At 45.0% G+C, this 115,343-nt stretch carries 89 protein-coding genes (2 of these 89 only partly in view); 33 read left to right on the top strand and 56 right to left on the bottom strand.

The window, feature by feature from the left end; genetic code table 11:
* From V202x_RS16550 to V202x_RS16510, 9 genes are all read right to left on the bottom strand, one after another.
* Positions 1-3,039, bottom strand: the 5' portion of a protein-coding gene (locus V202x_RS16550; RefSeq protein ID WP_145177272.1) for a PSD1 and planctomycete cytochrome C domain-containing protein. It extends 342 nt beyond the left edge of the window; only the first 3,039 of its 3,381 coding nucleotides appear in the window; it begins with the start codon at positions 3,037-3,039; the stop codon falls past the left edge of the window.
* A 16-nt stretch (positions 3,040-3,055) separates the two neighbouring features.
* Positions 3,056-3,676, bottom strand: coding sequence for a GntR family transcriptional regulator (locus tag V202x_RS16545; RefSeq protein WP_145177269.1), 621 nt, complete (start codon positions 3,674-3,676; stop codon positions 3,056-3,058).
* Between the two features lie 193 nt (positions 3,677-3,869).
* The gene (locus V202x_RS16540) at positions 3,870-4,064 is read right to left on the bottom strand and encodes a hypothetical protein (RefSeq protein ID WP_145177266.1); all 195 of its coding nucleotides are present in this window, start codon (positions 4,062-4,064) and stop codon (positions 3,870-3,872) included.
* Positions 4,065-4,147: 83 nt separating this feature from the next.
* Positions 4,148-4,309 carry a DUF1559 domain-containing protein gene (locus tag V202x_RS16535; RefSeq protein WP_232099022.1) on the bottom strand — a complete coding sequence of 54 codons (162 nt, stop codon included), beginning with the start codon at positions 4,307-4,309 and terminating at the stop codon, positions 4,148-4,150.
* A gap of 676 nt (positions 4,310-4,985) precedes the next feature.
* Entirely contained in the window at positions 4,986-6,446 is a 1,461-nt protein-coding gene (locus tag V202x_RS16530; protein WP_145177263.1) for a glycosyltransferase family 2 protein, read from the bottom strand.
* Positions 6,447-6,630: 184 nt separating this feature from the next.
* Complete coding sequence (locus V202x_RS16525; protein WP_145177260.1) at positions 6,631-8,829, bottom strand: serine/threonine-protein kinase; 2,199 nt, start codon at positions 8,827-8,829, stop codon at positions 6,631-6,633.
* A 19-nt stretch (positions 8,830-8,848) separates the two neighbouring features.
* Positions 8,849-9,463: a sigma-70 family RNA polymerase sigma factor gene (locus V202x_RS16520; RefSeq protein ID WP_145177257.1), complete on the bottom strand. Its 615-nt coding sequence runs from the start codon at positions 9,461-9,463 to the stop codon at positions 8,849-8,851.
* Positions 9,464-9,979: 516 nt separating this feature from the next.
* Positions 9,980-10,462 carry a MarR family winged helix-turn-helix transcriptional regulator gene (locus V202x_RS16515; protein WP_145177254.1) on the bottom strand — a complete coding sequence of 161 codons (483 nt, stop codon included), beginning with the start codon at positions 10,460-10,462 and terminating at the stop codon, positions 9,980-9,982.
* Between the two features lie 208 nt (positions 10,463-10,670).
* Positions 10,671-11,828, bottom strand: a complete 1,158-nt coding sequence (locus V202x_RS16510; protein WP_145177252.1) for a XylR family transcriptional regulator — start codon at positions 11,826-11,828, stop codon at positions 10,671-10,673.
* A gap of 204 nt (positions 11,829-12,032) precedes the next feature.
* Between V202x_RS16510 and V202x_RS16505 the strand changes: the two genes are divergently transcribed.
* Positions 12,033-17,474, top strand: coding sequence for a neutral/alkaline non-lysosomal ceramidase N-terminal domain-containing protein (locus V202x_RS16505; protein ID WP_145177249.1), 5,442 nt, complete (start codon positions 12,033-12,035; stop codon positions 17,472-17,474).
* A gap of 44 nt (positions 17,475-17,518) precedes the next feature.
* Here V202x_RS16505 and V202x_RS16500 read toward each other — a convergent pair whose 3' ends face one another.
* Together V202x_RS16500 and V202x_RS16495 are read right to left on the bottom strand one after the other, a co-directional pair.
* On the bottom strand, positions 17,519-18,058 hold the full coding sequence (locus tag V202x_RS16500; RefSeq protein ID WP_145177246.1) for a type 1 glutamine amidotransferase domain-containing protein: 540 nt from the start codon (positions 18,056-18,058) through the stop codon (positions 17,519-17,521).
* 48 nt (positions 18,059-18,106) lie between these two features.
* Complete coding sequence (locus V202x_RS16495) at positions 18,107-18,649, bottom strand: hypothetical protein (RefSeq protein WP_145177243.1); 543 nt, start codon at positions 18,647-18,649, stop codon at positions 18,107-18,109.
* Positions 18,650-18,908: 259 nt separating this feature from the next.
* Between V202x_RS16495 and V202x_RS16490 the strand changes: the two genes are divergently transcribed.
* Complete coding sequence (locus tag V202x_RS16490) at positions 18,909-19,298, top strand: VOC family protein (protein ID WP_145177240.1); 390 nt, start codon at positions 18,909-18,911, stop codon at positions 19,296-19,298.
* 45 nt (positions 19,299-19,343) lie between these two features.
* Here the strand turns inward: V202x_RS16490 and V202x_RS16485 are convergent, their stop codons facing one another.
* Genes V202x_RS16485 through V202x_RS16475 form a run of 3 tightly spaced genes read right to left on the bottom strand, consistent with a single transcriptional unit; the run spans position 19,344 to position 23,231 of the window.
* Positions 19,344-21,107 carry a sugar phosphorylase gene (locus V202x_RS16485; protein WP_145177237.1) on the bottom strand — a complete coding sequence of 588 codons (1,764 nt, stop codon included), beginning with the start codon at positions 21,105-21,107 and terminating at the stop codon, positions 19,344-19,346.
* 4 nt (positions 21,108-21,111) lie between these two features.
* Entirely contained in the window at positions 21,112-22,332 is a 1,221-nt protein-coding gene (locus V202x_RS16480) for a glycosyl transferase (protein ID WP_145177234.1), read from the bottom strand.
* 44 nt (positions 22,333-22,376) lie between these two features.
* Positions 22,377-23,231, bottom strand: coding sequence for an HAD-IIB family hydrolase (locus tag V202x_RS16475; protein ID WP_145177231.1), 855 nt, complete (start codon positions 23,229-23,231; stop codon positions 22,377-22,379).
* 264 nt (positions 23,232-23,495) lie between these two features.
* On the opposite strand from V202x_RS16475, the gene V202x_RS16470 reads away from it, so the two are divergent.
* The 6 genes from V202x_RS16470 (at position 23,496) to V202x_RS16445 (ending at position 32,551) form a co-directional block, all read left to right on the top strand.
* Positions 23,496-26,837, top strand: coding sequence for a LamG-like jellyroll fold domain-containing protein (locus tag V202x_RS16470; RefSeq protein ID WP_145177228.1), 3,342 nt, complete (start codon positions 23,496-23,498; stop codon positions 26,835-26,837).
* 466 nt (positions 26,838-27,303) lie between these two features.
* Positions 27,304-28,338, top strand: coding sequence for a hypothetical protein (locus V202x_RS16465; RefSeq protein ID WP_145177225.1), 1,035 nt, complete (start codon positions 27,304-27,306; stop codon positions 28,336-28,338).
* On the top strand, positions 28,335-29,633 hold the full coding sequence (locus tag V202x_RS16460) for a tetratricopeptide repeat protein (RefSeq protein ID WP_145177222.1): 1,299 nt from the start codon (positions 28,335-28,337) through the stop codon (positions 29,631-29,633). The genes V202x_RS16465 and V202x_RS16460 overlap by 4 nt, the downstream gene beginning before the upstream one ends.
* 143 nt (positions 29,634-29,776) lie before the next feature.
* A complete protein-coding gene (locus V202x_RS16455; protein ID WP_145177219.1) occupies positions 29,777-30,889 on the top strand; it encodes a DUF1559 domain-containing protein in 1,113 nt (370 codons plus the stop codon).
* Positions 30,890-30,975: 86 nt separating this feature from the next.
* Positions 30,976-31,377 (top strand): hypothetical protein, encoded by a 402-nt coding sequence (locus V202x_RS16450; protein WP_145177216.1) that lies wholly within the window; start codon positions 30,976-30,978, stop codon positions 31,375-31,377.
* Between the two features lie 445 nt (positions 31,378-31,822).
* Positions 31,823-32,551, top strand: a complete 729-nt coding sequence (locus V202x_RS16445; protein WP_145177213.1) for a hypothetical protein — start codon at positions 31,823-31,825, stop codon at positions 32,549-32,551.
* A gap of 115 nt (positions 32,552-32,666) precedes the next feature.
* Here the strand turns inward: V202x_RS16445 and V202x_RS16440 are convergent, their stop codons facing one another.
* From V202x_RS16440 to V202x_RS16430, 3 genes are all read right to left on the bottom strand, one after another.
* Positions 32,667-34,367, bottom strand: coding sequence for a hypothetical protein (locus V202x_RS16440; protein ID WP_145177210.1), 1,701 nt, complete (start codon positions 34,365-34,367; stop codon positions 32,667-32,669).
* A 50-nt stretch (positions 34,368-34,417) separates the two neighbouring features.
* Complete coding sequence (locus tag V202x_RS16435) at positions 34,418-35,824, bottom strand: magnesium chelatase (RefSeq protein ID WP_145177208.1); 1,407 nt, start codon at positions 35,822-35,824, stop codon at positions 34,418-34,420.
* A gap of 222 nt (positions 35,825-36,046) precedes the next feature.
* A complete protein-coding gene (locus tag V202x_RS16430) occupies positions 36,047-37,498 on the bottom strand; it encodes a PAS domain S-box protein (RefSeq protein ID WP_145177205.1) in 1,452 nt (483 codons plus the stop codon).
* A 420-nt stretch (positions 37,499-37,918) separates the two neighbouring features.
* On the opposite strand from V202x_RS16430, the gene V202x_RS16425 reads away from it, so the two are divergent.
* From V202x_RS16425 to V202x_RS16410, 4 genes are all read left to right on the top strand, one after another.
* Complete coding sequence (locus V202x_RS16425; protein ID WP_145177202.1) at positions 37,919-38,269, top strand: hypothetical protein; 351 nt, start codon at positions 37,919-37,921, stop codon at positions 38,267-38,269.
* Positions 38,241-38,453 (top strand): carbon storage regulator, encoded by a 213-nt coding sequence (locus V202x_RS16420; protein WP_145177199.1) that lies wholly within the window; start codon positions 38,241-38,243, stop codon positions 38,451-38,453. Before V202x_RS16425 ends, V202x_RS16420 begins: the two co-directional genes overlap by 29 nt.
* A 305-nt stretch (positions 38,454-38,758) precedes the next feature.
* A complete protein-coding gene (locus V202x_RS16415) occupies positions 38,759-39,247 on the top strand; it encodes an Hsp20/alpha crystallin family protein (protein ID WP_145177196.1) in 489 nt (162 codons plus the stop codon).
* Positions 39,248-39,354: 107 nt separating this feature from the next.
* Positions 39,355-39,624 carry a BON domain-containing protein gene (locus V202x_RS16410; RefSeq protein WP_197992926.1) on the top strand — a complete coding sequence of 90 codons (270 nt, stop codon included), beginning with the start codon at positions 39,355-39,357 and terminating at the stop codon, positions 39,622-39,624.
* Between the two features lie 141 nt (positions 39,625-39,765).
* Here the strand turns inward: V202x_RS16410 and V202x_RS16405 are convergent, their stop codons facing one another.
* Both V202x_RS16405 and V202x_RS16400 read right to left on the bottom strand, forming a co-directional pair.
* On the bottom strand, positions 39,766-40,149 hold the full coding sequence (locus tag V202x_RS16405; RefSeq protein ID WP_145177190.1) for a rhodanese-like domain-containing protein: 384 nt from the start codon (positions 40,147-40,149) through the stop codon (positions 39,766-39,768).
* A gap of 279 nt (positions 40,150-40,428) precedes the next feature.
* Positions 40,429-41,094: a response regulator transcription factor gene (locus V202x_RS16400; protein WP_145177187.1), complete on the bottom strand. Its 666-nt coding sequence runs from the start codon at positions 41,092-41,094 to the stop codon at positions 40,429-40,431.
* 462 nt (positions 41,095-41,556) lie between these two features.
* Between V202x_RS16400 and V202x_RS16395 the strand changes: the two genes are divergently transcribed.
* Entirely contained in the window at positions 41,557-42,756 is a 1,200-nt protein-coding gene (locus tag V202x_RS16395) for an aminotransferase class V-fold PLP-dependent enzyme (RefSeq protein ID WP_145177184.1), read from the top strand.
* Between the two features lie 66 nt (positions 42,757-42,822).
* Here V202x_RS16395 and V202x_RS16390 read toward each other — a convergent pair whose 3' ends face one another.
* Positions 42,823-44,070 carry a hypothetical protein gene (locus V202x_RS16390; protein WP_145177181.1) on the bottom strand — a complete coding sequence of 416 codons (1,248 nt, stop codon included), beginning with the start codon at positions 44,068-44,070 and terminating at the stop codon, positions 42,823-42,825.
* Between the two features lie 257 nt (positions 44,071-44,327).
* On the opposite strand from V202x_RS16390, the gene V202x_RS16385 reads away from it, so the two are divergent.
* From V202x_RS16385 to V202x_RS16370, 4 genes are all read left to right on the top strand, one after another.
* On the top strand, positions 44,328-44,777 hold the full coding sequence (locus V202x_RS16385; RefSeq protein WP_145177177.1) for a GntR family transcriptional regulator: 450 nt from the start codon (positions 44,328-44,330) through the stop codon (positions 44,775-44,777).
* Between the two features lie 20 nt (positions 44,778-44,797).
* Positions 44,798-45,712 carry an ABC transporter ATP-binding protein gene (locus V202x_RS16380; RefSeq protein ID WP_145177174.1) on the top strand — a complete coding sequence of 305 codons (915 nt, stop codon included), beginning with the start codon at positions 44,798-44,800 and terminating at the stop codon, positions 45,710-45,712.
* 44 nt (positions 45,713-45,756) lie between these two features.
* Positions 45,757-47,388, top strand: coding sequence for a hypothetical protein (locus tag V202x_RS16375; RefSeq protein WP_145177171.1), 1,632 nt, complete (start codon positions 45,757-45,759; stop codon positions 47,386-47,388).
* Between the two features lie 182 nt (positions 47,389-47,570).
* Complete coding sequence (locus V202x_RS16370) at positions 47,571-49,190, top strand: protein adenylyltransferase SelO (RefSeq protein WP_145177167.1); 1,620 nt, start codon at positions 47,571-47,573, stop codon at positions 49,188-49,190.
* Between the two features lie 5 nt (positions 49,191-49,195).
* On the opposite strand, the gene V202x_RS16365 is transcribed toward V202x_RS16370, so the two are convergent.
* Both V202x_RS16365 and V202x_RS16360 read right to left on the bottom strand, forming a co-directional pair.
* On the bottom strand, positions 49,196-49,609 hold the full coding sequence (locus tag V202x_RS16365) for a methionine-R-sulfoxide reductase (protein ID WP_145177164.1): 414 nt from the start codon (positions 49,607-49,609) through the stop codon (positions 49,196-49,198).
* 28 nt (positions 49,610-49,637) lie between these two features.
* Positions 49,638-50,723, bottom strand: a complete 1,086-nt coding sequence (locus tag V202x_RS16360) for a cyclopropane-fatty-acyl-phospholipid synthase (RefSeq protein WP_145177160.1) — start codon at positions 50,721-50,723, stop codon at positions 49,638-49,640.
* Between the two features lie 552 nt (positions 50,724-51,275).
* Here V202x_RS16360 and V202x_RS16355 point away from each other — a divergent pair.
* From V202x_RS16355 to V202x_RS16340, 4 genes are all read left to right on the top strand, one after another.
* Positions 51,276-51,725, top strand: a complete 450-nt coding sequence (locus V202x_RS16355) for a hypothetical protein (protein WP_145177157.1) — start codon at positions 51,276-51,278, stop codon at positions 51,723-51,725.
* Positions 51,726-52,060: 335 nt separating this feature from the next.
* Positions 52,061-53,116: a C45 family autoproteolytic acyltransferase/hydolase gene (locus V202x_RS16350; protein WP_145177154.1), complete on the top strand. Its 1,056-nt coding sequence runs from the start codon at positions 52,061-52,063 to the stop codon at positions 53,114-53,116.
* Between the two features lie 132 nt (positions 53,117-53,248).
* Complete coding sequence (locus V202x_RS16345; RefSeq protein ID WP_145177151.1) at positions 53,249-53,638, top strand: BlaI/MecI/CopY family transcriptional regulator; 390 nt, start codon at positions 53,249-53,251, stop codon at positions 53,636-53,638.
* 6 nt (positions 53,639-53,644) lie between these two features.
* Positions 53,645-55,570, top strand: coding sequence for a M56 family metallopeptidase (locus tag V202x_RS16340; protein ID WP_232099021.1), 1,926 nt, complete (start codon positions 53,645-53,647; stop codon positions 55,568-55,570).
* 173 nt (positions 55,571-55,743) lie between these two features.
* On the opposite strand, the gene V202x_RS16335 is transcribed toward V202x_RS16340, so the two are convergent.
* Positions 55,744-56,454, bottom strand: a complete 711-nt coding sequence (locus V202x_RS16335) for a DNA alkylation repair protein (protein WP_145177145.1) — start codon at positions 56,452-56,454, stop codon at positions 55,744-55,746.
* 158 nt (positions 56,455-56,612) lie between these two features.
* On the bottom strand, positions 56,613-57,347 hold the full coding sequence (locus V202x_RS16330) for a helix-turn-helix transcriptional regulator (RefSeq protein WP_145177142.1): 735 nt from the start codon (positions 57,345-57,347) through the stop codon (positions 56,613-56,615).
* A gap of 288 nt (positions 57,348-57,635) precedes the next feature.
* Between V202x_RS16330 and V202x_RS16325 the strand changes: the two genes are divergently transcribed.
* The gene (locus V202x_RS16325; protein ID WP_197992925.1) at positions 57,636-58,661 is read left to right on the top strand and encodes a DNA alkylation repair protein; all 1,026 of its coding nucleotides are present in this window, start codon (positions 57,636-57,638) and stop codon (positions 58,659-58,661) included.
* Positions 58,662-58,730: 69 nt separating this feature from the next.
* A complete protein-coding gene (locus V202x_RS16320) occupies positions 58,731-59,057 on the top strand; it encodes a hypothetical protein (RefSeq protein ID WP_145177136.1) in 327 nt (108 codons plus the stop codon).
* A gap of 84 nt (positions 59,058-59,141) precedes the next feature.
* Here V202x_RS16320 and V202x_RS16315 read toward each other — a convergent pair whose 3' ends face one another.
* Positions 59,142-60,698: a hypothetical protein gene (locus V202x_RS16315; protein ID WP_145177133.1), complete on the bottom strand. Its 1,557-nt coding sequence runs from the start codon at positions 60,696-60,698 to the stop codon at positions 59,142-59,144.
* Positions 60,699-60,995: 297 nt separating this feature from the next.
* Here V202x_RS16315 and V202x_RS16310 point away from each other — a divergent pair, with 297 nt between their 5' ends.
* Positions 60,996-62,927, top strand: coding sequence for a protein kinase domain-containing protein (locus V202x_RS16310; protein WP_145177130.1), 1,932 nt, complete (start codon positions 60,996-60,998; stop codon positions 62,925-62,927).
* Positions 62,928-62,969: 42 nt separating this feature from the next.
* Positions 62,970-63,596, top strand: coding sequence for an RNA polymerase sigma factor (locus tag V202x_RS16305; protein WP_145177127.1), 627 nt, complete (start codon positions 62,970-62,972; stop codon positions 63,594-63,596).
* 14 nt (positions 63,597-63,610) lie between these two features.
* Here V202x_RS16305 and V202x_RS16300 read toward each other — a convergent pair whose 3' ends face one another.
* The 10 genes from V202x_RS16300 to V202x_RS16255 form a co-directional block, all read right to left on the bottom strand.
* On the bottom strand, positions 63,611-64,768 hold the full coding sequence (locus V202x_RS16300; RefSeq protein ID WP_145177124.1) for a hybrid sensor histidine kinase/response regulator: 1,158 nt from the start codon (positions 64,766-64,768) through the stop codon (positions 63,611-63,613).
* Positions 64,769-65,280: 512 nt separating this feature from the next.
* Positions 65,281-66,873, bottom strand: a complete 1,593-nt coding sequence (locus tag V202x_RS16295) for an FMN-binding glutamate synthase family protein (RefSeq protein WP_145177121.1) — start codon at positions 66,871-66,873, stop codon at positions 65,281-65,283.
* A gap of 70 nt (positions 66,874-66,943) precedes the next feature.
* Positions 66,944-68,380 (bottom strand): cytochrome b N-terminal domain-containing protein, encoded by a 1,437-nt coding sequence (locus tag V202x_RS16290; protein WP_145177118.1) that lies wholly within the window; start codon positions 68,378-68,380, stop codon positions 66,944-66,946.
* Between the two features lie 34 nt (positions 68,381-68,414).
* Complete coding sequence (locus tag V202x_RS16285; RefSeq protein ID WP_145177115.1) at positions 68,415-68,948, bottom strand: ubiquinol-cytochrome c reductase iron-sulfur subunit; 534 nt, start codon at positions 68,946-68,948, stop codon at positions 68,415-68,417.
* Positions 68,945-69,178, bottom strand: a complete 234-nt coding sequence (locus tag V202x_RS16280; RefSeq protein ID WP_145177112.1) for a hypothetical protein — start codon at positions 69,176-69,178, stop codon at positions 68,945-68,947. The genes V202x_RS16285 and V202x_RS16280 overlap by 4 nt, the downstream gene beginning before the upstream one ends.
* The gene (locus tag V202x_RS16275) at positions 69,175-70,011 is read right to left on the bottom strand and encodes a cytochrome c oxidase assembly protein (protein WP_145177109.1); all 837 of its coding nucleotides are present in this window, start codon (positions 70,009-70,011) and stop codon (positions 69,175-69,177) included. Before V202x_RS16275 ends, V202x_RS16280 begins: the two co-directional genes overlap by 4 nt.
* Positions 70,008-72,239 carry a cytochrome c oxidase subunit I gene (gene ctaD, locus V202x_RS16270; RefSeq protein WP_145177106.1) on the bottom strand — a complete coding sequence of 744 codons (2,232 nt, stop codon included), beginning with the start codon at positions 72,237-72,239 and terminating at the stop codon, positions 70,008-70,010. The genes V202x_RS16275 and ctaD overlap by 4 nt, the downstream gene beginning before the upstream one ends.
* Positions 72,236-73,216, bottom strand: coding sequence for a cytochrome c oxidase subunit II (coxB, locus tag V202x_RS16265; protein ID WP_145177103.1), 981 nt, complete (start codon positions 73,214-73,216; stop codon positions 72,236-72,238). The genes ctaD and coxB overlap by 4 nt, the downstream gene beginning before the upstream one ends.
* Before the next feature lie 341 nt (positions 73,217-73,557).
* Positions 73,558-73,941, bottom strand: coding sequence for a DoxX family protein (locus V202x_RS16260; protein ID WP_145177100.1), 384 nt, complete (start codon positions 73,939-73,941; stop codon positions 73,558-73,560).
* A gap of 52 nt (positions 73,942-73,993) precedes the next feature.
* Positions 73,994-75,121 (bottom strand): serine hydrolase domain-containing protein, encoded by a 1,128-nt coding sequence (locus tag V202x_RS16255; RefSeq protein ID WP_145177097.1) that lies wholly within the window; start codon positions 75,119-75,121, stop codon positions 73,994-73,996.
* Positions 75,122-75,258: 137 nt separating this feature from the next.
* On the opposite strand from V202x_RS16255, the gene V202x_RS16250 reads away from it, so the two are divergent.
* Entirely contained in the window at positions 75,259-76,359 is a 1,101-nt protein-coding gene (locus V202x_RS16250) for a prolyl oligopeptidase family serine peptidase (protein WP_145177094.1), read from the top strand.
* Positions 76,360-76,396: 37 nt separating this feature from the next.
* Here the strand turns inward: V202x_RS16250 and V202x_RS16245 are convergent, their stop codons facing one another.
* The 5 genes from V202x_RS16245 to V202x_RS16225 form a co-directional block, all read right to left on the bottom strand.
* A complete protein-coding gene (locus tag V202x_RS16245; RefSeq protein WP_145180628.1) occupies positions 76,397-78,199 on the bottom strand; it encodes a heavy metal translocating P-type ATPase in 1,803 nt (600 codons plus the stop codon).
* Between the two features lie 213 nt (positions 78,200-78,412).
* The gene (locus V202x_RS16240) at positions 78,413-79,693 is read right to left on the bottom strand and encodes a cytochrome-c peroxidase (RefSeq protein ID WP_145177091.1); all 1,281 of its coding nucleotides are present in this window, start codon (positions 79,691-79,693) and stop codon (positions 78,413-78,415) included.
* A 183-nt stretch (positions 79,694-79,876) separates the two neighbouring features.
* Positions 79,877-81,769, bottom strand: a complete 1,893-nt coding sequence (locus tag V202x_RS16235; protein ID WP_145177088.1) for an ABC transporter ATP-binding protein — start codon at positions 81,767-81,769, stop codon at positions 79,877-79,879.
* 335 nt (positions 81,770-82,104) lie between these two features.
* Positions 82,105-82,539 (bottom strand): hypothetical protein, encoded by a 435-nt coding sequence (locus tag V202x_RS16230; protein ID WP_145177085.1) that lies wholly within the window; start codon positions 82,537-82,539, stop codon positions 82,105-82,107.
* 69 nt (positions 82,540-82,608) lie between these two features.
* Entirely contained in the window at positions 82,609-83,553 is a 945-nt protein-coding gene (locus tag V202x_RS16225; RefSeq protein WP_145177082.1) for a DUF1559 domain-containing protein, read from the bottom strand.
* A gap of 436 nt (positions 83,554-83,989) precedes the next feature.
* On the opposite strand from V202x_RS16225, the gene V202x_RS16220 reads away from it, so the two are divergent.
* From V202x_RS16220 to V202x_RS16210, 3 genes are read left to right on the top strand one after another with little or no spacing between them, the layout of a single operon-like run.
* Positions 83,990-87,124 (top strand): PSD1 and planctomycete cytochrome C domain-containing protein, encoded by a 3,135-nt coding sequence (locus V202x_RS16220; RefSeq protein WP_232098529.1) that lies wholly within the window; start codon positions 83,990-83,992, stop codon positions 87,122-87,124.
* Complete coding sequence (locus tag V202x_RS16215; RefSeq protein ID WP_145177079.1) at positions 87,117-88,574, top strand: DUF1501 domain-containing protein; 1,458 nt, start codon at positions 87,117-87,119, stop codon at positions 88,572-88,574. Before V202x_RS16220 ends, V202x_RS16215 begins: the two co-directional genes overlap by 8 nt.
* Positions 88,571-89,509: an alpha/beta hydrolase gene (locus V202x_RS16210; RefSeq protein WP_145177076.1), complete on the top strand. Its 939-nt coding sequence runs from the start codon at positions 88,571-88,573 to the stop codon at positions 89,507-89,509. The genes V202x_RS16215 and V202x_RS16210 overlap by 4 nt, the downstream gene beginning before the upstream one ends.
* Before the next feature lie 12 nt (positions 89,510-89,521).
* Here V202x_RS16210 and V202x_RS16205 read toward each other — a convergent pair whose 3' ends face one another.
* The 8 genes from V202x_RS16205 to V202x_RS16170 form a co-directional block, all read right to left on the bottom strand.
* Complete coding sequence (locus V202x_RS16205) at positions 89,522-90,910, bottom strand: DUF1501 domain-containing protein (RefSeq protein ID WP_145177073.1); 1,389 nt, start codon at positions 90,908-90,910, stop codon at positions 89,522-89,524.
* Between the two features lie 44 nt (positions 90,911-90,954).
* Positions 90,955-93,507 (bottom strand): PSD1 and planctomycete cytochrome C domain-containing protein, encoded by a 2,553-nt coding sequence (locus tag V202x_RS16200; protein WP_145177070.1) that lies wholly within the window; start codon positions 93,505-93,507, stop codon positions 90,955-90,957.
* A 41-nt stretch (positions 93,508-93,548) separates the two neighbouring features.
* The gene (locus tag V202x_RS16195; RefSeq protein ID WP_232098528.1) at positions 93,549-94,541 is read right to left on the bottom strand and encodes a sugar phosphate isomerase/epimerase family protein; all 993 of its coding nucleotides are present in this window, start codon (positions 94,539-94,541) and stop codon (positions 93,549-93,551) included.
* Positions 94,523-95,620: a LacI family DNA-binding transcriptional regulator gene (locus V202x_RS16190; RefSeq protein WP_145177067.1), complete on the bottom strand. Its 1,098-nt coding sequence runs from the start codon at positions 95,618-95,620 to the stop codon at positions 94,523-94,525. Before V202x_RS16190 ends, V202x_RS16195 begins: the two co-directional genes overlap by 19 nt.
* A 308-nt stretch (positions 95,621-95,928) precedes the next feature.
* Entirely contained in the window at positions 95,929-96,996 is a 1,068-nt protein-coding gene (locus V202x_RS16185) for a sialidase family protein (RefSeq protein WP_145177064.1), read from the bottom strand.
* Between the two features lie 69 nt (positions 96,997-97,065).
* Entirely contained in the window at positions 97,066-97,491 is a 426-nt protein-coding gene (locus tag V202x_RS16180; RefSeq protein WP_145177060.1) for a hypothetical protein, read from the bottom strand.
* A gap of 92 nt (positions 97,492-97,583) precedes the next feature.
* Positions 97,584-98,495: a DUF1559 domain-containing protein gene (locus V202x_RS16175; protein ID WP_145177057.1), complete on the bottom strand. Its 912-nt coding sequence runs from the start codon at positions 98,493-98,495 to the stop codon at positions 97,584-97,586.
* A 296-nt stretch (positions 98,496-98,791) separates the two neighbouring features.
* A complete protein-coding gene (locus tag V202x_RS16170) occupies positions 98,792-99,511 on the bottom strand; it encodes a FadR/GntR family transcriptional regulator (protein ID WP_145177054.1) in 720 nt (239 codons plus the stop codon).
* Between the two features lie 314 nt (positions 99,512-99,825).
* Between V202x_RS16170 and V202x_RS16165 the strand changes: the two genes are divergently transcribed.
* Positions 99,826-100,878, top strand: a complete 1,053-nt coding sequence (locus V202x_RS16165) for a pyridoxal-phosphate dependent enzyme (protein WP_145177050.1) — start codon at positions 99,826-99,828, stop codon at positions 100,876-100,878.
* A gap of 35 nt (positions 100,879-100,913) precedes the next feature.
* On the top strand, positions 100,914-101,828 hold the full coding sequence (locus V202x_RS16160) for a dihydrodipicolinate synthase family protein (RefSeq protein ID WP_145177047.1): 915 nt from the start codon (positions 100,914-100,916) through the stop codon (positions 101,826-101,828).
* Between the two features lie 24 nt (positions 101,829-101,852).
* Here V202x_RS16160 and V202x_RS16155 read toward each other — a convergent pair whose 3' ends face one another.
* Entirely contained in the window at positions 101,853-103,286 is a 1,434-nt protein-coding gene (locus tag V202x_RS16155; RefSeq protein WP_232098527.1) for a neutral/alkaline non-lysosomal ceramidase N-terminal domain-containing protein, read from the bottom strand.
* 299 nt (positions 103,287-103,585) lie between these two features.
* Positions 103,586-105,127 (bottom strand): ATP-binding protein, encoded by a 1,542-nt coding sequence (locus V202x_RS16150; protein WP_145177044.1) that lies wholly within the window; start codon positions 105,125-105,127, stop codon positions 103,586-103,588.
* A gap of 1,049 nt (positions 105,128-106,176) precedes the next feature.
* On the opposite strand from V202x_RS16150, the gene V202x_RS16145 reads away from it, so the two are divergent.
* Together V202x_RS16145 and V202x_RS16140 are read left to right on the top strand one after the other, a co-directional pair.
* Positions 106,177-107,151: a DUF1559 domain-containing protein gene (locus V202x_RS16145; RefSeq protein WP_145177041.1), complete on the top strand. Its 975-nt coding sequence runs from the start codon at positions 106,177-106,179 to the stop codon at positions 107,149-107,151.
* 93 nt (positions 107,152-107,244) lie between these two features.
* Positions 107,245-107,616 (top strand): hypothetical protein, encoded by a 372-nt coding sequence (locus V202x_RS16140; RefSeq protein ID WP_145177038.1) that lies wholly within the window; start codon positions 107,245-107,247, stop codon positions 107,614-107,616.
* 83 nt (positions 107,617-107,699) lie between these two features.
* On the opposite strand, the gene V202x_RS16135 is transcribed toward V202x_RS16140, so the two are convergent.
* The 6 genes from V202x_RS16135 to V202x_RS16110 form a co-directional block, all read right to left on the bottom strand.
* Complete coding sequence (locus V202x_RS16135) at positions 107,700-108,521, bottom strand: hypothetical protein (RefSeq protein ID WP_197992923.1); 822 nt, start codon at positions 108,519-108,521, stop codon at positions 107,700-107,702.
* Positions 108,522-108,741: 220 nt separating this feature from the next.
* Entirely contained in the window at positions 108,742-111,765 is a 3,024-nt protein-coding gene (locus V202x_RS16130) for a PQQ-binding-like beta-propeller repeat protein (RefSeq protein ID WP_145177033.1), read from the bottom strand.
* Positions 111,766-111,940: 175 nt separating this feature from the next.
* Entirely contained in the window at positions 111,941-113,050 is a 1,110-nt protein-coding gene (locus tag V202x_RS16125) for a sialidase family protein (RefSeq protein WP_145177030.1), read from the bottom strand.
* A gap of 12 nt (positions 113,051-113,062) precedes the next feature.
* Positions 113,063-113,482: a hypothetical protein gene (locus tag V202x_RS16120; protein WP_145177027.1), complete on the bottom strand. Its 420-nt coding sequence runs from the start codon at positions 113,480-113,482 to the stop codon at positions 113,063-113,065.
* Between the two features lie 94 nt (positions 113,483-113,576).
* The gene (locus V202x_RS16115) at positions 113,577-114,485 is read right to left on the bottom strand and encodes a DUF1559 domain-containing protein (RefSeq protein ID WP_145177024.1); all 909 of its coding nucleotides are present in this window, start codon (positions 114,483-114,485) and stop codon (positions 113,577-113,579) included.
* 301 nt (positions 114,486-114,786) lie between these two features.
* A protein-coding gene (locus V202x_RS16110; RefSeq protein WP_145177021.1) for a sialidase family protein crosses the window boundary here: on the bottom strand, positions 114,787-115,343 show its end. Its footprint extends 559 nt past the window's final position; 557 of the gene's 1,116 nt are visible here — the last part of the coding sequence; its start codon lies beyond the right edge, outside the window; its stop codon occupies positions 114,787-114,789.

Raw genomic sequence — 115,343 nt, 5'->3', positions numbered from 1 at the left:
CCCCCGAATTCCATTACCGCGTGAAATTTCATGCTTGAGAGTTCCTTTGATTGAAACTGCCATTGTTTCGGGGGCGCGCCATCGAATTACGGCGACATGATTCATGTCATTACCTGGATGGCCTCCGGTTTTATCTAAAAAGACCCAGCCTAGTTTAGGATCGGGGAGGCGATCACTTCCCTGATATTGTTTTCCGTTCCAGTAAGGTATTGGTTTAAAATTTGACAAATTTTTTGAGTTCTCATCGTATACTCCATAACCATATTCCCAAGGTGTTGCAATGAGAGATTCTTTTTTAGGAATAGATTCTGTTTCAAGAAATTGAAGCATCTCCTTTACTTCTCGTCGGTTTGGCTTTCGTTGTAAAATACTTTGATAGAGCTGCTTGATACCAGTTTTTGGATTGCCCGCTTGCTGCGCTTCTTTTCCTAGAATTTGAGCAGATTTCAGAACGAAAGGATGATTCATCAGAAACAAAGACTGTCCGGGAACAGAAGTCGAATTTCGTGTTCCAGTACTCACATCTGGAGAGGGGAAATCGAATGTGCGTAATAGACCGGGAACGCGTTGACGATCGATGAAAGTGTAGATTGTGCGGCGTTTGTTAGAGTTCGATACGACCCCTTTGATTGATTTTCCTCCAACAGTTGTATCCAACTGATGGCTGACTTGGAGCAGGGTATCACGCATTGTTTCAAAATCTTGACGTCGGCGATTCATTCTCCATAAAAGTTTATTGGCTGGGTCCATTTTCTCTCCTGAGGCATGTAAGAGACTCTGTTGTTGATAGGTCGCCGACTGCATTATATAGCGATGGAGTTTTTTGATCGACCAGCCGTTTTTCATGAACCAGATTGCTAGATGGTCCAGAAGTTCCGGATGAGAAGGGAACGCTCCCTGAATTCCAAAGTCACTCGGGGTAGAAACAATTCCCTGACCAAAGTGATGTTGCCAGATGCGATTTACAATCACCCGGGCGGTCAAAGGATTTTGAGGCGAAACAATTGCTTTGGCCAATTCCAGTCTTCCACTTCCTTGGGTAAATGATTTAGCGGATATCTGATTGAAAAAGGTCAAATAGCGCCGTTTAACTGATTGAGCAGGAATTCCCGGATTCCCACGCCTTAAAACCCGTGGTTCGATGATTTGACTAGCATCAGTGAGTGTCATCATTTGAGCCAGTTCAGTAGAGGCGGCTGCGCGTGCTTTATCTAAGGCTGTATTAAGTTTTTTGACGGTTTCTTGTAATTTTCTATCGGGAAATAATTTTAAGACTGGATAACCATGTAAAGGAGTGGTTAAGGGTGAGTAGGAGCTATAAAAAGCTTGTCGATAAGCTTGTTTTTCAGGTGCAAACAGGATGGACTTTGATGTACTTCCCGGTTTAGGCGCTTCGGCGATCCACTGGTCCCATTCCTGATCAACTTGTTTGAATAGTTTTGCGTACCCGGAAATCACATCTTGAAAACTATCGAGTTCCGATTGTAATAGAAAGGCTGCAATCAGTCTTACTACAGTGTGAACGTTATCAACACTCGTTTTGTTTTGAAGTATGCGTCTTGATTGAACGGAAAAATTCTCTTTGGCAATATATTCCAGTTGATGCCAGATCGAAAATACGGGGGAGTTTGTCTTTTCAGAATCGTCCAGAAATTCCTGCCACTTTAATAAGACTTCTGGATTGAGATCATCACCGTCAACAATCACATCAAATTTCACGGTGTCCGGTCCGCTTCTTCGAGATTGTGCTACACGCAAGTATTCTGAAAGTCTCTGGTGTGCATCTCGTGATACTTTAGCATGTTGTTTCTTGTAGAGTTCTTCTAAATCTACAGCAGCCCGTTTTATCTTCTGTGCCTGTGTTACTAGATGATCAGGTATTTTGTTTTTGTTACGGAAAGGAAGATGAATCGGTTCGAGTGAATTTCGGAAGACTCCATACATAGAGTAATAGTCTTCAATTGAAATAGGATCATATTTATGATCATGGCAACGTGCACAACCTACGGTCAAACCTAGAAGCCCACGTGTGACAACATCGATTCGGTCAGAAATAATATCATGGATATCATTTTTAAATCTTGGACCAACGGTAATGAATCCGAGTGCTGCTTGGGACTCGTGTGGGATTTCATCTTTCAGAAAATCTGCGGCTAATTGCTCTATGACAAACTGGTTGAACGGTTTGTCTTTATTGAAGCTGTTAATCACGTAGTCTCGATAGGTAAACGAGGAATGGAAAATTGGTTTCTCAAAGAATACATAGCCTTTGGTGTCTGCATAACGGGCCAAATCAAGCCAATATCTTCCCCAGCGTTCTCCATAATGGGGGGAGGCAAGTTGCTGTTCGATTATTGAATCGGCTGACTGAGGCGAAATCCTTTTTGAGAATAATTTGATCTGTTCAGACGTGGGAGTCAGGCCGGTAAGATCCCAAATCATTCTGCGGAGTAAGGTAGCCGGTTTTGCGGGTAATGATGGTTTAAGTCGATTCTGTTCCAGTTTTGAAAGAATGAAATAATCAATATCATTTTGTGGCCAGAGAGTATCTTTTACAGAGGGGCGACTGGGATTTCGAATGGGGCGAAATGCCCAGTGTTTAGAAAAATCGACTTTGGTTGAAGTTCCGATCGCTGCTTTCTCAGGCCAGATGGCACCGTTTTTGATCCACATTGCTAAAACTTCGATGTCTGTTTTAGATAATGGTTTGTCGGGAGGCATTTCAAGTGACTCACGACGGATCGCGCTCATTAAGAGACTTTCACCAGGGTGATTCACCTTGATTGCCGGTCCACTTTCTCCGCCTTTGAGAAGATTCGCACGCGTATCAAGCCGTAACTCTGCAAACTGTTTCTTAGGACCATGGCATTTGAGACAGTGTTTGATCAAGAGCGGTCGAACGTGTTGCTCAAAATAATATTCCCGTTGAATGGAATTGTTTTTATCGTTTACTGCTAATGCCTGATCAGAGAAGAGCCCTAATAGAAGGATTCCAAGGATTTGACTCGCAATTGATAGTTTGTTTTTAAAAGACATCATTCGTTTTATCACTGCTCTATTCAATATGATCCTCAATAACCTGAAGTGTATCCGCCAGGCTTTTGTTTTTTAAAGCATCGATAATCGGCAGGTGTTCTTCGTAGATTTGAACTGGTTTTGTATATTTCAAATGAGACTCACGAAAATGTCTTCGAACTCGGGACACGATGGAAGACCAGATTGCTAAGAGGTCGGGAGAATGGGATCGGTTGACTAAAGCACGGTGAAAGGCAATATCATGTTCCGATATCAACGCAAAATCTTTTGCTTCACATGCAAGCTTCATTTTTTCGAGAATATTATCCCACAACAAAAAATCTTCTTCTGTCAAACTATCGAAAAAAAGTCGCACTGCATATTTTTCTATAGTGCATCTAAGTGGAATGATCAGTTCTGAAATTTCATTAGGAGCAGATGTTGAAACGATCGCTCCCTTGTTGCGATCTGCTTCAACAATTCCTTCCCAGGTAAGTTGCTGAATCGCTTCACGAATTGGCCCCCTACTAACGGCAAATCGTTTGGCCAAATCGATTTCACGTAAACGCTCTCCTTCTGCAATTTTCCCTGAAAAGATATCCTCTCTAAGACGTTCTACTATCTGTTCGCCCAGCCCTCGAACTAACTGAGATTCCTTCATTGATTTTCCTTAGACTATGGGTGATTTACTATTTAAAAGGTGTCCAATCTAATTGTGGAGGACGATAACAAAATAATCAAAAAGATTTCTATTTTTTAACAAGATCAAAGTCTTTATTTTCATTATTCCCAGTATTGATTTGAATCGTTATTTTCTCTGCGTGTTATACTCTTTGGGAATGATTTGATTTAATTCATCCACAATCGTACCTGCGTGGGTTGGGAGTTCCTGCTTCAATTTTTTCCCCTGTTTTTTGATATGCGGTGATTTCTACACGAATCATCCCGACGACAGGACCAGATTCTTGAGAAATTGAATAAGAGCCCTTACTAATATTGGCGTCTGTTGAAGGACCAACAGTGGGTGAGAGAGGCGTAAATGTGATCATGCTATCTTCAACAGCCTCTCCCTTAAATTTAAGATGTCCGTTGGTGACTGCACTTTCTTGAGAATTACAGAGATCCAAGTTGCTTAATTACGATTGCTTTGACTGGTTTGGATATATCCTGGAGGAAAAACCTTGTATGTTTCAAGGTAGTTATAAAAAGTGAGCCCAATCTGCTCCAAATTAGTTCTACAGGAATGTTTACGGGTTGTTTCAATTGCTTGTTGAATTGTCGGGAGCAATAGCACAATTAAGAATGCAATCACGACTAAGAGTTCAATCAGTGTGAATTCCTTTGAGTTGGTTTCTTGTCGCACGATAATTGCCCCTTGGTTGAATATCTGAATTTGTTTAGTTTCGACGTCTGAATAATAGTTTTGTAAATTGTTAACAATTAAATGTCAAATAAAAATATGGGTAAATCAGTAATATGAAAAAAGTAATAAAAGTAAATATACGGGTCGTTTTATTGACTTCTGCACTTTAAGAAATGAGGAATATGGACTTCAGCAATAGAAAAATGAATGACATCTGAATATTGTGTCAGAGTTATAGTAAGGATTTTATGTTTTTTTGTATACTTTTTTGCAGATTAAGTTAGAATTTAAGCAAATAATAGTCTAGAAAAGTGTAAATATGATTATATGAACTTAATTATATTATTATACAAATGTGATAATTTAGGTATTTCTTAAAAATTATCAAATTTATGATTTTTCTTGGGAAGAAATCTACTTTGAGTCACTATATGCATATAGAGGGTGCTCGTCATTATCTTGCGATTCGCAATAATGAGTTTATACAGAATTGCACAGGCCCCTTGCTTCTATCAGCGCGCAAAGTTAGGGGACTAGTGCCTGCTTCCTATCATTGTGTTTGTGGGCCTGTGCTTTTTGAACTCGATTTCCCCTTATTGTAAGTTTCTCAGTAGAGAATATCCTCAGGGGATCTCACATGCCCACAATGAACCGAAGGTAACATTAAAATTTTACCATCGGATTGCTTAAGTGTCGCACACCACTCCCAATCATGCGCAGGTACATTTCGATAATGGCTCTCCCAATATCGAGGCGTTCGATCTTTCCAAAACATCAGGCAGCCTGTACCACAATAATCAACGGTACTTGTCTCGGTACCAATTTCTGAAAATGCATTGACGATATGATAATCGTCAAAATGCCCACCTACGAATTGCGTTTCTACGTGTCGATTTCGATAGCAACCAGAAACTGCATTCGGAGGAATCCATCCTGCTGTCAATTGTTCAAGTAAATTGACACCTGCTTCAACAGGCACAAGGATATCATCTTCAATTAGCCAATGAATGTCACCTTTCATTTCAATACGTAATCGATTACAGGCATGAGCCATGAATTGAGCAACTTGATTTCTTCTTTCTTTCTCAGTTGAGTAATTTATTGACACTGAATGAGGTATGATCCTGATGGTTTCGAAAGTATTCAGATATCGATGGGTTTCAGATCTTATCATTGAAAGTATGTTTGGGTCATTTGAATTATCAAGTATGACTAATTCAACTGGTTCAGAACTACCGATCAACTTCACTGCCTGTGAGACTGATGACATCCATTGTGGAAAAAATTTGCTGAGCCTACCGCTGACGATGGAGCCCACACTGAGTCTAGAACAGATGCGTCGCATTCGTGGTAGTAGGTCTTCCTGTCGTTGTTTGTATTTCGTTTGAATATTCGCAGACCAGGAACTGGCATGTTGGCGATATTGTAATATGGCCTTGCTACGCGCGGGGGTACCTAATCTGGAACCTCTTAGTGCCAGGTCCCAATCCCACATGGTATTGATTTTATTTCTCCAGCGGCCTGCGGTTTCAAATGCCTGACGATTCCAAAGAGCAGAGGTATTAACAAAGTTTCTCAACCAGAGTTTACCCGTTTCCCATTCAGGGGCCTCCCAAAGTGTAGAGTAATCACCAAAAGCTTTGGCGTCGCCATATACAAAAGGGGTTGTAGGTGTGATCGCTTTCAGATGTTTTTTTACATAGTCTGTAGGGAGGATATCGTCTCCATCTAGAAAAAGTAAATAGTTGCCCGTTGCTTTGGATACACCCTCATTTCTGGTGTCGCAGACTCCTCGATGGTATAGAGAGTCAACAACTATTAATCCCTGGTTTTTGAAATGGTTTGCAATTTTGAGTGACTCGTCAAAACTGCAGTCATCTGAGTAAATGACTTCACAGGGAACACTTTGTTTGAGCGCTGATTTAATGGCGTCCGAAAGAAAAGGTGCATTATTCCTGGCACCTATAATGATGCTGACTTTAGTTTCACGAACCTTTATTTTTGGTGACGACTTTTCATGATGATTATTTGTCTTCTCTGGTTTTGGCCAGAGTGCATTACCTACCATATATTGGCCCTTTATCAATAGGTGATTAACACAGATCTGAATTCAAGTATTCAAAAGGGCATACATGAGTCAAGACAAGAATTTGTAGAGGTAGGATTCGTTCACATTAGAAGAGAGTTTAGATTATGAAAATCGTATTGAAGTGTGAACGTAGTGAATGCTCAGTGGGTACAAATATCGATTATTAGGGTGTGGGATTTATATAAAATGGTAAATGTTTTCTTTTCTTAAAGAAATCATTGATTTCTTTGATTCCCGCCTTGGATATTTTTGAGCCTTTTACAAAAAGATGTTCTAAGAGAATTAGTTTTTTGAGGTGTTTAACTGACTCATCACTTACTTTAGTTCCTTCAATATTTAACCAATCAATTTTTTGATTGTTTTGAATAAATATCAGGCCTTCATCTGAAATATTCGTTTTCGCAAGATTTAGTGACACCAAATTTTGTAACTGATTTATAACTTGCAAACCTTCGTCCGTAATATTTGGATTTATTTGAAGTGAGAGATTTGTCAAACTTTTTAGATTGCTTATGTGAGATAACCCTTTGTCAGTGATTCCAGAAGCATGTAGATCAAGTATTTGGAGTGAAGTTAAACCACTAATCGCAGCAAGTGCATCGTCTTCTATAGGGTTGTCGTTTAACTGAAGCTCGTATAGGTTAGTAAGGCCAGATAGTCGACTCAATTTCTCTTGAGTTATCATCTGAATTTTTTTAAACGCAATGGTCTTCACATAAAAATCTTCATTTGGCAACGATTTCTTTTGTTCTATTGTTGGGTATTCTTCTCCGTATGGTACTACAATTTTTATTTCGCAGCCGTGGTCCAATGCCCAATTAGCCGCATCTCTTTCAATTGTCGCTTGAGTTGAAGTTAGTGCCGGAGTTGGATTAGATTTGGAATTTGCTTTTTTCGGTTGTCGAACATTCGGGATCGTTGAAGTGGATTTAAGCTTAGTATTTGTAAAGTGATTGGTGCGTGAGATGTATTGAATTCCAAGTGTTAGAATTCCAGTCATTAATATTATTGACGCAATAATAATTGTTTTTTTATATTTCAGAATGCGTTTAGAAGGTTGGTAATGTGTGCTGGAATAGTACTTCTGCGCCTCAACGGGAGGTGTTAGCACGGTCTTAAGACATAGTTCTTTCAGCTCTTGGCTTTCAGTCAAATATGTGTCCGATGATTCGTTAAGTAATAATTCATTTTTTTGGTTTAGAAATTCGTCGAGTATTCTAACGACTTCAGCCATCGTTTGGATTCGATCATCCGGACTTTTTTTTACCATCGATTGAAACAATTCTTCCAGTTGCACGGGGATCTCCGGAAGCTGATCAACTAAATGAGGTATGGAATCTTCTCGATGTGCGATAATAGTTTCAACGGGTGTTTCTCTTCTGAATGGAACCTTACCTGTTAAGAGTTGGTAAAAGGTGCAGCCCAAGCTGTAGATGTCAGAACGTTGATCAATCGTTTTAATACTTTGTGCCTGCTCTGGAGCCATGTAGTAGGCACTACCCATGATACAATTTGTGTCGGTTAAATCATCCAGAGAAGAGCCCTCGTGTCGCAGTCCGGCTAATCCCAGGTCGAGAATTTTGACTTGTCCATCAGTGGTTAAAAAAAGATTAGACGGTTTGATGTCTCTGTGGATCAAATCATGGTTGTGAATATACTGGAGCCCATTGGCGGCTTGCCTTAAGATTGAGCAGGCAGCTGTGATTGACAAAGGGCCTTCCTGTTTGAGAATTGTTTTTAAGTCATGGCCATCCAGATATTCCATAACCAGAAAACAGGTGTCATCAGCTTCCCCTGCATCTGTTGCCTTAACAATGTTGGGGTGGTCTAACTGTCCTATCAGTTCCATTTCGCGATAGAATCTTTGAGTCTGGTCAGTATTTTCCCAGTCTTTATTCAATAGCAATTTAAGGACAACTTGTTTTTTCAATCTTGAGTGTATTGACTCATAGACAACCCCCATTCCTCCCTGGCCAATTTTTTTTATCAGCTGGTATTGACCAATCACTCGAATAGGGGTTTGCTCAGGCTCTTTTCGTAATAGGATGTTGCTGTTATGACTGGAGGGTAGAGTTTTTTTTGCAACTGCGGTTTTTGATTGTTGAATCGATGAGATTGTAGAATTAAATAAGCGATCTAATTTGTCTTGAGAAAACGGATGATATTGTGAGTCATCACCGTTTTGACGTCTTAGATGGCATTGCTGCCATTGTTTGAGCTCGCTATCTTCAGAATAGATTTCCGTTCTTTTTTGGCAACTTGGGCACTCATTCAGATGAACCCTTACAATCTCACACGTATCTGTATCAAGGTCATTCAGGAGATACTGTAACAACAAATTATCTGAGAGACACTTATCCATGAAAGACTCAAGTTATTATCTATTTTTGAAATACAATACTATCAAACGAAAGTCTTTGTATTTCTTCCTTTAACTTTCTTTGAACAAGAAATTTAGCTTTGTAGACCCAGGGAACTTCTGTTTTAAGCTCGGCCGCAGTTTCCTTAGGAGGTTTATCCATGATCCATGTGAGTTCAAAAGCCTTCCAGGTTTTCTCATCAAATTCAGATCGGATGTTTTCTAATGCTGTCTGGTAGATATGCCCACAAAATTCATCAGACCAGGCCGCGTCGATCTCTCCTGGTTGCTCATAGATAAATTCTTGAAGCCCGTTTGAGCCGGTCTGATTTTGATAGCGTTTATTTTTTTTGAAGCATCGACAAATTTCATGATATGTGACAGTCCCCAGCCAAGACCTGAAACGCCCTAGTTTTTGATTGTACTCAAAAGTATGAAGGGAAGAACTGATTTGACGGAATACGTCCTGGCAAACATCTTCCGAATCACTATCGTTTAATCTGGATTTTCGACAGTAGTTATAAATCAGTGGTCCATAAATTTTTACAAATTCTTTCCATGCTTCGGAGTCTGAAGGTATGCGCACTCGATTCAAAAGCGAGATATGTGTTGAAGGCCATTCGGAGCTGTAGTTCATTTAGCTTGTTCCTTAGACAATGGATACATACCTGCTCCATCTTTGATTCAACTCCATGTCGCCATCTTAAAGTACTGTGTTCTATAGCGATGCTATATTATGAATGGTGATTACGAAACATCATATTTCGAGAAACAATATATGATGAAAATCATTATATATACTAATTTACTCGATATATATTCATAATGAAATAAAAATTTTTTCTGAGATAAGACCTCCCCGATTTATTTGTTTTGCTAATGAAATTTCAATCAAAAGTATATCGCTAGTTCGTAGTTATATTCATTTTAAAATATATTTGTCTTTCACAAATCGCTTTTTTTGATCTAAATAGGAAATATATACCCACTTTTTGTCCATTAGTCTTTGGATGGTTTATACTTGAGACACAATGTTCAAACTAAAGTTCTCTTTATGGTTAGATATACCAACTAGAATGTTGCATTTACTGATTAGGGGAGGCATTTTTGGGTTGTACTCATTAATAGATTGATACTAAGTAGAACACATGAGTTAGGTTTTACAGGAACTCAAAGAGGTACGTGCTTTTTCCAGTAGCCGAGATAGTTCAGCGAGTTCATCCGAACTTAAATGTCCGATGAGTTTACGGTGTAAATTTCGGTCAGGTTCGTCAAGTTCTTTCAACAGCTCCAATGCTTTAGAGGTGATCTCAATAAATACGACCCGTCGATCCGCAGTACAGCGTTTTCGGTTTACAAGTTTCTGAGCCTGGAGGCGGTCTATCAGACCGGTGATTGCGGGGACAACTTGTACCATTCGATCAGCGATTTCCAGAGAAGGCATCGGTTTGCCTTCCCCACGCAGAATGCGAAGTACGTTATATTGAGAAGGCGTTAAGCCAAACTCTCTAAAAAGTCTTCCGAATTGATTATGAAAGATGTCGCTTGTTCGCAAAATATTCAGAACGGCTTCCTGTTCAAGGGAGTCGAAAGGTTGTTTTTTTCCAAGTTCTTGGCGCAAGTTAGTATGTGGCATCTTAACCCCTTACAAGTGGATCGTAAGGTTCGTTATTTTATGAGTAAACTATTAGGGAGTCAATAGGCTGTAAGATCTATGCATGGCTTGTATTTTTTAGTCTCATGAAAATGATAAATAAGTTTGAACTTTATGCTGTTTTCACTCGATGAAAGCAGGAAATATGATTAATGCATTTTTGCGAAAGAAAAATGCGTTCCTGTTTCATTTAATGATTTGCTACATGGCGAAATTCAGTCGGCGTACAATTTTCATGCGCTTTGATGACAACACTCAAATAAGCAGCACTCGAAAACCCTGCCATTGATGCAATTCTTTCTAGAGTAAAATCGGTATCAATTAAAAGTTGTTTTGCTCGGCGAAGCCGCTCTTCCGCGATTAATTGATGCGGTGTTTTACCAACCAACCGCATAAAACGTCGTTCCAGAGAACGTCTTGTAAGATTTACGTGTTGCGAAATTAAAGCAACGTTTATTTTAGAGCATGCATTGCGCCTTATAAATTCCAAAGCAGAAGCAATTGCAAGATCGTTCACAGCGATGATGTCGGTCGATCTGCGTGGAACCAGAGTTCTAGGGGGAAGCATCAAAGGAGAACATGGTGTGGTTTTTCCTTTCATTAAATGATCGAGTAGCGAAGCAGCTTCGTAGCCAATCTGTTCTGACTGATGAGAGATGCTGGTGAGGTGCGGGTTAATCGCTTCACAGAATACATCATCATTATCTACGCCAACAACGGCAACCTGTTCAGGAACAGCAATGTTTCGACGACTGCAGGCATCTAGAACGCATAACGCGCGTAGATCATGTGCAGCCATTAAACCAACAGGTTTAGGAAGTGATTCCAGCCAGTCTCCCAGGTCCTCCTGGCCTCCATTCCAACTTTCGGAAAAACGCCTGCGGGAAAGTGGTGAATAAAGTTCACATTCGAATCCGTGTCGTTTTACAAGATCGGTAAAAGCGATACTACGTCGTAGTGACCAATTGGATCTTTCAACACCTACAAACGCAAAATGTCTCAAGTGACGATCGTGCAAGTGTTCAAAGGCTAATGCCGCGATAGCAATATCATCGGAATAGACGCCGGGAAGGTCAGAGTTGGATATCTGTTGCAGTGTGTCAACAATGGGAACACCAGCTTGATGTAAGCGATCTGCCATCTGTTGTGAGCGAACTCTGGCGATAATTCCATCTCCATCCCAATCCTTGATCCAATCGGGAAGTGAACTCGCAGGTCCCCACTCATCGATAAAAATAGACCAGGGTCCATGAGTGCGTGAATAGGTCGAAATGCCTTGTAGAATCCCACGACCAAATGTTTTTGATGTTTCGATAAAAATAGCTACTTGTGGTGTACGGTGTGGCATGATCGTGTTTCGGGTTGTCGCAATTTTGAAAGATACTGTCGCAGTACTGGATTGATTCTGAGTGAACTGAGCAGGTACACTGAAGATTCGAATTCATAAAATGATAGACGAATGAGTCTTTTGGAAACAATAATTCTCGATGTTTTTTTTGTTTTTCAACTCGATTGATGCGCTACTGGTTCAACGTCTGTTGGGGAGACCAAAATGTTGAAGATGAGTGTAACCCGTTTTTTTGTAGTAGCAATTTTACTATCTAGTTTCATTTCCGTCCTATATGCAGAAAATCAAAGCACTTACTTGGTAGGTGTCGCCAAGATTGATATCACTCCAGAATATCCTGTATTGCTGAGTGGTTACGCATCACGCAGTACCGAGTTGATTTCGCGCGTGGAGCAGCAGTTGTGGGCCCGTGCGATCGCAGTTAAAAATGAGCAGGGGCAACCACATGTTCTGATCGCTGTCGATAATTGTGGGGTTCCTGCATCAGTCACGAAAGCAGTTGTCGCGAATCTGAAACAGAAATACAAAATTAATGCTGAAAACGTTGTGATCAGTTCCACACATACGCATTCCGCTCCGATGCTCAATGGAGTCCTGCATAATTTGTATATGAAGGATCTTTCACCAGAGGAATTAGCCCGTATTGATCGATACACACAAGAACTCGTTACCTCACTCGTTCAGGTCGCAGAGAAAGCGATTAAAGACGCTCAGCCTTCCATATTAGAATGGGGCATAAGTGTTGCAGACTTTGCTAAAAACCGTCGGCTGATTACAGGTCCTAAAGATCACAGTCTACCAATTCTGCATGTGAAAAGCATTGAGGGGCAATCACGAGCGATTCTGGTAAATTATGCCTGTCATTGTACGACGTTGGGAGGAGTTCCTTTCATGTCCGGTGACTGGGCTGGGTGTGCCGTCGAGGGGATTGAATCAGATACTCCAGGCTGTATGGGAATGGTAGTAATTGGTTGTGGGGCTGATCAGAATCCAAAAATTAGAGGCGATGATCAAGGAGCCGCGCGGGTAAATGGTCAGGTTATTGCAAAAGGTGTAAGGCAACGCCTCAAAACAGAATTGACCAGAATTTCAGGAAATCTCATCGCTACGAATAAAGAGTTGGTGCTTCCATTAGATACCCCTCCAACACGAGAAGAATGGGAAGAGCAGAAAAATAAAAAAGGAATCACAGGATACTTTGCGCGTAAGAACCTTCGACGGCTCAAACAGGGGCAGGCTTTAACTGATAAAATTGTTTATCCAGTGACCTCTTGGGTCTTTGGTAATGACCTGGCAATGGTTTTTCTGGGTGGCGAAGTAGTCGTTGATTATTCTCTGGCGCTTAAACAAACGCATGGTGCAAAGATTTGGGTTACGGCTTATTCGAACGATGTGCCTTGTTACATTCCGTCTGAACGTGTTTTACAGGAAGGTGGCTATGAGGGTCGGAACGCGATGGTCTGGTATGATTTACCGGCGTCACTTGCGCCAGGTTTAGAGAAAAAAATTCTAGACGAGGTTGATCGACAGCTACCAGCTTCATTTCGTGCAGAAGTGGATGTCAGCCAAACTGGTGGTAAACGACCCTTGAGTCCTGCCGAATCGATCTCCCGTATGAATTATGCCGATAATCTTAAGGTAGAACTTGTAGCCGCAGAGCCTCTTGTAATTGACCCCGTCGCAATTGAATTCGGTCCCGATGGAAAGCTTTGGGTAGTCGAGATGCGTGATTATCCACTTGGTATTGATGGGAATATGAAACCGGGAGGGGTCGTCAAGTATCTGGAAGATCTGGATCAAGATGGAGTCTACGACAAAGCCACTGTTTTTTTAGAAGGGCTTGCTTTCCCTACCGGGTTGATGGTTTGGAAAAAAGGAGTTCTCGTTTGTGCCGCGCCCGATGTGATCTATGCTGAAGATACAAGCGGCGATGGAAAAGCTGACGTTCAGCGTAAAATCTTAACCGGATTCGCTACACATAATTTTCAAGCACGCGTCAACAGCTTGGTTCCCGGACTTGATAACTGGGTTTATGCTTCAGGTGGCTTGTTTGGTGGAATCATAAAGTCGTTCAATGGTCAGACTGTTAATGTTACGAATCGCGATTTTCGCTTTCAGCCGGAGACGGGAGAATTGGAACCCGTGAGTGGACGTTCTCAACAGGGGCGGGTTCGAGACGACTGGGGAAACTGGTTTGGCTGCCGTAACGGGAGTCTCTGTTTGCATTATCCAGTGACTGAATCATATTTTCGAAAGAATCCGTTTGTCGTTTCTCCTCCGCCAGAAGTCTCCGTTCCTCAGGGGAGTCATCGGAGTGAGCTCTTTCCTGTGGGGGAACTGGTGCAATTCCATTTAAGCGGACCACGCGGACGTCCTACATCAGTCTGTGGTCTAGGACTCTATCGTGACCGTAAACTGGGAGATGATTTCTATGGTAATGCTTTCCTTTGTGAACCTGTCAATCAATTAGTACATCGGATGTTAGTTCATCCGAAAGGTGTCAGTTTTGCTGGTGAGCGTGCTGCGGAAGAGCAAGATCGCGATTTTTTGACTTCAACCGATAACTGGTTTCGTCCCGTGCAGGCGCGCATGAGTCCTGATGGAACGGTAATGATCGTTGATATGTACCGCTATTTAATTGAACACCCGAAGTGGCTTTCCCCCGAAGCAGTCGCCAAACTCAACGTACGAGCTGGCGAGACGCGAGGCAGAATCTATCGAATCAGTCGCAAAGATCAAGAACGGATACCTGCACCGAATCTCAAAAAGCTATCTTCAGTAGAATTAGCGAATCTGTTGAAATCAAGTAATGGTACATTACGTGATATGGTACAGCAGGAACTGCTTCTACGATCTGCTTCGGAAACAATTCCAATCATCAAATCTATTGCAGTAAATGCAGACTTACCCGAGTCCAGGGTACAAGCATTAAGCAGTTTGGAAGGACTACAGGCATTAGATTCAGATTTGTTATTGTCACGGATTAATGATCCTGTTGCTGGTGTTCGCAGAGAGGTTGTTCGTTTATCAGAACCGTTCTTGAACAAGTCAAATGAATTGGCAAATGCCGTTCTGGAGCGAACTAAGAATGAGAGAAATTTATCGGTAATCTTACAGTTGGCTTACTCGTTAGGTGAATTAAAAGGGGACGTAGCGACACAAGGTTTGTTAAAATTAATGAGAGACCATTCTGCAAATGTATATATCAGGTCGGCAGTATTGACGAGTTTCGAACCAGATCGCTTAGCACCTGCGATCACAGTTCTGATTCCCCAAATCAGCAGTAAACCAAAATTATTACCGGTTTACGAAGCACTCTTGGCGATGGCGATCGCCACAAAGGATAAAGCGACACTGAAAACAATTTTAGAGTGCATGTTAGAAGGTACTGTGAAAAATCAGGAGCTTCAATTATGGGAATGGGATTCTCTTTCGCAAATCTTAAGGGGACTCAATCACGAGAAAGTCAATGAAGATGCGGCTGTTCATCAGCAAGTGCAGCTATTACGCGAGCGTGCCAGCCAGTTAATATCAGATCATCAGAGTCATGAGAAATATCGGATTGGTGCGATAGAATTTGTAATGAGCGCAGGTCAGAGTCTGGAAGATATTGGATTGATTTCGGACTTGCTTTCCCCTCAGACTCCTCTAAAGATTCAAGTTGCTGCTCTGTGCAGTTTGATCAATACACAGAATTCTTCTGCCATACAAACTGTCCTCAAAAACTGGAAACAGTATACTCCTGCCTTGCGAGTAGAAGTGCTAGACCAATTACTTTCACGAGAGAGTACCACCGTTGAATTATTAAAGAGCATCGAACAGAAACTCATTCAACCTGCTCAGATTGATTTAACGAATCGTGATAAACTAACTAAACACAAAAGCCCTGAGATCAGCCAGCGCGCCAGGAAAATATTTTCTGTAGCAACCAGTGCCAGTCGGGCTGCCGTTCTTAAGCAATATCAATCAATTGATCTGAAGCAGGGAAACATACAACGTGGGAGTGTTGTGTTTGAGAAGCAGTGTGCTGCCTGCCATCGCTTAAATGGAAAAGGTCATGTGGTAGGGCCAGATCTGGCTGCGTTGACGGATCAATCAAAATCCTTTTTGCTGACATCGTTATTAGATCCTAATAAAGCCGTCGATGGTCGCTACGCCTCGTATCTGGCTGTGACTTATGAAGGGATGATTCATACCGGGATTCTCGTATCCGAGCAAAGTAATAGCATTACTTTGAAAGGCCAGAAAGGAAAAGTACAAACGATTCTCAGAACGCAACTTGAAGAATTGCAGAATACGGGTAAATCTTTGATGCCAGAAGGCCTGGAACGTGAAATCTCACTGGAAGCAATGGCAGATTTATTAGTATTTCTTCAGGAAAACAGTTCTTCTATAAAATACAAATATGTCGGAGCCGTGAAACCTGATGCCGCTTATCCTGATGATCCGAATAAGCCGAAGCTCGTCAATCAGTCAACGGGATCAGCACGATTTAATGATGGTCAATGGGTTGGGTTCCGATTTGCCGGCACACAGCCTCAATCAGGCATCGACTTTGATCTCGGAAAGAAAATACCAATTCGTTCTTTAAAGATTGTCTATGGAGTCAATCATGAGCCGGGCACCATTCATGCCCCCGCTTCGGTTTTGATTTCTTTCAGCAATAATGGTGAGCAATATGGAAACCATCTCAAATTTTCTGGATTTGATAACCATCCTGACGGTTTAGGACTTTACGGAATCGATGGCCGTACTGTTGAGATTAATCTTCCACAACAGCAGTCTCGCTTTGTCCGTATTAAATTTCAAGGTAAGAAAGGGTGGGTTTTTCTCTCTGAAATCTCCGTTGACAGTCATGCAGCGGATACCCTGAGTCAAGCCGTTCCCGTTAGTTCTGGAGAAGTGAAGCCAAAGACGGTTCCCGTAGACCCGGTTGCAAAAATTAAGTCGCTTGTTGCCAGTGTCAAGGTTGGTACAGTTGATGAATACCGCGAGATACCTGAAATTTGGCGAACAGCGATTGCATTAGGTAAACGAAATCAGGTTGATGAAATTCGTAAGTTACTCGAAGCATCGTTGCCTGAAAAGGGAGGGGCTTTGCAACGTTGGCAGGCTGTTGTGATTGGAGGAGGAATTATCAATGGAATCACGATAGCCGGAGATTGGCCTCGTGCACGTATCGAAACAATTTTAAAAGATGACGCGAAACTGGCCGCTCGCTGGAAACAGGCGTTGTTGCAATCTGTGAAGATGGCCGATGATCCAAAAATCAAATCAGGTACCCGCTACGACGCACTCAGAATGATTGCGATGCTTGATTTTAAATCATGCAAAGCACAATTAAAAAAATATCTCGCAAATTCTAAACAGGCTGAGTTACAGATGGGAGCCGTGAGTGGGCTGGGTGATATTGATTGCGAAGCATCAACGCTACTGTTGATCAATGCAGTACCGGAATTAAATCAAAGAAATCGTAAGCTTGCTCTCGAAGCGTTGCTCAGAACGGAGAATCGTGCGCGGGCCTTACTGAATGCAACTCAAATGCAAAAAATTACAGCAAAGATGATCGACGCTACTGTTCAGAAACTGTTGATAGAACATTCAAACGAAGAGATTCAAAAACAGGCAAAACAATTATTCGATTAATAAATGTCGATATAAAAATAGAGAAAATCAGCTTCCGGTTGGATTTATTTTTCTTGTAGCAGCACTTCCAATATTCCTTTACAAAAATCGGGCAGATCTCCTGGTCGACGACTTGAAACGAAATGCCGATCGATGACAACGGGAGTATCTTCCCAGATGGCACCTGCATTAATGAGATCATCTTTGATGCCTGGTGAGCCAGTGACTTTGACACCATGGTAAATCCCTGCTGAAATCGGCATCCAGCCTCCATGACAGATGGCGGCAATCAGTTTTTCACTCGTATGGAATTCCTTTAATAATGACAAAACCTTTTCAAAACGCCGGAGTTTGTCAGGCATCCACCCGCCCGCACAGATGACGCCCTGATAGTCGTTCGAATTGATACTATCGATTGTTGCTTCCGAGATTGCAGGGTAACCATGTTTCCCCAGATAGGTTTTTCCTGATTCGAGACCTGCCATGATCGTTTCGGCACCCGCTTCCTCCAGACGAAGTTTGGGATACCAAAGTTCAAGATCTTCGTAATCATCACCAACAAACAACAGAAACTTTGAACCTGACAAGGGCAGGGAAACACTCATATTCTAAATCCTTAATGATCAATTACTATTTTCGCGGAAAAGTGAATACTAAGCACTGGGCCACATAAATCCGAAAATCAAACCTACAATGACAGCGTACATGATCGATTCAATGACGTGTCCCATAATGCGGTTATGAAACCAGATTGCGTGTTGCACACTTGACGATAAAAAAATGAAGAGGCCGGCTGTTGACAGGAATCGAAAAACCGTTTTGAATTCCGCGCCCGGAATGATTGCTAACGTTGAAAGATAAGCGAGAGCAAAGCTGATGACCAGAAAATACACAAAAGTCAGACCCAGCTTCTTTCCCATATTCACTTTGGGAAAAACTGTCATTACGCCACACGGGCCTGCTTCCCATTTCTGTTTGTATTCGTCACTGTTCATTTCCTTAGATGAATTTGTACCTGGAAACATATAATTGCCCAATGGGACATCCAGTTCCTGCATGGTTTTAAGAAACTCATCTTCTTTCTCTAGTTTTTTCCAATCATCTCGATGAAGTTGGAACACCATCCATGACAAGAAACTGGCGAAAAATAAAGCAATCGCTGACAAAATGATTGGTACAAGCAGACTTGTTAACATGTCAATATTCCCGAGTGAAGTGCTTAAAATGAAAATCTGAAAGGAGTCGAATGGTTTATTTCAGCAAAAAACTACTAACAGTCATTCAAAATGATCATAAAAATATCGTTCTGGCTTTCCTAGTATGTAGACAATCATTTGGCGAGAATTTGATATCCTGACTTGTTGATCCACTTTTAGAAACAATCTTGATTGGTATAAAATCATCACTCCACGTTATGATTATCAACTCTTATTTTTTTAGAAAGTAGACATTCTCATGGCGAGTACGAGTTCAGATCTTCAGGAGTTAGTACCACTTTTATTTGTCGATGACCTTTCTCGCTCAGTTGATTTTTATATTGAACAGCTTGGTTTTGATATCAAACTCACGTGGGAGCCAGAAGGTACATTGTTCTGGTGTCGGATCGAACGTGGGAATGCTGCCCTGATGTTACAATTGGCTGTTCCCGATGAAGATGGAACTGCTAATGAACGTAGCAAGGGAGTAGGTCTCTTTTTCAACTGCGGTGATGCACAGGCAATGTATGAGGAACTTTTATCAAAAGGACTCTCGCTTGAACCACCACAAGTTGCCTTTTACGGGATGAATCAGCTTTTTCTGAGAGATCCAGATGGTTATGAACTCTGTTTTCAGAATCAAGTCTAAACACCTGCAGGATAATTGAATGACTGTTGTTACAAGTCGGCTTTATTAATCGTGGTCTAATAAGTTTGTCAACCAGATTACCTGGTATGGGTTGAGAACCAAGTCACCATGCAGGTCTGAATACAATTCACCGCTGATCAGATCGACCCATGAATCAGTACCAATCAAATTAATGTCTGATAAGGGAATGATTTGTTCTTTATTAGTGATATTGTTGATTGCAAAGATGCTCTGTTGGCGATTCATACTCTGACGCCAGAAAGCAAACACACTATCTCCCAAGTGTAAGGTAAACTGAGTTGCGTTTGGATGAAAGGCTGGCTGGCGGATGCGGACATTTATCAGATGACAAAGTCCCTGAAAGACTCGTGAATGTGTTGATGATTCATCTTCAAGCACGCTCAAAAGATGCCGATAATCCCAGCGATGACGATTGATAGAACGACTACGACCTGTCTGTTCCACAGCGGTATGATCATTCCGTGTGCCGAGGAAACTGTGAATGTAGATCGCGGGAATTCCTTCTAAAGCCAGCATAATTGCGTGGGCGCATAGAAAGCGTTCAATCTGCCATTCATCTTCACCGTCCAGAGTTCCTTTCATCGCTTCGAATAGGGAGATGTTGATCTCATAAGGACGCATCCCCCCACCCGCGAGAGAACGCATCGATGTCAATCCACCAAATTGTTCCATCATAGAAACCATTTCGCCGATTTCTTCTTCGCTCATTAACCCTTCGGCAGGGCGTAGTCCGATACCGTCATGCGAAGCAATAAAATTTAAGTATGTTGTTCCATGCAGTGCAGGGGGCATGCTCATCATCCATGTTTTTAGATGCTGGCAACTACCACGTAGCATTGCGTTGACCAGCAGGGGAGGCAGAGAAAAATTATAGATCGCATGCGCTTCGTTTGAGTTCCCAAAGTAAGCCAGATTTTCACGATTTGGGATGTTTGTCTCAGTAATGATAATTGCTTTCGGTGAGACAAATTGAATCAACGTTCGTAACAATCGCACAATTTCATGAGTCTCTGGCAAGCTTAAGCAACTCGTACCTGGAACTTTCCAGATAAAGGCAATGGCATCCAATCGAAAAATTCTGACACCGTGATCCAGGTACAATTTAATAATCTTGACGATTTCTTTTAGTAATTCTGGATTCGCAAAATTCAAGTCGACTTGATCATGACTGAAAGTGCACCATACATAGCGAGGGCCTTCGGGAGTTTCTATCAATTGTAATAGTTCGTTTGTTCTTGGACGAACTACTTTAGAGATGTCATCTTCCGGCGTTGCACAAAAAAAATAATCTTTACCTGGTGACGTTCCCCGTTTAAACTGTTCAAACCAGCGACTTTGGCTTGAACAATGATTGATTACAAGATCTGACATCAATTGAAATTGTTTAGCAATTGCATTGATATGGCTCCAGTCGCCTAGTTTCTCATTGACTTGTTGATAGTCAATGATTGAAAAGCCATCATCGGAACTATAAGGAAAAAATGGAAGGATATGAATTCCATTGATGGTGTCTTGCAGAAATGTCTCTGCAAAGTTCAGCAATGTTTCCAAAGGCGGCTGCCCCTCCGTGAGCAGACTATCGCCATAAGTAATCATGATGATGTCGCGTTGAGTCCAGTGATTTTGATGTGTTTCTGGTGTCCGGCATTCTCCAGCGTCAGGACACATGATATCAATCAGAGACTGAGCAAACTCCGTATGATCGAGATCGGGATAAATGATGCGCAAATGGTTTTCGATATGAAATCGATATTCACTGATTGCAGTATGCTCAACTGGGTCGGTCATGTTTTCAGGAAAACTCCCGGTAGTCATCATCAACGGCGTAACACAGATGTCTGAAGATATCTGGAATCGCACTTTGGACACGGTTCCAACTGGGGATGAAAGGAGTTTCCATTGGGTTTTCCAGAAAATGCAGTCCTGCCTTTAATACATTTTCAGCGAATAGTTCAACCGCTTTTTCTTCGTTGTGTACATCAAACTTTAACCCATTAATTATGGCATCGTTACGATAGGTTTCTATAAAGTCCAGAGCAATTCGATAGTAGGTGGCTTTAATAGAACGAAATGTTTCAGTCGAAAATACAACGCCGTTGGTGGCCAGCTTTCGAAAAATACCTTTTGAAATATCGATAGACATTTTAGAGAGACCCGCTTGTGCATCCTCAACAGATAACTTCTGATGTTTGTGATCATATTTGTCGGCAATATCAACCTGACATAATCGGTTTGTTGAGAAATTACGTTTGACTTCCGAGAGCACTCCGATTTCCAACCCCCAATCACTGGGAATCCGAATATCATTAATCACATCAACGCGAAATGAAAATTCACCCGCAAGTGGGTAACGGTAGCTATCCAGGTATTCGAGATAATCTAAAGAACCCAGGATCTTTTTCAATGCGCGCATTAAGGGGGTGACTAATAACCGTGTTACTCGGCCATTCATCTTACTCTCTGCGACGCGTGCGTAATAACCTTTACAAAATTGGTAATTGAAACTGGGGTTTGCAACCGGATAAATTAAACGTGCGAGCAGGCTACGATCGTATGTCAAAATATCACAATCATGTAAGGCTACCGAAGAAGTCGTTCCCTGAGCAAGAATATAACCGAGACAGTACCAGACATTGCAACCTTTCCCCAGTTCTTTCGGGGCCAGTCCCTGTTCTTGTAGCATATTGTTGACTGCCTGGAGCCGTGGACCATCATTCCAGAGTATGCGATGATTCTGAGGTAGGCGACTAAAAAATTCAATCGCGTGTTTGTATTGCGATTCATCGGCCCGGTCCAGACCAATCACGATCTCATTCAGATAACCAACCGTTGCCAACTCAGTGACAATCTTATCGAGAGCCGGTCCTTCGAGTTCGCTGTATAGACAGGGGAGCACGAGGCTCATCGGGCGAACTTCAGAAAATCGGATCAATTCCGCTTCCATCTCTGCATTAGAACGTGAAGCGAGGTTATGTAATGTGGTAATGATACCGTTTTGGTAAAAGTCTCCCATACTAGACCTCCGTAATCAAAGCTTGAGCGCCAAAACCAGAATGATCAGGAAAGTGTTTCATCCAGTATTTGGGTTAACGCATCAGCCCATCCTTGTGGGCCAATTTCTTCAGTTATGATGATTGAAGATCGCTTTTCAAGGACCGGTGGTTCATGCTGGGAAGAGCGCACGATGACGGCAGTGTCTGCTGCGTTCAACATGGCGACATCATTTTGGCTATCGCCGAGTGCCACAAAAGCAGGTTGCGCACCACACGAGTTAGTAAAACGCTCCCTTAACCAATGCAGACATTTTCCTTTGTCACACGCGCCAATCACATGCACAAACCGGCCACCTTTAAGCAGCCGTAATCCATGATTGGCAATCAGTGCTTCAAAGTTAAGCAATTGACGTGCCGAGTCTTGCCAGATTAGTGGTTCCGAGAATTCTCGTGTTGCTGCAAGTATAGCGTCTGTTTCCGATAAGCCCGTATGCGCAATGACTTCAGAGACTTCCATGTCTGCAAATCCGGTAAACAGGAATTTTTTATCTATACGAATTTTGTGAATCAATTCCAAAATTTCTGACCGAAGTGCCCCCAAAACGTGCATGTAATATCCCGATTTCTGGGCAGTATTTTCCAATTCCCCATCAAAATAATCAGCAGGTATAAAAACAGCCGAACCATTTTCCACGACATAAGGCGCTGAGTTTTCCAACTCTTTACGAATTATTTCAAGTTCGGCGGCAGTTTTACTCGTGTTTAGAATCAAAGGAATATCAGCTGCTTTGAGACGTGCTAATACTGGTATGGCTGGTGTATAAGAATATGTATGGTGATCCAGCAATGTCCCATCCAAATCTGTCATGACAACAAGTGGAGGGAGTGTTTGTTGATTAAAACGTGGGTCAACATTCATAGACAGAGAGGTAACACAAAAGAACTAAGAGGATTCCATCTCGGATGAAGAGTTGGCAAAAAGGCCGTCAGTTTGATGCGCGAGAATCATCATAGCAGTACGCGGGCTGAGGAACAAACGTAGAGATTGTAACTATCAAATCTAAATAAAGTTGAGGGGGGTTACATGGTTGCATTCTCAATGCTTCGTTGAATTGCTAGACTAAATAAATAAAGTTAAAAATCCAGGGATTACCCGCATGTGGTTCTTCAAAGGCACTGACTCATGATCTACCGTAAGCATCTCCGATTTACTGCTTTGTCTATTCTTTTGCTGAGTACTTTTTTTTCGCTTGATGCTGCAGGCCAACAAACTGTAATGCTTCAGGAGCCATGGCAATCGCAGTACACTAAAGCAAATGCAGCCGGAAAACACGTCCTTGGATTATGGACGTTTGATGAAACTGATGCAGGCGAAGATCTTTCCGGCAATGGTCATACCGCAAAATTTAAAGGAGCTGAGGTTGAATCGCAAGGGCGATTTGGTGCCGCTTTGCGGTCTTTTCCTGGTTTTCCTGTCGAAGACAAAAGACATTATGCAATTGTGAAAGATTCTCCCAAACTGTCTCCGCAGGGACCTTTCACACTCGAAATGTGGATCAACCCTGGTAAAGATATCGAAAAGGCCCACTCTGCATTCCTCCTGGATAAAAAGTATGCGGGGAATACCGATTATCAACTCTTGTTTAACCGAGCGGGGAATTCAGGCACTCGAATCCTCAAAGCAGTTCTCGGTTTTGGTGCCTCATCGGAAACCTGGTATTCTGATCCACTCAGATTGAAGCCGGGTACATGGTACCACATTGTATTTCTCTATGATGGAGCAGGGCGTGGACGATTTTTAGTCAATGGAATCCCCCATGGCGAAAAAACAATTAGTGGGATTGGCTCTGTTGCAGCAGGAACAAGACCCCTGACCATTGGTGACCGTAATGGAAGTAATTATGGTGGTTTTCCTGGTCTCGTTGATCAAGTCCGAATCAGCGAGGGGGAATTAGAATTTCGCCCGGTTCGCTTTGAGAGAATCTCCCAACGTGCCTGTTTTATTCGCATGGAAAAAAATTGTACAATCGCGTTTCAGGTGACGAATTTGCAAAAGAAATCAGTTCCTGAAGCGACGATCACCTGGTTGCTGAATGGTGAAGCGCAGGGAACTTCGACTCTAAAAAACTTACAAACCGGTCAGCCACAGGAAGTTCTGTTTCCACTAAATACGTCATTACGACCAGACCAGTATTTGTTGACCGCAAAATTAAAAACAGCCGGACCACTAAATACATCTGCGGAAGAATCTTTTCCTATTCAAATCGTTTCTCGAAAATTGCCAGATCAGTTTCCCGTAATCATGTGGGGAGCGGGAATCAGTGAGGTTGATCGTTTGAAAGAAATTGGTTTTACGCATGCAGCAGGATTGAGAGCCAATTATTCAAAAATATTTAAAGCAGGTAAACCGACTCTGGCTGATTCTGAGCAGCGAGTAACAGAGGTTCGCGCGGGGCTTGATCGTGGCCTAGCCAACGGAATTTCTTTTTATGCTTCACTCTCTCCTGGTACTTATTTGCGTAACCAGGAGAAATATCAGCGAATGAATCGCGATGGAACCAAAAAATCAAGTCGCGAGGATATTTGTGCCTCGATCCCTGCTATAAAAGAATATTGCTATAACGTAGGGGCATCCGTTGTTCAAACTTATCAAGATTACCCTGCCTTCGATTCAGCTCTGCTGCATACTGAGGTACGTGGCCATTCACGTCCCTGTTTTCATCAACATGATCTTGAAGCGTTTAAAAAACACGCCGGGTTTGGTGTTCCCGCAGAAGTAGGGTCTCCATATGGTGTCTCCTATAGCAAACTGAAAGACTTTCCTAAAAATCGAGTTGTGAAAGATGATCACCCGCTTTATGTCTATTACAAATGGCACTGGAAAAAGGGAGATGGTTGGAATGACTTGAACAGCGATCTGGAACGTGGTCTCGATTCCACAAACAAAACACTCTGGACCTGGTATGACCCTGCAATGCGAGTTGCTACTGTGTTTGGTTCTGGAGGGAATGTCGATGTACTTTCACATTGGACTTACACTTATCCCGATCCCATTCGTATTAACGTCGTACTCGATGAAATGTTCGCGATGGCACGTGGTTCAAAAAAGCAACAAGATGTGATGAAGATGACACAGATCATCTGGTATCGCTCACAGACTGCTCCAAAACCGAAGAAGCCTGAAGATATTCTTGCAACACAAGCAACCTGGGAACAGGAACAACCCGATGCTGATTTTATTACCATCTCACCGATGCAATTACGTGAAGCATTCTGGGCCAAAATATCTCGTCCGATTAAAGGAATCATGTACCACGGTTGGCAGTCTTTAGTTCCCACTGATGGAACATACGCGTATCGTTTAACAAACACGCAAACACAGCACGAACTGAAACGCCTGATTCATGAGGTTGTGCAGCCTCTGGGACCGACTTTGCGAAACATTCCTGCAGCTAAGAACGATATCGCTTTTTATGAAAGTTTTGCATCACAGGTCTTTGCGCGACGAGGAACTCTGGGCTGGAATGGATACTGGCTGGGAGATGCACATCAGATGCTGCAGTGGGCAGGGTTACAAACCGATATCGTATTTGATGAAACCATTACCCAACAGGGATTAGACCAGTACAAAGTCCTGGTCATGATGCATGGCGATGTGGTGACAGAATCTGTTTTGAAAAAAATAGAGGCATTTCAACAACGCGGTGGCCTTGTGATTGCTGATGAATTTCTCACCCCTGCGATTCAGCCTGACATTCGAGTTCGATCTTATTCTCGAACTGGTAAGGCAGACGTTGATAAACAGGAATTCCAGAAAAAAGCGATGGAATTAAAAGCAGCCTTATCAGGTAAGTATAATCGATTTGTTGACTCTTCTAACCAAAACGTAGTTCATTATTCTCGACGTGGGAAGAATACGGATTATATTTTTCTGGTCAATGATCATCGCGAATATGGAAAGTATGTGGGACATCATGGTCTTGTGATGGAAAATGGACTGCCTTCTGAGACAACTCTGTTCATTAACCGGGGAGAGGGATACCTCTATGATTTGGTGAATCACCAACCAGTTTTGACTCAAAAATCCGCAGGCAAGCAGACCTTTTCTCTTCAATTGGGGCCTGGAGCAGGGGGGATTTATATGCTCACGCAGGATCCCATTGAACGTATTACCGTTGAAGTTCCTAATCAATTGAAACGAGGTGAGTCTGCTAATGTCTCTCTCACTGTGACCAGTCAACATGGTAAACTCATTTCAGCTGTGATTCCTGTCGAAGTGACTATTGAAGATTCCGAAGGACGTATCGCAGAACAATCTGGTTTCCGAGCTTTGGTTGACGGCAAGCAGTCCTTCCCCATTCAAATCGCCCCTAATGACAAAGCAGGCATCTGGCGTGTCCATGTAAAGGAACTGGCATCTGGCAAAGCTTCAGACGCATATTTTCGGGTGATGGATGACAATTCTTCAGTGAAGCCCAATTACAAGAACATCAAAGGCTTCAATCCGGCACAACCTGCTGGTTAGGAATACTAGAGTTCGAAATCCTTTTATTCCTTATTGTCATTGTTTAGCGAAAATGTTGTTTTTCGTATCCGGATCTTGCTTTCATGTCTCTTCGTTTCTTCTAGTGAAACGATCTCTCAAGTTTTCACAATCTCAAAGAAGAATTCACGAAACATTAATCTTGGAATTTTTTTGATTGAAATATGCCTAACATACAGGCACTTTTTTTCAAAGGATTTCTGCAAAGCTAATTTCTTGTTTTGTTAACAGTTTATTAATAATTCGCACTTAACATGCTCACATATTTAATGTGTTTAAGTGTGTTAAGTCATTATTGAAATTATAACTGTTTAGTCAGGCGATCTAGAACAATTAGGGTGTGTCCACAGATGATAGACGTGGCACTTGTGTTGTGGAATTGCTTTATAACCTCACCCTGGAATTCCATTTTTTAATGCAATAATCAAACGTTATTGCAGCTTTTTTTATGTCACAAATTTCCCAGACAACATTATTACCGCAAACAACTTCTGAGCGATCAGAGGCTGTAACGAAGAATTTTCGAGAAGCAATCAAGGATGCCTGGCTCGTTGATCCCAAGTATGATCTCATTTTTTTAGCGAATTTGGGGTGGCCGTTACTGGTCTTACTTCAGTGGCTGGGAGGTTTGGAAACGCAAAGTGGCATTAGCTTCTGGCAGGTTTATTTTATTACAACACCTCACCGCTGGATCACACCGGCGTTGCTTTTTCTCGAACGTGATCGATTACAGGCTAATAAAACAAAATATATTATGGTGACGGTTTTGTTGATATCAGCGCCTCTAGCAGTAAAAATTTCAACCGGTGCACTGACTTGTTTGCTGACGATTGATTATATCTGGAATGCCTGGCATTTCGCAGCGCAGCATCATGGAATCTATCGGATTTATGGTCGTAAAACCGGTGGTATTTCACTCAAACGATCGCGCATCGATAAATGGCTGATGCGAGGGTTTCTGTTGTATGTGACATTTCGCATTGCGAGTTGGGCCTCGATGGGAGCCGCAGCAAATCAGGGTTGGGGGATGCTGGACTACCTGATTGCCGTGATTCCGGTGAGCATGATTCTACGAGAATTCTGGCAGCTCAAACCACAAACATTGGGGCGGTGTCTGTACTTTACAAGCGTGATGACGCTCTATTTGTCTATGTTATGGGCTGTGGCTGTCAGAAGCCCAATGCTGTTACTTGTGTTAACGACTGCTTCCGCACTCTTTCATTCTATTGAATATTTAGCCATTGTCAGTTGGTCTGTTGATCGAACAAAAAAAACAGGAAAAGCAACTACACAGCTTTTTCAACGACTGATGCCACGTTGGGGGATTGTTCTGACTGTGTTTGTGCTCATTCTCGGGATGGGGGCCTGGCTGATGGAATCTCACTTATTGGAAATCTGGCTTACAATAAATTTAATGATGGCCTTTTTACATTATGCGTATGATGGTTTCATTTGGAAATCGCGGAGGCCAAAAACAGCATGAATAATCGCGAGACGGCAACTTTGAATCCATTAAAGGATTATTATGAGTTCAATACTTCAGATCATGTCAACCGAAGCAGGGACAGAACGGTTTCTTTCCTGTTTGCGATTCTTTTGACTTGTCTGGCTGGTTGGTGGTTACAAAATATACATAGTGCAGGAGGCTTGAGTCTGCCTTATGTGCGTTCCGATATTATCATTGTCAGCTTACTTTGTATGTTGCCATTGGCTTTGCTCTTATCTGAATGGGTGTGTGTTGAATTAAAACGTCGTCGTTTTCAATTATTTCTTCTTGTGCAGTCTCTGTTTTTTATAGGAACATTGATCATCCTAATTCAGGCTGTCAACAATGCTCAGTCAAGCAGTACTTTCAGCGGCGGTGATGCCTGGGAATCACTCGTTTTGCGCCCTACGGTGGCTTTTTTTGTAATGACCTCCTTGTTGTTAGTAGTGGGGAATTTAGTACTAACGCAAGAAACGACTCAAATAAAGAGCAAGGGAGCATTGGTCTGGTTTCTCGCGTTATTGACGGCTCTGGTGGTACCTACATTCTATGTTGAATCGCGAGTTGATGAAGTCGTGACCAATATTGAAGAATATATAGCCAGCGGTCGGTTAGGTGATGCACGACGATTAACACGCGAAGTGACTGTATTGTCTCCCTGGGCGGAAATCGATAGCAAATCTGCCGGTGATGTTGCCCATGATCTTGATCGAGCCTGTTACGATCTTGAGCAAAGTTTAGCATTCATGAAACTACGACCGGTTCCTAGTGAAGAGCAGACATATCATGCAGCCCGGTTACATACCATACTGGGACAACCTACAAAGGCGATCAGACTATTAGAACCATGGTCTGATAAATCATCGACCAGTCCACTCACACTCCAGTTACTGGGAAACATTTATCAACATCAGGAAAACTGGGTGAATAGTGAACGATACTTTCGACGGTCACTCAAAGCCTGGCAAAAGTTGCCAAAATCAGAGCAGCAACAGGTGGGAATTGTTTCTGCCTGGAAAGGGATTGCATTTGCTGAAAGGAAAAGAGGGAACTATGAAGCAGCAGAAAATGCGTATTTATCGGCGTTGTTATTGGCTCCCACGGCGGACCAACACTTTTTACTCGCACAGTTTTATGAAGATACTCAACAAACAGCAAAAGCACACAAACATGCTCAGCAGGCGATGGTACTCAATCCGACCCATTACGAAACATCTGGTAAGAAACTGATTGGCTCTTTGCAACAACAGCATTTTGGTTGCTTGAGCGTCTGGCGTCATGGAAGTCCGTGATCCAAATACAACAGGAACTGTTGTAGAAAATATGCTCTGAATGTGAATGTATATTGTGAACTTAGTGACAGAAGTATTTCAAGCCCTATTACTCATAGAGGGCGTTGTTAATCGTTTTTATTGTTTTAATCAGGAGTAAGTACATGTATCGTCAACGTTTTCGGAAAGAGACGAAACAAGAACACCGTAGAGGATTCACATTAATTGAATTACTAGTCGTGATTGCGATTATTGCGATTCTCATTGCACTATTATTGCCAGCTGTGCAACAAGCGCGTGAAGCAGCAAGACGCTCACAGTGTAAGAATAATCTCAAGCAATATGGCCTGGCATTACACAACCATCTCGATACCTTTGGTGCGTTTCCGCCAGGTTATGTATGCTACGATGAATCGGGAAACCGTTTTCAAACCGGGGGTTGGCAAAATGGCCAGAATGAATTCGGATTTCACTGGTTAGTCATGCTTTTACCTTACATGGAACAACCTGGTTTGTGGGACCAGATCAAAACCTGTGGTGATAATTTAAAAGCGAGAACTGATGGCACGAGTAATCCTTGGGACCATTGTGAATGGCTAGCTCCTGCTCATATTGGTCGTCAGCGATTGCCGGCATTTAATCACTGTCCTTCAGCACCTCAAGATAATTCTCAGTTCTCTGATGGAACTTACGGCTTGGAAGCATTAGCCAAAGGGAATAATTATGCTGCCAGTTGGGGATCAGGTAATATGCTTTCCTGGGAATCTCGTACAACACGAGGAGCCTTTGGTTGTTACTTCTCAACTCAACAGGAAGTTGCTATTCCTTCTGGAGGCTCTGGTGACTTGTTCCAACAGGGCAAAGGAATGACAGATAGCGATTTTGTTGACGGCATGAGCAATACAGTAGCTATTAGTGAAATTGTGGGCACTGATGGTTTTGCTTCTGGTACCAGTACTGATATCCGGGGAGTCTGGCTCTCACCGGCAATGGGAGCGACCATTTTTACCGCTTTCAATAACCCCAATGCAAAAGTACCTGACATTCTTGCTGCCTGTGATACGAATATCCCAGCAGATACCAACCCGTTTCTGAATTGTACTGAAGATCGGACAACTGCTGATGTTTATGCTGCCGCACGCAGTTACCATACAGGTGGTGTGAATGCATTATTGGCAGATGGCGCCGTGCGTTTCATCAGCGATAATGTTGATAATGCAGCTATCTGGCGACCTTTAAACACAATTCGCAATGAAGAGACCATTGGTGAATTTTAAAAAAATGTGAGCTTCATGAATACGCTACATTCAGAATTTGTTTGTAGCGTACTTTTTTTAGACAACAAATAACAAGAGAATAAAAAATGAAAAATATGATATTATGTTTCCTTTTTGGTCTGTTGGTTGGCTGTGGAAGTGGCGCAGAGGTTAAACCTTCAGTAGAACAAGATGTCTATGCACATGTGATGGGGCTTGGTGATTCTATTGGCAGTGATGAAATGTTTGAGGCTGCTTTCATTTCCGGAGCGGCCCCTAAAAATCGAAAGGATTACGGTAAGTATGTGTTTGTTGTTGATGGGGGAGCCGAGATCAATGGAGATGAAGCAATTGTTCCTGTAAAAATTTTGGGAGGCTATGTGTCTTCACAAGAAAGAGACAAAGTTGTAAAAGAAAAACCCAGTGAGAAAACAGAAACAAAAATGACTTGGAAACTACAGCGCGAAGGAGACGAGTGGAAAATTAAGGAGGCACCTCTTCCTGGTTAGTATCATGCTTACTTAGAACCATTTGCTCTATTCGAAATAACAAATGTCGGTTCTCATTCATTGGCAAATCACAAAAATCTATATTGCAGCAGATAACCAGGAGGCAATATTTGGTTTTCAACGGAATCAAGCAGTTGTGCTTGAATTCCAGTTTGTCAATGGCTCGTAACCAGTACAAGAGATTCTCAGCTCGAAGCTGTAAGACGAGGTGCAATTGACGCTTAATTTGTTTTCTCTCAATGTGTAAATAGCCCTATTTATCCTGTGTCCTTGGAGAAATTCGGTTTTGATCAAATTATTTATTTTTGAAATGATAATTTGTTATCTGATATTCATGTCACTGTAACAGAATGTTCATTTTTTTAATGTAGCATACGACCAGTCAACTCGCAGGAACTGTTTTGCGTCTTGCGAACTACTTTCGTTTTGTCAAAGGAGAGTATCTATGATTGGATTTCGAGAATTAAGTGTCTATGTGGGGGTGTTTGCGGTGACCTGCATCTGGACGGGAGCGCAAGCATTCGCAGACCCGGGTGATATCTGGGGAATGATTTCTGGACAAGTTGATGTTGTCTCTTCGGCCTGTACTGGAGATCCCGGAGCAACCGAAACCGGAACAACTAATGATTCTATAATTGGCACTCATGGAGTGTCTGATCAGTATTGGGCAGCCTATGGAGCTTCATGTGGAACTGCCTCCTACAATGTTACATGTGGTTCGAACGTTGATGAGCAAGAAGTTGTCGATTTCAGTATGAGCAGTACGACATCTGATGATGCTTCTGGTGTGGACTACGATGCTGAGTACGAATTGTTGCATGAAACTGGTGGAAGTTCTACGACAACCGTCCATGTAACTTACCATTTTACATCTCAAGGAGACTCGCATAGTCTATCGGAGTTGAATGTTCGGAAGAATGGAACCACAGTTCTGAGCTTCAATGTTTCAACTGATGAAGTAAGTGTGAAAGACGGTGCAGGAAATGTTTTGGATAGTTTCGACCCACAGCAGCCATATTTTAACCATAATTTCTCGTACAAAAAATCGTTTCCTATAACTTTATCGACCGGGGATCGATTGAGATTGACGGGGAATACTTGGGTTGAGGCAACTGAAGGTGGCTCTGATTTATCTACTCTTGACGTAGACGTATCTACTATTGGACCCACATAAGATTCAATAATTCTTTCGGCCTCGCCTGAGAGAATTAAACACCAGAAATCGCTACTGCTGATAACTCAGCAGTGGCGTTCTATTGATTTTGTTGAATTATTAAAATGATTTGTTTCTAGCCGATGATATCACGTCTGTGTGAAACGTAATCCCAGACGACGTAACGGTCTAAATCACGGCCTGCGGTGAAGAAAACGCGGCCCTGAGTGGCTTCGGCCAGGCGATGGGCGAACTGGATGTCTTCGCTGGATTGAGACCAACTTGGGATCAGGAAGATGTTAATCGTGATGCCTTCGCGTTGGCATAAATGGGCTTCGCGCATTGTGGCGGCTTCTGTTTGCGGATCAGGTGGATAAAGGAGATAGAGCATTTCTCCTTCAAAGTGAGCCGTTGGTAATCCGTCAGTAATCAGGATGATTTGTCGATTGGGTGTGTCTTGTGACGCAAGAAAATGTCGAGAGAGTTGCAGGGCGTGTTGGATGTTGGTGAAGTGCGGTGGCACGACCTGCTCGCTGATTTTTTCATCACTCATATCCACCTTCAAGCGGACAACAGGATCAAAGATCGTCACTGGTTTGGGCATCAGTTCGACAATTTCACCGGTAGTGCGTGGTTTGGCAAACGTGTACATCTCTATGAATTGCAGATAGTCACCTGGAAATTCGCCGCGAATCAAAGCCTCCAGTGCCAACCCCATCTGCTTGACGTTGACATATTGCCCTTCGTAACGCATGGAACCACTCATGTCCATCAGGACGGTCGTGGCACATTTGGGGGAGTTTTGCGTTTTATGAATCACCAGGTCATCAGATTTCAAGCGAATCGGTAAACCTGGACCGTCACGCAGAATTGCATTGGTGAATGATTGCGTGATGTCCATGTTGGAGACTGAATCACCGAATTCGTATGGCTTCGTACTCGGCAACTCAACGGCACCTTCGCCGACGACGGGGCCAGAGTGCCGTCCCGTGCGCGATGCTTGTAATTCGCTGAAAATTCGTTCCAAGATACGACTTTGGAATAGGCGATAAGCTTTGGGAGTGAGTTTAAACTGGCCTTTGGAAAATTCCAGACCTTGCTGGTCAGCCATTTCACGTAACAGGTCTCGAACTTGTTTTTGTAACTGTGATAGCGTTTCGAGATCACCGGGTTGTGTAAATTCCGAAAGTGCCTCCATGTCAATGATGGCAATTTGCGCTGTTTCACGCGCTTCTTCCAGTTGTTTTAACAGTTCGTCTATTTTTTCGAGTTCCGCTTTGATCTCCAGTGCCTCAGGAATCGTCAGAGAAGTTCGACCTGTGAAATGATACTTTGCTGCCAACTCGTCAATTTCGTATTTGTCTCCTAAGCGATCTATTAACTGAACCAAACCTTGAGCAAACGGACTATGGTCATCATCGGCTTTATACCAGATGCGTTCCAGGTCATAAATTTGTTCTTCTCGAACTGCCTGGTGGAAAAACTCTTTGAGACGGCGCGGAGGTTTGATCTGTTTCGCATAGTCATGATAGCGGCGGCGCGCTTTTTTGCGTACACCATCTGTTTCATAAGTTTCCAGTATATGCCGTTTCCGTTCTTCCAGCATCGCCATCAGTGCATCCAAGCTGGGTCCCAGACCGGCAATCTGGCTGGGATCGAGATGAATCGCTCGTGCAAGTTCCTCTTCTGTCAGTTCCCGCATCGAACCATAATACATCATATGATTTAAGGCGGGCGAGACTAGATCGGGGGGAGGCTCTGTCGGATCAGGGAATCGTTTGGGGTCGTACTTCTGGTAGGTGTGAATGATTCCGCCTGTGAGTCGTTTGTCAGTCATAATCTAGTCTCGATCTCTCTTAAGAGAAGATATTTGGATTAGAGGAGAGATCAGGTTTCGTACACGATTCGACCATGATCCTGTGAGCGTGAAATTTTGCTGTTGGCGTACAAGCCGGCTAATACAAATTCAATACAAGCGGCGCGAATTGCTTCATCGCCTGATGCATTGACTTCGAATGCTTTATCCCAGATAGGGGGCACTCGTTTCAGGCGGTCCGCATATTGTGAGGAGGGTAACATGTCTCCGACTTCAATTTTAATTCCCTGAGAAAAGATTTCGCTAATTTCGGCCAGTCCATGTTCGACAATATATTCTTGAAAGACATCCTGAATTGCTTGTGCAATGATGGAGTCTAGTACCTGACGTTCGGACATCTGGTTGGCACCCATCATGTCGAGTTCCAGTTTTCCCAGAGACGAAGAATAGAGGTGCCCCAAATCACTGATGCGGGGTACCGCTGGTTTTTCATTGAGGACCGCGCCGCGTCTGCGCGCGGAAGCCACCATTGTGCGATAGTTGGCGATACTGAAACGAGCACTAACTCCAGAATCATGATCAACGTATTTGGAACTTCGCGCAGCGACGGTAACCTGTTCAATAATTTCACGCATAAAGTAGGGAACGACAACAGGTACATCACCCTCAAGGTCAACGGCCGCTTCCTGTTCCATAATTTCGATGCCCAAGCTGCGCTCATGTGGATAATGAGTGTGTATGACTGAACCGATGCGGTCTTTCAACTGTGGAATCACTTTTCCACTACGATTGAAGGTCGACGGGTTGGACGAAAACAGAATCAGCATGTCCAGATCGAAGCGAATGGGATAACCACGAATCTGTACATCGCGTTCTTCCAGGATATTAAACAGTCCAACTTGCACGAGTTCATCCAGTTCGGGCAGTTCATTCATGGCAAAAATGCCGCGATGCATGCGAGGGATCAATCCAAAGTGTAGCGCACTTTCAGCAGACATACTTTCGCCATGCGCCAGTTTCGCAGGGTCGATTTCACCGATCACATCGGCAAACTTGGTTCCAGGGGCCAGACGTTCTGCATATCGATCTTCACGAGACCACCAGCCAATAGGGACTTCATGGTCTGGAGTATTTTCCAGAAATGTCCGCCCAGTGCTGGTGATGGGCTGGTAAGGATCATCGTGGACGGGAGAGTCCGGAACATCAAGATAGGGAATCTCCGGATCTAGAAAGCGAACTAGCAATCGCATGATGCGACTTTTGGCTTGTCCTTTCTCACCCAGGAACAGCATATCATGCTCAGAGAGCAGAGCCATGACTATATCAGGAATGACGGTACTGTCATAACCAATAATTCCGGGAAATAATTCATCGCTGTCTTGTAAAGCGTGCATCAGATTATCATAGATCTCACGTTTCACAGTTTTGCTTTTCCAGCCGCTTTCACGGAGTTCAGCTAGATTAGTAGGGCGGTTCATAAAGCCTGCTTATCTTAAGATTTATTGGTAATAGTTAATGAATAATTATTAGCTGTTTGCAGATTGAGAATCTACAAATTTCTGAAACTGATCATGCAATTTTCAGTCGGATGAATCAGTTAAGTAATGATAGACGAAACTGGCCCATAAACTATAGTGCGATTGTTCAGTAGATTGCAATTTCAGAAAAATTGAGAGATACACAGCAGGGGCTTATTTAGCTCATGGTGTTTCATTCTGTATTTTGGCATCTCTTAATTCAAATGGGGCAATAATCCGTGCAACTGTTCCATTACCATTAGCAGACTCCAGCCAAAACTTACCTTTGATCAGTGATAAGCGAAACTCGATGTTACTGAGACCGATTCCACTGGCTTCTGAGATCTGCTGGTCGAGCTGTTTGGGATCAAAGCCAATTCCTTCATCCGAAACGACAATTTCAATTTTCTGTTCCGAGAGGAGACTCATTCGAACAAATGCCTGATTTGTTTGAGAATGCTTTACCACATTAAACAACAATTCGCGGATGCATTCATATAAGATGATATTTATCAGCTCATTAGAAGAATTCGCCTGACGGTCAAGATCCAACTTGACATCTAAGTTATAACGTTCTTTCATATTTTGGGATAGCCATTCGAGCGCTGTTACCAGGCCTTCCTCGTGTAGAATGACCGGGTTTAACTCAGCCGTTAACGAGCGAGTGACTTCAATGCCTTGACTCAGTAATTCATCTGCGCGAACCAGAGTCTGCTTTACTGCCTCGACAGAAGCATCTTTCTTTGCAATATCTAAATGAATTCGTACTCCGACCAGTAATTGTTGCAGGTGATCGTGCAGAATATTAGCCAGTTGGCGACGTTCCTGTTGTCCAGCCATTGCAATCGCTTTCGTCAATTTTTCCTGTTTCTGTTCTGCCTGTTTGCGTTCACTGATATCAGAAATAATTCCTGCAAAGATGCCGAATTGAGGTAGGTCGGTGACTGAGAGTTCAATGGGGAAGATAGTTCCATCTCGATGGCAGGCTTTCAATTCACGTCTCATCCCAACAATATCTGATTCCCCGGTCTCCAGATAACGTGCGATATACTCATCATGATGCTCTCGAGTCGGTGAAGGGGTCAGTAAACTGACATTTTTGTTAATCATTTCATTTGCTGAGTATCCAAACATTTTTTCAGCTGCCGGATTAAAAGAAGTGATTAACCCGTTGTGGTCAATGGTGACGACCCCTTCAATGGCCGTTTCCACAATCGCCTTGAGTTGTGCCTGTATTTGTCGTAATTCACTGGACACGCTCTGCTTTTCTAGAATCCGTTTTAATGAGGAACGAAACAAATCCGGATCAATGGGTTTCACGAAATAGTCAGCAATTTCATTTCGAAAAGCGATGACGACATTCTCAATTCTGGACTGCGCAGTGATAATCATCAACTCTGCATTGGGGGCTAACTTCTGTAGCTTGGGAAGGAGTTCGTCAGTTCTCCCGTCTGGTAGTTCTTGTTCAAGGATGATCAAAAAATAATCGGACCAGTTATCACGATCCAGCATCTGAGCGATCGTTTCAGCAATGTCAACCCGGTAATGATCATCTGCGAGAATTTGTGTAATTTGTGAACGTGATTCCGGATCTGCTTCTACTAGTAACACTGGTAAGCTTTGTGTTTCGTACATGACACTGATCTCGTTTCTGGATGTGGTTTCCAAAAAATAGTTCTGGATCTCGAAGCACTCCGCAACATAACCAACGCTTTTGAATAAGTAAATGCCGGAGCAATCCTTGTTTCTCTATTTGATACCTAGGGAATTTCCCTATTTGAGTTTGGTCGAATTTCCGGTTTTCGAAATTCAATAGCTTCGGTAATGTGATAATCAGTTAAGAGCTCATTAAAAAAGCTGTGTAACAAAGTTAGTCGTGAGACTTTAACACGATTTTAACATACACTGGCAAAAATTTTCATGATGAAATGTGGATCACGCCTGATACATTGAATTTAAATTTCAATGTGAGCGAGTCTTGTGACCATTCACTGGCAGGGATGTTTTTTAGAATTGGATTAGGTTCCATGAAAACTCTCATTCCAGGAAGACAAGATGATGAAAACCACAGGAAGAGGGCCTGCTTTAAAAAACACGCAGAATGATTCCCGATTTGAGAATAAAACGTTGTGGGTAGAGCGGGACGAGGCGTTAGATCAGACCCTGATTGCTGATTTGTCGAACGAACAAATTCGTCAAATGACTCATGACGAATTAGTACGAGTGATTTTGGCTGCTAATCTGGATTTTTTAGATTTAGGTAGCTGGTACCGGGTCTACCATTTTGAACGGAACACATTAGAACGTCTGGCATTTTTAGCACGTTATTGTTGTCAGAATCAAATGTTGCGAACCTCCCCATCACGGAAAGAATGCCATGCTTGTTTTAGCTCGAAAGATCAATGAACAGATTCGAATCGCTGACAATATTATTTTAACGGTAGTCAAGATTCGGGGAGGGAAAGTAAAATTGGGAATTGACTGTCCCACCCATATCCCGATACGGCGAAATGAGATTCCTTTAAAGCAGACAGTAGAAGATCAGGATTCCTCTGATCTGGATGAGAAGCTGGATCAGATCACTTTTTAGTTGGTGGCTTTCAACCTAAGTGAGTTCTTTTTCACCGGTGATATAAGGGGGCGAGTTTCTTCCCTTATCGGGAGTTTCCTGAGGTTAATATAAGTACAATCCTGCATCAGTTTTTGGCAGAAACTCCGATTTAAAACTTGTTTTAGTTTGCTACGATACATTTGAGTTGAGCAGAAATTTCTTTCATGTTTAAAAATAAGAGTTTGAGTTGGCTTTGAGTATACAAGGAGAACAAGGATCGCTGTACTTTTTTGGAACAGCCTGTTGTATCTTGATGGTTTCTTTTAATTAAGGAGAAAATTTCGATGGCAGTTACACAAGCCGTTAAGGGAACAGTTTCAAGGCCAGAGCAATCCATCATTCGATCTGGACCATTTGGGAGTCGTGCACCTTTCTGGGTACTACGTAATGAGATGGATAATTTGTTAAGCCGTTTTTCAGGTGAGGGAGGACTAACACAAGCTTTTGATGCAGTACTTGATATGTCTGAAACCGATAATGAAATTGAAGTGAGAATGGATGTTCCCGGCATTCAACCTGAAGAAATTGAGGTCGAGGTCACAGGAAATACTCTGTTAATCACAGGGGAACGAAAAGAAGAGAAAGAGGAAAAAGGGAGAACTTATCATCGGATCGAACGTTCGAGTGGCAGTTTTTCCCGGTCGATGACGCTTCCTTGCGAAGTGGACAGTGATCAGGTTGAGGCGCAATGCGACAATGGGGTCTTAACAATTTCATTACCCAAATCGAATTTGAGTAAGCCACACAAAATTACTGTGAAACCCAAATTTTAAAGCATACCTGGAAGTCGCTTTGATAAAGATGGTGTGCCATAGAGGTTCATCTATGGTGCACCTTTTTACCTCTGTGATCTACAAAATGAACGACTAAGGAGAGCATTGTGGAGCTGCAAAAAGAAGCGCGAATTGTATTACCCCCCAATCCAGAACATCAACTCATCGCACGGATTAAGCGGGTTCTACGATCAACGGGGTATGACGCCTTGTCTCATATTAGAGTTGCGGTAGAACAGAACGTCGTGCGCCTCGAAGGACAAGTCCCTACCTATTTCTTAAAGCAGGTTGCCCAGACTCAAGTTCTCTCAATAAATGAGGTCAGGTCTGTCATTAATAATCTGATCGTAGAAGACGGATATGCAGGACATTTTTAATGATAGTTAAACAGAAGGTTTATTAGTTGAACAAGTCGGATGCTGGCACGCACCAGGTTTCGTCTTCACCCGTAGCATTGGGTGTGTGCCAGCATACTTTCGATGAGCTGAACTCCGAAAGCATGCAGTGAATAAAGTCACTTATTCAACAAAAGAGAGAAAGCCTTGTTGCTTCTCTAATGCGTTCGATCGTTGAAGGCCAATTTCGATGGGGAGTTGAGCCGCTTTCCAATCAATTTTTCCTGGTTCATAATCATAAATGTTCTTGTAACCCGCTTTCCGAAGGCGCTGGATTGCCTGTTCTGAACTTTTACATTCAAAATTCAAGCTGTAGACAATGATGGTTTGTTTTTTGTCAGGAATTGCTTTCAGGGTCTTCTCTTCAAAATGATCATCCAGCGGAATGTTGATGGCTCCTCGCAAGTGAAACTCTTTATAAGCGGTTTCAGGTAATACTTCGATGAGTTTTGAATTGGGACACGACTTCAGGAGCCCTTGTAATTCGCTCCGGCTGATAGTCACCATCGGCTCAACCTCACATAATCATGGCAAGCTGCCTGGCATCAGACAATTTTTGTGCCTCTTTAGAAAAACAGAATGCCGATTTAGTGAGAGCTATTTTAATACAAGAAAGGAGTAGACTACTATCAGGTCGATCGCGTGAAAATTCTCGGGTAAAATTCTCAGGTCGCTATGGGGGATTTTCCTAGTGGTAGTATGATTCTGGACCGATGCAATAATGATTCGGGTTATGACAAGGGGGCTCAAGTTTTTAATGATTTCGAGCGGGGGAGGGAAACGTATTCAGTTTTTTTCAAGAACCCATTGGATGGCATGTCTGGTCAATGCAGTCGCATTTTCCAGGTTCAGCTTATGTTTGATATTTTCTCGGTAGGTTTCAACCGTCTTGGGGCTCAGATTCAGTTTGTGAGCAATTTGACGTGTTGTTTCTCCTTCCCCAATTTGTTCGAAGACCTCCAGTTCTCGGTCTGAGAGACTTTCGATAGGTGATTGGTCTGTGTAGTTATCTGATCCGATAGAACGGCAAATCATACGTTCTGTGACAGTGGAACTTAAAAAGACTTTCCCTTCCAGAACTCGGTAAATCGCTTTAATCAATTGCTCTGGAGCCTGTTGTTTGTTGATATATCCCAAAGCACCTGCGCGAATGGATCGCTCGGCAAACAGAGTTTCATCGTGCATTGAAACGGTTAGCATTTTAATCTGTTTGAATTGGGATTTAATATCCTTGATCAATTCCAGGCCACTACCATCTTTCAGTGAAATATCCACGATGATGAGATCAGGCGGATCGTTTATGATTTGTTTGATCGCATCAACCTTACTGTCTGCTTCAGCGCAAACTTCTAAATCATCCTGTCGTTCAATCAGGCGCGAATAGCCTTCTCTGACGATGGGATGATCATCCACGATCATCACTCGCGTCTTATGCTGATTTGATTGGCTCATTACTATTGCCCTTTAGGCCATATTCTGACTTCATATCTGCCTTGAAACAAGAGATGGAGTTAGGTTCATTGTAACGGCTGTCGTAGCGAGTCAATACTCTATTACATAATAAGATGAAATTGTTTGATAGAGTTGCAATTGAGTGTAATTATGAGCCCTTAAAACTCGGACTTGTTGATCATAGAAAGACATTTCGATCGTGGTGATGTGCATGAAATTTCTGTTGTAATCACAACGATTTTAAAGGTCTTTTTCTGAGATAGAGTATCACGCTTTTAACTATCATATATTGATTAATGGCGGTAATCTAAATGACTAGCAGTTTTTCCGTTTGATTGTTGACACATCAAGGAATCGAGACTTGTTTTCATTCTGTCGAAGCCGCTTTTATTAAATTGTCAGCGTCAAGAAATATAGTTCATTTTCATGCACCAGTGAGTTTTCCCAGAAAGACAGTTTAGGATGAATATTTATAGAAAATGGGGAGTCGAGCCGATAATTAATGCTTGTGGGAGTGTGACACGATTGGGTGGCGCACCCATGTCATCTGAAGTGTTGGACTCGTTTTGTGAGGCAGCGAGTGAGTGGGTCTCTCTGGAACAGCTTCAGGCAGCGGCCTCGCGAAAAATTGCCGAGCATACCGGGACTGAAGCAGGTCTGGTTACCTCGGGATCGGCTGGCGCACTGACTTTGGGAGCGGCCGCGATACTTGCTGGACATGATTTACGTCGGATGGAGCAACTTCCTCATTGTGAACATTTTCCACATGAATTTATCATTGCACGAGAGCAGCGAAGTGGGTATGACCATGCCGTTCGGGCTTCCGGAGCCAGATTGGTTGAAGTGGGGTTCAACGAGATTGTTTCAAATGCGGGAGTACGACGTACAGAGCAATGGGAATATGCAGCTGCGATCACAGAGAATACAGCAGGGATTGTGTATGTACATGCGGAAGATTCGCTGCCTGCCTTAAAAGACGTTGTCGAAGTGGGGAATCAGCATGGCATTCCCGTATTGGTCGACGCCGCGGGTGAAGTGCCTCCCCGCTCTAATCTCAAAGCAATTGCCGCTACCGGAGCTGATCTGGTATCGTTTAGTGGAGGCAAGGCGATTCGAGGTCCACAGTCGACCGGGTTATTGTGTGGGACACGCGAGTTGATTTCTTCGGCTGCACTGCAGATGCTCGATATGGATGACCATAGCCAGCTCTGGCAGCCTCCGGCTGATTTTATCGATACCACGCTTTTTCAAGGATTGCCACGACACGGAATTGGCAGGGCACTCAAGGTTTCTAAAGAGGAAATTGTTGCGGTTTTGACTGCCTTAGATCTCTTTGTCTCGGGGGCGTATGACGCACAAAATCTGGAATTCCGATCTTGGCTGGAGATGATCGGAGAAGAATTGGAATTGGCCAATGTCAACGCGACCTGTTATTTGATCGTGCCGGAAAGTAGCGAGCGGTGGCCTCAATTGGAAATTCAAATTGATGAATCAGCCGTGGGAACGGCTTTCGAAGTATGCCAAAAACTGCGTCAGGGATCACCGCCCGTTTATGTAGGCCATGCACGATTGCATGAAGGGCTGCTGACGATCAATCCGCTTTGTTTGACTGCAGATTACGCTCGCATATTGGCCAAACGTCTGTGTGAGGTGCTGAAGTAAAGAATCTCTCATTTTAAGAGATAAGGGGGCAAAAAATTGTAGACGTAACGATCTTATGTTTGAAATTTAATGCTTCATTTGCTGGTTCGCAAAAGGCCAATCACCAGATTTATAATTGATAGCCAGTTGTGGTGTTTCTAATCGCTTGCCATTGGCGGCCAGGCTATGCATGACTGCATCCAGAATTCCCGTTGTCAGTAACGTTCGTTCCACCGGATACGCAGGCTGGCCAGTATGAATCATGTGTTCGATCGCTTTGAGCAAGTAGGCAAAGTGTCCGAATGGTGGGGTTAACTCCAATTTGAACCAGGTGGCGATCGGTTTCTGTTGGCCACGTAGTTTCAGAGCAACAGCATAATGTCGTCCCAGTCTGTTGATGATTGCTGCTGTACTTTTCAAGCCATCTTGATGATCGATATGAAAGAATGCACTGTCATCTTTCAGAATCTCCCCCCAGTTACCTTTTGCAACATTCGGAATTGCATCTAGAGCTGCTTGTAACATTGACCTGCTCCATTGGCCTTGTCGTTCTGATTCCCAGATTTGTTTGCCGCGAACTGCTTGTACGGCAGTAACTCCTGTTATGCCTTTACGACGTTCGATCAAACATTGTTGGGCCTCCAGTGTATGAAAACCGTGTGCTTCGAAATGTCCACGACCAATAGAGAGTACAGACTCAATTTCACAATTCGCAGGTAATGTTAATGCTGGCTTTCTCCATGTGAGAGGTAAGGACGAACCGGCCATCAGTGGAAATCCCATTTTGTGAGAAGTATCAACCATTTCTTTGGCGTCTTGCCATCGGTAACCAAGATGCTTGTCATTAAAAACAGGAACAGCTTTGTTGTATTTTTTAAATGTGGCTGTGATTTCATCAAAGAATCTTTTTCGTGGATACATCTTCTGATTCGTATCGGGAGTATTGGGATAAGTTCCATGTTCACCAATACTCAATACACCAGCCACTTGTACCTGGTTTGATCCAAGTGTGATTGCTTCCTCAATCTTGGGAGCGATAGGAAAATGATATTTGTGGGACAACACACGGCTTAGATCTCGTTCAGGAACTTGATCTGTATACAAAGAAGCAAGATAGAGATCAGGCCCCGGTCCTCCTTGTTGTTTGAAACCTTCCAAAATTTTTCCGACAAGCACATCGGCGTGAGAGTTGGGAGTATATTCCGTAACGATAGCTGCAACCGGTAATTTTTTGCGCCCAGAGGTTTCGGCCGCATTTATGACGCTCGTCATCAACAAGGGCAGCGATGTCATGGAAGCCTGTTTGAGCCAGGTTCGACGATTTATGAGAGACATGCATTAGTTCCTGTTTTTCTGACTCAAGTTGGCGAATCACTGCTGGCCAAAGTAAAGGAAGAATGATTAGCTTGCTGAGAATGCATCAATTTTTGTTTATGTTAACTATGCTGATTTCGCTTTGATTCTTCAAGGCAAAAATAAGATATAGAAGAGTCACCCATCGGAGAGCATCAGCGTCTTCCCTGTTAATAGAAATGTGTTGACTCGAAAAATATTACTGTTATAGTACTGTGTACTGTTTGAGGGGATTCATTATGCACATTCGAATTGAACGAGGTTCCTCCACGCCGATCTCCCGGCAGATTGTGGAGCAAATTCAAGCCCATTGTCTTTCAGGGACGTTGAAACCCGGTGATTGTCTACCCTCCGTAAGGAAGCTGGCGCAAAGACTGGCCGTCAATGTCAACACTGTAGTACGCGTTTACGAGAGACTATCCGTCGAGGGATTGGTCGAGATGCGTCACGGAGAAGGAACCTTTGTGTTGCCACAATCTGCTGTGACAGAAAATGCCCAGCAACTCGCTGAGCAACGTGCACAATTTCAACTAGAGTTTTCTGCAGTCGTCCATCGTGGAGTTTTATTGGGTCTTACGGCGACTGAACTACGAAAATTTTTGACAACATCGATTGCTGATGCAAAACGAGAGCTCAAAGCGGAAGCTATTACCCGGCAAAAGATCAAAACAGAATCCAATACAGCTTAATCATTCATCGGGAGCCGTTCATGTTAGAGACAGCCATTAAAATTCAGCAACTTCACAAAACGTTTGGTAAAAATGTTGTACTTGAAAATGTTTCGTTGGAAATTCCTCGTGGTGAAACTTTGGCGCTGCTGGGCAGAAACGGGGCTGGGAAAACAACAATGATTCGTATGCTGCTTGGTTTATTGAAACCAGATGGTGGATCAATGGAAATCGATGGCTGTGACCCGACCCGAGATGCGATTGAATTACGTCGCCGCGTCGGTTATCTGGCTGAAGATCAAACCATGTATGGTTGGATGACACCAGTTGAACTTTGTCATTTTCTTACTCCATTTTATCCTGCCTGGCATCAGGAATTAGCCGACGATTATCTGGAACGATTTCACATTCCTCGACATCAACGGATTGAACAGCTTTCCAAAGGACAAAATGTCAAACTAGGTTTAACGTTGGCACTTGCACATCAACCCAATGTGGTGATTCTGGATGATCCTGCGTTAGGACTCGATACGATTGCCCGCAAAGAATTCAATCGTGATTTGATCGAACATTTACAGGCTGCCGGTCGAACGGTTCTATTTAGTTCGCATTTACTTGATGAAGTCGAAGCAGTCGCTGACACAGTAGCAATTCTCGATGGTGGCAGAATCATCCGCCAGTCATCGACAGAAACACTACGTAGTGAAGTCAAACGTATTGTTTTGACTTCTGATGGCATATCCCAAGTGTTACCGCCCCAAGGTCTGCGCGATGTCCAGCGGTTTGAAGATCAGTTCACTGTGACCATTGACGGTGCAGCAGACTTTGTGGAGCACTTAACCGAATTGGGAGTTGATCATGAAGTTGTCGACTTAAGTCTCGATGAGATATTTGAAGCGTTTGTTATCGGTCGCACTCAGGCTTGGCCGCAATCAGGTACGCCGGTTGTTGTATAACGAAATAAGGTACTTTGCGAGTGATAGATTAAAGGTTCAGTTTTATGGATTTGGTTTTACAATCTCTGCTCTGGAAGGAATGGCAGGAGAAAAAGCGAATACTTTTCGTTTGCCTGGCTTGGATTTTATGTGGTGTCCTCTATGTAGTCACTTATGAAAGCACCTTCGGTTATCGCACACCAGTGGCCCGATTTGGATCGATCTGTCTAGTCTATAGTCTGTTTATGACTGTCTTTCTTGCCATGCGGGTGTGTTTAAGTGAGGTCACGCATCAGACACTTTCTTTATCTTTATCTCTGCCTGTTTCACTTCAGAAAATAGCAACGGTCAGATTGGGTTTTGCCGTTTTTTCTTTAGTAGGACCGATCTTGTTAGGTGCTTTGATTCTTGCTGTTTTGTTAGCTAGTGGAGTGCTGGAGCAAGTCCCTGCACGTGCGGAAGGATTTCCGTCTGGTTTTGCGATCACAAAACTCCCTAGTTTGTCCGTCACCGCTGCTGTGATCTTACTGGCAAAGATAACGAGTATCGCTATCGTTCAGTCTATGGCTTTATTCCTGATATTGGCTGTGATCGGTGCACGTCGGCGTCGCGAAGTACACATTGGATTTATAGGGGCGGCAGTCGCTTTTGCATGGATCTTTCCAACAGAAGCGAGGATGATGTTACAATCTTCTGGTTTTACCCACCTGCAAGATTGGATTGGTGCTCTGTTTCCCCAATCAATGGTGATTTTTTATGGGTACGGGGATGGACAGGGTAGTTTCAGTGATCTCGATCTTGCGAATCGGATCTGGATACCCTTGTTTCTGAATCTCATCATTTTGTCTGGTCTGGCATACTGGTTTACGCGACGGTATGGAACGAGAACTGGTTTGATTTCTCATCGAAAGCGTCGCTGGATTTGGATGCCCTTGTTTTCCTGGATTTCTTTTCCCCATCGAAGAGAGTCGTCTTCACTGATCTGGATTAATTTACGACAGACTGTCCCGTTAGCATTAGCGGGGCTGGTCTTAGCATGTGTGATGGCAATCGCGAATATCCTTTCCATGGGGCCTTCCGATGGGAGGCCTGTGGTGCTGACTGCTTATAGTCTACCTTCGGCAATGTGGATTGTGGGAATACTTTGGGCGACTGTAGTCGGTTCAGGGATCTTTGCTGCCGAACTTGCACCTGGTTTGGGGCATTTCTGGATGTCCCGACCCATTTCGATCAACCGCTGGTTCTGGTTTAAGTATTTTGTGGGACTCTTTGCCGTTTTGATGGTTTTGGATGGGACTACAATTTTAGTCAGTTGGAATTCACTTCTACAGAATTCTTCCCAAACCACTTTCTATAACACGAATTTTTTAAGCTGGTCTTATATCGCCTGTTACCCAGTGTTGCATTCAATGATGTATTCACTGGCGGTTTTGGGAGTCTGCTGGTGGAAAAAGCCAGTGCGAGGGGCTGTGGTCGCGCTCTCCTTCTTTTTTATTGGCTCAATGGTCATGGAATCGATTCCTACAATCTCTGATTATGATCCCATCTTTATTTACAACAATCTCTTCAATGCTGAAAGAAATGGGGAATTCAGTCTTACCAGTTTTCATTTTCCACTCGTTTTTGGAATGATTGGTATAATTATATTGTTGACTGCTTTTTTGTCTTCTCGAAAAACTCAGCGGTTGGAAGTGTAAACGTATAAAGCATCAAAATAGAGTCTTTCTAAGCTCAAAGAATTTTTTTTCTTTTAACAAGGCCGTGTTTCTATGAAGAGGTTGCCTATAATAGTACGAGATGTTACTTAACATAATGCTATCTGAATAGTTTTTGAGATGCATACCTTTTCACGAGCCCACCTGAGCGATTCAATCTTGTTATGACTAATCAACAAACGACCCGACGTCTGGATGAGCTGCAGTTCGATAACCAATTTACACGGGAGTTGCCGGCCGATCTCGAGACAAAAAATTTTCGTCGGCAAGTCACAGAGTCCTGCTACTCGTCTGTGATGCCCACTGAGGTGGCTCAACCTCAGTTAGTTGCTTATTCAAAAGAAGTCGCTGATCTGTTGGATCTGCAAATAGATCCCTCGGAGTCTGATCAGTTCGCTGCGGTTTTCGCCGGAAATCATGTGTTGGAGGGCATGGAACCGTTTGCCATGTGTTATGGCGGTCATCAGTTTGGAAACTGGGCAGGTCAATTGGGAGATGGGCGGGCCATTAATCTGGGAGAAGTGCTTAATCAACGAGAAGAACATTGGACCTTGCAACTGAAGGGAGCTGGTCCTACTCCTTATTCGCGTACAGCAGATGGTTTAGCAGTCCTGCGTTCTTCAGTTCGCGAGTTTCTGTGTAGTGAAGCCATGTTTCACCTGGGAGTTCCGACGACACGTGCTTTGAGCTTGGTGTTAACGGGTGAGCAGGTCGAACGAGATATGTTTTATGATGGACATCCCAAACTTGAACCTGGTGCCGTTGTCTGCCGTGTTGCGCCGTCGTTCCTTCGTTTTGGGAATTATGAAATATTTGCGGCCCGTGGTGATATCGAAACACTGCGTAAACTGGTCAACTATACAATTCGAACCGATTTTCCGCATCTTGGCGAGCCGAGTCGTGACGTCTACTTGCACTGGTTTGAAGAAGTTTGCCGTCGTACTGCGGAGATGATAGTGCATTGGATGCGTGTCGGGTTTGTGCACGGCGTCATGAACACAGACAATATGTCGATCCTTGGTTTGACCATCGATTATGGACCCTATGGTTGGCTGGAAGGTTACGACCCGAACTGGACTCCCAACACGACTGACGCTTCAGGGCGGCGGTACCGATTTGGGAACCAGCCACAGATTGCACTTTGGAATCTTGTGCGATTAGCGAATGCCCTGCATCCATTGATTGAAGATGCTGAGCCGTTACAACAGGCGCTCGACGTTTATTCAGACCGTTTTGAGCAGGGCTGGCAATCGATGATGACATCGAAGTTGGGTCTGAGTTCTTTTCAGCCTGAGATCGATCTCAAGATGTTTGAAGAACTCACAGAGATTTTACAGTTAGTTGAAACAGATATGACCATTTTCTTCCGCAAATTGTCGTTGTTAGAAACAGAAAATGGAAATCAAGAAGTTGCCGATGAAATGGAGTTACTCGCCCCATTAATGGATGCCTATTACGAGCCTGAAAAAGTAGTTGGGGAAGTTCGCGCAAAGATATGCAACTGGATTCGCGGCTACCAAAGTCGACTCCGCCATGAATCATTGTCTGATATCGCCAGACGAGAAAAGATGAACCGTGTCAATCCAAAGTACGTGTTACGGAACTATCTGGCACAATTGGCGATTGATAAAGCAGAGCAGGGCGATTTTTCCATGGTCAATGATTTGCTTGAGTTATTGCGACATCCGTACGACGAGCAGCCAGACCAGGACCAGTATGCTGCGAAACGCCCTGATTGGGCGCGCAGCAGAGCCGGTTGTTCTATGCTCTCTTGTAGTTCATAGCAGATTCAGGTTTGATTTTCTTTGATGACGGTTGGCAGGGTCTGACCAGCGGGAATGAATTTCAGCGAGATGGAGTTCACACAGTGCCGCGTATTTTTTTCGGTCATGCGTTCGCCGAGGAAGACGTGCCCCAGATGGCCTCCACAGTTATGGCAGATGATTTCTGTGCGAGAACCATCGGCATCGGGAAGGCGTTCGACGGCTTCGGGGAGTTCATCATCAAAACTGGGCCAGCCACAGTGGCTCTCAAACTTGTCTTCACTTCGATATAAGGGCGCGTTGCATTGTCGGCAGATGAAGGTGCCCGCTTCTTTGAGGTTTGTATATTCTCCTACAAAGGGATGCTCGGTCCCTTTATGTAGGATGACACGGGCTTCCTCAGGTGTGAGTTCATTATATTTTTGTTCGAATGACTCCATGAATCCAGTTTCTCTTTCAAAGTTTTTGTTAGACTCGCGTTAGCAAGGTGGCAATTGAGATAAAATGAAACTCGTATCGCTGTGGATGATCCATAAGCAGACGTTCCATGCGTTGATAAAGTTTCTCGATGATATTTCCCTTGAGCAACTCGTCCGGCAGCGCAGCTGCAAGTACCGGTTCTGAAAAAGCTCGCAGAAAACTGGTATAGCTGTGCGCCCAGGTTTCCCGATCATTGGTAGTGGCAAAAGCAGTGTTGAAAGGCACCGGGACATCGCGTGAATCTGCATGTTCGATACGATAGGCGGCTGCTAGTTCTGGTTTGTTCCGGATGGGAGCAATTAGTTCTTCAATATCGCGATAATAAGCGGGGAAAACAAAACTTTCATAAAAACTGCGCGGTAACATATCTGCTTCGACGAAATCCAGTAACGCATCACTGAGCACATCCATGAGTCCGTGACCGGTAGAATGAGTTTCGTTTCTCCCAAAGATCTGAACCAGAAGCTTACCACCACTAACCAGCTCGTCAGCTCGTGCGGTGTAAAAGTGACATAGATCCTGATGGGCCTGATTCTGGAAGGGGATCAGTTCACTGGCTGAAACTTCGACTCCCTCACGTGGTGCATGGGGATTGGGCTGCATCGGCAGAATAAAGTGTGGCAGCTTGGCTGCCGGTCGGGTTTCAAAAAAGCCGATGGCATTAAACGTGGTAGCCAGGTGCAGGCTTTGGGGAGGAACTAGTCTTCCGAACGCTGATCCCCCGATGGCTGCGATATAGACGTTGGTTGCGGAAAGGCGAGGGGACGATGCAGGAAAGAGGTTCAAAAACAGCTGATTGAAATCGTTCGTGGGGAGATCGTCGAACAAAGCCCAGACAGGCAGGTCAGATTGACGACGTACTGTTTCAATCAGATGCTTCATAGCATGGATGGCGTTGGCTCCCTCCGAAGAGCCGATATCAAGAAAATTCCATGATTGCTGATTCGAGTCCGGCGCAGGTAACGCGGCAATTGCTTCTTCGAGCCAGGGAAGAAATGCATCAGAGGCAGAGCGCTGTTCTTTCGAGTTAGCGTCGTAGTAACCACCACCTTTCATACCAGTTGTTGTGGGCATGTTATTTAGTCCTGTCTACGAAACAACTCAAACTTGAGTTAACGATATGCGATTTTGAATTAGCAATTTTCAATATTCCGATTTCCACTGTGTTCTGCCTTCAGTGTATCGAATGCAAAACCATGATTCTAGAATTGTCGTTTGGCCTCTCTAAAATTGTAGGCGATTAAGACAGACTTAAAATGAGATATTACGACGCTTTTTGATGAGTTTTGTTTCAGTAGTAGCTTGAAAAAGATCATTTTTGGGAATGCGAAAAAACGGACCTATAAACCCTGTTCTACAAAGGTGTTTGCTTCTATTTACGATTTCAGATAAAGAGATGAGATAGATGATGTTACGTTTATGTCGGAATACCAGATTCAAAAGTTTTTTTGACCTTTTTACCCTCGGATGTTAAATTAGTAACATCAGTTCAAAGCATTCTCATTTCACTTCTCATTAATCAAACAAGATTAAAACAGGAGTTGCCTACGAATAGCAATCTCGTATCAAAAAAAGATGGTGTTCATTCCGAACGGGCATCTTACCAAAATTAAGGAGGGCTTCTTTATGGCCAGAAATTCACACATTGGAAATAACACATTAATCGATATCTCGGCCTTAGAATACATTCTTCTTGGTGACTTACTGGATTTATTGGAGGAAGCCGATGGAGATGTAGGGGCCTGGAAATGGATCTCCGAAGTATTGGATACGCTATTGAAAACAATGCCCCGTGAATTTGAGTTACAAGATGAAGGTGGCTATATGGAGGAAGTGCTTGAGGAGCAGCCTAATTGGCAAGCACAGGTCAAAAATTTATATGAGGAACGCTGTGAACTACTGGTTAAGTTAAAAGAGTTGCAAACCCGCATGCAGGCGGCACGTCCTCTCAAAAAGATAGCGGGTGAATTACGACACGACTTGCGTGACTGGATCTCTTGCTACATCGCACACCAGCGACACGAACGTCGATTGGTTCAAGACGCTTTCAACAATGATATCGGTGCCGCAGACTAACTTTCTGAGTGCTTAACTCAGACTAGATCGCTTATCACATATTTGACATAATTGAAAATGTGTGAACGATCAGTCATACGCATCGCATTATTTTGTTTTATAATCATCCTCATTGGCATACCACGAACTCCACAAAACACTAGAACATTGCCTGTTCGCGAGACACTTATCAAGGTAGCATAGAGTACGCCAAGAATTCTTTTGAGACGATCTGTCTGACTACTCAAAAGATTCGTGATTTTAGTGTATTTCATAGTCATTTTGCGATCATATTCTTGCAATGTAATGATCTGAGTTATTGAATTGAGTCAATCTACCTACAATGAGAAAGTTCTATGTCTGATGAAACACGTTACCGTGAAATTGAAATATCTGGTACGCCTCGCGAAATGGGGCGTCAGTTGGGAGAAGCCGCTTGCGAAGAAGTGCGTGCGTTTTGCGCCATCGCTTTGGAACGCCTGAATAAGACCGTTCAAGTGAGTTATGAAAAAGCAAAAAGCATCTCCGAAAGTTGTATCCCACTGGCTGAAAGCTATAGTCAGGATTCGGTGGAGGAATTAAGGGGTGTCGCAGAAGCAGTGGGTCTGCCTCTCTGGGAATTGATGCTTCTGCAGATTCGGAATCAATTTACAGCCGACTCAGACGCGGGTTGCACGGCGTTGAGTTTACCTGCTAATTCGGAACGGGGTATGGTTGTTGCGCAGAATTGGGACAGTGACCCAGCACTTGATCCATTTACGGTGGTTCTGACACGCCGACCGATTGGTAAGCCTGCATTAATGAACGTGACCCAGGCTGGCTTAATTGCGTATATCGGGTTTAACGAAGCTGGCATTGGTGCCTGTGTGAATACACTGCCGGCACCGAGCCGACCACTGGGTGTCCCGCATTATTTCACTTTGCGTGGTCTTTATGAAGCGAAATCGCTTGATGAAGCAGCGAATGCGATCCAACGTGCCAATCGAGCGATTCCCGTGAATATCATGTTGGCGACTCCTGAAGGACCAGCCGATATTGAAGCGTCTATTGAAAATGTTTATGTCCTGCATCCTGATGAAACAAGCTGGATTACACATACCAACCATTGCCTTCATCCGGAGATCTGCGAATATAACGAACAGTTCCCGGAATTGATCGAATCTCATCCCCGCAAGGCGCGCATTGACACTTTGCTAAACTCTAGTGCCAATGGAATGAACATCGATGAGATCAAGGTCGCACTCTCAGACCATGAAGGTCATCCGCGTTCCATTTGCCGGCATGTCAACCATGATGAAGGGACCGGATTCTGGCAAACCGTATTTTCTGCCATCATCGAGCCGGAACAAAATCGGATGCACGTCTCACGGGGAACACCCTGTGATTCGGCTTATGAAACATATCAGCTGTAACATGTCTGGTTGAGTCGATTGTGAGAGAGACTTATTCTTAGTTTCGCCATAGTTCAGGTTTTTCGAAAAAGTCTTGACAGATTATAGGCAAGTTGTCTATAACTGATTCGTTCAAGATATTTCGGAGTTGATATGGCTAGAAAAAAAACACTCCATGTGACCGATACAGAGTTTGCAGTGCTCCGTGTACTATGGCAGAACGGTAAAGAAACGGCCCGTCGGATTACCGAAGAAGTATATCCGAATTGTACGGCATCAGATTTTGCCACAGTCCATTCGATGCTCAAACGGTTGGAAGCGAAGGGGGCCGTGAAACGTGATCGGAGCACGCACCCGCATGGATTTGCCGCCGCGGTGACCGAATCAGATATTGCCGGGTTGAAACTGGCTGAATTGGCTGATCAGCTTTCAGATGGTTCGATGGCGCCATTTATTCTGCATTTGATGGAGGCTCAAAAGCTGAGTCAGGAAGATGCCGATGCGATTCGTAAAATGCTCAAGAATTACAAACCCAAGGGGTAATAAGTGATGTGGCAAACTCTATTTGAAACTGGAATCAGCAATGCACTAGTCGCCTCAGTGATGGCACTCCTGGTACTGGTTATCACAAGGATTTGGAAAAATCCGCATGTGGCTCATCTATTGTGGTTGCTGGTGCTTGTCAAACTGGTATCGCCACCGCTTTGGCATATTTCTATTCCCGTTCCACATATGTCTGCCCATTTCCAAGCAAATGATACTACAGAGACTTTGTCTCTGAATGAAAGTCAAATCAGCTTTTCCAAACCGGAACCGATCAAATTACAAGAAGTTGAAACTATGAGTGGGGACCTTATCGCAGCAGTTCCTAACGATTCTCTTTCTCATTTAGATGATACAGAATTGGCCAAGCAGGGGTTTGAACTTATGGCAGGTAGTCAACCCACTCCCTTGTCGGTGGAAGCGAGTGTCCTGCCTCAATCGGAAGGTCGAGAGAGTCTGTTAGTTTTCTTACCCGAGCTTCCTGAAGAAACAGCTTTGTGGTGGGTGGGGCTCGTGCTGTTTTGGATAGTTGGTTCTCTAGTCTGGACTATGAAGTTCTGTTATCGAGTTGTTGAATTCAATCGGCTCATACGTCAAACGTTGCCAGCAACAGATGAATTGAAGTCTATCGCGGAACCGGTCGCTAATAACTTTTCTCTGCGCCAATTGCCAGATCTGCGTCTCACCGAAGCAGCGCTGAGCCCAATGGTTTGGCCTGCTGCTTACCCGTCCATTGTCGTGTTGCCTAAGCAATTAGTCGCTGGAATGCATGGTAACCAACTGGTTACTATTTTAGCTCACGAATTTGCTCATCTGCGACGTGCAGACCACTGGGTTCGTTTTCTGGAAGTTGTGGTGATTGCACTATATTGGTGGAATCCAGTCGTCTGGTGGGTACGACGTGAGTTGCGGGCCGCGGAAGAAGCATGCTGTGACGCACTTGTTTTGCGAATGTATCCGAATCAATTAGCGGATTACGGAGAAGCGCTGCTACGTACCAATGAATTTATCATGTCAGACCAAGTTTGTTCACCTGTGTTGGCAAGTGGATTTGGTCATTCCTGTTCTCTAAAACGGAGAGTTGAAATGATTTTGAAGAATGAATTCGGAAAGCCGGCATCGCCGGTTGTGAAAATAATGATTATGGCGATAGCGCTTGGGATTTTGCCGATGGCAGCCGAAGTCGCTTTGGGGCAAAAGGAGGTTGCACCTTCGGATCTGGATATTAATATTGAGGTCGAGCAGGACGAAGAACTATCAGAACCTAAACGCGTTCGGGTAAAGGTAAGGCCTGCCAACAAAGGTCGTGACCTGGACAACAGCATTCTTTCGTCTCCAGAAGCTCAAGTGAACCAGCGGAAATTGATCCGTTCATCGAAAATTAAAGCTCAAGACGAAGACAGGGAAGAAGAACTCTTTTTGAGTGATGATTCTGAAGAGGATGGTGACAGGGAGGTCCGTAAGAGTAATTCGGATTCATTGGAAAAACGCGTTGATCGAATGGAGTCGCTACTCAAGCAGTTACTTGCAGCTCAATCTCGCCAGAACGTGCCTAGAGCAAAAAATATACACATACCGCACTTACCGTACAGTGGTCCTCCAGGAAAATCAAAACCTTCGATTCATTACGGTACTGTCCCGAGGCTACCACTTGGCCTACCAGGCCCAAATCAAATAGTTGTAGACCAAGCAAAGCTTAAGTCGCAATCAGTCAAGGAAATTAATGGGCTTGGAGATTCAGTTGTGATAGATAGGATCGTGAAACATCTGCAGTTTGAAATGAATGGTAGAAACCTAATTTTGAAAAAGCAAGCTGAGATTGAGCGTCTTACAAAAGAAGTGGCACAACTTAAAGCGGCTTTCGAACAGATCGAACAATTGAAGGCCGCCCTCAAGAAAGCGGAAGAGGCTAAAGCGAAGGCAAACCATTGATCATGCAAAGCAGGGACCGCTCGATGTGCTTGTAAAAGGTGAGACACGTCACTGAAAAAGATTTTCAACCTTAGTAAAAAATGATGTCCGGGTAATCCAGTTCGCCCGGACTTCGTTTTTGAGAGAATACCATAAAAGTTTGGGTTGATGGGAAAGATACATTCAAGTGATAACTAGCATTTAATTGTTTTGCGCTTTTTACCAACTCGTCCTGCTGATTCGATCTTTTCAATGTATGTCAAGGCCTGTGGAACTTTGCACGCGGTATCGCCCATGTCGACCGGCACAACACCTACTTTCTTTGCGACCTGCTTAGCCTTTTTCAACAGTGGTTTAACGTAAGAACCCACGGCGATGACAAATCCATTCATTGTGTAACGAACTTTATTAGGTGCCTGGTGAACTTCTCTGGCAACGCGATCCAAGAGCGATTTAATTTCCTCCAGATCTAAGTCTTCATCAGGTGTTGTCGCTATGATGCCAGCGTAGGTATTCCAACCACTGCTCGCGATCGACTCTGTCTTGGATCGAATCCATTTCATGGCCAGCGCCTGAGCATGAGGGTTTTCGCTGGCCACACCAGGGACGGTATACTCCGATAGCGTGGCACATGTTGCTGTTTTGGCCCATGATTCCAGTTGCTTTTTTGTCATTTGTGAGCCATCAGCCACAATACCGGCTAGGTACATGGCATCGTAATTTCCTGTCTCATATAACTCACAGGCCAGTGCTTGGTTTCCTTTGATTTTCTTGGCAATCAATTTGAGATCAGCGATCTTCACACCAAACGTGTCCTCCGGCATCCCATGACGTGCATAGGTCTTTCGAGTCTGTGCGTTGCCTTTTTTCTTAAGCTCGGTCATAACTTGTTTCAATGTACTCATATCATGTCACTTCACAATAGGGGGAGATGTTGTTGTTCACTCAATGTTGATCACATTTAATGTATCATAAAATATGAAGATTATGAACTAATTTGAGCAATAGTTGTCAATGGTCGATGTCTTACTATACTTTCAGAAAACATGAATTCTCTTTTGGATTATATTGCAGAAGCAAAATCTTCAATCGATTCCATCAGCTTTTTCTCATTGATTAATCGAAATGAATTTTCGATTGTTTTTGCTGTTCTGATACGATCCAGTCTGAAGCATCTCGCATCGTTTCGAAGATGATCCCACGCCAGTACATACCACACAGGCCAATTCAGAAGTAAATAATGTGGCTCAATGATGCGTTTCGTTTTTTTCTTTTCTGCATCTTCATAAGTAATGTTGAGTTCCTTCATTTCAAAGAACGCTTCGTATACAGCATGCCCCTTAGTCGCTGCCACGTTTTGAAAATCCTCCAAAACCTGTTGAGAGGCCAGTTCGCCGACCAGAATTCTTCTCCTTAAGGCTTGGATTCTATCTCTTTGTTCCTGTGGGAAAGAGACAGATATCTTATGTCGAATTGCTTTTAAATTTCCAAGAAAGATAGGAGAGCCAATTTTTTCCATGACTGCCATACTGAGCAGTAAGTCGATCACCTCACGGTAATTGAGATTGAGCCGGCCAATTCCCCAATGGCGGCGCAGCCATATACCCCCACCGCGTCCCTGACTTGCTTCTATCGGGTAACCTTTGTCTCTTAATACATCCAGATCGCGCATCAAAGTGCGAGGAGTTACAGAAAGGCGATTGGCAAGATCGGAAACAGTGTAGAATTCTCCTGCTTTGAGCAAGCCAATGAGTTCATCAAGGCGTTCGAGTCTGGATAGTATTTTTTTACGTCCCATGTATAAAATATGACATATTTTGTCTTATTAGTCAATTATCATTCATCATCGAAAATCAAACCAATTCAGTGTGTGCTGTTTTGATGTCTTAGAAAATAGTTCTAATGAGTTACTTTGATCATTTTAAACTGACTAAGTAACTTTCGATCAGAAATAAAAGTGAAATTCTAGAATAGGAACGAGATGATTGAGCCGTTTAAAAATATGTTTAACAAAAAGATGATTGCTGCTATGGGGATACACTTTCAGAGGGCCTGGCCTGACTTTGATTGCGCTGGGTTTACGAAAATGTCGACAAAAGGTCTTAAAAATTTAGAGCTTAAAGAGCGTTCTTCCCAAATTACCGAAGCACTTTGTACTTTTTTGCCCCGTGATTTTGATAAAGCGGCTTCCGTGATTTTGGGTAGTCTTGCGGATGAGTATGGAGGTGATGTTGATGTTACAGTCAACACAGAAAGTGGTATCTCTGGCTGGGGGGTGATGCCTATGGTGGAATATGTCGGCCTTCAGGGACTTGAGCACTTTGACCTTTCCATGTCGTTGTTTAAGGAAATGACCAAGCGGTTTACTTCTGAATTTGGCATTCGACATTTTCTTTTAGCAGAGCCCAGACGCACTTTATCTGTGCTGAAAAAATGGGCCAAAGATTCGAACTATCATGTACGTCGTCTGGTTTCGGAAGGCACGCGTCCACGTCTTCCCTGGGCGATGCAATTACCCGGTTTCATTGATGACCCAACTCCTATTTTGGCACTACTTGAAATCTTGAAAGACGACAAGGAAGAATATGTGCGACGTTCTGTTGCCAATAATTTAAATGACATTGCTAAAGATCATCCGGATCTTGTGGCAGAAATTGCTAAAAGGTGGATGAAAGATGCAGAAAAAAATAGAGAAAAATTAGTGCGACATGCTTGTCGTACCTTGATCAAGCAGGGACACAAGAAGACTTTAAAAGTGCTTGGATACGGCACACTCAGAGCAGAGCTCGAAACATTAGATATTTTGACGCCATCTGTCAATTTTGGTAATGAGCTCAAATTTGAAATTTCTTTGCGATCTACTTCCACAAGACCACAGAATTTCATCATTGATTATGCGATTCATCATCAAAAGGCAAATGGAACCACTACTCCTAAGATTTTTAAATGTAAAACAGGAATTCTGAAACCTTCTTCAACACTCAAAGTCTCACGAAAACATCCGCTCAAAAAAATTACGACACGGGTTTATTATCCAGGCACACACCGCGTTGAAATTTTTGTGAATGGATCTTCATTTGGTGCTAAAGATTTTGAGTTAATCATGCCGTAAAATGAAATTTATTGTCAATGATGAGTCATTTCAAACAGCCAAACTAATATTTAAAGAAAGAGTTCTATTATGATTATGTCTGAAAAAGTGATTGTGGAATGGGCTCCTTTTACTCTTGCCGAAGGCATCAGTGAGCCGGCGTTGCTAAAAGCCTCTGAAGCTTTACAGGAGGGTTTCCTGCGCAAACAAAAAGGGTTCTTGAGAAGAGACTTACTGAAACGTGAGGGACGACAATGGGTCGATGTCATTCACTGGGCCAGCAATGAAGATGCATCATCTGCAATGCAGGCTGTGAATGAGAGTACAAGTTGTCAGGCTTATTTCCAATTGATGGAAAACATAGAAGCCGCTGAAGGGGATATGGTCCATTTCACAAAAGTACGCAGTTGGGAATAGCACAGTTTAAAGTGAAACATCCAAGACAACTCTTATCGAATTGTCTTGGATGTATTCTTTTTCAGATTTGTACGAGACTTGCGATTACGAATTGACGTTCAACAATCCACAGGCTTCTGCGTAACCAGGAGATGGTTTACCATATTCGCTGGCGGTGACACGAGCGAGACCTACCAGTTGGCGCCAGCGGAACGCTGCTCGCGTATTACGGAATTCCTCATTCACTGTGCTGTAATACTTTTCGGCGTGCAAGGCACCATCTTCGCTGGTGGCGTATCGTAGCAAAAGATCGAATACCGGACGTGCGCTATGTCCAAGTTCTCCGTAACGATGAACCACGGCCGCAGCACGGAACTGGTCCTTATCGCGAATGGCGGCTTCTGCTTCTTGAATCAGTGTTGCTGGATTCTTTGACGTAATCTGCTCAATCTGTTCGTCGAGCGGATAAGGTACCGCATTCAGTTTGCTTTTGTATCTGCCAGTGGCTGTATGATAAGCCCCAACAATTAAGCTGGCGAGCGTATTCCGCTTGTTACTCACACGGGCAATATTCCGCCAGGCGTTGGCCGAATCGGAAGCATGTACGCCGACAGAATCCCCATGTACGCTGCCAATCGGTTTATCGGGGCGCGCCTTTGTGCGACCCTGGTCATGCAGGACCAGAGCATTCGAGGCGAGGGAGATTGCCTCTCCGATTGCTTCAGGATCAAAACCTTCTGCCAGGGCCGCGGCAGCAGCGTCGGCGGCCTGTTCGGAACTGCCGCGGTAGATCGTTTGAGCGAGCGACTCCACCCAGGCATCATCTGCTTTTCGCTTCCCAATTGGTTTACTGAGCAAACGGTATTGGTCAAGAAGCATGGGAAGCACGGTCCGAATTTTCGATGGTTGACGCTTCGAGTTGACAATACCTTGTTCCGCTTTCACACAGAACCTGACCGATTGACGAAGGAGGCTGTGTGCATGTTCTTGTCCGACCATATCGAGCATTGCCCACGCGCGCCAGGACAAAACAACACGATGAACGTTGAGTTCATCCTGAATAGCGAACTGTAAATGGTTAAAGGCTTCACCAACAGGTCCTTGTGCCTGTGCGGCGAATACACTTTCGGCTTTGTCGTAATCAGCACTACGAGTTGCAGCCTGCAACAGTGGTCCACCGGCACTCCCTTTCGGCAGAGTTGTTGCCTTCACAGGATGGAGGACTTCGTTTTTGTGGTGCCCCGTTTCCTGAATCCGTGAGGTGTTTCGATAGAGTACTTTCAATACGGGAAGTGGCTTGAGTTCCGTCGGCAGTTGTTGGGCCATCTGGTAGGCAGGTGCAAGCGCCATAAACGTATGAAATCCCGTGTAATCCTGGCCGCCAAACGATCGCGTATTTGCAAGAGCGGCAGCCGATATTAAAGTCTGCAAATCGGTACCAGAATTTAATTTTTTGACCAGCATTGTTTGCAGTTTATTGAGCGGTGTTTCCTGCATGGCTGCGACCAGGGGTTCCATGTTCCCAAAAGTAAGCTTCTTTGCGTCATCATCAGCGAAAACAGGAGAAAGTCCGAGATCAAGTGCGAGTGATGACCCTACGCTTCCGATCAACATACCTCGTCCGATGTCTGCCAGAAATTCGCGGCGGCTGTTCGAGTTCATTTTTTTTCTCCTGCTAATGTGATGGACCGAAAATGATAAACATGGCTCCAATTTTCCTGTTGTCGAAAACAGAGTCGAAGTTTGCAGCTTTCCTGCTATATATGATAACGCAGAAGCGTTACATCGTTCCTTTATGAGTTATGTAGGAGGGGACCTCTGCTTATGAACTGTGATATGCTAAGTCTTTCATTAGAAATTGCTTATGACAAATTGCTTCGCGAATGTAACGTTTGTGCGTTATTATCATTTGGAGTATTACAAACGAGCTCGGTAAGATAGGACTTAAGGAGTTAATTCATGGCGTCTTCGATTTGTCCGAGAGCTGATGAACTGAAAGCCTTTGCAGTCGGTGATCTTCCTGAAGCAAAGTTGGAAAAGATTGCGGCCCATGTTACAGATTGTCAACATTGCGATTCTTCACTTCAAGATTTGGACGAATATGCCGATTGTCTCGTGACTGGGTTAAAGTCCCTCAATCCAGGGCGAACTGGTGATCAAACACTGAAAGTACCACAAAAACTGGTTGAAGTAGCCCGGAGTGTTGGTTACCAGCATGAAGATGGCGAATGTTCTGATGTTTTACTCGATTCAGGACATCGGCTGGCTCGCAAACTGGCTGATGGCCCATGCCGATTGGGACGATTCGAACTCGAAGCGGAGCTGGGTGTGGGTTCGTTTGGTTATGTCTTTCGCGCCAGGGATATTGAACTGGATCGAATTGTCGCTTTAAAAGTACAACGTGCTGGGACTTTTGCCGACGATGAAGAAATCGAACGGTTCTTCCGCGAGGCGCGCAGTGCGGCTCAGCTCAAGCATCCAGCGATTGTCGCAATCTACGACACGGGCCACACCGAAGAAGATGTCTGTTATCTCGTTACTGAATATATTGATGGTGAGACTCTGGAAAGCCGGATACAGTCTGGGAATATCGACTATGATCGCGCCGCTGAGTTGGTCGCAGAAATCGCAGATGCGTTGGCCTATGCACACGAACATCACGTGATTCATCGGGATATGAAACCATCAAATATTCTGATTGATGCCGAAGGTCACCCTCACATTGCGGACTTTGGACTAGCGAAACGCGATAACGGTGACACGATGACTTCCGAAGGTCGTGTCATGGGGACGCCTGCGTATATGTCTCCCGAACAAGCGCGGGGGGAATCGCATCAGGTAAATATTCATAGCGACATCTATAGTCTTGGGGTCATCCTCTACGAAATGCTCACAGGCGAACGGCCGTTCCAGGGAAATCGGCGAATGCTCCTGTTGCAGGTACTTGAAGATGAGCCCCGTTCTCCCAGACAATTGAATGACCAAATTCCCCGTAACCTGGAAACAATCTGCTTAAAAGCGATGGCGAAAGCCCCTGCGCGGAGGTATCAGAGTTCTCGTGAATTTGCCGATGACTTGCATCGTTTCCTTTCTAAGGAACCAATTCTCGCGCGTCCGGAAGGATATGGCGAACGATTATGGCGCTGGTGTCGTCGGTATCCTTTTGCAGTCAGCCTGTTCTTGGCAATCGCTATAGGATCGGGAGTGGGAATTGTCTATCTATCGAGCTTGTCCGAGTATTTTGTGAGGCAAACGGCTCTCGAGGGTGCGCGGATGGAAGCGGCTATGTTGGACGAGACCTGGAGATTTTACAGTGAGTTGATTGATGGGTTAAACCGAAATAAGGTTGATGTGCGGATTTCACCACATTATACACCTCAAGATGGCATATTACCGCTACCTGCAACGTTTGCCATCGACATGGGAGAGCGCATCAGCCGCACTGATGAAAATTTGAGCGCCCGTATTTATAGTCGCTACCCATGGCCGAACAGAAAAGACGGTGGCCCTCAAGACGAATTTGAACGCAAAGCATTGGATTGGTTGGAAGAAAATCGGAATGGTTCTGCGCAGCAATTTAAAGAGTATTACGAATTTCGTGAGATAGACGGGCATCGTTGGTTATTATTTGCCAAGCCTCGTCTTATGGAAAAAAGCTGTCTCAACTGCCATAACGACGTCAAGAGTAAAAGCCCCAAGAAGGACTGGCATGTTGGTGAGGTCGGTGGTGTTTTCAAAATTGGACGTCGACTCGACCGTGACATCGAAGCTACGAGAACTGGCCTTCGCGGAGCGTTCATCTTGATGACCTGTATTGCAGTTGTTCTGTTGGTGATCGGCGTTTGTATCGTGAATGCCAAATCCCGTCGCAGCCGTTCTTTTCGATTGTGATACTCAACTTTTAGAATACTCAGCATTAAAGTAGAAAACGATATGACACGAACCGATGACTCACAAAAAATTAATGTGCGAGTTGGTTCCGTTTCAACGTCTCGAAGTCTGCTGTGCAGGCTGAAGGAAGATGATTCTGAGGCCTGGGATCGTCTGGTTGAATTGTATGCACCTTTGGTGTTTCATTGGTGCCGGCGGCTCAACGTGCCAGAACAGGACATCGTCGATATTTTCCAGGACGTGTTTCAATCGCTTGCCAAGAACATTAATCAGTTCCATAAGGATCGTCCCGGGGATACGTTTCGTGGTTGGATGCGGACGATTACACGTAACAAAGCCTATGATCACTTTCGCAAAACCGGTCGTCAACCAGGAGCGATTGGTGGTACTGAAGCCTACAAAGCACTTTCACAATTTCCTGATGTCGAATGGGACGACGATCAAAGTGATGACAATGAGATCCACGACAGTTTATTTCTTCATTCGCTCGAACTGATCCGCCAGGATTTTGCCAAACAGACTTGGGAAGCATTTTGGCAAGTTGTTGTGGAAGGAAAGACTCCCAGGGAAGTCGGTGAGGATTTGTCAATGCGTCCTGGGACCGTGCGTGTTGCCAAATCGCGAGTGCTTCATCGCTTGAGGCAGGAACTGGGCGACGTTCTGGATTAAATACAATTTTTAAATTAGTCTAAGAGTCGGGTATGGTTCATTTCAAATTGTCCCTGGGGCTTATGATGAGTTTGAGGTATCGGTTTGGGGAGTGTGAAGCAAAAAGTAGAACCCTTATTGCCAGAAGATTCAACCCAGACTTTTCCCTGATGGGCTTCAATGATTTTTTTGACCATCGCCAGTCCCAATCCTGTTCCTTCATAGTCACAAGTGTTGACAGCACGTACTAAGGGATTAAAAATCCGTTGCTGTTCTTTTTCAGGAATTCCAATTCCATTATCTTCTACCATGACAACAACAAACTGGTCTTCATTTTTTGTGCTAATGCGTATGACAGGTGCATGGTCTTTTACATATTTGCATGAATTACCAATGAGATTCTGAAAGACGGTCGCCATCAAATCTGGATCAGCATAAACGTTATCCAACTGGCCAATATCGATGGTTGCATTTTGATCTCGAATTTGCATTTCCAGAAGCTGGCATACAGAATTCAAGACTTTGTCGAGAGAAATTTGTTCTCGGTGCAAACCTTTATGCCCTAGCATAGAAAATTCAAGTAAATCATCGATCAGTTTTTTAAGACGACCGGCGATCGAAGGCAAACTATGGAGCATTTCCCGTACAGAAGATTCCATCTGGTTTCCTGCCTCTTCAATCACAATTTCACTGATCATCTTGATGTTTCCCAAAGGAGCTTTTAAATCATGTGAAGCAGCCCTGGCAAATGCCTGCAAATTGTCGATTTGAAGTGCAAGAGACTGTAATTGCCGCTTGCGTTCAAGAGAGTGAAAAATTGTACGAGAAAGTAGTGGCTTGGAGATCTCGCCTTTAATTAGATAATCTTGTGCTCCTTTTTGAATGGCTGTGTAACAGAGAGCTTCATTCTCCCATGTCGATAAGACAATGATTGGGATGGCGGGGGATGTTTTTTGAATCACTGTAATCAAAGCGAGAGCAGAATTATCTGGTAAACTCAGATCAAGAAATACAACCGAGTAGTTGTCTTTTTTCAGACAATCACGTGCTTCATCTGTCGATGTGACGTGTGTTACTCTATCATTTTTACTATTGCTGATTTCATTCAACTGAGCAATGACTCTTTTGGCACGTTCTGTTTTCGCTTTCACCAAAAGCACCTTGAGCTTTTCAAGTTGATTGTCAACATTCATGTAAAAATCGCCTGCTTTAAAAGATGAAGTTTTAAGAAATAATTAATAATAAAAAGCATTTATAAAACCTCAGAGTAATCTAAGTGAATCATCTTTTTTGTGAAACTGATGCTATGATTATCGTAAACGTAAGTTAGAGTTTGTACTCATCAGAATCGGGATGTTATGTGTAGTACGCTTGCCTCAAAATGTCAGAGCTATCAAGTTGTCACTCGTGAAGTTACATTGAGTTTAGTTGTCAATGACTGAATATAAGTTCTGATACAACTGGTGCCAGTACAATACAAGTCGTTGAGCTGATAGTATGAGGTGATCAAAATCTTACGAGTTTAAAATGTACTCGTTTCCATGAGAGAGCGTACTGTTAGCGCTTTAGATTCTAATTAGAGTAACATTCTGTGCACATCAAAGAAGGGGGCCTCAAACTATATCAATCTAGCAACATTGATATGAATGGAGGCAAAAAACTCAGACTTTACTTTATCTATTCGCGTACAAATAAAGTGTTCAGATTAATGATGTTGAATTTGAAATGAATCAGCTGAAGCTAAATCCCAAACTTTTTTGTAAACCGGATAGGGACAATCTTCGAGGAGTTCGCCCGGTTTTAGAAAATCAAAGGCTTCGTGATAAGAGGCCATTTTAGTGCGCCCCGTTCTCAAGTAGACATGCCAGGGGCGTAGTTCACTGGGATGGTCGAGACCAGCAGCCGCGATCACATCAGCAAATGCTTCCATCGTATTCTTATGAAAATTAAAGGTGCGTGTGCTTTTATCTTCGACATTCAATGCCTTCTGACGTCCTGGATCTTGAGTGGCGACGCCAACGGGGCACGTGTTGGTATGACATTTCTGAGCTTGTATACAGCCCACAGCCATCATAAAGCCTCGCGCGGCATTACACCAATCCGCGCCGATGGCCAAAGTACGGGCCAGTGTAAATGCCGAGCTGACTTTTCCAGAAGCAGCGACTTTGATTTTGTCTCTTAGATTGCACCCAACGAGCGCATTGTGCACAAACATCAAACCGCCTCGTAAAGGCATTCCCATGTTGTCGGAGAACTCTAAAGGAGCTGCACCTGTACCACCTTCACCACCATCAACGGTAATGAAGTCAGGTAAAATTCCCGTTTGCAGCATCGCCTTACAAACACTGAGGAATTCACCAGGATGCCCGATACACAATTTGAAACCGATTGGTTTACCTCCCGATAAGTCACGAAGTTGTGCGACATATTCGCACAATCCAATGGGGTTGCTGAACGTATTGTGGCCGGGAGGAGAAACACAATCTTGTCCCATCAGAATTTTTCTTGTGGAAGCGATTTCTGCTGTGATCTTTGCTGCTGGCAACACGCCGCCATGTCCTGGTTTGGCACCTTGTGAGAGTTTAATTTCGATCATTTTCACCGCATCGTGGCTGGCTTGTTCGCGAAACAAGTCGGGGTTGAATGTTCCATCGTTATTTCGACAGCCAAAATATCCAGTACCAATTTGCCAGACAAGATCGCCACCATTCTTTAGATGATAGGGACTCACTCCACCTTCACCCGTGCAGTGGTAGAATCCGCCCCTTTTTGCTCCTGCATTCAAAGCCAATAATGCATTCGGACTGAGTGCTCCAAAACTCATGGCTGAAATATTGAGAATAGAACAGGAGTAGGGTTGTTTGCATTCAGGGCCGCCGACTGTGGTACGGAATAACTCTTTCGATTTAGGACGCGGTGCCATGGAATGGTTGAGCCATTCATACTCATCACCATAGATATCCAGTTCTGTTCCAAACGGCTTTAATCCATCAATATTTTTCGCGCGCTCGTAGATCAGTGATCGCTCATCATTATTAAAGGGGCGGCCGTCGATGTTGCTTTCGACGAAGTATTGATGGATTTCTGGACGAATCATTTCAAATAGAAAACGTAGATGTGCAATGATCGGATAGTTGCGTGTAATACTATGCCGCGTTTGCATCAAATCCCAGGTACCAAGTAAAGCTAAGGGAATCAGCACGAGCAGCGACCAGAAAAAATCATGATCTACTGCGAGGCCCAGAATCAGGCTTAAAACTGTTAAGATGATCGTCAGAATATAAACCAAATATCTCATTGAAAGCACCAATCAGGGACAATGACAAAAGTGATAAGAAATAGATTGAATGACGAACAAATCAGGTGACTTACTGAGTTGGGTTTTTGGGGACGTCTTCTTCCGGAGTGACACCACGTGTTAACAGAAAATCAACAATCAGGTTTAACTCAACAGACGACATGGAACTTGCAAACGCAGGCATATTATGACCACCATTATTGATGCGAATAATAATGTCATCACGAGTCAGAAGTTTTCCAATCTCTGTCAGTTCCGGTCCACGATGGCCTCCATATCCACCAATGTCATGGCAATAGAGACAACCTTTGATATGCATCAGCTTGGCCCCTTCTGCGAGAGGTCCCTTATCGGTACCGACGACAGAAGCGGGTAATTCTTTTACACCAAAATCGGGCGACCACGGTTTTTTATATCCATAAATCGTAAGTACAATGAACGCCATCGAGATGAAAATGACAGCGCCCCCGGCCCAGGGACGTTTCGAAGGGGCGCGGTGTCCTTTATTTGAGATCAGCGGCAAGAAGAATAAGACAATGAAACCGACAACGGGCACTCCCAGAATCACCCAAGTTTCAAGTTGAGGAGGGAGTAGCGAGAGCACTGCGAAATACCATAAGAAGTACCAGTCGGGCAGGGGATTCGCGTTGATACTACTGGGGTTAGGCGGAGGATCTAGCGCGGGAGGTCCCAGAAAAATAGAACAGGCCATAATGACGCCGACGATAACCGTCGAAAAGAGCACGTCGCGCCACATGGCGACCGGCCAGAAGGGGACCCCCGTTTTTTGGATTCGCTCTTCGTAGGCTTCTTTATAAGTGTCAGGGTCAACTGGTTCGTTAACGTCAGGCATTTCTGAGATGCCATGCCGCATGATTAATAACATATGCAAAACAATGCCGGCAATAATAATGGCGGGCATGATGAAGACATGCATCGCAAAGAAGCGCGTAATCGTAGAACCGCCGACTGTTTCGCCACCGAGCATGAAATGCGCAAGTGTGGGTCCGATATAGGGGGTTCGGCCCGCCATTTCCGCAGCAACGGTGACTGACCAGACCCCATTTGCATCCCAGCGTAATAGCTGACCGGTGAATGCCATTCCCAGTACTACGAATAGCAGTACCACGCCACTCATCCAGTTCATTTCGCGTGGATATTTATAGGTGGCGTGCATGAATACTTGAACCATGTGGATTACAGCCAGCATGACCATTGCCGAGGCGCCGTAATAATGCATGCCGCGCACAAGACTTCCCAGCGGCGCAACATCAGTAATATATTTCAGGCTTTCATAGGTGTCTTCCCCGCCAGGAACATACGACATGGCCAGACCGATTCCGGTCACGACCTGTACAATGAATGCGCAGAGTGTGGCACTTCCGAAAATATACCACCAGCGTGCATTATCTGGCACGAGATGTACCATCAGAGGAACAATGTAATCGGTAAAACCAATTCGATTGTCGATCCAGTTCCAAGTTCGCTTGAGAGAGTTGTTGCTCATTCAGCCGGATACTCGCTTTTCATCAAAAGTGGTTTCATGTGAGCGTCGTTAAGGTCAGCGGAGTTGGTATTGTTTGTACTTCGACTTGGCCATTACGGACACGAACAGTAATTTTTTGAAGAGGTTCAGGTGGTGGTCCTGCTGCTACAGTTCCATCTTCATAATAAACGCCGCCATGACAGGGGCACATGAACAATTTAGGGTCATCCACCCATCTGACGGGACATCCCAGATGGCGGCAATTAATTGAAAAAGCGATAAACTCTGTTTCACTCACACGCCGAAGCCAGGCACCTGCCGTGGCAGTAACTCCCGCCCAGGCGACAGGCGACGGGTCTTCGTATTGGACCAGCACAAATCCACCGACTTTGAAATCTTCAAGTTTGCCAACGGCTCGCCATTTCTCTTTTGGTTTTTTGAAAATAGGGGCGAGTACATATCCAATCACGGGCATGGTAATGACCAGACCGATCACCGCTGACAATCCGATCGAAAGCCGCGTCAGAAATGTTCTACGCGGATGCTGGCAACACGGTTTGTCAGATTGCTGTGGTGGTTGATTATTCAAGGCGTTTCACTCCATGAATTACGAATCTCATTCATCCAGGACCAGATTGCACCGACGATTACAGCCGCTCCGATCAAGGACATACTCCAATGTGTTAAAATTCCCCAAAGCATGAATGTAATGCCCATGGCGAGCGCGGCTGGAGCATATGTTGGTTCGATTTCCTGCTCTGTTAATTCCTGTTCTAAATTTTCCTGCTCGGGAGTTTCTTGTAACTCTTCTTGATTCATGAGCGTGCCTCCCGGAGCGAGTTGGTTGTCCCAGCTGTTTGTGGTGTAAGTTGTTCCATTTCAGAATACCACCTTTTGAGTACGACCATAATGGCACAGACATAAAGTGAGCAGGGGGGGACCCACATTAAAAGTCCGCCTAATCGTTGATCAAGTGCGGGGGTCATTCCCTGGTCATAAAGCAGATGCATAATTCCTAATCGATCAATAGGGTTGGCAAATGCCGGGCAGATCGAAATGACGGTGAATGTAATATAGATCCCTAACAGTGTGCATCCGAGGCAGGCTGAGAACAGGTAAATCATGGCAAGTGGCGAAGGCAGGTGATAGCGTTTCAAAGGCGAAAATATGGGCCACCAGAATACGAGACCTGCGAGCAAAAATGTGGCATCGCGAAAAACTCCCAGCGCATAATTCTCTGTTGAAGCATTACAAAACGAAGGAACATGCCAAAACCACATGACACCTAAGCCGCTGAGCCAGCCTAGAAAAGGGACTGCCAACACATAACCCAGTCGGTTCATGAAGGGGTGGCTAAAGAGTGATTCTATGGCAGATCTGGAAAAACTCAACAGGAGGAAGAGCGGTACAATCAGTAGCAGTAACAGATGCTGAATGACATGGGCACTAAACAGGTAACCGTCGGACAAGACTCCGATGGGTGAGACATACGCCATCGCCAAAGTGAACATTGCGAAAATGAAATAGAGACTGCGTTTACCTAATGTGCCTCGTTGAATTAAAACGTAGAGCCCTATCAGAGACAAGACCAGTAACCAGACTGGTGAACTCCATTTCCATAATCCGCTTGTTAAATCGAAATACGAACTCATTGCAGAAGTCCCAGATAAATAATTCCAAAAACAAACAGCCAGACAACATCTACAAAGTGCCAATAAACGCCTACTGCGCCAAACACATGTGATTTTTTGGGAGTCAGATTCCCTTTGACTCCCATAAAGAGCATCACGATCAACGCAAGGACTCCCGCGGTAACATGAATTCCATGGAATCCGGTGATCGTAAAAAATGTTGCTGTAAAGAGATCGGTATTAATTGTTACATTACTAGTTAACAAACCGGTATATTCCCAAACCTGTCCTGCCAGGAAGATGGTTCCAAACAGGATCGTCACTCCCAGCGAGAAGGTAAACATTGATTTCTTGCCAGCTTTTAAAAATCGTTCTGCGAGCCAGAAGGTCACACTACTAGAGATGAGGAACAGACTAAAAATACCGGTTCGTTCCACATCTAATACGGAAGCGGTAACCATGCCTCCGCGATTGCGTGTGTTAAACACGACAAAAGCTATCAGTAATAACAGAAAGAAGACGGCTTCAGAAGCAATAAATGACCATGCCGCAAGTTTAGGTAAATTAAGTCGCTTGCCTTTGTCGGGTGGCGTCTGTGCGGACTTCCAATCTGCGTATTCGGGGTGGTTCATATCCCAAACGGGACGACGGCTTTTGATTTCTGGGAGCGAGCTAAAGTTTTCAGGTGGTGGTGGGGAAGTCGTCGCCCATTCCAGTGTGAACGCGTCCCATGGATTATCGCCGGCAATTTTGCCTTTGCGTAAACTGATCCAGATATTCCAAAGAAATACCAGTGTGCCGACAGCCATAAAGATAGCACCGATTGAAGCAATTCCATTTAAGAGTGCCCAGCCGGGATTGTCAGCGTAAGTATAAACCCGTCGGGGCATGCCCATCATTCCCAGAAAATGCTGGACCATAAATGTCATATTAAAGCCGAGGACCCACAACCAGAATTGCAGGATTCCCAATCGTTCGTTGAGCATGCGGCCGGTCATCTTAGGAAACCAGTAATAAGCGGCTGAGAATAAAGAGAAGACAAGTCCACCAATCAATACATAATGAAAATGGGCAACCACAAAATACGTGTCAGTCAATTGCCAGTCGATCGGGACGGCTGCGAACATAATCCCCGTTAAGCCACCGATGACAAACTGCAGCAGAAAGCCAACAGCAAAGTGTAATGCCGTATTGAATTGGATTTCTCCACCCCAGAGTGTGGCCGTCCAGTTAAAGACTTTGATGCCTGTGGGAATGGCAATCAGTAGGGAGCCGATGGCAAAAAAGATATCGGCATACATACCCAGTCCGACAGCAAACATGTGATGCGCCCAGACTCCATAGCCGAGTAGCACGATTGCCACTGAAGAACCCGCTACAAAAGTGTAACCATAGATAGGCTTGCGGGAGAATACAGGGATGACTTCGGAGATCATCCCAAAACCGGGCAGGATTAAGATATAAACTTCTGGGTGGCCAAAGATCCAGAAATAGTGTTGCCAGAGAACCGCAGACCCGCCGCGTGTGGGATCGAAAAATGCCGAACCAAGCCAGCGGTCAATTAACAGCATTGCCAATGCCGAGTTTAATGCCGGTAATGCCAGGATGATCAAAATGACCTGCATTAACATCATCCAGACGAATAGCGGAACCCTCTGCAAACTCATACCTGGTGCACGCATGCAGATAATCGTGGCGAAGATATTAATCGCTCCGGAAACGGAGCCCACTCCCATGATTAGTAAGCCAATGATCCAATAGTCAACACCCTGCAATGAACTATAGGCTTTGGTGGAAAGAGGAACATAGCTGAACCAGCCAGCATTGGGGGCTGAGCCTGTCAAGAAACTATAGTGTATCAGCAGGGCCCCAAAAAATAGCATCCAGAATCCGAAGGCATTTAAACGTGGAAACGCAACATCACGGGCTCCGATCATCAATGGTACAAAGTAATTGGCAAATCCGGTCAATACGGGCATTCCCACCAGAAAGACCATGGTTGTGCCATGCATGGTAAATAACTGGTTGAACATTTCCGGCGAAAGTAAGGTGTTATTGGGGAATGCCAATTGCGCTCGCATCAACAATGCTTCAAATCCCGCCACAGCCAGATAAAAGACGGCGGTCAGAATATACATAATACCGATGCGTTTATGATCGAGTGTACTCACCCAGTCGAGCATGACGGTCGAAGTGACTGGAGGTTCGATACTGGCAAGTTCTGATTGTTTGATCGATCCTGTCGTCACTCGAGTGTCTCCAGGTAGGCTACGAGTTGTTTGAGATGCTCTTCATTTAACTTAAAATTGGGCATTTTACATCCTGGTTTGAGTGCTTGTGGATCTTTTAACCACAGCGCCAGATTTTCCGATGAATTCTCGATCACACCTGCACCAATTTCTTTGCGACTGGCAAAATGCGTCAAATCAGGACCAATCCTGGCTTTGGCTGGTGTGCCCTCAATCGTATGGCATTGTTGACAGGTCGCCTGGAAAAAGAACTGTTTACCAGCAAATGCTAACTGTTCATCAGCAGAGGCCAATGGAGAGAGTAATTTTGGTTGAGCGACTGCTTTGTTTTCACTCGCCAGCCATTGCTCATATTCCTCATTAGATACTGCATATACTTTGAAGTTCATCCAGGCATGCTGAGCACCGCAATATTCGGAACAGCGTCCCTGATATGAGCCGGGCTCACTGGCTTCTAGCCAAATATAATTTTCGCGTCCTGGGATGGCATCGATCTTTCGGCCAAGTTGTGCCACCCAAAAGCAATGAATCACGTCATCAGAGGAAATCTGAACCCGTAGCTTTTTACCGACAGGGATATAAATTTCATTCGCAGAGATCACACCTGATTTCGGATATTCGACTTCCCACCACCATTGATGGCCGGTCACAATTAAATCGATTTCGCTCAGATCTGTTTTGCCGTCTGGATCAGCTTTAGGAATGGCATTGAGGGTGATCACCAGATTTGCACTAATCGCGACGAGCCAAATCACAATAATGACAGGACCGACCATCCAGGCAATTTCTGTTTTTTCGCTACCGAAATCCTGTTCAGGCAATGTCTGTTTGCGGCGACCGCGTGAGATGGCGATCAAGATGAGGCCTGCCACAATCGCAAAGATGATCGCACTAATCAGTAGCACTTGAAGAAATAAATCGTTAATTGCCTCTGCCTGTGGAGACGCGGGGTCAAGAACAGGAATCACAGAGTTCATAATCAATGCCTGGAGCTTGGTCTTCAAAGGTGTCTACTTTGTATTGACGGAGCAGTCTGATTCGTTACTGAGTGCAGTACATAGTGTGATTAATCGATGTGAATTGATCAATTTCTATTCAGAAAAAATCTTAGATGAATACAAAACAAAATCATATTGATAGAACCCAAATGAACTATCTTACCTAAGTCGATATGAAATGCAGAATGCTTTCATACCGGCAGTCTGAGATTCTACCTCATCTATTATCGTACAGACTGTAACATAACCTGAGAATTATTGAACAGCTTCCGTGTGAAATTCTTATGTGATCAACAATTTTTTGTAGTGATTTCTGCTCATCAAACGTTTGTTGATGGCATTTGTTCCAGAGTGGGTCTAGTGTGCCAATACGCCCAGAGAATGAAAAGACCTTGTACGGGAAGCCGTATCAAATGTAACCAGGAAGGAGCGGGCATGATTTCCTGATGTAAATAGAGATGAATATTAGCGGGAAAAACCGCGATCAGTAATGCGATAATCCCCCAGGCAGCTCCTTTTGAGATTCGTTGAAAACAGAGAGAGATTCCCAGCCCGATTTCAAAGAATCCGCTCAGGTAAACCAACTCAAGATGCCAGGGTAAATAAGGGGGCATGATCTTCAGAAAAAAAACTGGATTCCCAAAGTGCATCACCCCCGCACTCACCATAAACAGGGCGAGCAAATATTTTGAGAATGTTTTCATCTCTTTTCTCTATAGACACGAATTCGAGCAACAAAGGTGTTCTTAACACCGTCTATTTAAAAGCAGAAGCAATGATATTAGATAAGCTGACCAGACGCCAAGGTGCTTTCGACCGAATCGCCGTTGTTAATATTACCGCAAAGCCATCACGACGGCGGTCCATCCAGACCATTGTACCCGTGGCGCCAGTATGACCAAAAACACTTCGGTCGAGAAGATTTCCCCAGCTACCACTCTGGCCAGGGTGATTCAATCGCCATCCCAGTCCCCACGGTTGAGAACGGCGAATCGGTTCCGGCATGTCAGGGTAATCATTGAGCCGATTCGTTGTCGCCATTTCCATCATCGATCGAGAAAGCAGACGCACGTCATTCTGTTCGCCGTAGTTGAGCATCCATTGACAGAGGACAGCCATATCTTCGGGAGAACTAAACATGCCTCCCCAGGGGACGCCGAGGTCCTGCCAGTACTCACTGTTCCAGCCAAACTTCGAACCAATTTGATATTCAGGCGTTTCAACACGCACAAGACGTTCGCGCGGAAAATCACCACGCCCGAGCCAGGTGCTTTGCAGACCCAATGGCTTGATGATTTCATCACGCACATGTTGGGCAATCGTTTTTCTAGTGATGCGTTGTATGATTTCGGCAACAATTAATGTCCCCATACTTTGGTAACTAAGCCCAGTTCCTGCAGGTTGAAAGAGAGGCACTGTGTCATAGATAGCACCACGAATGAATTTCTCTAAGGGAGCCAGTGACTGACGTAAGGCGACATTGTTTTCCAGCATATCAGGCATACCCGATGTATGCGTAAACAGATGATGTACCAGGATCGATTCCTTATGGTGCGCTGCGAAGTCGGGAATGTAATGCGTGACAGGGACCGTTAATACCAATTCACCACGTTCCACCAGTTTCAAAGCACTCATGTAAACAATTGGTTTGGTAATTGAAGCAAGAAGGAACATGCCGTCTCGTCGAACGGCTTCTGCGTTATTTTCCGGTCCCTGTTTTCCAAAGAACTGTGGTTCCACAATTTTCCCATGCCGTCCGACCACAATGGCAGCTCCGGGAATGCTGCCTGCTTCCGTCCATTCTGTTAGTAATTTTCCCGCTTGCTGTATCCGTTCTCCATCGAGGTTGATCTCCTGGGGTTTTACAATGGGAAGTGAAGTCATATATGTGTCCTCAAAGATGGTTGTCTGCGTTGACTCTGGCCAACTTATTCACGATGATCAATCTCATCGCATTCGTCAAGCGAATTTGAGACCGACTGACAAACCGGATGAGATTCAATTAGAAAAAGGTCAATTTGATGAACCAGAATTTTTCTGTCCTATTCACTCTCTTTTGTCAGGTACTTTGGTTAGCAAGTTTAAAGGCGGCAGAGTTACCTGCTCAGAATGGAACCGTTACAATCGAAACTCAGGAATGGCCATTCAAGCCAGGACCACGTTCGGTCAAAGTGTATCTCTATTATCCCGGTAACAAACTGGCAAATGTGACTGCAGAGACCGGTTTGATGCTCAACCTGCATAATTGGGGGGGAACCAATACTTCGGGAGCCGGGAATCCGGCCGTACTCACTAAAGAATTGAACGTAATTGCAATCTCTGTCGATTACCTGCAAAGTGGTCCCTGGAAACCACAGACCGGAGCACCGTATGATTTTGGATATTTGCAGGCCATTGATGCATTGCGGGCACTTTCTTTTGTATACCATGAATTGATCAAAGAAAAAATTCCGTTTAACTCTCGTCGAATCTATTCTTCGGGAGGCTCCGGTGGTGGGAATGTGACTTTGATGTGTAATAAACTGGCACCCCATACATTTACCTGTGTCGTTGATATTTGTGGAATGCCACGACTCACCGATGATATTGCATTCAACTTACCCGGCGGCAGTGTGTTGAATGCGCGTTACAGCCAGGATAAAAGTTCTGCCAGTTATTTGACGCCGGGAGCTCAAGAGATTCGCTACATTGGGAATCCCGCACACTTAAAAGTAATGAAAGATCTGGGGCATGAAACAAAAATTGTGATCATTCACGGAACCACTGACAATTACTGTCTCTTTCCTGATGCAAAGCAGATGTATGAAAATATGAAAGCCGCAAACCTGGATGTGGAAGCCAAATTTGTGACTCCCAAGGATATTGATAAGGTGGTTTTCAGATCGACCGGTCATTCACTCGGTGATCGAACCAAGATGATGACGAAATTTGGTGGCAAATATATGATACCGGGGCGAGCGAAATTTCGTTTGCGCAAATCTCCCACCGATTTTGAATTAAATCAGGACGTGATTTACCCGACATCAGACGGACGTTTTGTGGTCTCGTATGCAGATGGCAAACCTACCATCCATTTTGAACCAAAGGGCACACACTCAAAGGCCACTTCTGATCAAAATTAAAGCGACTTCTTTTGTGATTTGAACTTCAAACAGCTTATTACACTTTAAAGTCGATCAAGGCTTTAGGTGGGAGGGCAACACGCAGTGCATTCAGCACGGCCAGCACATCAATGACCTCCTGCGAGATAGCTCCGGCTACCGGTGGTAAGTATCCGGCTGAAGCGAGCAGCATACCCAGGATGCTCAATCCCATGCCTCCCAGGGCACTTTGCAGGGCGATCCGTCGCATACGACGACTGATGTGTAGAAATTCATCAATTTTTTGTAAAGAACTATCCATCACGATCACATCAGCGGCTTCGGTAGTCACATCGCTATTTTGACCAAAGGCGACTCCCACAGTCGCCGCCATCAGGGCGGGAGCATCGTTGATTCCATCACCCACAAAGATCGTGTTGGTGTCTTTTGTTTCGGTGTTTACGATTTCCAGCTTTTGTTCCGGGCTTTGACTAAAAAAGACATTTTCGATTCCCACTTGATCCGCAAGATAGCGAACCTCAGATTCCCGATCCCCGGAGACCAGCATGGTTCGATGGATTTGATGTTGTGGTGAGAGATGATTAATAAAGGAGAGTCCATCGGTACGAGGTGTATCGCGAAAACGATAGATACCAGCATATTGGTCGTTGATCAGGATCACACATTCCAGACCTCCTGCTTGGGGTGGTAATTGATCTGCAAGATCGGGTTGTTGTTTGAGAAGTTTCTTGCGACTTGTAATCTGGATCGTCTGTCCGGCGACCGTTCCCTGTAAGCCTTCTCCCGGTGGTTCGCTAATCTCAGTGGCATCATGAATCACGGTTTTGGCTTCCTGCATCGCAGTCATAATGGCGACCGCCAATGGATGCTTGGAAAATCGTTCCAGACTACCTACGAGGGAAAGGACTTCGTCTGGTTCGAATCCGGTTGCACATAACTGTTCCGTCAGTACCGGCTTACCATAGGTCAATGTACCTGTTTTATCAAAAATAATCGTACGGCAAGTGTCGGCAGTTTCCAACGCGGTAGGATCACGAACAATGATTGCTCTGCGGGCTGCAAGAGAAATCGAACCGATGATGGCAACCGGAATTGCAATTAGCAGCGGGCAGGGGGTGGCAACTACCATCACTGCCAAGAATCGCACGGGATCACCAGAAAGGAACCAGGCCACCAGTCCAATCAAAACGGCAAGTGGTGTGTACCACGCACCAAGTTTATCAGCCATTCGCCTCATGCGGGGGCGATGCTGTTCCGATGTTTGCATCACCTGCATGATTTTTGCATAACGGGAATCCACGGCCCGTTTTTCCGCGCGAATCGTCAGTGCGGATTCACCATTAATGGCACCGGAAAGCACCTGAGATCCCGGAGTCTTGGACATCATATAGGGCTCACCCGTAAGATAGGATTCGTCCATCACGCCATGACCTTCGAGTACCACTCCATCAATGGGACAAATTTCGTGTGGAAAAATCACTAACGTGTCCTCGACGGCGATTTGTTCCAAGGGAACATCATCAACCTTCGAATCGACTTTGAGATGAGCAATCGAGGGCATCCTTTTACTTAATGCTTGCAGCACAGAGGAAGCACTACGAACGGCATAGGCTTCTAATGCTTCTCCCCCGGAAAGCATCAATACAACCAGAGAGCCTGCGAGATACTCATGCAATAAAACAGAGACAACAATGGAAATTCCCGCCAGTAGATCCGAACCAAACTCACGATGGATCATTTTGACCAACAGTCCCCAAACCAGAGGTGTGCCGCCCAGGCTGAGGACTAACCAGAGCGGTATGTTCTGTGTAGTTTCAGCGCTAATCAGCCCATAGCGCAACACCAGATGGATGGCGATCATGATGATCGTAAACAGGGCGATCCATGTTTCCAGAGATTTCCAGACAGGTGAACCCGGTCTCGTCGGATTGGGGTTTGACACGCTCAGCCTTTGATGAATGATACGATTCTTGTTTTATTTATATCTATAGAATACAGCACGACATTTCATACTGGAAACAAAAACAGCCCGGTATTTAAAACCAGGCTGTTTTTTAATGAGAATACTATTTCTTTATTGAGGTAACCGTCCGGATTCTACTTTGGGGAACGCACCAGTACAGGCCTTCATAAACTCGACCAGATCTTTTTTATCCTGATCTGAGAGGTTCAGTTTTTTGACTTTGTCGCTGAGATAAGGGTTCGGGTGGCCTCCCTTGTTGTAGTGCTCAACAACTTCCTCCAGAGTTTCAAAAGCTCCATCGTGCATATAGGGAGCGCTTAGAGCCACATTACGAATGGTGGGCGTTTTGAAAGCACCTTTATCTTTTTCCTGTTTGGTAACAACATAACGCCCCAAATCAGGATTCTTGACTGTCATTCCCACGCCGAGGTTATGATATTTTTCGTCTGCCAGATTCGGTCCTAAATGGCAGGCAGCACAGTTTACCTTTTCACTAAAAAATAACGTACGTCCCCGCAAAGCACTTTTTGACATCGGGTTTGCTTTGGTTAATGCTAAAGTAGCCTTGTATTCCTCTTCCAGATCCTCAAGATCTTCTTTGTCCATTTTCAGGAACGGACGCAGTTGTTCCTGAAAATCAAAGGGTGACGGGCCTGTGACCAGGGTTCGCTCGAAGGAAGCGATGGCTTTGCCGATATTGTCAATCGTCACTCCCTCTTTGAAAATTTTGTCGAACTGTATCTGGTAGCCAGGAATCTCTTTGACTGTTTTTACAGCATTTTCGTGCGTATTTCCCATTTCTATCGGATTGGCGATGGGGCCGACTGCCTGTTCTTCCAATGAAGCGGCACGACCATCCCAGAATTGTGCACCACTGAGAATGCGGTTGTAGCTGACAGGAGAGTTACGTCCCCCTTGCAATCCTTTAATACCGACACCGAATTGAGTTCGACGCCCGTATCCTTCGTCTGGATGATGGCAACTGGCACAACTAACGGTATTGTCTGCGGAGAGCCGAGTATCGAAATAAAGTTGTCTGCCCAGTTCTATTTTTGCTCTGGTGAGCGGATTTTCTTTGAGGCCTACAATTTGTGCGGTTCCCGCACTGAGGCCGAGTGGCAAACTTACTTCCAGAATTTCATGATTTTCTGGTTGACTCAACCATTCCTTAATTTCTTTGACAGTTAACGGGCCTTTCCCTGGAATACCGGATGTCAGATCATCCGTGCCTAACAGCACCTTGTTAGACTTTTTGGCTGGTGGCTGTTTCGTTTCTCCAGCGTAAGCAACCCCTTGCTGGTCGATTTTATATTGAGTTGCGCTGATTGAAATACCCAAAGCGAGACTGAACTTCAATAACAAAGCATACCGACCATGATGCAATAATTTCATTACACTGTTTCCTTGGGGGAACACCCAGTAGTTTTAACAAAGTTGAATTTCTGAAATAGAGATCAATCATCTGTTGACATATCAAATTATAGACATGCGAAATAGGCATTTCAATTTGCAAAATCAAACAGCGAATGTGATCAGGCAAGACGAATGTGCACACAACATGCATGTGCTCTCATCTTAGCTGACTTCAGCGGGGCTGGTTTGTAGCAGAACCATCTCGCGATATTTTCCGTCTGCTTCCATAAGATCATCATGAGTGCCAATTTCCGTAATACGTCCTGCTTCAAATAGAACGATGCGGTCCGCATGCGTAATTGTGCTGAGTCTGTGTGCAATTACAAAACAGGTACGATCCTGCATTAATGAAGTCAGACTCGCCTGGATTAATCGTTCACTTTCTGTGTCGAGATTACTCGTCGCTTCATCAAAAATTAAAATACGTGGATCTGCCAGAATCGCACGGGCAATGGCCAGCCGTTGTCTTTGTCCTCCACTTAGCTTGACGCCGCGTTCACCAATTAATGTGTGGTAGCCGTTGGGAAGGTCTTTGATAAATTCATGCGCGTTGGAAATTTCTGCAGCGTGTAGTATTTCCTCGTCAATGGTGTGGCGGTCTCCGTAGCCGATGTTATCAGCCACCGTTCCATCAAAGAGAAAGACATCCTGTTCCACGACGCCAATGTGATTACGATAGCTTTCGACATCAAGCTCTGTTAAATCGGAACTATCGAGTAATACACGTCCTGTGGTTGGATCATAGAAGCGTGCGACAAGATTGCAGAACGTGGTTTTGCCGGCTCCACTGGGACCGACGAGCGCAATGGTTTCACCCGGTTCAACTTCGATAGAGATATCCTGCAACGCAAATTGTTCTGAGCTGGGATATTGGAAACTGACATTTTCAAACGTGATCCGTCCGGAAATCTCTGATTTGCCAATCGTTCGCGCGGTGGATGATTCCATTTCACGGGGTTCTGCTAATAGATCGAGCACGCGGTCAAAACCGGAGAGACTATTTTGGAACTGAGCTGCGCTTTGAGCGAGTACCGCTAAGGGACCCAGTAACATTAATAAATAGGCAAGAAACATCACCAGGTCACCTAAGGTGAGTTGTCCTTGCAGTACCTGCCAGCCACCATATAAAAGCAGGCACGCCGACGCGACAGGGATCACGGTTTCCCACACGATTTCAATGAGTCGCGACCACCACCAGGCGTACAATTCCTGGCGTCCCATCAAATGGTTCCCGCGTAAAATGCGGCTTGTTTCTGAACGCTGTCTGCCAAAGGCGCGGACGACTCTCATACCACCAAATGATTCTGTTGCCAAACCATCGACGTTGACGCGTTGCGCCCTGATTTTGCGATGCTGTGGTCGAATTCGACTGATCCACGTACGATGCGTCAGGTAAACCATGGGGACCAGAAACAGTGCCCCCAGGAGTAATCGCCAGTCTACCCACGCCAGAATGATTAAGCTCCCCAATAATTGGATGATGGCACGCCAGGGGTTATAGAGCATCCCAAAAACCAGTTCACCTACACTGCCGGCATCTTCACGCAGGATACTGGCCGCCCCACCTGATTTTAATTCCTGAATACGATGCAAGGGGAGACGAACTGCTTGTGCAAATACGTCTTTTCTTACTTTCATTTGAATGAGTTTGGTTACGCGAGTCGCGTGCCAGCGCCCCCAGATTTGCAATCCGATACGAATCATTGAAATCAATATGACGCTAATCGTGATAAAGACCAATAGTGGCCAGGGGTCATGAGGAATCCACTGAGGCGTCATCGGAGGGAGTGGGTTTTTATCCAGAACATAATCGACGACAAATTTCGTTGCAGCAGGAGGAATAAGTGCCAGGAGTGTGGCGATGGTCAAGGTGACCAATGAGAGAATGACGGACCAGCGATGCAATTTGAGTAGATCGAAGAAGCTGCGTACCAGTTCCCATGAAGAACGTTCTCGTTTTGAAGATTTTTTGCCCTGTTGGGGAGCATGTTCTTCATGAAATTCTGTTTTGTATTGTTCGAATTGTTTACGACTGGAATGCGAATTCGTACTCATTGAGGTTCTTTGTTTTAGCGGTGCTTTTAATCGTATACCACTTCAGGAGACACAATCGATTGCGAATCGTTAGAGGCTGATGTCCCAAATGGAGGAGTTTTGCAAACAGAAATCCACAATTCAATTATATCCAGCGGCACACATTAATGCGAATTGGGAGTTGCCAGTAGACAATTTGAGGCTAGATAAAAGCTCTGTTTTTTGTTTTTTGCCTGAGGTGTTCCTAGGAGACATTTAGAAAAAGAATCGATCAATGTAGACTTAAAGAAGAAAAAAGTAGCCCAGGCAGAGTGACTACCTGGGCTAAAGATCAAACAAATATCTATTTTATTCTGTTATTTTAAGTCAAAATTGATTTCATTTCCGTCCTCTTTGACAATCGCAGTCAGCCCAGAAGTCTTGGGGCTCATACTATACTTTTCAGGAATGAGAGATAAGTCTTCGTTTGCAGCAGCAGATTCTGCTGGAAGATTAGATGTGTCACGCTCAGAAATGATCATCACTTTGTGATTTCCTATGATCGCACCATCACCCTTGGAATAAGTTGTGAGCACATAGGACCCATCTTCTTGAATCTCTCCAGAAGCTGCTTTTCCCATTCCGTCAGGTATGAAAGTAACTGAGCCTAATGGCAGCGGTTTTCCCTTGTAGGTCACTTTTCCATACACTTTTCCTGTAGGTAATTCATCTGAATTTCCTGAACAACCAGTGAAAGCGGAAAGAGTCAATAAGACAAAACAGACTACAAATTGTAATTTTAGCTTATTCATTACATCATTCTGCAAAAGATTTCTGAGAAGAAAATTAGGTAAAGAGATCATGATTTCAAAGAGTTTAAATTAAAACTCTCCGAGGACTTCACCAGTTGACCGCGTTGCAATCGCTTTAAGAAGGTCCAGGTTCAAACTTGCTGACAGGAATCGTACACTTCCATCACAGAGAAGCATGTGAGCACCTCCTACGTGTTGGCTGCGCCATCCAACTCCATATTGTGAATGATTACCTGATCCAATTGGATATTGAACCGCCTTTGTATCCAACATTAAATAACCATCGTTACCTGCAGGGCTTCCGTAAGCATATGAAGCCCATGTCCAGGGAGCAATATCGTCCCAGCCACCTTTTGCGCCGCTCCATCCAATGTAACTTGATAATTCACCTAGCAAAAAAGTATTGGTTGTGCCATCGGTTATATCTCTGAAGCGAGTTTTGTGACGGGGATAGAGGACGCCAGATGTGACATAATGCCGACTGGAATTAGTTCCATTGACTAATCCGACATCCACTGATCCTGCATTTCCTCGGTAGTGCAAGGAAGCATCATTTCCGGGATTGCCACCCCATCCTGTTGTATAGTCTCCTGCACGCTCTCCAATTTCTGACGAAGGGCATATCAATACAGTGATGGGATCGGTATAGAGATTGATGTCACCATTGTGCGGTGGAGTTGTAAAGCGGTAAGGCTGAACTCTAGTCAATTCACCTAAATTATCTATCGCATTGTAACGAGCTGCCTCTTCAATATATGGGAAAATGCGTGGTACCCACCCACTGATGTATCCATAGCTATGGAAATACCCTGTTGGGAGCATATTAAAATTGTCATGGTAGTTGTGGAAAGCAAGACCGAGTTGTTTCATATTGTTTTTGCACTGTGACCGCCGAGCCGCTTCACGGGCTTGTTGTACCGCCGGTAAGAGTAGAGCGATGAGAATTGCGATGATGGCAATCACGACCAATAATTCAATTAACGTAAACGCCTTTCTTCTCACTAAATGGTCCATTGTTCATTTCCTTTAAAAAACTTATGAAATATTTGGAAAACGGGAACTATGAGCGTCTAATTTACTTAAGATTATAAAATAAAAAATTATGATCCGGAGAACTTTGATTAATCCTAAAAAATAAGTCTTTTTCTAGTAATTCACACACAACGTAATTAATATACAATCAATTGTTAATATATATTAGTAATAATTATTTAATTATATAAGGTTAAGAGGAGTGGTCAACTTATTTTCAGATATTCTTGATAATAAACAAAAAGCTACCAAAGTAGATCTATTGTTATCTATTGAAACTTCCTATTAGGTCAGGCTCGTATAGGAGAGCATTACTCTGTCATTGCAATATGATGTGAATCCAGTCTACTCCCTGGAGGCGACTTTTAGTGGTTACTCTGGACCTGAGGTAACCCCCTAAGTAACATGAAATTACTGCGTGTATGACTTTGCCTGCCTCATGATTTCTTCACTTGGATATCCTTCTGTTTTGAAACCAATTGCCAGTCTTTTCAAACCATTAATAATCGTTTTCGTCTTATTGACTTTTGATAAGATCTGCCTGGCGGGTGAAGTGAACTTCAGTCGTGATATTCTTCCGATTCTGTCCGACCGCTGTTTTCATTGTCATGGTCCTGACCCCACTCATCGAGAAGCGGACTTGCGTCTTGATCAACAGGAAGAGGCGACTCAGGATCGTGATGGAACGACTGCCATCGTTCCAGGAAAACCAGAGGCGAGTGAATTATTTGCCAGGATTACAACCAGTGATCCTGATCTCTTAATGCCACCCCCCGACTCTCATCGGAAAAAGTTAACAAAGAAACAAATTGCGACGCTTAAAAAATGGATCGCCGAGGGAGCAGAGTGGGGCAGGCATTGGGCATTTGAGAAACCGTTGAAAACAGAGTTGGTAAATCAGGAACTCAATCCGATTGATGAGTTCGTCCAACGTAAACTGGCCGAGGAGGGTTTAAAGCTTTCACAACTGGCATCAAAACGAACACTCATTCGGCGGCTTTCTTTTGACCTGACCGGATTGCCTCCGACTTCCGAAGAGGTAGAGTCTTTCGTCAATGATGAATCTAAAAATGCCTACCTGAAGCTCGTAAACCGTTTGCTGAAATCAAAACATTATGGCGAGCGGATGGCAATGTGGTGGCTTGATCTCGCGCGTTATTCTGACACTGATGGCTTTCAGGGCGATGCCACGCGTACCAACTGGCCGTGGCGGGACTGGGTTGTGGAATCGTTCAATGAAAATAAACCGTTCGATCAATTCACGATCGAGCAATTTGCAGGCGATTTATTACCGAATGCCACGCCGGAACAGAAGTTGGCTACCTGTTTTCATCGCAACCATATGACTAATGGTGAAGGGGGCCGCGATCCGGAGGAATCGCGAATCGATTATGTGATTGATCGGGTCAATACCACAGGAACAGTCTGGCTGGGATTGACACTCGGTTGCTGCCAATGTCACTCTCACAAGTTTGATCCGATTTCACAAGCTGACTATTACAGTCTGTTTGCGTTCTTCAACAGTATTGATGAGGATGGCAAAGCAGGCACGCGGGCGAAGCCTTATCTCAAATTTAAATCGCCGTTCGGCAAGCAAGCGATTCAAGAAGCGCTGCAGGTGGTAGATGAACGAAGACCATTGGAAGCTGCTGCTCGAAAACAGGCAGAACGAGAGTTTGAACCGTGGTTGGTTAAACAAACCGATTTAGTACAGCAAGGGTTTCAGTCTTGGCATCTGCCTCAAACCAGATCGTTGAACTCAATCGAAGGAACAGTTCTCACGCAAGAAGCGAATGGCACGGTTCAAACCAGTGGGCCGAATCCAAGACAGGATGATTATCGCTTAATTGCTTCCACGAATTTACCACGTGTCACGGGCTTGCGGCTGGAAGTCTTTCCGCATGCTTCGCACACGGATGGAAAATTAACCCGTGGTGCAAATGGTGAATTTATTTTGACTGATGTCAAGCTTCAGGTGCGTCGTCAGGGGAGTTCTCAGTTACGCGATATTGAAATCGCCAGCGCTGTTGCCGATGTTGAGAAGAATGCCAAAGGCCGTAAGTACGGAAAAATCAAAGACACGCTGGATGATGATCCCCGTAATGGTTGGACGACGGAATCGCATGATCCGAAGCAGCGACATATGGCCGTTTTTGCATTAAAGGAACCGTTGGTACTGGACGATCAGGAAGAGTTGATCTTCGTGATGTTACATCGTTCGACAGTCGGTAACGCGAACATTGGGAGATTTCGTGTGATGCTGACGGATCAGCCTGGTCAGGCAGTGCGGTCGCTGGATCCGATGCCCCTAGAAGAATTGGCAGCAGTCAAGTCGGGTCAGGATTCAAAAATTGATGCGAAGTTGAGAAAGAGACTGTTGAATCAGTTTCTCGTTGATCACGCAGCATATCAGAAGAGGAAAGCAAACCTGGATCGCGCGAATGCGCAACTCTCCAAGGTGAAAAAAGCGGCGGGTGACCTGAATGTAATGGTTTTAGCAGAGAGAAAGGAACCGCGCAAAACATTTATCCTGGAACGGGGCGTCTGGGATAAACATGGAAAAGAAGTGGTTCGCTCGGTACCAAAAACCATTTTTCCGCTACCGAAAGAAAAAACAAAGGATCGGCTTGATCTCGCGCGTTGGTTAGTCTCCCGTGAGAACCCATTAACAGCGCGGGTGGTTGCCAATCATTTATGGCAGATGTGTTTTGGTATGGGACTCGTGCGGACGCCGGGAGATTTTGGCTTACAGGGAGAACGGCCTACTCATCCTGAAGTGATTGACTGGTTAGCGGTAGAGTTGATGGAACACGATTGGGATTTACAGCATATCCTGCGTCTGATCGTGACCAGTCAGACCTATCAACAAAGCAGCAACGTTTCCCCCGCATTATTAGCCCGCGATCCGGAGAATCGACTGCTGGCGCGCGGACCCCGGTTTCGTCTCCCAAGTTGGATGATTCACGATGCGGCGCTACGAGCCAGCGGATTATTGAATCCGGTGTTGGGAGGCCCACCCGTCATGCCTTATCAACCTGAAGGAGTTTGGGCGGAAATGTTTATGGGACGCTATCGTTATGAACCCAGCCAAGGAGCCACTCAATATCGGCGCAGCTTGTATGCGTTCTGGCGACGATCGAGTGCACCAACATTTTTGTTTGATAGTGCACAACGTCGTGTGTGTGAAGTGCGTCCACGAAGAACAAATACCCCCTTGCAGGCTCTGACATTACTGAATGATTTGAGTGTCTTGGAATCCTCACGCGAGTTGGCCCGGACTGCGATGGCAAAAGAGACGACCATTTCAAACCGGCTTGATTTGATCGCTCGTCGCATTTTGTCCCGACCTTTGGACAAGCGAGAACAAGCTGTTTTGGAGCGAGAATTTCAAATGTCACACAAACATTATCGAAGTCAACCACAGGATGCATTCAAACTATTGGATGTGGGGCAACCGCCAAATAAAAGCAAAGTTGATCCTGGCGAGCTTGCCGCATATATGGTCATTGCGAGTATGGTCTTTAATCTGGATGAGGCAATTACCCATGAATGATCAAATCATAAAACAGGCAATGGATGTTTCCCGCCGTTATTTTTTGGGACGCGGTGCCGGAGTGAGTTTGGGAGCCATGGCTCTGGGTCTATTAGAACAGTCAAAATCTCTACACGCGGATCAAAAGACGGCTCTCGGCCTGGCGGATTTGCCCCATAAACCTCCCCGCGCCAAGAACGTGATTTTTCTCACGCAATCAGGTGGTCCTTCACAGATAGAACTGTTCGACCATAAACCGGGACTGATGAAGTGGGCCGGCAAGGAGCTTCCTGAGAGTGTGCGACGCGGACAACGACTCACAACAATGACAGCGAATCAAAAACAATTGATTATGCCTTCGCGTACCAAGTTCAAGCGTTATGGAGAAAGTGGTGCGACACTCGGAGAGTGGCTGCCTTACCATGGAGAGGTGGCCGACGAACTCTGTTTTATTAAATCGATGGTGACCGATCAGATTAACCATGCCCCCGCAATGACGAAATTCCTCACAGGGCATCAACTCGCAGGCCGACCATCAATTGGTGCCTGGACCAGCTATGGTCTGGGGAGTGAGAATCGGAATCTGCCCGATTATCTGGTTTTGATTTCCAAGATGAAGCGTCCCAGCGATCAGCCACTTTACGATCATTACTGGGGCAGCGGTTTTTTGCCATCCCGCTATCAAGGAGTCAAACTTCGCAATTCGAAAGAGCCCGTGCTTTATCTCCGTGATCCGGATGGACTCCCCCGCAAAATAAGACGAGGAATGTTGAATGGTATTGCCGAATTGAATCAGATGCGTCTCAAAGAAACGGGTGACCCGGAAATTGAAACGCGGATTCGTCAGTATGAGATGGCCTGGCGGATGCAGTCCAGTATTCCCGAGTTAAATGATCTGAGTGATGAACCGGAATCCACATTTGAGCTCTATGGACCCGATTCGCGTCGTCCGGGTAGCTATGCCGCCAACTGTGTGCTGGCCCGACGACTGATCGAACGCGGAGTGCGGTTCGTGCAGTTGTTTCATCCGGACTGGGATCATCACAGCCGTCTGGGGTCATGGTGTGTGGCTCGTTGTCGCGATACGGATCAGGCCAGCGCGGCGTTGGTCAAAGATCTCAAACAACGTGGGTTGTTGGATGATACATTGGTCGTTTGGGGCGGTGAATTCGGTCGGGGAGTGGCCGGTCAGGGTAAGTGGAACAGTCCCGAAGGGGGCCGCGATCATCATCCCCGCTGTTTCACAATGTGGCTGGCAGGTGGGGGTGTCAAGTCAGGCATGACTTATGGTACCACCGATGATTTCAGTTACAACGTTGCTGAAAACCCGGTTCATGTTCGAGACCTGCATGCCACGGTGTTGCACCTGCTTGGTATCGATCATGAACGTTTTTCGTATCGACATCAGGGTCTTGATTTCAAACTGACGGGTGTTGAACCGTCGAATATCATAAAGGAAATTCTGGCATGAAGCGGTTCATGATGATCATGTTTCTCATCTCTGGCATGCAGCTGAGCATACTAAGTTTTGCTAATGCACGTGAACCAGATGCAATCATCGACATCTGGCCGGGGCGTGCTCCTGGCGAGACAACGCGTGAGACAGGCAGACCACTTCCCAGACGCCCTAGTGAAAATCCTCCAGCGACGCGCGTCAAGAATATTACACGGCCTCAGTTACATGTCTTTCAACCTCCTGCTGAAAAACGAAACGGAACGGCGGTTTTGATCTTTCCTGGTGGCGGATATAGTTACGTGGTGACGGACAAAGAAGGTTCCGAGGCGGCTGAATGGCTGAATCAATTAGGTATTACGGCACTTGTCGTTCATTATCGCACAAAACAACAAAAAACACCCACTCCTCAGACCAATCAGAAATTACCTCCTTTTTCAGAGCGGCCACTTCAAGACGGACAACGGGCGTTGAGCCTGGTTCGCAAGCGCGCTAAAGAATGGGGCATCAAGCCCGATCAGATTGGTGTGATCGGCTTTTCTGCGGGGGGGCAGGCAGCGTCGCTTGTCACGACCCGGTTTAAAGATCGCTCCTATAAACCACAAGACAAGGTCGATGACGTCTCTTGCCGCCCCGATTTTAGCTTGTTGATTTATCCCTGGCGGCTGCTCGATGAAAAAACGGGGAAGCTGAATGAAGTGATCACCGTTTCGAAAAAGACCCCACCCACATTTCTTGCGCACGCTCACAACGATAGCGCCACTCCGCTAAGTAGCATCCAGTTTTATACCGCGTTAAAGCAGAACGGTGTGGGGGCTGAACTACACATTTATGAAACGGGAGGGCACGGTTACGGGATGCGGCCAGTTGAAAATTCTAACGTCGATACTTTTCCAAGTCGCGCCGAAGACTGGCTTCGCCAAAGGGCACTTATTCCCTCCAGGAAACATTAGGACCGAATGGGACTACGCTTTGAGGATTTCCTGCACGACATGTCCATGCACATCGGTCAGTCGGAAATCACGGCCCGCGTGTCGGTATGTGAGTTTTTCGTGATCGAGTCCCATGATGTGTAAGATGGTCGCATGAAAATCATGTACGTGGACCATATCTTTTACGACATAGTTGCCGATGTCGTCTGTTTCTCCGTAAACGACTCCTCCTCGCACACTGCCTCCAGCTAACCAGCAGGAAAAAGCGTTGGGGTGATGCGTGCGAGATTTGGTGCCTTTCCCATCCTGAGCCCAGGGAGAACGTCCAAATTCGGTACAAAAAACCAATAGTGTGTCTTCCAGTAAGCCACGTTGTTTCAAGTCTTTGATTAATGCGGCGATGGGTTGATCCACACGACGGGCATACTTTTCATGCGAGGCGATATCGCGATGTGCCGCGTCCCAGTTATCGCGGCAGGCACCGACGGCATCGATGACTTCAACAAAGCGTACTCCCCGCTCCACCAGACGACGCGCCATGATACATTGTGAAGCATAACTGGATTGGTCTCCTCGTTCCGCACCATAAAGTTTTAACGTTTCCTTCGTTTCTTTCGATAAGTCGAGTGCCTCTGGTGCCTGTTGTTGGAGACCTGCAGCGGCAGTAAAGGAGGCGACTCTTCCCGCTAATTGTGCATCGTGCTGGCGGTGTTTTAAATGACGTTGATTCATTTTTGTCAGCAATGAAAGTTCCAGTTGTTGTCGCTCATATGAAGTGGGAGATTTGAGAAAGGGAATCGGTTCATCGCCGGGTACGACACGCACACCGCTGTTAACCGCAGGCAAAAAGTTGGCGTCCCACAATTGGGGGCCGTTATAAGGGCGATGTTCTGAAATCACAATATGCGAGGGAAGATTTGTGTTAAAAGATTTTAGCCCGTAACTCAACCAGGCGCCTAACCCGGGCATGGCCGTGGTGGTACTGCCGGTATGAAGTTGCAGCGTAGCTTCACCATGGTCCCGGTGATCACTGTTCATGGAGCGGATTAACGCAGTTTCGTGCATCATCTTGCGAAGATGAGGAAAGAGATCACTGACTTCAGTCCCACATTCTCGATTGGGACGAAACTTCCATAGAGGGGCTTTGAGAAAACGTTTTATAATCGGTTGTCCGGAGACGGCGGCTTTCTCTTCTTCGCCAATTGATTGATCGTGCCGTTTTGTCAATTCGGGTTTAGGATCAAATGTATCGACGTGCGAATAACCGCCCGACATATAGAGCATAATTACATGCTTGGCCTGCGGGCGATGATGCGGAGTCGCAAGTTTGGCTGGCAGCGCAGTTGGCAGTAAAAGCCCCGCCGTTGTTCCGAGCCCCACTTGCAGCAGGTTTCTGCGATTGATGAATGTGGGGTTTTGCATCTTGTCACTCCTCAGTGGAAGCTGCCTTTGTAATAGTTTTTGAATTAGTCGACGAAAAAGAACTCATTACTGGTGAGCAGTACTTTGCATAAGCCAGTCCATGCTGTCTCATTCACCGCTGCAGACTCTTTTGGCCGTTCCTTCAGTAGTTGTCTACGATAAGCGTAAAGAGTCTCTAAAAACTCAGACTGTTCTGTGGGTGTTGGGTTTCTGGAAAAAGCGATTTGGCAGGCTGCTTTGATCTGTTTTTCTTCCGTTGTTTCTGTCTGTAAAATTCGTTTGGCAAATGCTTCCGCCAGTTCGGGAACAAACGGAGAGTTCATCAGGTAGAGTGCCTGTGCGGGAATGTTTGCATTCTTACGTGTTCCGGTCGTTTCATTTGTGTCAGGACCATTAAACAGGCCGAGGAACGGATGTTTGTATAATCGCTGCGTCATCAGATAGACACTGCGTTTTTTTGACGGGAAAACCTCATGAAAGGGGCCATTCAGACTGTACCCTTTTTTATGCCAGGGGTTAAAAGGATGCGGGCCTCCTGGTTGACGGTCCAGTTCGCCTGACACAAACAGCATGGCATCTCGAATCGACTCGGCATCGAGGCGCTTACGGGTGAACTTCCAAAGAAACACATTTTCCGGATCTCGTTTGCTGTTTTCGAGGATGTCTTTGCTATCTAATCGATAAGCGCGGCTTAACAGTATCTGACGATGGAGTGCCTTCAAGGACCACCCCTGTTCAATGAGTTGATTGGCCAGATAATCCAGCAATTGAGGATGAGAGGGAGCTGCGCCCAGGACTCCGAGATTATCGACCGTTTTCACAAGTCCCTGTCCGAAGTGGTGATACCAGAGGCGGTTGACAATCACGCGAGCCGTTAAGGGGTGGGTTGGATCGGTAATCCAGTTTGCCAGTTCTTCTCGACCTGATTGTTTCTGATCTAAATCGGGTTTTGTTTTGGAAATCACATTAATGAATTGGCGCGGTACCACTTCTCCCGGGTTGCTGGGGTTGCCGCGACGGTGCAGCTTCGCGTGGTGAGGTTTTCCATCAATGACCGCATACAGCATCTCTGCCGGTGGTTGTTTAACCAGCCTGGCCTTTTCCTGTTTGAGCCAGGGTAAACCATGCTCCATCAGTTCCCGAAATTTTCCTCTGTGAGAAGTGAGAAGCTTTTGACGCTGTGCTTCTAACTTTTCAATGGATTTTCCCTCTTTTTTCGCAGATTTGATTTTTTTGACGACTTCCGCATACTCTTTGAGAGTCGGCTTCAACCAAGGGCGGAAATGGTTTCGAATTTGATGTTGATAGTGACTCAGGAGATCCCAGTAGGCATTGATTTTTTGTTGTGACTCCGGGTTGTTTTCCGCTGAGACCAGTTGTGTTGGTGAAGGGGAATTCGAAGCGCCCATCGTCGGGTAGAGTGTGCTTTCAAAAATGCCATATAAACCGTAATAGTCCGTAGCCAGCATCGGATCGAATTTATGATCATGGCAGCGGGCACACTTTAATGTGACTCCCATGATGCCACGACCGATGGTGTCGATCGTATCATCGATGGTCAGATGCTGGTCTTCAAAACGAGTATTGCCGAACCGGCGGGAGAGGGCAATAAAACCGGTGGCAATTTTGAGTTGGCGTGCGCGCTGGGGATCATCTTCACGTTTTGCCAGGATGTCTCCAGCAAGTTGCGCCTGAAGGAACTTGTCATAAGGAAGATCCGCATTAAACGCATCGATGACCCAGTTTCGATATAAATAGGCGCCGGGTATGGGAAAGTCGCCGACATCTCCTTGAGTGTCCGCGTATCTTGCGACGTCCAGCCAATGACGGCCCCAACGCTCCCCATAAGCGGGGGAGGCTAACAGGCGGTCGATAACTTTGGAAAACGTATGAAGATCGGTATCGGGATCATCGAGGAACTCCTGCACTTCTTCTGGAGTCGGGGGTAGGCCTGTCAAATCGAAGGAGGCTCGTCTGATTAAGACACGCCGCGATGCCATTGGTGCGGGTGTGAATTTTTCTTTCTGCAGACGAGTGTAGATAAATCGATCAATGGGTGATTGGGACCACTGGGGATCGTTGACTTCAGGCGGTGCAATCGCTTGACGTGGAAGAAAGCACCAGTGTGACGTTGTTAGAGACTGAGTTTTCTTTGCTTGAGATTTAGTGAGCGGTTTTGTTTTCTCTTCAGGCCAGGGGGCACCCCATTCGATCCAACGTTTGAAATGTTGGATGGTTGTTTTGCTTAATTTTTCATCCACATCGGGGGGCATTTTCAATTCTTTATGTGTGCGTTGAATGGATTGATACAGGAGGCTTTGTTCCGGCTTTCCAGGAATGATCGCCGGGCCAAAATCGCCGCCTTTGATTAAGGCAGACCGGGAACTGACTGCCAATGCGCTCTCCGCGTCTTCGTCGCCTGTATGGCAATCGGCACATTTCTCAATCAATACAGGACGAATATGGAGTTCAAAGAATTCGATTTGTTTAGCGGATGGTTTTGTTGCTTCGGCAGAGAAGAGGGGATTTTCCAGGCAGAATAAAACTATGAAAACCATTAGTGAAATGAGTTGTTGAATTCGATCGCGCTCAATCATGTTCTAACCATTTACATTGTGGAACTAAAAAATGTCGCTGGTTAACCGCGTGAAATTCCTGCCTTTTCAAAAGCCGGAGCCAGGTTCTGATAACAGGTTTTTGCGGCGACAATCGGATCGTAGCCCTTTTGTTTGAAAACCATACTACTGACTTCACAACAGATATCACCCTGATAGCCTGCTTGCACGGCCAGTTTGAGTAGTTTGGAATAATCGATCTCACCACTTTCGCCAGGAAGAACAAAGTGTACTTTATTGTCTTTCTTGATCGTGTCTTTGACCTGAATCAGGCTGGTAAACGGCATCATCGTTCGCATGGAACCTTCGAGTGAAATATTCCGATGCGTAAAGTGACTATAATCATAGTTTAAGCGAATCCAGGGACTGTCGATTTGTTGAACCAGCCAGACGCCTTGCTCGGGTCGATCAACAACACCGCCCCGATGAGGTTTGACGGCGATGATTGTTTTCGTGCTTTCGGCAATCCTGGCCCATGCTCCCAGATTGTCTCGCATTTCATTTTTTAACGCGTCCCATTTACCGCTACCGGCCGTCGTTTCAATTAGTGGAGAGTGTACCGGTTTTAAAGTGTGACCTAATTCTGCCGCCCGCTTGAGACGGTCCAGAACTTTTTGCTGACTTGTTTTTGAACCGGGCAGGCTACAGTGCTCCATGAGCGATGTTAGTTTTAATCCCGTATCATTCATTTTTTTCGAGACCTCCTGGCGTCGTTTGGCATTGAGTTTCAAGGGCGTGGCATCCCATTGATCCATCAGGCATAGCTCGACAGAGTCATAGCCAATCTTAGCGACGTCCTGGATCGCCTGTTCGGTTTTTAAATGGGGCATTCCATAAAGACTGAAGCCCAGTGTGAGTTTAGGCCTGGCTGATTTCCCTGCTTCCAGCCAGTTGATTCCTGTGACACCGGCGGTGGCTGCACTGGTCGAATAAAGAAACTCACGTCTTGTGATTCGATTCATTTTTGCTGTTCCTATGCGGGGAGCATTCGGTTTATTTAACTGTTTAAATGACATACAGATTCACCCGGAGTCAGATGTGATTCCAGAGTTAAGTCGACGTTTGCAATCGAATTACCCATCGCCAGGCGGGTTTCCATCTGCCGCACTGCCAGTCGACCGATATCATGGGCGTGAATATCAAACGTCGTTAATTGTGGATACAAGCCTGTAATAAAGGCATGATCGTTGTTTCCCGAAATCACACTGATCTCTTCGCCGATTTTGATACCGCGCCTTGCGAGTGAACCATAAACGACAGCTGCAACACTGTCAGAACCCGCAAAGATCGCGGTAGGACGTTTTTTAGCCTTTAGAAGTTGATCAACAAGGTGCTGAACGGCCTCTGTAGACAGCGGTGGTTTTATGGGAAGTGACCATCCTTCTGAGGGAGCATCAACAAAGCGTTGCACGTGTAAGCCACGGCGCATTGCCTGTGAAACGAAGCCGGTCTCACGGTTCATCATAATTAAGTGGTTGGGTTTGGGACTCAAGAAGGCAACATTACGATGTCCATAATCGGCAAGATAATCAGCGGCCTTCGCGCCAACTTGAACATCATTAGCGCCAACAAAATCACCTGAGCAACCTTCGGGACGTCCTAAGAGCCAGACAGAGGGAATTTGTGATAAACGATTCAATAACGCGTTATTTGATTCGATCAGCATTTTTCCCTGAAGCGCACCCATCAGAAACAGACCGTCAATCTGGTCAAAATCTAAATGGGAGGGGACGGCATGCATGTCCGGAATGTGAGCGATTTGAAAACGGACTCCCAGTTCTGAGAACGCATCTTCGACACCGCTAAACGCAGAGCTGACAACCGGGAGTGAGATCAGCGACCGATCCAGGCCTAAAGAGAGGGCGAGCAAGCGCTTGCCTTGGAGAATACTGGGTGGATTCTGGCTGAGATCTGCTTTAGGACGTCGGCGTCTGAGCGGACGGTAATCTAATGACTCTGCCACTTGTCGGATGCGCTGTTTTGCTGCTTCGCTTATCGAAGGGTCATCACGCAATGCGCGGCTGACTGTACTCACTGCACAGTCAGCTGCTTTGGCGACTGTTTTTACAGTCACGAGTTCAACAGTTCCACTCACAATCGGACCTCGTAGTTGGTTTCAGAAATCGATATAGAAGTTGAATGCAAATTAATGAATATAAATTGAAAATAAGTAGGATTCGAAGGTGGTTATTTCTCATATTACTCTTGTTGATAAACAATTAATTCATGAATGTAAAGAGATATTCATATAAAGATATTGATATCACTAAATTGAGTGGATAGGAAATAGGAGATCCACTTACGAAAATAAAATTTATTTGCGTAAGTGGATTGGGGTTAGAAAATGGGGATGATGATTTTTCCGCTAATCATTGGGAGCTTGCTGCGGAATCACAGTTGAGATTATTTCGTGAGGAAGTCTTCTTCTTTCAGAGTCAGGCGGACGGGGCCTTGCATGGTGGTAATCCAGAGTTGTCCGGGTTTGACTTCTGTTACATAAGGATAAGAGACCCGGTTTTCGCGCTTCTGACCTTTGGGAGTGAGATCGCGTGCGATGATGATGGGTTTGCTCCAGGAATTGCATTCATCGTCTGAAAACGCAATCGATAATTCTTCGCGTCGTCCTTTTTTGCGTTCCGGATCACGGAAACGATTCCACAGCATGACGATGCGGCCACTTTCGAGTCGTTGCAAAATAGCCGGGGAACTGCTGGCTGGAATTTGCGAAGGGCGAATGGTACGCCAGGAGGCACCTTCATCTGTAGAAAATGCTTCCCAGAAGCGACCAAATCTTGTGCGAATCAACGCATAGATTCTGCCGTCTTTCAATTCAACGATTGTGCCCTCCATCGCACCATCGTGATCCCCTGAGCCGCCCAGGTCGATCATATTACTGTGGTTCCAGGTTGCTCCTTCATCGTCCGAGTAGTATGTGACCATCACATGCCGACCCGGATTAGCGATGGCTTTGGAAACGGCAACAATGATGCGTCCCGATTTGGTTTGAATCATGCTGCGAATAGCGCCACACCAGCTATGATCTTGAATGATCTGGGGAGGCAGCCACGTTTGTCCTTCATCGGTACTGCGAACAATATAAGCAGGAAGGTAGCAGTCGGATTGAGGGCCTCCTTTTTTATCATTCCAGTTGAATTTTCGTTCTGTTAAATTCATGAACGCTAGGATAATTGTGCCCTTACTTGTTCTGATGATGGCTCTTTCGTTGCTTGTATGAAATTTTGCAGGATTTGTATACAAGGGTTTGCCAGCCCATGATTTTCCTTCATCTTGACTTATCAAGACTTGTTTGGCATCTGGAGCCAACAGGCTTCCATCGGAAAGTTTGAGAAACGGTCCCAGATGGCGGTAAGGTAATTTTTGCGTTTGAGGATGATTCCATTCTGCCAGTGAAACGTGTAACGAGTATAAAGTGATTGATATCACGCAGGTTGAACGTAAAAGCTGCTTCATTATTTTCTCTGCCTTGTTTCAAACGATTTTAATAAAAAGTATGGTCTTAAAGTTGTCAGTTTTTGATATTTATTCTTTCAGTTCAAAGTCGACGATGAATGGTTCACTTCCTGCTTCTACAGTCGCTTCCAGTTCCGAATTGGTGTGATACTTCTCTGGAATGGAGATTGCAGGTTTGGTTGCGGCGTCAATTTCTCCCAATGATTTTCCGTCTGTATCATCGGGGAGAATGGGAATGCCTTTGATCTCTACACGATGTTTTCCTAAGGGGACGCCACCTTTATTCGAGATTTCGTACATCCCGTTTTTGACTTTACCTGCTGCAACGGGGCCCGTTGGTTGTGGTAGAAAGCGAATCGCAGCCCCTTCCAGCGGTTCGCCGTTCAAAGTAACGATGCCTTTAACAATGCGTCGATCAGGCGCATCTCTGACACCTCCGCAGCCAGAGAAGAGAGCCAACAACGCTCCATAGAGAATCATTCGTATGACAGGCATAACTGCCTCCTTTAAGAACGTTGACTAATTCCGGTTAGTCAGCGCGAAACGATGCTTGAGCGTACATGTCCAACATGACGATGTGAACGGAATTAAAATTCGCCGACCACTTCTTTACCAGCACGGGTGGTGATGGCAGAGAGTGTTCCCTGGTCGATGTTTTCGGAAATAAAGCGGACAGATCCATCGCCGAGGACAAAGTGGGCACCACCGACGTGATAACTGGAAAAACCCTGAGGGCGAAATGCAAATGCACCTCCACCGGGGACTGTGTCGATGCTGTTGATGCCATTACTGGTATCGAAAACGTCATAACCAGTGTATGAATTTCCGTTCAACCCGCTTTGAGCGAGGGAACCGGTAATTTCACCCACGATCAGGGTATTACTTGCGCCATCAATTATGTCGCGCATTTTGACGCGGGAGATGCCATAGAGAATACCATTTCCGACAGAGGTCGGTCGCACCCCCGAACCGCTGTTGCATCTCCAGCTGATGGAATCGGCGACGCCCGCCATATCAGTTCTAGCCATCCCATCGGGCAGAGCACCTGCAAAGGCTCCTGCTTTATTAACGATCACATCTGGTTGAGGATTACTGGGGCAGAGGAATGGTAGCACTGGAGACAAGCAGGTGCTCGAATTGAAGTTGGGTGGTACAAAAGGTGTGGGTCCGGAAAAATTGAGATTGTTGTAAATGTTTGCTTGATCCAGATAAGGCAGAATGCGTACTCCCCAGGAAAACATATGACTTCCCGAGTATCCACTGCAACCGCCACTGATTCCGGCACCGATGGGAAACGCGGTAAAAGTATCGTGATAGTTATGTAAAGCCAATCCGACTTGCTTAAAGTTGTTTTTGCAGGAGGAGCGTCGTGCTGCCTCACGTGCCTGTTGCACTGCAGGCAGTAAGATTGCGATTAAAATTGCGATTATGGCAATGACAACCAGTAGTTCAATTAGCGTAAATCCATGATGTTTCTTTTCGACTTTGAATTGTAACATTGTTTCATCTCCATCAAAACGGGGAAAGAACGCAATACGATAAATATAATCTTTGTATCTAGACGCATATGATCTCTGAATAATAAATGTTGTCAGTCATCAGACTGTTTTCTATGACAAACGATGTTTCACCATTAATGATTAATGGTATTTACCAGATTAGGGTTCACCATTTTGACGTGCTCTGCCGTATTTGACTTTAAGTCTCAATCAGAACGCTCGCATTCAGTCAAGTGTCTGATGGTCTGCACGAGTGTTAAATCTATTTTGATATAATAAAGAGGGGCTTTTTAGTATCATTCACTCGGAGCTTTTAACTGAGTTTGTAAATGTTCCGTTAAGTGTTTTGTTGCTTTATCTGTATCCCGATCAGCAATGGCATTGGCAATCTTTTCATGCTCCCGGAGTCCTTTTAGTGTGGGAATGCGGCCGTAAAATTCACCTGCGTGAAAGTAATCCAGCAATACTCCGTGGAACTGTTTCACAAAACTGCCATGTGAAGCGGCAAGAATAGTCTGGTGAAACAGGCAGTCCATTTCTTTATAGGCTTTACTCGTTCCTGCTTCGTCTTTCTTAAGGTTTTTCATCACTCGCTTCATCTCGGCAACGATAGTCTGTAAGCGAATGATTTCTTCAGATGTGATCCGTTCTACTGCCAGTGCGATAGAACCAATTTCGATCACGGCACGCAGTTGCTGTAGTTCACATAATCCTTGGGGGCTGGCGACCTGTGGTACCAGAGCCTTCCGCAAGACAGAGGAAAAGTTATCTGCTTCTGCTACACAAAGCCCCAGACCTTGTCGTCCCGTCACAACTCCCAAGCCTCTCAGTGATCCGATGGCCTCACGTACCACGGTCCGCGAGACACCAAATTGATCGGCTAGATCGGCCTCTGTTCCCAGGCGTGCACCAGGGGCAAGCCGGTCCGTACGGATTCTTTCACACAGGCGATCAGCCAGTTCCGCACTGAGTGTTTTTGTTGCATTAACTTGTCGGGCATCCTGCGAAATCTTCATTTTAACGACGACTTTCTTATACGCGTTATCGTGAATCTCTGAGAGACAGGCAATGAAATGCGATTTTCTGAAATCACGTTCAAAAACATGAGATTGGGATTATTGCTTCAAATGAATTTTTATACTATAAAATACTAGATTGTATGATAATTGAAATTATTATCATATAACTGATAAAATGTACGTCAAGGCTATTCATACTGTTTTGATCAAGATTACTGATGTTTTGAATCTAACTCTGATGTAAATTGCTTTGGTCTAATTTGATGTCGTTGGCATCAATGAATCGCTGATTTCTTACCAGGGAATGGTATATGGATTCAAAACATTTTACTTTGGGCGAAGGGCAAACACCTCTCTTACGTTCGCGCCGCATTGGTCCTGATGTGGGGCTGCAGCATTTGTATTTTAAATTGGAAACTGTCAATCCCACAGGGTCTTATAAAGATCGGTTTGCCGCTGCTGCGATTTCTGACATGCAGTTAAATGGGAAGCAACGCATTCTAACCTCTTCCAGCGGAAATGCCGGTTCTGCGCTGGCCGCTTATAGTGCTGCTGCGGGAATGAAATGTCAGGTTGCAGTGTTTATTGGCGCACCGGAAAACAAACTGAAACAGATGCTGGCCTACGGTGCAGAAATCTGGAAGATTCGCGATTTTGGAGCCGATCCAGAAATTACCAGGGACACTTTTGAGTATCTGAAGCAGATCGGATCGGCCTCCGATGCGCAACTTCAGATCAGCAGTTATCAATTTAGTCCCGTCAGCATGCTGGGGGTTGAGACAATCGGTCAGGAACTTGTAAGTCAATCAGAGCAATTACAACGTCCTATTGAGCATGTCTTTAGTTGTGCGGGGGGCGGGGGGCTGATTCTGGCTGTTTTTCGGGGCTTTGAAGCGGTACTGAAACAGAAAAAAATAACCGACCTGCCTGCCATGCACTGTGTTCAACCGACGGGTAATAATACGATTGCTGGTCCCTTACGGGAGGGATTTGATCACGCTCAACCCTGCCAGAGCACGACAGAAATTGGTGGACTACAGGTTGCCAGTGTGCTGGATGGAAACGAAGTCATTGCGGCTTGCAGGCGAACTGGTGGCTCTGGTTATCTTGTCGAAGATGAATTCGTGTATGAGGTACAGTCGCAACTGGCACGTCAGGAAGGCATTTTTTGTGAGCCAGCGGCTGCGGTTTCATTGGCAGGAGTCTTGCAGGCCGTCGCGGAAGGAAAGATAGAGCGTGAGCAAACCGTGGTTTGCCTCATTACGGGGACGGGATTCAAGGATCAGGCTTCAATAGATCGGATGCTGGCTTCAAACACCTGCCCGGTCGTTACGCTATCAGAGTTCATCAAACAAACTTCTTAATCACTCGGCATTCAACACAAAGAAAGTCACTTAATATGATACAATCTGTCAAAATGATTACCGCACTAGGGACACCGCTGACAGCAGAAGAAGATTTGCATGTAACAGGAATGGAAGCACAGATTCATGATCAATTGGCTCATGGGATCAATGGTTTTTTAGTGGGTGGTACGATGGGGTTGATGCAGCTTTTGTCAGATGAGACCTATCGACAGCTTGTAGAACAGAGTGTTCAATTTACTAAAGGCCGTGCAGAGTTACTTGTGGGTGTGGGAGATACCAGCTTTGTGCGGACACGAGATCGCATTCGAATGGTGGAGGATCTGTCTATTGATGGGGTGGTTGTGATCTCTCCCTTTTTTGTCCAATTCGGTCAGGAAGACTTGGTCGATTATTATTTGTCGTTAGCAGACCTGAGTTCCAAGCCATTATTTTTGTATGATCTACCTCAGACGACGGGAACAAAACTGGAAGTGGAAACCGTATTGAAGCTGGCTGAGCATCCTAATATTCGAGGAATTAAATGCTCAGATCATTTTGTGACGATTCGTCCGGTGATCGATTCACTCAGTGAGCAGTTTCGTGTGATAGTGGCGCAACCTCATTTAATGGATGTTCTGTTACGGTCTGGCGTCAGCGAACATCTGGACGGCGTGTATATTCTGGTGCCAGAATGGATTAAGAAAATGGTAGCGGCAACTGAGGCAGAAGATTGGGTAACGCTATCAACGGTACAGCGGGATCTGTCCGGATTGCTCTCATTTTTGCAATCATTTTCAGCTCCTCTCTTTTCAACTGTTACAGCTTTAATGAATATGCGCGGTATTCCGGGTAACTTTGCACCTCGACCGATGCGTGCTTTAACTGCACATGAGCAAGTGTTGCTGACAGAGGAGCCTCATGTTCAGAAAATCTTCGCTGGAAAATCAATCTCTCCCGTAGAAGCTTGATGAAATCTGATTCGAGTTAGTCTCTTAATCTTGCTTGGGATCTACTTCTTTGACCAGCCTGTGAACGGAAGCGGAAATCAGCGCTTCTGTATTGGGTCCCCAACGATAAGCGGGTCTCCCATACTCATAAAGGTTTGAGCCACCTTCGTAGCCCCCTTCCAGCCAAACACGTTTTGAAGGAATATAAGAGATCATATCATCTGCATAACCGCAGACCCAGGTGTTCGGTCCAAACTCTCTTTTAAAACGGAGTGCATAATCCACAACGGTTTCAGCGCCCATACCGATCATCAGGGTGTCTTTACCGAGTCGCCATACATGGATCGGGTAAGGGTAGGAACCTGGGAACGTTTCACCTTGATCCAGCTTTTTCAGAAGACGAGCCGCCCAGCGCTTTTTGATGGCATTATTGCTTTTGGTATCCGCTTCCAGGTCCTTGCGCGTGACCACTTTCAGATACGGGAGTTCGACATATTCAAACGCCATCTTTAAATCAGGAGAAATGGGTCTGAGCGATTTTTTCAAAGTTTCTTCTACTGCAACGGCTAGCATGTGTCCATATTTTTCGCAGAGTTCTACCGTTCGACGAGGAAGGGGGTTCTGATCCCCTCCACATGTATTGACGAACATGGCAGTGACACCCGGGTGGTTTTTCTCGATTTCTATTTGTGCATAGCCGGGGTAATCACCACATATTTTTTTGAAACTGAGCGTTGTGGGATGACAGGCGTATCCAAACAGTACGGCGTCCAATTTTCCATCAGGTCGCATAACGGTCATGACGGGGACAGAGTGATCTACGGGTCCGACAAGTTTCTTACCTGCTTTTAAGAGAGCGGGAATATCGGCTTCGCGATTGTTACGGCGATTGACTGCAAACGTGGTGTGGCCTGTTCCCATCTTCAAACTGGCGGGGGCAAGGTTGGTGAGTGCCTGTCCGATCATTTCGACCGTCTTGTTTACCATGGCATCCGTGTATTCATCAACCAGTTTGTCCTGCATTGGAGTGGTCGGGTAGTAGTCGTAAAGATCATCACCTAAACGCGGCCCACAATGATTGTGTGAGAATGTAAACATGATTTGTTTACGCTGAAGTCCAAACTGGTTCTTGATTTGTGCAAAGACGCGATCGCTCATCATTTTAGGAACGCCTTGAAAATCACTGGTGATTAACACGGCGCGATGTCCCTGGCTATCTTCTAGTGCCAGCGCTTTCATCCAGATATCATGCAGTTTTCCTTCGGGGGCTCTTGCCGACCCATAGCCGGCGAGCCAAACTCCTTTTTCAGGAGTAATGATTGCTTTGGCGATACCCACTTTCCAGTTTTCTGCAGCAGAGAGTTCATGACTGGTAAGGCCACAAAAGTTGATTGACAGCAGACAGATTTGGAAAACAAACAAACGACTCAGGCCGCGCATTTTTTTTGAAGGAGACTCCAGTTTCTGGCTCTGGTTCATGGAACAATTCCTTGTCATTTGGATCAGACTTTTTTGACCTGGTTGCTAAAAGAGTCTTTTCATTCTCGAGAGCTTCCCCTTGATTTTGCAGTGTAAACGGACATGGTCTGTTCACGAAAACGAAGAGGAAATTACTTTTCTTAACTTTCTAATGTAAATACGAGTATACCAAATAGCAAGCTCGTTTGAGTCAGCAAAAGTCGGAAATTGACAACTCACAAAGTAACAGTATTCATCACCCAGTTGAAACGTGTCATTTCCCATTTCGGATTGGAGAGAGATCGCGAAGGATACTCTTATTAAGCGACTTGCGGGTGCTGATTTTGATCGGTTTTTAATGTCAGACTCATCCGCGCAGCGATCTCTGGAATGAAGGTTTTACGATCAATAGGTTTCGGCAAAAAACCATCGAAGCCTGCTGACAGACATTTGTCGAGCTTGGCATCCCTCACTTCAGAAGTTAATGCAACAATTTGACCTTTATAACCAGCATTACGAAGAACCTGGGTGGCCTCGTAGCCATCCATAATTGGCATCTGCATATCCATTAAGATCAGGTCGAATGGATTCTTGGTTTGCAGTTCTATCAACGCGAGTTCCATTCCTTCTTTACCGTTGTGGGCAATCGTGACCTCTGCTCCCGCTTTTGTCAAAATAAATCGGATCAGATGTTGATTATCCGGTCGATCTTCCACTAACAGAATTCGCCCATTAATTTTGCTGTTGGCGGAATATTCCATGGGCGTTGATTTGCGTACTTTATCGCAATCAAGAGACGTTACCATTTCCACGCCTGACAGATCTCCCGTCGCAATGTGGAACGTGAATTTGCTCCCTTTACGATACGTACTTTCAACATTCACATCGCCGTCCAGCGTTTTGGCAATGCGTTGAGCCATCGTTAATCCCAGACCGATTCCACTTTGTTTTCGTGTCAGAGATGAATCGACTTGACCAAACGGCTGAAAGATGTGCTGTAATTGATTCATTGGAATGCCAATTCCGGTATCGGTTACATAGAAGTAGAGTCGCTGCTGCTGTGGGTCATGTTCAACAGTGATCCGGATCGTGCCATGCTTTGTAAATTTGATTGCATTTTCGGTTAGATTAACCAGCGCTTGTTTGAGCCGCGTGGGATCAGTATGAATGAACTGAGGAATCTTACCTTGAAGTTCAATCAAGAGTTTGTTGTTTTGTGCCGATGCTCGATGATTTAAGAACTCCTTTATTTCAAGGAGCATTCTTGCGGGATTTGTCTTTCGTTTTTCAATTTCAAATTTCCCCGCTTCAACTCGAGAAAGGTCAAGAATATCGTTGACCAAATCCAGTAAATAGCGGCCGTTACGTTGGATTGTCTGGACCGCTTTTGAATGTTGTGAGGCGGTGAGATCTTTATTTTCCAGTAGCTCACTAAAACCCAGTATTGCTGTCATGGGAGTCCGGATTTCATGACTCATGTTAGCAAGAAACTCACTCCGAGACTGAATGGTACCGTTCGTTGATTCTTGCTCAGAATCTGCCTTATCGCCGATTGGGGGATTGTCTGATTTCTGAGGCTTGCTTTTGTTGTCATCAAACTGGCGGCTTAGTTGATGCACTTCCTCTTTCATTCTGGTGAGTGTCGACTGAAGATGATTCAGTGCCAGTGTACAATTTGAAAGTACCGTCTCATGACATGTTTTGGGTTGTGCTTTTGTCTGGCATTCCTGCTCGCTTAGCAACTGCATATCAGCGAGAAGATGCATATCCGATAGGGCTTGATTGAGATTCGAAACGGTTGAATGCTCAATCTCTGTGATAAGATTTTCTAACGGCAAAAGTGAGACTTGAGGCTTGGTCATGCTTTGTGGTACTCCTTCAGCTGTAGCGCGTACGATAGATACCAACCGCTCTCTCAAATCGTCTCATTAAATGAGTAGTGCCTCGATTATGGTAAGAATTGGTTTGGAAGAAATTAGATTCAATATAAAAGTAGAGTAGAGGGACTTAATTACATTGGGTCTTTTTTCTTGTTTTTGTTCTCCTGTTATCAGCAAGATGAATTGGTTATCAAAAAATCGGTTATTACCTGGTTAGATCATCGTAGAAACTAGATGCAGTAATGATTTTAGGATTATCAACAGAGCTAATTTTGCCTGATTATGATCGGAACTATTTTGAATTGTGAATGTCGTAATGTAATGAAATGGTTTGAGCGAGGGGAAGATTTTAAACACAGTTACACTTTCAGGGAAAGAGCTGAAACCCTCCTTATACTATGTTCAAGTTAGTTTTGTACGTAAAGAAATTTTACGTCGAATGTTCAATGTACTTACAGGGAGGGAAGTGTCTGAAGTGTCTCTCAGGGTATAACACTTCATTTTAAGCAGAAGTTGCACGAGTGTGTTTTTTGATTCACAGAATGATAGAAGCATTTTTCATCTTATATATGCGATCAATTCGGTTCTCTCTTTTTATTAAATAAGGTTTGATTCGATAAAGCTGAGTTTTTTATTAAGGAAGGCAAGTAAGAGTACTGTTCTGTTTAGTGTAATGTATAGGATTAGAATTTACATATAAATGTTTTTGGAGCTTCTATTTTTATTACTTTTTATACAGAGTTTTTTTAAATTTGCTCAACATGTAATAGTTTTTGGGTGAGCAGTCACAAAAGATTCATTGTATTTGTTGCCTGTGCCAAAAAAAATCTAGAATTTCCGTAACGTTAAAGTAAGAAGAGTGTTTCATTGCATATCTCAACGTGGCGGAATTTGTTTTTTTCCTCAAGCTTTCAAACTTTTTTCAGGGCCAGCTTCCACCAATTAGAAGCGTATTAGTGTGGTCCCTATTTAGGACCAACTTAGTCTCCGGGCCATTTTATTATTCAAATTATTTATCAGGGAATTCATTCATGCGATCGAAGAACGTACAGAAAAAACGAGGTTTTACGCTAATCGAATTACTGGTGGTGATAGCGATCATTGCGATTCTGATTGCACTTTTATTGCCAGCAGTACAACAAGCACGCGAGGCAGCGCGTCGCAGTACCTGTAAAAATAGCTTGAAGCAAATTGGAGTTGCATTGCATAATTATCATGATACACACCGCACATTTCCTCCCGGTGCAGTGTGGTATGGAGTCGGTTCTGCACCTGCAAACGGCCGTGATGCTAACTGGGGCACCACGTGGGTCGTTCAAATTCTGCCGTTTATTGATCAAGCTCCTTTGTACAACAATTACAACATGTCGTTACCAGCCCGCAGTGCGAATGCAAATACGACTGATAGTGTTTTACAAGCCCAAATTTCTGTATTACGATGCCCCTCTCATCCAGGCATTGATCGTTTCTTACTCACACAAGACTTCAACGGCTTTTCAAAAATCACCTATGCAGGATCTGTTGGTTCCGGATCGACTTTAGACATCGCTGACTATAACAATGACAATGAGCGAGGGGTCTTTAGTGCCATCGGGCAGTATGGAGCGAAAATCCGAGACATTTCCGATGGGACTACCAATGTGATTATGCTGGGTGAAGTTGTTACTGGTACGAGTACTGGTGATGACAAAGGTGCCTGGGGCTGGTGCACGGGAGCACTATTCGCGGGTACGAATGAGAATGGTGTTTTGACTCCCAATACCAGTCTGGTTACTGATCGAACTCCATATGCTTCTAACAACACGAGTGATAATAACTTTAATAAACGAAACAATCCTGATGATACAGATGATAATTCAGGTCAAGCGGCCCGTAGTTTCCATGTCGGTGGCGTACATGTCGGGCTTGGCGATGGTTCGGTGCGTTTCATCTCTGAGAACATCGATCAAACGACCTACCTGAATCTATTGTCGATTGCAGATGGAAATGTGATTGGTGAATTCTAATCGTTAGATGGATTCTCTCTCTTCAAAAAGTTGGCAGCTCCAATCGTTTCTGTTGGGGCTGTTTTTTACTCAAAGCTACAAAGGCACATAGAAATGAAAAGTAGAATTGCGATTGGTGAGCAACTGATAAGTTGTTTGGTGTTGCTCTTATTGACGGTTGTTTTTACTGGTTGTGGTGGTCCTTCAGCTCCACCGCCATCGGAGACACAGAAAAGCGAGATCGCGCAGAAATCGGTTGAAGCGTTTATCGCATCTGCTAAGAAAAAACCGAAGAGCGCAGCCCAGGAGCTGTCTGTGCTGATGGAATCTTTAGATGCCTACGCCAGCGAATATGAGGGGCCTTACATTGAATTGCGAGATTCAGCCAAAGAACTTTTGTCGCTTTATCAGGGTTCAGCACCAAAGGACAAAATTCAGGCACAACTGGATGTGCTCAAGCAAAAGGCGGACGAACTTACTTCATAAGTCAGAATATACTTTGTCGTTTCTCTGTTTATATTTAACGGTTATTGCATCACTTTTTCTGTCATGCGATAACCGTTTAGGATTCAATTCACAATGGTCAGTGATTTAATACTGCCATTCGTACGAAAATTCTTGCTGAATTCAAGTGTGGCTTTTACTTGAACATTTTCTTGTCCTGCGATCGTCACTTTAGGGGCTGTTGTGTAGCCGGAACCGGCATTCATAATACGAAGGCCAGTTACTTTACCATCTTTGATAATCGCTTTGGCAGTGGCAGGAGTGTGTTTCCAAAGGTCTCCCCTCTCTGGCTGGTAGCGATAATAATTTGATACAGCGTCGAGCCGACTATTAGTGACCCCGTATTTCCCCAGCACATCCATCAGTACCTTTTTGTTAGCGCGAGCACGTGCGGGGGTTGGATCTCCTCCGCGAGCCGGGTTGACTTTGCTGAAAGCCTGACGAAAGACATCGGGTTTGACGCCGAGTGCGGACGCAATGAGGGTGACTGGCCGACCATGATCACGAGGATCGGTTTGATGGCCATTTGTGAAAATAACGCTGCCAGCGGGGGCATTTTTTGACACAGGTCTTTGTTGGTCACGATTGTTCCCTGGATTTTTCCTGGGGCGCTCTTCTCCCGGGCGAGGGGGACGAGGGAGTTCTTCTCGCGTCAGAATTCCATCTTGATTGCGATCCAGCTTTTTTAAGATTTCCGTCGCCTGTTTCATTTCCTGTATCGAAATTTCTTCGTCTCGGTTTGTATCAAATAACATCAGGAGCGGATCAGGCGGAGGTCCTTCTGGTCGGTGATGTTCGCGTTCACCTCCTGGTGGCTGAGAGGAGACGCTGGTGGTAATTAACCCGGCAATAGCTGCGATAGCAAGGAATGCAATAATTTTTTTCATTTGATGGACTCTCCCGTTGATGGTACATAAGCGCTCATCACTCATTTTCCATGAAAATTCTGCTAATTTTTCATCGGAAAACGACTCGTCAGCAGGCATAACGCATCTACTGAGGAATCACCACGGGATTTATTTGAAATTTCGCAGAGAATCTGCAGATTAATTGTTCTTGGTGTTCCTACAACGTTTCATTTGAAGCAAATGGAAGGTGGGGCGTTTTTCAATCACTGCCTTCCAGTGCAAACCAGGCTTGCATCTGGTAAGAGCAGTTACATTGCGACGAACCATCGGGAACGAGGACCAGTCCGCCGGCAGGGATCGCATTGATGTAGCATCCCAGGCGGATGCCCCCAAAGTTTTCAACGCCTGCTTTACGGGTTAAGTCGACATAGCCGAGTGTGGCCGAGCGAAAGACCATGAGGTGTTTGCTGGCGGAAATCTGTCCGCAGCCATAGGAGCGGTCAAATTTGAAGTCGATGTTTTTACCTGTTTTCAAATCCCAGGCACCTCCTTGTGCATAGATTTTATCACCGTTGATGACTGGGTGCGATTGATACTTGGCTTTGATATCCCAGATACGTTTTCCTGTTTTGGTATCGATGGCGGCAATTCGACCGCCGACTTCAGAGGGGAGTTTGAAAAAGCTATGTCGAATTCCCTGATAGAACATCAACAGGATCTGGTTTTCTTCTGAAACAGCAAGCTGTGTTCCAAAGATGTCCTGGTCGGCTTGCCAGAGGTCCTTACCCTCTTTGGCATGAAAGGCTTTCAATTTTCCTTTGCGTTTTTCATCTTCAGCTGAGGCTGGATTGGGTTTACCATTTCGGCGAGATTCTTTGATGTGGTCGGCTTTGGCAATCTCACGATCGATGAGATACACACTATTATTTCCGATGGTAATCGCATTATTACGAATGGAATATTCAGGTTGATAGGTCCAGAGAATGTTACCGGTTCTAGCATCGATGGCAAAAAACAGGACCGATTCGTTACGGAGTTTCAGGTTTTTATATCGGGGGCTTGTGTAGTGTGTGTCATTACTGACAGTGCCATATACGACGCCATCATGGTAGCTGATATAGCCCCAGTTCTGGTTGGGATCATCTTGACTAACGGGTGTGGAAATTTTTCGAATTAGCTTTCCGGTTTTTAAATCGATCTGATGACAGAACGTGTCTTGTTTGACGAAGACATAGTCGCCTCCCAGGCAGAAATTACTACCTACTTCCGCGGTTCCCACATCATGATGAATGCCATTCATCTCCGTGAGATTATTTTTGAGTTGATATTGCCAAATCGTATGGCCGTTATAGGCATCCAGTCCACACAGACCATGCAAACCGCCGACGACCATCACTCCCCGATTCACCAGTGGCGCGGGACCTTGCCCATGGCGATTGGGAATCTGAAAATCCATGTCACGATACCAGTACATTTTGAGGGGACCTTTGACGATTTCATCATCGGAATTGACTGTGTTCGTGGCATTAGAATACTGGTGTGTCCAACTGCCGGCGCCTTTTAATTCCGACTTGGTTTCAACCTGGATCTTTCCCAAAGGTCCCCGACAAAATTGACCGCCATAAGGACGTTGGATGCGATGTGCTTCTTGTAGTAGCTTGGAGCCTATTTCTTTATCAAGAGAAGACGAACAAATTACCAGATTCGCAAAGTGCTTAGAGTAGGGAGTACGTTCCGGATCAGCCACATGCACGGCAACGTGTGAACCGTAAACGCCGGCGTCAGAGAGCAGCCTGCGGGCTTGGGCCGCTTGTTTTGCATCTTGCATGACGACGTAAATTTGGAAGTTTGACAGCCGGGCAAGTTCCAGGGCGAGTTGGGCATTCTCAGCACCCAGGTCGACGCAGATTCCTGTCTTCCGGTTTGTTTTGTTGATAATTTCTTTAGCGGCTGCCTGATAGTCCTTGGGGGATGTGACAGGTTTTGGAGTGGGAGAAGGGGAATTGTGGTCTGTCTCTTTTGTTCCACCATTTCCAAAACAGCAAATCACTCCCTGGTCTGTGCTCGCTACAAGGCATTCATTAGAGGCAGCCAGGCCGCGGACGGTGCCTTCAATTTCATGGGACCACCAGGTGTTGGCTTGCCTACTGAAATCGACGGCGGTGACTTTGTTATGAGATCCGCAGTAAGCGTCGACTCCAGCAATAATGACATCGGTAATCGTGTAGTCCAAAGGGATGACTCGTTTCTCTTGTAACTGTTTGACGGTGATCGGCTTCCCTTTACGGTCGCGGGTTTGTGTGTCTGTCCATGCGCTGTAAAGCAGTGATTGACCACTGCCTCGCAGAATTCCACCATCGGTTGCCGCCATCGGTCCGGTGCCCGTTTGTTGTGTCAGTTGACCCGTCGACTGATCGAACAGACAACCTGCGTTACAGAAAAAGCGATCTGCCAGGATGACCTCGGAACCACCCCGTTGCTGGTTTTTCTGCATATGAAAATATTGAAATTTTCCATCCGCACGTTTGAAAGCGGCAGGCACGGCGCGTCCGGTAGGCATAAAAATCTGATCCTGGCTGGCCGCCAGATACCCTTGTGAAGAGACACCACTTTTCGCTCTCGCGCCGCCATGCGGTTGGTCCATCACCAGCTGACCTGAATCGCGATTGCTCCAGATCACCTCTCCTGTTTCTACATTGAGTGCATAAAGATAAACGCCATCGGAGGGCCAGACTCCCGCAGCAAAATAGACCTGATCTCCCACGACCGCTGGGCCACCTCTGGCAGGCCAGTGCGAGATGAGTCGATCATTGCCCATGATATACTTTTTCTTGGGGCCACCTTGTCTTTTCCAGAGGAGAGAGCCATCTTTGATGGCCAACGCGTAGAGGTTGCCATCATCACTGGTGACAAAGATGCGGTCTTTCCAGGCAGCCGGTGCAAAACGAATGGGACCTTCTGTAAAGAATTTCCACTTGAGCTTTCCCGTTTCTAAATCGAGTGCATAAAGTTGATCATCGGTGGAACTGCCAAACAGAACGGTCTGCTGTACGATGATGGGTTGAAAAACCTCATCAAATTTAATGCGTGTATGTGTCGGCCAGGCAGGAGTAGGAGCATGTTGGACACGAAACGTCCATTTCAACTCCAGGCGGTTTGGCAGTGGTTCACGGGTATATCCAGTGCGGGCTGCGTTTCCTCGAAATTGGGGCCAGTCGGCAACCGTGGTTTCAGAACTGAATCCCAGTGCGAACAGAAATGCAAAAACCGTCAGGAATCTCATGGAAGGCCTCTATTTGATTTGGTGATCTCTGTCTGGTGGTGATCTGACAGAACAAGGAGTGCAGCGATTAGGATATTAATTTATGGTAATCGCTGAACGAGGGCTTGTCACCGAAAAGAGGGGGTTAATTCCATGATTTCAAAGAACCGTTTGCCTCTGGAATCAGAGCGGGTTCTTACTGTTTCTTCTTTAATAGTTGGGCTAGGGGAATGCTCTGATAACGCAGGCCACCCGGTCCATAATAGACCAGGTGTAGTACATTCATTCGAAATGCTGCTGCAGCGTAACAGTATGAACCCTTAGCGCTTTCTTCAATATTGGTCAGATTTTCCCATGTTTTTCCATCGTCATAAGAAAGACCCAATGTGAAAGGCGTACGTGGCCCCTGGTGATCGGCACCGGGAACGACGGCGTTGTTCCAGATCAAAATGAGAGGTGCGTCTTTGCCAGGTGCGCGTTCCAGGAGCATTGGTGCTTCGGGATGAACGATTTCAGTTTTCTCAGCAGGACTCCAGGTTTTGCCTCCATCACTACTATAGGAACGGTACATTCTGGTGGTCTGTGTGCGAATCAACATCAAGATCCGTCCATCGCTCAGTTGTTCGATTTCCGGCTCCATCGCGCCTCGCAAAGGGCAATCGACATCATTCTCTGAACGATGCCAGGTGACTCCTTCGTCATCAGTGTAATAGCTGAAAGCGCGAAAGTGTTCGTCTTTCTGCCAGGCGCTGGGAGAACCATAGGCGGCCAATAAGATACGTCCTGATTTCAAACGAATGGCGGCTGCGTTGACGGTGAAAATCAGACCTTTTTTACCATGCGAAAGCTGTTTGGGCTCGCTCCAGGTTTTTCCTTCGTCAGTCGACTCTTTGAACCACAAATTCGCGAAGCGGTTACTGTCGATCCGGATGTAAGTCAGCAAGATCTTCCCGCTGGTCGTCTTGACCAGACTGGCTGACATGACGTTCATCTTGCCAATATTTTCCTGGATCGTTTTCGGTTCTGACCAGGTTTTGCCACCATCGTCCGAATGGATCTCCACCAGTCGCGCTGGATCATGATCGTTACCTTTGGCGCCATACCATTGAGTATATACGAGAAGTAACCGCCCGTTATCGAGTGTCAGCAGGGCACCTTCCCCATGTCGCGGCAGATCTTTCGTGGATTTAATTAAGAGACGTGATTCTGCATCACTATGGTCAGGGAATAAGTTCATCGCAGCGATGAATGCAGTCAACGCCAGACAAAGGGTTCTTAATTTTATGTGCTTTCTATTCCGGATCATGGAAGTTTCTCTCTACTTGAGGTCAAAGTCTTTTTTGATTTCGTTACTATTAGGTTTGACAGTGAATGCTTCGATGGTCGTTTTTTTGTTAAATTGTTCCGGGAGGAACTGTTCCCGTTCTGTTGAGTTTTCGGTTTTGTCTCCCGGCAGACTGGCACCCCCTCGATAAGCGTCAATTTCGACCTGATACGTACCGGGTTTTACTGCAGACCGTTCCGCGAACTGATAAAGTCCTTTTTTGATTTGTGTAGTTCTTGCCGGCGCCTGATTGCCCTTGATGGGAATCAGGCGTATCACGCCATCGTGTATGATCTCCCCCTGATAAGTCACTTTTCCACCGACCGGTGTTAATGAGAGTTGATCAGAATTTTGGCCACATCCAGCCAGAAGTATTACAAACAGACTAATACAGAGAGAGAACTTGCTTTTCATTTACTTATACCAGAGGGAAAGAATCAATGTCTGTTGAAAACGAAATTGCATTGCGTGTTTCACAAAAGTAGATGCCGTAATAAATGGTTGGATTTTAGAACTCACCAACCACTTCGCCACCAGCGCGTGTGGTAAGGTCCTGCAGTGTACCCAGGTCAATATTTTCAGAAATAAAACGGACGGCACCATCGGCCATGAGGAAATGACAACCTCCCGTGTGATAGCTGGCAGGTCCGGTAAAATCATCGCCGTTCCAGCTCCAGCCAGATAGTGAAGGAAAGTTGGTATTGATTCCACTTCTGACTCCAATCCCACCACCTCCAAAGGCTCCCCAGGTAAATAATTGATGAGAGCCTAATTTGTTGCCAACAGTTTCAGCGAATGCCAGTGTATTGCTGGAACCATCGGTAATGTCTCGGAATCTGATTTTTGAGTTTCTAAAAAACATGCCATCTTTATTAAAACCAACAGCATCCTGCCCATCCCGCGCCGGGTTTCCATCGCGTCCACTGTGGGCAACGGGGTGATAATGGCTGCCCCACGAATCATTGGGGCCACCGGCACCAGTCCAATTTTGTCCTTCGTCCTGCGGGTTACTGGGACAGATAAAAACGACGATTTTTTGTTGAGTTAAGGCAGAGTTGGGTGCCTGATAGAAGGCCAACTGAAAATTGAATTGATTATAAAGTGGTGCTTGATCCAGGAAGGGAAGTAACATCGTGGAACACATCTGAGAGCCGTAAAGTTGTGGCGCTGAAAAAGAACTATCGGTATAACTTCTTCCGGCTGGAAAGATGCTGTGCGAATCATGGTAGTTGTGTAGCGCCAGGCCAATTTGCTTCAGATTGTTTTTGCAGGTACTCCGGCGCGCTGATTCTCGTGCCTGCTGAACGGCGGGTAAGAGCAGGGCAATCAAAATGGCGATAATGGCGATCACGACTAATAGCTCGATTAATGTGAAACCTTTACGAGTGGCGTCTGATAAAGAATTACGTCGTAACATTGTTTAGGGCCTCCCACAACGCGAAAAGAAAATCGGAATGAAATCAGTTGAACGCCTCATATTTATGACACTAAAGTAAATTAGATATATCATGATATATCATGATTGTGCTTTGCTATATTGTCAATACAAAAATGAAGAAAGGGAGTGCTTTTGAAGAATTAGCGTTTTGTACGATTCGCTTAAAGAATTTACGAAGAAATCATTTGCGACTTAATGCAACTGAAAGGACGCCGGTTTTTCAGGTGCTCTTGAAAAGTTCTCTCTGGTTACATCAGACACTGAATTTGCAAGAGAAACTCTATTCAACACGGAACCGAAACCAGCGAATGACACTCACGCACTGCTCGTAACACCAGAAAGTCACAAATAGATCGCCATCAGGCAGACGAGTAATATGGGGGGCACCAAATTTGAGAACCGCAAAGTTCTCCGACATATTTTCACCGGTCGCTGTTTTTCCTTCCTGAGAATTATTTCCCCAGAGTGGTTGTTGATCGAGATTCTCCCATCGTCCCTCTTTAAATCGTGACATGCAAGCCCAGAGCCCGGGTTGATCAAGCCGACGATAAATGTTCAGAATTTTTCCGTTATCTAACAAATAGGGAGTTAATGTCTGTCCGCAGATTTCCGTTGACATAGGTGTCGACCATGTGGTGCCACCATCGTCACTGAAGGAATACTGATTGGGAAGATTGCTTTTTGATGCTTCATCATAGCACCAGGCAATGGCCAGCAAACGGCCATCGGGAAATTCTACAATTTTAGATTCCCAAAACGTTTGATGATTCCTCTCATGATGCATCACATCAAAATAGTGTTGCCAACTGACGCCGCGATCTTGGGAAACGAGTGCTA

It is taken from the genome of Gimesia aquarii, assembly GCF_007748175.1.
GTDB classification, from domain to species: domain Bacteria; phylum Planctomycetota; class Planctomycetia; order Planctomycetales; family Planctomycetaceae; genus Gimesia; species Gimesia aquarii_A.
Note: the sequence above shows the minus strand (reverse complement) of the source record. Positions and strands in the feature narration are given on the sequence as shown.

What these genes read in the sequence shown, in the direction of transcription:
- V202x_RS16545 (WP_145177269.1), bottom strand. Translation starts at nt 3,676, where the DNA reads ATGAAGGAATCTCAGTTAGTTCGAGGGCTGGGCGAACAGATAGTAGAA.
- V202x_RS16540 (WP_145177266.1), bottom strand. Translation starts at nt 4,064, where the DNA reads ATGATCACATTTACGCCTCTCTCACCCACTGTTGGTCCTTCAACAGAC.
- V202x_RS16530 (WP_145177263.1), bottom strand. Translation starts at nt 6,446, where the DNA reads ATGGTAGGTAATGCACTCTGGCCAAAACCAGAGAAGACAAATAATCAT.
- V202x_RS16525 (WP_145177260.1), bottom strand. Translation starts at nt 8,829, where the DNA reads ATGGATAAGTGTCTCTCAGATAATTTGTTGTTACAGTATCTCCTGAAT.
- V202x_RS16520 (WP_145177257.1), bottom strand. Translation starts at nt 9,463, where the DNA reads ATGAACTACAGCTCCGAATGGCCTTCAACACATATCTCGCTTTTGAAT.
- V202x_RS16515 (WP_145177254.1), bottom strand. Translation starts at nt 10,462, where the DNA reads ATGCCACATACTAACTTGCGCCAAGAACTTGGAAAAAAACAACCTTTC.
- V202x_RS16510 (WP_145177252.1), bottom strand. Translation starts at nt 11,828, where the DNA reads ATGCCACACCGTACACCACAAGTAGCTATTTTTATCGAAACATCAAAA.
- V202x_RS16505 (WP_145177249.1), top strand. Translation starts at nt 12,033, where the DNA reads ATGTTGAAGATGAGTGTAACCCGTTTTTTTGTAGTAGCAATTTTACTA.
- V202x_RS16500 (WP_145177246.1), bottom strand. Translation starts at nt 18,058, where the DNA reads ATGAGTGTTTCCCTGCCCTTGTCAGGTTCAAAGTTTCTGTTGTTTGTT.
- V202x_RS16495 (WP_145177243.1), bottom strand. Translation starts at nt 18,649, where the DNA reads ATGTTAACAAGTCTGCTTGTACCAATCATTTTGTCAGCGATTGCTTTA.
- V202x_RS16490 (WP_145177240.1), top strand. Translation starts at nt 18,909, where the DNA reads ATGGCGAGTACGAGTTCAGATCTTCAGGAGTTAGTACCACTTTTATTT.
- V202x_RS16485 (WP_145177237.1), bottom strand. Translation starts at nt 21,107, where the DNA reads ATGACCGACCCAGTTGAGCATACTGCAATCAGTGAATATCGATTTCAT.
- V202x_RS16480 (WP_145177234.1), bottom strand. Translation starts at nt 22,332, where the DNA reads ATGGGAGACTTTTACCAAAACGGTATCATTACCACATTACATAACCTC.
- V202x_RS16475 (WP_145177231.1), bottom strand. Translation starts at nt 23,231, where the DNA reads ATGAATGTTGACCCACGTTTTAATCAACAAACACTCCCTCCACTTGTT.
- V202x_RS16470 (WP_145177228.1), top strand. Translation starts at nt 23,496, where the DNA reads ATGATCTACCGTAAGCATCTCCGATTTACTGCTTTGTCTATTCTTTTG.
- V202x_RS16465 (WP_145177225.1), top strand. Translation starts at nt 27,304, where the DNA reads ATGTCACAAATTTCCCAGACAACATTATTACCGCAAACAACTTCTGAG.
- V202x_RS16460 (WP_145177222.1), top strand. Translation starts at nt 28,335, where the DNA reads ATGAATAATCGCGAGACGGCAACTTTGAATCCATTAAAGGATTATTAT.
- V202x_RS16455 (WP_145177219.1), top strand. Translation starts at nt 29,777, where the DNA reads ATGTATCGTCAACGTTTTCGGAAAGAGACGAAACAAGAACACCGTAGA.
- V202x_RS16450 (WP_145177216.1), top strand. Translation starts at nt 30,976, where the DNA reads ATGAAAAATATGATATTATGTTTCCTTTTTGGTCTGTTGGTTGGCTGT.
- V202x_RS16445 (WP_145177213.1), top strand. Translation starts at nt 31,823, where the DNA reads ATGATTGGATTTCGAGAATTAAGTGTCTATGTGGGGGTGTTTGCGGTG.
- V202x_RS16440 (WP_145177210.1), bottom strand. Translation starts at nt 34,367, where the DNA reads ATGACTGACAAACGACTCACAGGCGGAATCATTCACACCTACCAGAAG.
- V202x_RS16435 (WP_145177208.1), bottom strand. Translation starts at nt 35,824, where the DNA reads ATGAACCGCCCTACTAATCTAGCTGAACTCCGTGAAAGCGGCTGGAAA.
- V202x_RS16430 (WP_145177205.1), bottom strand. Translation starts at nt 37,498, where the DNA reads ATGTACGAAACACAAAGCTTACCAGTGTTACTAGTAGAAGCAGATCCG.
- V202x_RS16425 (WP_145177202.1), top strand. Translation starts at nt 37,919, where the DNA reads ATGATGAAAACCACAGGAAGAGGGCCTGCTTTAAAAAACACGCAGAAT.
- V202x_RS16420 (WP_145177199.1), top strand. Translation starts at nt 38,241, where the DNA reads ATGCTTGTTTTAGCTCGAAAGATCAATGAACAGATTCGAATCGCTGAC.
- V202x_RS16415 (WP_145177196.1), top strand. Translation starts at nt 38,759, where the DNA reads ATGGCAGTTACACAAGCCGTTAAGGGAACAGTTTCAAGGCCAGAGCAA.
- V202x_RS16405 (WP_145177190.1), bottom strand. Translation starts at nt 40,149, where the DNA reads ATGGTGACTATCAGCCGGAGCGAATTACAAGGGCTCCTGAAGTCGTGT.
- V202x_RS16400 (WP_145177187.1), bottom strand. Translation starts at nt 41,094, where the DNA reads ATGAGCCAATCAAATCAGCATAAGACGCGAGTGATGATCGTGGATGAT.
- V202x_RS16395 (WP_145177184.1), top strand. Translation starts at nt 41,557, where the DNA reads ATGAATATTTATAGAAAATGGGGAGTCGAGCCGATAATTAATGCTTGT.
- V202x_RS16390 (WP_145177181.1), bottom strand. Translation starts at nt 44,070, where the DNA reads ATGTCTCTCATAAATCGTCGAACCTGGCTCAAACAGGCTTCCATGACA.
- V202x_RS16385 (WP_145177177.1), top strand. Translation starts at nt 44,328, where the DNA reads ATGCACATTCGAATTGAACGAGGTTCCTCCACGCCGATCTCCCGGCAG.
- V202x_RS16380 (WP_145177174.1), top strand. Translation starts at nt 44,798, where the DNA reads ATGTTAGAGACAGCCATTAAAATTCAGCAACTTCACAAAACGTTTGGT.
- V202x_RS16375 (WP_145177171.1), top strand. Translation starts at nt 45,757, where the DNA reads ATGGATTTGGTTTTACAATCTCTGCTCTGGAAGGAATGGCAGGAGAAA.
- V202x_RS16370 (WP_145177167.1), top strand. Translation starts at nt 47,571, where the DNA reads ATGACTAATCAACAAACGACCCGACGTCTGGATGAGCTGCAGTTCGAT.
- V202x_RS16365 (WP_145177164.1), bottom strand. Translation starts at nt 49,609, where the DNA reads ATGGAGTCATTCGAACAAAAATATAATGAACTCACACCTGAGGAAGCC.
- V202x_RS16360 (WP_145177160.1), bottom strand. Translation starts at nt 50,723, where the DNA reads ATGCCCACAACAACTGGTATGAAAGGTGGTGGTTACTACGACGCTAAC.
- V202x_RS16355 (WP_145177157.1), top strand. Translation starts at nt 51,276, where the DNA reads ATGGCCAGAAATTCACACATTGGAAATAACACATTAATCGATATCTCG.
- V202x_RS16350 (WP_145177154.1), top strand. Translation starts at nt 52,061, where the DNA reads ATGTCTGATGAAACACGTTACCGTGAAATTGAAATATCTGGTACGCCT.
- V202x_RS16345 (WP_145177151.1), top strand. Translation starts at nt 53,249, where the DNA reads ATGGCTAGAAAAAAAACACTCCATGTGACCGATACAGAGTTTGCAGTG.
- V202x_RS16340 (WP_232099021.1), top strand. Translation starts at nt 53,645, where the DNA reads ATGTGGCAAACTCTATTTGAAACTGGAATCAGCAATGCACTAGTCGCC.
- V202x_RS16335 (WP_145177145.1), bottom strand. Translation starts at nt 56,454, where the DNA reads ATGAGTACATTGAAACAAGTTATGACCGAGCTTAAGAAAAAAGGCAAC.
- V202x_RS16330 (WP_145177142.1), bottom strand. Translation starts at nt 57,347, where the DNA reads ATGGGACGTAAAAAAATACTATCCAGACTCGAACGCCTTGATGAACTC.
- V202x_RS16325 (WP_197992925.1), top strand. Translation starts at nt 57,636, where the DNA reads ATGTCGACAAAAGGTCTTAAAAATTTAGAGCTTAAAGAGCGTTCTTCC.
- V202x_RS16320 (WP_145177136.1), top strand. Translation starts at nt 58,731, where the DNA reads ATGATTATGTCTGAAAAAGTGATTGTGGAATGGGCTCCTTTTACTCTT.
- V202x_RS16315 (WP_145177133.1), bottom strand. Translation starts at nt 60,698, where the DNA reads ATGAACTCGAACAGCCGCCGCGAATTTCTGGCAGACATCGGACGAGGT.
- V202x_RS16310 (WP_145177130.1), top strand. Translation starts at nt 60,996, where the DNA reads ATGGCGTCTTCGATTTGTCCGAGAGCTGATGAACTGAAAGCCTTTGCA.
- V202x_RS16305 (WP_145177127.1), top strand. Translation starts at nt 62,970, where the DNA reads ATGACACGAACCGATGACTCACAAAAAATTAATGTGCGAGTTGGTTCC.
- V202x_RS16300 (WP_145177124.1), bottom strand. Translation starts at nt 64,768, where the DNA reads ATGAATGTTGACAATCAACTTGAAAAGCTCAAGGTGCTTTTGGTGAAA.
- V202x_RS16295 (WP_145177121.1), bottom strand. Translation starts at nt 66,873, where the DNA reads ATGAGATATTTGGTTTATATTCTGACGATCATCTTAACAGTTTTAAGC.
- V202x_RS16290 (WP_145177118.1), bottom strand. Translation starts at nt 68,380, where the DNA reads ATGAGCAACAACTCTCTCAAGCGAACTTGGAACTGGATCGACAATCGA.
- V202x_RS16280 (WP_145177112.1), bottom strand. Translation starts at nt 69,178, where the DNA reads ATGAATCAAGAAGAGTTACAAGAAACTCCCGAGCAGGAAAATTTAGAA.
- V202x_RS16275 (WP_145177109.1), bottom strand. Translation starts at nt 70,011, where the DNA reads ATGAGTTCGTATTTCGATTTAACAAGCGGATTATGGAAATGGAGTTCA.
- coxB (WP_145177103.1), bottom strand. Translation starts at nt 73,216, where the DNA reads ATGAACTCTGTGATTCCTGTTCTTGACCCCGCGTCTCCACAGGCAGAG.
- V202x_RS16260 (WP_145177100.1), bottom strand. Translation starts at nt 73,941, where the DNA reads ATGAAAACATTCTCAAAATATTTGCTCGCCCTGTTTATGGTGAGTGCG.
- V202x_RS16255 (WP_145177097.1), bottom strand. Translation starts at nt 75,121, where the DNA reads ATGACTTCACTTCCCATTGTAAAACCCCAGGAGATCAACCTCGATGGA.
- V202x_RS16250 (WP_145177094.1), top strand. Translation starts at nt 75,259, where the DNA reads ATGAACCAGAATTTTTCTGTCCTATTCACTCTCTTTTGTCAGGTACTT.
- V202x_RS16245 (WP_145180628.1), bottom strand. Translation starts at nt 78,199, where the DNA reads ATGATCGCCATCCATCTGGTGTTGCGCTATGGGCTGATTAGCGCTGAA.
- V202x_RS16240 (WP_145177091.1), bottom strand. Translation starts at nt 79,693, where the DNA reads ATGAAATTATTGCATCATGGTCGGTATGCTTTGTTATTGAAGTTCAGT.
- V202x_RS16235 (WP_145177088.1), bottom strand. Translation starts at nt 81,769, where the DNA reads ATGAGTACGAATTCGCATTCCAGTCGTAAACAATTCGAACAATACAAA.
- V202x_RS16230 (WP_145177085.1), bottom strand. Translation starts at nt 82,539, where the DNA reads ATGAATAAGCTAAAATTACAATTTGTAGTCTGTTTTGTCTTATTGACT.
- V202x_RS16225 (WP_145177082.1), bottom strand. Translation starts at nt 83,553, where the DNA reads ATGGACCATTTAGTGAGAAGAAAGGCGTTTACGTTAATTGAATTATTG.
- V202x_RS16215 (WP_145177079.1), top strand. Translation starts at nt 87,117, where the DNA reads ATGAATGATCAAATCATAAAACAGGCAATGGATGTTTCCCGCCGTTAT.
- V202x_RS16210 (WP_145177076.1), top strand. Translation starts at nt 88,571, where the DNA reads ATGAAGCGGTTCATGATGATCATGTTTCTCATCTCTGGCATGCAGCTG.
- V202x_RS16205 (WP_145177073.1), bottom strand. Translation starts at nt 90,910, where the DNA reads ATGCAAAACCCCACATTCATCAATCGCAGAAACCTGCTGCAAGTGGGG.
- V202x_RS16200 (WP_145177070.1), bottom strand. Translation starts at nt 93,507, where the DNA reads ATGATTGAGCGCGATCGAATTCAACAACTCATTTCACTAATGGTTTTC.
- V202x_RS16195 (WP_232098528.1), bottom strand. Translation starts at nt 94,541, where the DNA reads ATGTCATTTAAACAGTTAAATAAACCGAATGCTCCCCGCATAGGAACA.
- V202x_RS16185 (WP_145177064.1), bottom strand. Translation starts at nt 96,996, where the DNA reads ATGAAGCAGCTTTTACGTTCAACCTGCGTGATATCAATCACTTTATAC.
- V202x_RS16180 (WP_145177060.1), bottom strand. Translation starts at nt 97,491, where the DNA reads ATGCCTGTCATACGAATGATTCTCTATGGAGCGTTGTTGGCTCTCTTC.
- V202x_RS16175 (WP_145177057.1), bottom strand. Translation starts at nt 98,495, where the DNA reads ATGTTACAATTCAAAGTCGAAAAGAAACATCATGGATTTACGCTAATT.
- V202x_RS16170 (WP_145177054.1), bottom strand. Translation starts at nt 99,511, where the DNA reads ATGAAGATTTCGCAGGATGCCCGACAAGTTAATGCAACAAAAACACTC.
- V202x_RS16165 (WP_145177050.1), top strand. Translation starts at nt 99,826, where the DNA reads ATGGATTCAAAACATTTTACTTTGGGCGAAGGGCAAACACCTCTCTTA.
- V202x_RS16160 (WP_145177047.1), top strand. Translation starts at nt 100,914, where the DNA reads ATGATACAATCTGTCAAAATGATTACCGCACTAGGGACACCGCTGACA.
- V202x_RS16155 (WP_232098527.1), bottom strand. Translation starts at nt 103,286, where the DNA reads ATGAACCAGAGCCAGAAACTGGAGTCTCCTTCAAAAAAAATGCGCGGC.
- V202x_RS16150 (WP_145177044.1), bottom strand. Translation starts at nt 105,127, where the DNA reads ATGACCAAGCCTCAAGTCTCACTTTTGCCGTTAGAAAATCTTATCACA.
- V202x_RS16145 (WP_145177041.1), top strand. Translation starts at nt 106,177, where the DNA reads ATGCGATCGAAGAACGTACAGAAAAAACGAGGTTTTACGCTAATCGAA.
- V202x_RS16140 (WP_145177038.1), top strand. Translation starts at nt 107,245, where the DNA reads ATGAAAAGTAGAATTGCGATTGGTGAGCAACTGATAAGTTGTTTGGTG.
- V202x_RS16135 (WP_197992923.1), bottom strand. Translation starts at nt 108,521, where the DNA reads ATGAAAAAAATTATTGCATTCCTTGCTATCGCAGCTATTGCCGGGTTA.
- V202x_RS16130 (WP_145177033.1), bottom strand. Translation starts at nt 111,765, where the DNA reads ATGAGATTCCTGACGGTTTTTGCATTTCTGTTCGCACTGGGATTCAGT.
- V202x_RS16125 (WP_145177030.1), bottom strand. Translation starts at nt 113,050, where the DNA reads ATGATCCGGAATAGAAAGCACATAAAATTAAGAACCCTTTGTCTGGCG.
- V202x_RS16120 (WP_145177027.1), bottom strand. Translation starts at nt 113,482, where the DNA reads ATGAAAAGCAAGTTCTCTCTCTGTATTAGTCTGTTTGTAATACTTCTG.
- V202x_RS16115 (WP_145177024.1), bottom strand. Translation starts at nt 114,485, where the DNA reads ATGTTACGACGTAATTCTTTATCAGACGCCACTCGTAAAGGTTTCACA.